We start from the raw sequence: 115,343 nt of genomic DNA, 5'->3' as shown, positions 1-115,343 counted from the left end.
TGAGTTCCTTATCCACAGCGCCAATCCACAAGGAAATATTATCAGAAGCCATATTTCTTTGCACATAATCAACACCTTCTTCACTGGCAATGATAGAAGCAATATGAATATGCTTTGGCGTACCTTTGGTTAAGATCGCTTTATAGGCCAGCTCCATTGATGCGCCACTTGCCAACATTGGATCGGTAAGTATAACAATCTTATCATCCAGGGAGGGTGATGAAATATATTCGATATGGATATCAAAATCACCCTTCTCGTTATACTTTCTATAAGCCGATACAAAGCAATTTTCAGCACCATCAAAATAATTCAGGACACCTTGATGCAAGGGTAATCCTGCACGCAAAATAGTAGCAATCACAACATTCTCGTCGTGAACAAACTCATGAGACACTCCAAGTGGGGTTTGGATATCAATGCTTCTGTAGTTTAGCTCCTTGCTAATTTCGTAGGCCAGAATCTCACCCATACGCTCTATATTCCTGCGGAATCTAAGGGGGTCAGTTTGAATTTCCTTGTCACGAATCTCTGCAATAAACTGATTAAACAAGGAATTTTGTTTGTTGAAAATGTGGGTGTTCATTCTTCTTGTATTTAATATTCAATGGGGTAAATAAAATAATGCATATATTTGAGCGTTGGCAAAGATAAAAAAACCATGTATTATAACGAGGTTAAAGAGATAGAACTTCCGAAAATTAAAGATTTAAGGGGAAACTTAACCTTTTTGGAACAGAACAATCATATTCCATTTCCCATCAAACGTGTGTATTGGATTTATGATGTGCCGGGTGGCGAAAATCGCGGGGGACATGCCTTTAAAAACACTTCAGAATTTATTATTCCCTTATCCGGAGGATTTACTGTGGATATTAAGAGAGGTGAGAAGAAATCATTTTTTCAACTTACCCAAACCAACAAAGGATTATATGTACCAGCAATGACCTGGCGCAAAATTGGAAGCTTTATATCCAATAGCGTTTGCCTGGTCATAACCGATACCGAATTCAAAGATAACATATACATCCGCGATTTTATGGAATATATAAAAATCTACAATACACTCTAAAGATGGCCTCCATTGACGACTGCAACATCATTGAACTAACTAAAATAGGCTCCGACAGAGGTTCACTAACATACACCGAGTCTGAGATATCTACTCCATTTGATATAAAGAGAGTATATTACACCTACGACATTCCTACGGCTGCTGAAAGAGGTGGCCATGCCCACAAAGCGCAACATGAGCTGGTCATTGCAGCCAGCGGGAGCTTTGAAGTAATTATTGACGACGGAAAAAACAAAAAAACCGTCTTTTTAAACAATCCACAAAAAGGATTGCACATCGTTCCCGGCATATGGAGAGAACTCAAATCCTTTAGTACTGCCAGCGTAGTACTGGTAATGGCCTCTGATGTATTTATAGACTCTGACTATATCAAAAATTACAAAGAATTTGTACATGATTGAGATTATTAAATACCACTCCGAACTCAAAGATGAATGGAACAGCTTTGTAGAAAAAGCAGATAATTTTTCTTTTCTCTTTTATCGGGATTATATGGAATACCACAGCGATCGTTTTACGGATTTTTCGCTGATGTTATACGACAAAAGAAAATTAAAAGCGCTGTTACCAGGCAGCATTAACAACAGTCATTTCTCAAGTCATCCAGGACTTACCTATGGAGGCATGATACATCAACCTGCCTTTACTTTTGATAAGGCTCAACTATATTATGCTCATTTTTTCGACTTCTTAAAAAGACAAGCCATCACATCAACGACCATCAAGTTACAACCTTTCTTTTACCCATCTTCATATACACAAGTACAACCTTTTCTACTGAACAACATCCACCACGCCACAAGTTCTAAAGATATTGGTGCTTTTATCCATTGCAAAAACCATACATTTCCCAAATCTACTATCGAAAAAAGAAAACTTCAATTGGATCAGTTCTACGTGGAAGAAAATGCTTCACTAGAAGAATATTGGCAAATGCTCAAGCAAAATTTAGCTACATATCACCAGTCAAAACCCGTTCATACCCTGGCAGAAATTGAAAACCTACAACGCACATACCCAGATCATATTAAATTATTCTGTATACGAAATAGAACAAGTCATCACATCGACGCCGGGACTCTCTATTTTGATCAAGGAGAAATAGCCAAAATGCAATATATCGCTTCATCGATCCAAGGACGCACCAACAGAGCTACCCATGCGCTTTATTACTTATTTATCAAACACTTAAAAAGCAGAAGTGAAATTATTGATATGGGAACATGTATGAAAAACAACGAAGTAAACACGAGCCTACTATATTTAAAGCAACGCTTTGGTGCGGAAGTCTATTTCACCCAAAAATACTCATTCTCTATTTGAAACCATTGTAACACAAAAATACTTGTTGGTACAATTCATTACTTCGTAAAATACGTCTCTATGCTCCGCTTGTAAAATAAACACGGATATAATACTACTCGACACATCCTTGAGATCTACCGTATCTCCCACTTGCTTTATGGGATAACTTTGTAAAATCCTAAAAAAACGATTCGGTCGTACTTCCACTGACTTAAAAACACCTTCCTTGTAGGATCTAAGAATAAACTGAAACACATTTTTGTCCATACGATATGAAGGAATAGACACCTGACGCCCAACCGCAATATCAAAAGCATATTTTACTACATTCAAATTACAAAGACACTCGATTGCCATAGGAATGTAATTACCTCCGAATCTAGGCGCCAGTTCAATAAAATAAACATTTTCATATTGATCTATTTTAAGTTCAATATTAATACCCCCATTACGATATGATGACACATCGATAAAACGTTGCAACTCGTTTTTCACTTTCTCTAAAAGGTGTTCCGGAAGAGAGCTAGGAAACAAAGTACCAATAGGAGAAAACCTTAGTAGCCCATCACCAAAATACTGGTCTCCCAAACAACAAAACAACAATTTCCCATTCTGAACCATCGCATCGCCGTGTATCTGTGTCATTTCTGAGACAATAAACTCTTCCACAATTACTTTATGTTCCAGAGAAAAATCAAGAGAAATTGCGATTTTTTCCTGAATTTCACATTTATTTTTTAAAATAAAAACACCCTTACTTCCTGCCCTATCTGTAGGTTTTATAATAATTGGAAAACGAAAATCATCTAAACTTAACTCATTCGCAGAAGCAACAGCCTGAAAGAAAGGACTATTAAAACCATGTTCATATAAAAACAATCTAAATTCCTTTTTATTGGCCATCATTTTCACGGCCTTAACCGGATTTCCCACAAGATTCAAGTTGTCTGCGACGAAAGCTGCTGCAACAGCTCCAATATCAGTACTGAAAGCCGCCACGGCATCCACTTTGCCCCTCTCTACATAATTCGCTAATTCCTCGAAATCAAGCAAGTTGATATTCACCGATTGATCAGCGTATTTATGTCCAATATTATTCGGATTATTATCACAAGTAATTACCTGGTAATTATTTTCTCTTGCTGTTTGAATAAAACTAACATGATCAAATAAGGCCGGCATGACCAATATTTTTTTACAATATTTCATTCCCTAAATAAAAAGTAAGATACTACTTTTGCATAAGTACCGTTTAATTTCAAAATTAATGGTTTATTACATCATTAAAAACAAAATACATTCTTATATGAAAGTTTTACTTTTGGGAGATTATAGCGGATTACATTTAAATTTAGCACAAGGTTTAAAAATGTTAAATATTGATGTAACTGTAGCTTCCAACGGAGATGGATGGAAAGATATCCCCCGCAATGTAGATTTAAAACAACCTGAAAAATTCAAAAGAATTCGTTTTTTAACTAAACTTAGCAAGGCATTACCTCAATTAAAAGGTTATGACATTGTACAATTAATCAACCCTATTTTTTTAGGTACGCACCCTTGGCTCAATGATTTAGTTTTCCAATTTATCAAAAAACACAATCAGTATATTTTTCTTGGCGCAAATGGGATGGATTATTACTATTGCAGCTACGCTATGCAAGGGAAACTGAAACACTCTGTCTTTCAAGTTCCAGACATTAAAGACGATCCGCTCATCAAACAACATAAACAAGCACTAAACAACAAAATGTGGGTACAAAGTAATATAAATGTCGCTAAATATGCACATGGAATTACTGCTTGTAATGTCGGGTATTTTATGGCATACAAAGCCATTTATCCAGACAAAACAACCCACATTCCTCTTCCCATTGATACGTCAAAATACGCTTTTATTAACAACATTAACAAAAACACAAAGGCAATTACTTTTTTCATTGGAAAAATAAAAGGACGTGAAAGACGAAAAGGCATAGATGTTATCGAACGTAATTTATTAAATCTAAAACAAAAATATCCTCATGACGTAATGATAAAAACGATTTCAAATTTACCTACAGCTCAATACACCAAAGAACTAAACGACTCACATGTTTTATGTGATCAAAAATACTCATATGGCATTGGAATGAATGCCCTGATAGGACTATCTAAAGGATTAATAACAGGCAGTGGAGCAGATGAAGAAATGTATCAACTCATCGGCGAAAACAAAAACCGACCCATCATTAATCTTAATGTATCAGATAATGACATGCTAAACTCATTTGAGAAACTTATTGCAAATAAATCAAAACTCAGAGAACAGGCAATCGCAAGTCGTAATTTTGCCATAAAACACCATGATACCATTAAAATAGCACAAGAATATATTGACTTCTGGAAATCAAAGATGTAATTACGCTTATGAACAATATTTAAAAAATTAAAATTGGACTTTCGTTTCTATAGACATTTCAGCAAAATTAAAGACAGTAAACTACTACGTATTTCTGCTCGTAACTCCATCCAGGTAGTGATTCAATTTATAATAGGAATACTTAAAATTAAGATCACATCCATCTGGCTAGGACCCACTGGCATGGCGCTTTTGAGCCAATTCATGAACTTTGTACAAATAGCATCAAATATTTCCGGCGCTGGCATTACAGGAGGAACAACAAAAATGTTAGCTGCTTACTCCTATTCTCCTAAACGAATTCGATATACGATTACTACTTCTACCACCATTACTATCGTATTTTCGTTTATCACCTCACTATGCATCTTCGTTTTAGCTCCCCATCTAAGCCAGAGTTTAATGCATTCTCAGGACTACACTACCACCTTTAGAATAGCAGGCTTCTTCCTATTCTTTCAAGCTTTGACAAATTTATCCTTAGCCATACTAAAAGGGAAAAAGAATTACAATACATTTATAAAATATAACATTTTCATCGTTATATCGTCAGTCGCCATACTCTTTCCCTTTACCGTAGCATGGGGGATAAAAGGCGCCATTTGGGCATTTCTATTGAGCTTCCTGTTCTCGGGAGTGTTTTTTATAAAATTACTTAAGCCAACATGGAGCTCATTTATATTTTTTAAACCGATTGCTAAAAGATTTTTTGGTTTTAGCTTAATGCTATTCATTCCAATCACCATAAGCCCCGTTATTCAGATTATCATCCGTGATACCATTATCCAACATTGTTCGATCACCCAAGCTGGGTGGTGGGATGGCATCAATCGAATTTCACTTACATATACCTCCATTATATTTTCTAGTCTAAGTTTATATTATCAACCCAGGATTACGGAACTAGTAAGTTTTTCAAAAATAAAAAAAGAAGTTTATGATACCATTAAAATAATTATGCCCATCGTTCTCGTGGGAAGTACAAGCATATTTTTAGCCAGAAAACTAATTATTCCACTCTTATTTTCAGCCGAATTTTATGAAATGCACAACTTATTTCTTTTTCAATGCATCGGAGACGTACTAAAGGTCATCTCGTGGCTTTTTGCTACAGTATTAGTGATGAAAGAAAATATAAAATACTACATACTATGCGAACTATTTATGGCATTATTCCGCCCTAGTATAGCATTAGCACTCATCCCCAAATATGGTATTAACAGCACTACCTTATGCTACCTAATATCTAATATTACATATCTCATTATAATATACTTAGCATTCAAATACCATGGTAAAAAAGAACATATCAAGTAATATTTTAATCACCTTTCGATCAAGATGTCCCCATACAGAACCTAAAAATAAACTACTTCAATCGTATCATTAGAACTTTGAAATCGGAACAAAACGAACCTTCTCTGCTACGAGACAAAGAACCACTCTACTTTACATACTTTTTAGGAACCCTAATTCTAATACCCAAACACTCCCATTTTTTCTTTATCCATTTCATTAACTTGAGTATAGAACCATCGATATTGAGAAGGATTTTTTGAAAGAACGTTAACTGTTTCGTATCAATCGCCGCTTTAAGTCTTAAATACGTAGACATATCTCCAGCTATCTTGAACTTGATAGAGTAATAAAAACGAATAAGATTCATGTACCTCTTAAAGGAAATATTATCTTCTTCCTCTGCTAGAAAGGCATCCACATCCATATGGCGTTTTTGTTTTGTAGGCCAGAGACTTAATCTATTTGAAGCGGTAAGCATATAGCAGGCTGAAATCTTATTTGTGAAATATATTTCAGCACTTAAAGCAGCTCTAATCCACAAATCAACATCTTGACCCGTATCATATAATACATTAAAACCACCCAACTGCAGAAAAAAATCTTTCCTCATACATACAGCTGAAGTCCATACCAAACAATCCTCCATCGAATATTTAAAAAAATCATTTATTCGTCCATACCAAGAATGGCTCCTTTGCATAATGGGGCTTCTCATAGGCAGAGTCAACCGATCATTATGTAACATTTCGTAAGCCGTAGCAAACCACTTCCCTTCAGGAAACTTAGAGATCAAGAATTCCAAATCTGACAAATGGGAAGAATACCATAAATCATCGGCATCAATAAAAACAATATACTCGCCATTTGCTTTTTCGACACCATAATTTCGGGCAGAAGAAACACCGTGGTTTTCTGTTTCGAAAAGTCTAATTCTGCGATCCTGAAAAGCTTTAACAATATCGACTCCTCGATCGGTAGAACCATCATTTACAACAATAAGTTCAAAATGAGTATATGACTGCTCAAGAACACTATTAATCGTATCTGCCACATTACGTTCTTTATTATAAAGCGGAATGACAACAGAAAAGAAAACCTTCATGAATCTAAAAGAATATGGTGTACTACAAATATAGCAAAAAAGATGAGTTAAAGATTTACAATTCGCCCTCATCCGCAAAACTAAAGAAGCCATGATCAGCAACTATAAGATGATCAAGAATTGGCACATCCATCACTTTGCCAGCTTCAACCAACTTTTGGGTATTAATTTTATCATGATGACTGGGTCTAAGGTTTCCGGAAGGATGATTATGGCACAGTATTATAGCTGAGGCCAATTGATCAACGGCGGCTTTCATAATCAGCTTACAATCAATGACCGTTCCAGCAATTCCGCCTTGACTAATCTTTTGTGTCGAGATGACTTTATTGGCTCTATTGAGTAATACAACCCAAAACTCTTCATGAGGCAGATCGGCCAGCAAGGGATGCATCAGGTCATACACATCTCGGCTTCCCGATATTCTTGGCTTCTCCACTGCTTCACTAAGCTTTCTGCGTCTACCTAACTCCATCGCCGCTACGATGGAGATAGCTTTTGCCTCACCAATACCACTATAATCACGTTTAAGTTTGTCGATAGTAAGTTTACCCAATTCATTTAAGTTATTACTGACATCATTCAATATGCGTTTGGAAAGGTCCACAGCTGATTCGTTCTTATTTCCCGAACCTATTAAAATAGCAATTAACTCAGCATTGGATAAGCTGGAAATTCCTTTGGTAAGTAATTTTTCTCTGGGCCTGTCTTCAACCGCCCAATTTTTGATACTCAGTTTCTGGCAAGCCATGGTCTTGGTTTCTAAATAACACAATCGACTGAAATCAACAAACGATTACAAAACCGAACCATTACAACATGAAACGATTTACCCTGTCAAAATCAGTTTCGCAAAAAGATAATAAATATCTCCATACCGATCAACCAGTGGCAACAAAAAAACCTCCATGAAAACTCATGAAGGTCTCTTTGTGTACTCCGTAGGGGAATCGAACCCCTGTTACCAGGATGAAAACCTGGCGTCCTAACCCCTAGACGAACGGAGCAGACTAAGCTTATATTAAAGCTTGTTAATATGCTTGGCTAACTTAGATTTTAAGTTAGACGCCTTATTCTTATGAATAATGTTTCTTTTGGCTAATTTATCAAGCATCGCAGCTACTTTAGGAAACATTTCCGAAGCGGCTTCTTTTTCACTTGTACTACGAAGCTTTTTCACAGCGTTACGGGCTGTTTTAGCGTAATACTTGTTGTGTACTCTTTTCTTCTCTGCTTGACGAATTCTTTTTAACGCCGATTTATGATTTGCCATTTTATATAACCCTAAAATTATCGAATCTTCTTATTACGTACTCCGTAGGGGAATCGAACCCCTGTTACCAGGATGAAAACCTGGCGTCCTAACCCCTAGACGAACGGAGCATTATAACACTTGAACGTTTCTTTGTTTCTCAAATGCGGATGCAAAGATATATCAAATTGTTTTTACTCCAAATATTTTTCGAAAAAAAATAAAATAATTTTACACTACGCTAACACACAAGCTCATACAAATCGCTAAAGCTTTAAGAAACAAGGCTTTTTATACCCCAATCAAAAAACACCTAAAATATATTGCATAATAAATAGAATCTTCTTTACCTTTGTGTGGTCAATTTATGGATAGTGGATGGATTTGACTGATTGCAACCACTCTAAAAAAGTGCTAAAACGCATTATCCCCTTCCATTTTAGCTATCCAAACATTTTTATATAAACTAAATGATAAATGTTATGGGGTATTTATTTACATCAGAATCCGTTTCAGAAGGGCACCCTGATAAAATAGCGGATCAAATTTCAGACGCTTTACTAGATGAGTTTCTACGTCAAGACCCACAATCAAAGGTTGCTGCAGAAACATTGGTTACAACAGGTTTAGTTGTTTTAAGTGGCGAAGTCAAAACCAATGGTTATGTGCCCGTTCAAAATATAGCACGTAAAGTTATTGAACGCATCGGATACACAAAATCAGAGTATATGTTTGATTCTGGTTCTTGCGGGGTAATATCTACCATCCATGAACAAAGCGAAGATATTAACAGAGGTGTAGAACGAGAAGAAGAAGAAAACCAGGGAGCTGGCGATCAGGGTATGATGTTTGGTTATGCTTGTAAGGAAACCGAAGAATTGATGCCTTTTCCACTACAGCTCTCCCACGAATTGCTCATAGAGTTATCTGCCATTCGAAGAGAAGGAAAAGAAATGACTTACTTACGTCCGGATTCTAAATCGCAAGTAACCATGGAGTATGACGACGACAATAAACCGGTTCGAGTACATACCATCGTTCTATCTACACAACACGACGATTTCGATGAAGAAACAGCGATGCTTGCAAAGATCAAGCAAGATGTAAAAGACATACTTATTCCACGGGTAAAAGAAAAACTAAGTACGAACGAACAGAAGTTCATCGATGACCATTTCATATTACATGTGAACCCGACAGGTAAATTTGTCATTGGAGGGCCACATGGAGATACCGGTTTAACTGGTCGGAAAATCATTGTTGATACATATGGAGGTAAGGGCGCTCATGGTGGAGGAGCTTTTTCCGGTAAAGACAGCTCTAAGGTAGACCGTTCGGCGGCCTATGCTGCACGCCATGTTGCTAAAAACATGGTGGCTGCTGGGATTTCCAACGAGGTATTGGTTCAAGTAGCATATGCCATTGGCGTTGCAGAGCCTGTGGGACTTTTCATTAACACTTATGGAACTTCAAATGTTGATTTAACAGATGGTGAGATTGCAGAAAAAATAAATACAATTTTCGACATGCGCCCTGCAGCCATCGTAAAACGTTTTGGCCTCAAAAATCCTATTTTTGAACCGACAGCTGCCTACGGTCACGTTGGACGGAAGCCATACACCCAAACTGTAACCATAAAAGAAAATGGTTCGGACGTAGAAAAAGAAGTTGAATTCTTCACATGGGAGAAGCTAGATTATTTAGATAAAATTAAAGCAGCCTTTGGCATTTAATTGTAAATAAACACTAATAGTAGAGAGGCTATTCGTTGGTTCGGATAGCTTCTCTTATTTTTACCATTCAACAATTCTATAGACCCAATTATTTTGCCTTCTTATTACCCCATGGAATCTGATAACCAACCACATAAGAAAAACCCAGATTAAAAGCATTAGAACCGTTACCATAACCAGGCACAGCATAAGGTTCCAATAATTCACTATTACCAGAACTTATCTTCAACTTTAAATGAATCATCCAACTCATATAAAAATTATTTAGCACCTCGCTTCGCAACCCAAATATAGCCTCAACCCAATGTGTACTGAAGGTATAAGGCGATACCGAAGAGTGATAATCACCCCAATAGCCATCCTCAATAGTAATTGAACCGGATTCATGTTCCTGTAGTGCATACCCATACCTCAGTCCAATCAAAATATTATCATTATTACCCGCATCTTCCACCACAAAAATATCGTAGTCGATACCTGCTCTAGCAAAGAAACCGGTGGACTCATAGGTATAAGACTTATCATCAAAAGAAACGGTTTCAGAACCTAAAGCGCCCGCAAAAAAGGTTCGCTTCCCAATATTTGTTCTAATATGAGCCTCCAATGCAAATCTATCTTCATCGAACACGGGTAGCAAGAACCTTGAAATATCAATTCCCAGTTCTGTTCCTCTTTTCTTATCCGGATAAGGAATCTTTTCCTTCTTTGCACGAGGTGTCCCTTCCTGATCCTCTATATTCTGTTGTTCACGCTCACTCTGAGATTGCGTATAATCCTGCGCAAACACAGGACTCAAAAGCGCCAAAAACAATAAGCTAGTACAGGTATATCTTAACATTCTCCAGATTTTCATTATACACAACCTCATCATAATCAATGGCCACAGAATCTATAAAAGAAACGTCTGAGTACATCACCGTATCCAAATAGAAAGAAAAGATAAAACCACACTCCCCAGATACAAAATTTAATTCTTTCTGATGAACAAATGAAATAGTATCTTTTAAATCATTTATTTCGATAATAAATTGCGAACTATCATTTTCCATACTCAAAGGCAAATAAACATCACTCACCGTCGCCTCGTCATAGAGAATACTATCCACTCCAGTACTATAAATAAGCACATTACTCACTGAAGAATCGGTATCAGATGACTGGTACGAAGAGTAAAATCCTACCTGTACCGACTGTTGGTTCGACAAACAGAAGTCGCTACTATCATCACCACAAGCATATGTCAAAAACATAAAAAGCAGCAAAAATACATATGTAAATATCTTCATCAAATATCGTATTAACACTATTCAAAATGCAATATTAACAAAAAAACAAAAGCAATAGAACAAGGCTTTAGCAATAATCTTTCCAAATAAATCGTGAAAATCAACGAATAACCTGAAAAATTCACTGCTGAATCTCAAATGCACACATGTCCGATATCGGGCATATTTCAAATAAAAATTGTACCAAACCGAACACTCTTTACAGCACCACAACCCCACATGCACCTATTAAACAGACTATTAAACAAAAAGGCACTATCCTTGTCAAAATCTTCAGGTTATAAAACTTATGTCATAAATAAAAATTAAAGTAAATGTTAAAAATCAAACAGACACTAACTCTGGCATGTCTTTGTGCATGCATAAGCATTACTGCTCAATCCAATAAAATAGAATACGAGGAGTTCGACCTGGACAATGGCCTGCATGTTATATTACATCAGGACAACACGACCCCTATTGTTAACATCTCGGTAATGTATCATGTGGGTTCAAAAAACGAAAACCCCAACCTAACCGGATTTGCCCATTTTTTCGAGCACCTAATGTTCGAAGGCACAAAAAACATAGCTCGCCATGAATACTCCAATTATGTAGAAAAAGCAGGCGGCACTTTAAATGCCAACACATCCAACGACCGCACCTATTATTATGAGATTCTCCCTTCCAACCAATTAGAGTTAGGACTGTGGTTAGAATCAGAGAGAATGTTACATGCGAAGGTAGATTCCATAGGTATTGCTACTCAAAAAAGAGTGGTCATTGAAGAAAAAAAACAAACGGTTGACAATCAACCATACGGAAACATACTAGAGATAACCTTTAAAAACGCTTATAAAGAACACCCCTATCGGTGGACTGTAATAGGAGATCCCGATCACATCATGAGCGCTCGTGATCAAGATTTTGTAGATTTTTACGACACCTATTACGTACCCAATAATGCATGTTTAGTAATCGCAGGTGACATCAACAAATCCAATGCAAAACAATTGGTTAATAAATATTTTTCTGAAATTCCTAAAGGTGAAAAGGAAATATACAGGCCTCACATAACAGAACCTCAGCAAACAGCAGAGATTAGAGACACTGTATACGGAGCCGTACAACTTCCGCTAATACTCCATGCTTATCACATACCAGCCATAGGTACCAACGACTATTACGCTGTTGACATGCTAAACAACCTCCTCTCAAAAGGCCAAAGCTCCAGGTTGTACAAGTCACTCGTCGACAAGCAACAAAAAGCACTTGAAGTAGGCTCTTTCTCCATGAGTCTGGAAGATCCGGGGATGACACTGGCTTTTGCACTACCTAACTCTGGCGTTGAAAACAAAGATCTCGAAGACGCGATGATCGAAGAAATAGCCAAGGTTCAAAATACTTTAATTTCGGAACGAGAGTTTGAAAAACTCAAAAACCAAATTGAAAATATGGTAATAAATAGCAACAGAAGGCTAGCTTCCATAGGAGAGAACTTAGCCACCAATTACACTTATTTCAAGAACACAAACCTCATTAACCAGGAGCTAGATAAGTATATGGCCGTTACAAGAGAAGATATTCAGCGAGTAGCCAACACCTATTTAAACGAAAACAACCGTGTGGTTATATATTACCTTCCCCAAACAGAACAAGCCAACTAATTTATTGCGCAACAATTTAAGTTAAAATAAAAATGAAGAAATTATCCATACTAATACTTTTAGCACTATCTTTTTCGATAAGCAATGCTCAACTAGATAGATCAAAAGCCCCCCAAGCAGGTCCTGCAACCCAACTAGAACTAGGCAAATTCACCAAGTTTGAATTAAAAAACGGACTCAAAGTTATTGTAGTTGAAAACCACAAACTTCCCACTGTCTCTTTCTCCCTCATACTTGATTTGGATCCTATTTATGAAGGTGACAAAGCAGGTTACACAAGTTTTGCCGGCGATTTATTAAGAGCAGGCACCACCTCCCGATCTAAAGACGCCATTGATGAAGAAATTGATTTTATAGGGGCATCCCTTTCCACCAGCAACAGAGGAATCAGAGCCAGTGCTTTAAAAAAGCATTCTGATGAACTTTTGGATTTAATGACTGACATTCTTTACAACCCCATTTTTCCGCAAGACGAACTGGACAAGATGGTAAAACAAACACTAACAGGAATAAAAAGTCAAAAAGACGACCCACAAGCTATTTCAAACAATATAGCATCAGCGCTCATGTTTGGAAAAGAGAGCCCTTACGGAGAAATCATGAGTGAAGCTACCATTCAAAACATCACCATTGCCGATTGCAAAAACTTTTACAACACCTATTTCAGACCCAACGTATCTTACCTGGTGATTGTAGGTGACATGTCGGCCAAGGAAGCAAAAAAAATCGCCAAAAAGAATTTTTCTCAATGGGAAAGAAAAGAAGTACCTAGCGAAAAATTCATTCAACCCAAAGGTTTCGATGAACCCATCTATGCCATGGGACACAAAGATGGATCTTCACAATCATATATTACTGTTTCTTACCCTATCGACCTAAAACCGGGAACACCCGATGCTTTAAAAGCCACGGTGATGAATAAGGTATTAGGAGGTGGTGGATTTAGCGCCCGTCTACTTAAAAATTTACGCGAAGACAAAGCTTGGACCTATGGTGCATACTCCAGTATTGAACCCGATGAACATATGGGGACCTTCAAAGCCTTTTCCAATGTAAGAGGAACAATCACCGACAGTGCATTTGTAGAAATACATAAGGAAATGGAAAAAATAGTGGCTGAAAAAGTGAATGAAGAAGACCTTCAACTGGTAAAAAATGCCATGGCCGGTAGTTTCGGTAGGGCTTTAGAAGACCCTGCCACCCTGGCACGTTTCGCTGTTAATATAGACAAATACCAGTTACCTGAAGATTATTACGAGACCTATCCAGAACGCCTGGAAGCCATAACAATTAATGACGTAAAAGAGGCTGCTCATCAATACATTAAACCAGACAATGCACTGTACTTGGCCATAGGCGATGTTTCTGTCATTGAACCCCTGATGAAGAAAATAGCACAAGGCAAAAAAGTAACTGAATATGATTTCTACGCAAAAAAAGTCATACGTACAGGAATTCCAGCAGGACTCAGTGCAGAAAAAGTGATCGCAGACTATGTGGCCGCTATTGGTGGAACAAAAAAAGTAAAAGAGATCAACGATATGGTCATGAAAGCATCCCTAAAGATTCAAGGCATGGAGTTAAGCTTAAATACTTTTCAGAAAGCACCCAATAAGGTAAAAATAGAAACATTAATGGGCGAAAATGTACTCAGCAAACAAGTTTATAATGGGCAAGAAGGAATGGCAGTAATGCAAGGGCAAGAACAAAAACTTGAAGGAGCTATGTTAGAGGAAATGAAATATGAAGCTATCTTATTTCCCGAGTTAAAATACAAAGAATTGGGTTTTCAACTGGAACTAAGCGGAAAAGATAAAATAGACGGTCAGGATGCGTACAAAATAAGCACTACCACACCTTCCGGAAAGACCACTATCCTGTATTTCGACGTAGCCAGTGGTCTTAAAGTAAAAGAAATATCAAGCTCCCCAATGGGTAATTCAACCACCACCTATTCCAACTACAAAGAAGTGGAAGGGGTTCAATTCCCTATGTCTATGACACAAAGCATGGGTCCCCAACAAATTGACATCACAGTAAATTCCATCGAAATTAACCAGGGAATTGACAACAGCGTTTTTGAGTAGTAGTTTATCCAACTTATGTACTACAAGGTGGTGTTGAAGCGAAATAACATTTACTCAGCAATGCTAGCATTAGTTGACAGCATCTTTATATTTTAATACAAATAAAAGGTGTAAATTTATTTACAAGCAGTATCTCCGGAAGTCTCTAGGTATCTTCCGGAGAAAACTGTTGTCCTTCCTGCATCTCCCCGACATTTTAAGGCGCAATAGATTTACTAATTCATTTTCTGGGTTTAACGTAGGAGAAACAATCTTTCAAAAAAGCCATATAAAGTGACGATGTCTTCCATATAGCAAACAGATTTATTCCGTTGACTGAACAAGCTCCAATTTTACATCAAATACACCCTCCAACAATCCACCTATTTGCTTTGCTGCACTCTGCGACAAATCAATAATACGACCTTTTACAAAAGGACCTCGGTCATTAATTTTAACAATCACAGTCTTATTATTCTCAACATTCGTTACCTTAACCAAGGTTCCAAAGGGTAAGGTTTTATGTGCTCCTGTTTTCAAATGATGTTGATACAGTTCACCACTTGCGGTTTTTCGCCCCTCAAACTTATTGGCATAATAAGAAGCCTTTCCCCTCTCCTGACCCAAAAGACATCCAGCACTAGTCATCAAAATGAGCAATACCACAAAACGTTTCATAAAAAAAGAAAATCCATAACTATACATTATAAATTTAAACGTTCATTTAACAAATTTTGTTGCTATCAGCTTCAATCTTTTTTATAATTTTGCACTATGATTTATATTGTATTACTTATTATTGTGGCGTTGATTTTTGCGTGGTTTGCCTCAAGGAGTAAACCTGACGAAATAGTTGAAGAAACCAGAGAAGTTCCTGATGATTGTTGTGGTGCGCATGAAGTTTGTGAAGCAGACAGTTTACTTAACTCCAGCGACAATATTGAATACTACGACGACGAAGAGTTAGATCGTTTTAAAGGAAAGGATGCCGATCAGTATAATGATGCAGAAATAGAAGAGTTTCGCGACATACTCTACACTTTGAAAGAACGAGAAGTGGCCAATTGGATTAAAAGCATACAACTACGCAACATTAAATTACCCACCATCATTCGAGAAGAGGCGCTTATGATCGTAGAAGAAAGAAGAGCCAGCTAGTACCTTACTCCCCATTTCATTACCCTTTTCTGGCCAGAGCTATTCATAAATTAGCTTAGGGCATAAAAAATGCCGGAAGCATTTATCTACCGGCATTCATCTATAATAACATTTCTCAATCATTTTACTCTACAATCGTGACCCAACCATATTTATCAGGTTCGTCACCATATTGGATTCCCCTTAATTTATGATACAATTTGGTACAAATTGGTCCTGCCTCCGACGGATCTCCAAATTTATACGATACATTTTCGTCTATGTCATCAATTTGTCCTATAGGACTGATAACTGCTGCAGTACCACAGGCACCTACCTCATCGAACTCAGAAAGTTCAGCCATTTCCACCTTTCTTCTTTCTACATTCAAGCCCATATCTTTTGCCAACTGAATCAAACTCATATTTGTAATACTAGGCAAAATAGAATTCGACAAAGGAGTAACATAGGTATTTCCTTTAATTGCAAAGAAATTTGCAGGCCCGGCTTCATCAATATACTTTTTCTCTCTACTATCCAAGTACAAGACCGAGGAATAGCCACCCTCATGAGCCACTTTTCCTGCACGCATACTAGCAGCATAATTCCCACCCACTTTCAAGTTTCCAGTTCCTTGCGGAGCCGCTCTATCAAATTTGCGGCTAATCATTTGTTTAGTAGGCTTAAATCCTTCTTTAAAATAAGCGCCCACAGGTGTAACAAAGACAACAAAGGTATATTCTTCAGCGGGAGACACACCAACTTTAGGGCCTGATCCAATCAATAAAGGACGAATATATAAAGTAGCACCCGATTCGTAAGGCGGCACATAATCCATATTAAGCTCGACGACACGCATGACTGCTTTCTTAAATAATTCAGCAGGCACTGGTTGCATTAAAATACCATCTGCCGAGTGCTGCATACGTTTTGCATTTTCATCCATTCGAAAAATACGGACTTTGCCGTCTTTTCCTTTAAATGCCTTCAGCCCTTCAAAAGCTTGCTGGCCGTAATGAAGACATGTAGCAGCCATATGCATGGATAATTGTTCAGAGGTACTTTCCTCTAAATCACTCCATTGGCCGTCTTTAAAATAGCTACGCACGTTATAGTCCGTCTTGATATAACTAAACGATAAGTTTGTCCAGTCGATTTTGCTCATGGAAATATGATTAAATAATGAACTAATATATATTTTGAAGATATAAAGCTATAACAATAAAATGAATTAACCCATGATAGATAGCAACTTTGCACACAGCACAAAGCTATTTTAACAAAAAGATACAATAATATGGGTACAAAGGCTTTATCTGAAAAATAAAGACCCACCATAAAAGACACAGGACCAACTCAAATCCATTTATCCATGAGTTTTGCCAAATCATCCAACTTAACAGGCTTGCCTATATAATCGTTCATACCGGCCTCTATACACACCTCTCTATCGCCTTTCATGGCATTGGCCGTCATGGCAATAATTGGAACCGTAATATTTTTTTCACGTAATGCAGATGTAGCATCCAAACCATTCATAACCGGCATCTGTACATCCATCAATACCAGGTCAAAGCTATATTCACCACTGGTAATCATCTCCACTGCTTCCTTACCATTGTTAGCGATGGCAGTTTTCAGTCCAATTTTATCCAACATCTTTTCTGCGATACGCTGATTAATCATATTATCTTCTACCAGTAGCACAATTTTATTCTTAATCCTCTCTTCAAAAGATACCTGATTATGCTGATTATTTTCTCCATTGTCCACATTGGCAAAAAACATAGCGTCAATAGTGGTATATAATTGGGTATGTTTAATGGGTTTATGAATAATTTGATCGATTCCATCAAAGCTATAATTCTCTTTCCATTTAAGGCTGGAAGTAAAGAGGATTATCTTAACCTTACTAATCTCCTTTTTAATAGTAAGGATAAAATTCCCATCCACCTTACTAAAAACGTGGGAATCGATAATGACCAAATTAAAATCCTTTTCTTTTTTAACCATATCCAATGCTGATTTTTCATCAGAACAACTTTCGGAATCAATTCCCCAGTTGTTTAACGTTTTCTTTAACAACAGCACATTGGTTTTATGATTATCAACCACCAGGGTTTTTATATTTTTAAACCTTTTACCTTGCAACTCTTCGGGCGATTGATTCTTATCTATTTTCAAGGGCACAATAAAGTGAAATACAGAACCCGGACTATCGGCGCTCCATGCAAAATTTGGATTAGGACTTTCTACCCAAATTTTACCCCCCATCAACTCTATCAGCATTTTTGAGATACTGGTACCCAATCCAGTTCCACCAAACTTACGCGTTGTAGAGCCATCAGCCTGGGTAAACGATTCAAATATTTTCTCCAACTTATCCTTAGGAATACCAATGCCAGAATCCTCCACCATAAAATGAAGAGATATTTGAGAACCAATTTGTTTACTCACTTCTACCTTAAGCACAACTTCCCCATCAGCTGTAAACTTAACTGAATTTCCCAAAAGATTAATCAACACCTGAATCAGGCGGCTCTCATCTCCAATCAATATACTCGGAATCGTTTGCTCTATGCTGCTGATCAGTTCCACCCCCTTCTCATTTGTTTTAAAGGACATCTGATCCATCAAATAATCGATCGTTGAGCGAATATTAAAGGGATAAAGTTCAATCTTCATCTTTCCTGCCTCTATCTTGGAGAAGTCGAGAATATCGTTAATGATATTCAACAAATTCTCACAGGAACGACTAATAATGGAAACCACATTTTCCTGTTCTGTCGTCATCTCAGTGTTACTCAATAACTCAGTAGCCCCGATAATGCCATTCATAGGCGTACGTATTTCGTGGCTCATATTAGCCAGAAATTCTGATTTGGCCTTATTGGATTCAGCCTCCTTCTTCTGAACCTCTTTCTGGGCACTGATATCCATAAAAGCTTCTAGGTAAACGTTCTCATTATTAAGACGTATGGGTATAATGTTTTTAAGGATAGATCGCGACCTGTTATTTTGCTTTACCTCCAATCGCTCTTCGAGCATGGACACCACCACCCGCGTAGAAGGATCAGATACATGTTCTTCTTTTTGAGTAATAAAGACCTCTCCATAATCAATACCCCGCATGGCTTCAATTACATCCTCCTGCTTTTTATACCCCATAATATTGGCCGCAGTATCATTGGCTTGAATAATCTCTTTATTACTATTCACAATCAGGATTCCCACAGGAAGATTCTCAATGATCGTCTTCATCGATTCAATGGACTCCTCCAGAGAATGTGTCAACATCCTTTTTTCGGTAATATCTTCCTTGATAGCAATAAAACTAGAAATAGTATTGGCTTTACTGAGCACCGGCGAAACAAGAACCTTTTCCCAATAAACCTCCCCATTTTTTTTGCGATTATTAATTTCTCCGGTCCATGTTTTACCCTCCTGAATGGTTTGCCAAAAAGCAGGAGGGGTACCCACGTTATTATTATGGAAAAAATCAATGTTATTTTTTAATACTTCTTCCTTATCATATCCCGTAATATCCTGAAACCCCTGATTCACATACTCCACATTCCCTTTGGTATCTGTTATCATAATAGAAATAGGACTTTGCTCCACAGCCTGCAATAACTTTTCGTTGTTCTCTTCGGCCTTTTTCCTATTAATAATTACATTTTTAATTTGAATGATCAAATAATAGGTTATTACACCGGCTATCAGGGTGAAAATAAAGAGACTCAGATATTTAAAGTTATTATATTTATTGATGATATTAATACTGGCATTACTGAGAGTAACCACATTTTTGTTAATATCATACGAGATTTTATTTTCAATTTCATTAATACGAGAAAAATGACTCTCCGACTGTTTGAGTAAAAATCCTATATTTTTCATATACGACTCATCATCCGGCTGTTCATTCTCAAGATGAGAAGCAATTATGGCTGATATTTTCACAGCCAGCACATTTATATCATTGACTTTAGGTGCCAATTCACGCACCTCCGGTATAGTACCTGTAAATTCATCAACTTTATGCACAATCACCTCGGTCACCAATTCTTGGTCTTGCAAATTAACAGGTTTCACTTCATTGAGTGTTCCTCCCCGATCCAGTATTTCAACAATATTTAAACATTCAGTCACCAAACTAGTAATACTATTTTGGGTATTGGTAAGCTTTTGGGGATGATCGATGCTAGAGAAATCTTTAAAGAGCAGATTTAATTTTAAAATATTCTTCTGCAGAACCTTCTCAACTTTTTTCTTTTGTTCCTGATTACGGATGACCTCCTGATATCGGACAATGTAAGTTTTATCGAAATAATTTTCAATAACCAAAATAGCGGCGATGGTAAGCAGAAAAATAGCGAGCAACAAGTACAGCTTAGCTATAATTGGCTCTCCAATATATGATTGTCTCTTTTGCGTATTAGAAGTTTTGACCACAGGGTTATATTTTCAGATCTTAATGTTCAGGGTATAAATTTAAAAAATTAATGTTTTCCTCCGATTAAAGCCATATTTTCTAAATATTGCCACAGCCTCATCACTCGTTGCATATTCCAGAAACTGTTTCGCCAATTCGGGATGCTCACTTGTGGATAGGATACCCGCATATATTTCAGCTGGATTTTGCTGAAAATCAGGGATATTAAACACTTCCACATGATTACGATTTCCATTCGCATAAATATCACTCTCCCAATTGAGCACTAACTGAGCCTCATCGTTTCTTAAGCTCTTTACCAAACCTCTACTATCGGTCGACAAGGCCACCACATTAATTAATACATCATCATACAGTCCCTTCTTTTTAAGATAGGCACGTGTATCATAACCCAATGAGCTACTTTCTGGGTTGGCGATAATGATGGCATGCTTTTTTAGGATAAGGGTATTGATGTCGCCATTATATCCGGTTGGATTACCTTTTAATGCCATAACTACCAATGAATTATATCCAACAAAGACCGAATCAACAATATAATTAAATTTTCTACTATTTAACTTCCTAAAACCGACCCTTGAAGCAGGTAGATATATATCACCTTTCTGCGTATATTGAATAAGGCTGCTCAAATTTTGAGAACCATCATTATGAAGTTTAATAACGCAAGTCCTTCCCTTCTCAAACTTATCTTTAAGTTCCATGAGCACTGGCACCATCGCATTTTCGCAATATATGGTAAGCTCCTTCTTATCTTCTGAAGCAGTCTCATTGTTTTTATTCTTCACCTCATCGCAAGCAATAAAAAACAACACTACAATTATCGTTATGAAATATCTCACTTTTAAATTTTCTTTGTCTTTTTTAGATACTTAACTATTTTTTTCAATTTACGCAGAAAGAACGGTTGATAAAGATTATTTGGTCTAATAATATTTTATGTTAGTCAAATATAACTATCGTTTTATGAAGTGTTTACGTATCCATCTTGGAACCAAGACACCCCCTATGAATAAATAGGGATAATAGCTTATTGCTCGCCAGACAAATGCCATAGCCACCCCTGTACCTACAGGTACGATACCAGCCAAAAATTCTTTAAATACATATTCTGCAAAGCCACTACCTCCCGGTGTTGGACTTATAATCATCATAATCCACATTACCAACTGTTTTCCAAAAACCAAGGCATGTCCATCGAAATCAATAAAAGAAAACCCAAAAAAAGAAATTATTATTGTATTAACAACCCAATATCTACTAATCCAGCTAACCGAAGTGGCCGCAAAAGCTTTAAACCATTTTTTCAGGGGCCATTGCTTAAACTCATTGGAAGTATTGATCAAGTCAGAACCTGATTCATTGGCATCCGGACGCCATTTACGTATAATAGGCAGCTTAAAAATCCATAACAAAAGAAATTTAAGACCTCTAGGATTCACAAACAAGCCATAGGTAAGAACCACAGTATACAAGAACTTAAGGCCATAGCCTGTCAACGCAAAAATCATGAATTGATTTTTATACCAAGGCAAGTTCTCTGCCGCATCCATACCAAACCCAAAAATATCTGTACGTCCAATGAATATCAAAACAGCTGGAAAAGCAATAATAAAAAACAACTCATCCAAAAAAGAAGTGACCATCACCAGTGCAGTGCTTCGTCCTATTCGTATTCCCTCTTTACTGAGAAAAAAGATAGCAACACTGGTTCCGCCAATGGCAGATGGTGTTATCGCAGAAGTAAATTCCCATAGCATAATCACAGAAAAAGCCTTTCGCCATGTGAGCTTATGGTTAGACAATAATCTAATACGATACATATAGCAAACATCACGCATGACCATAAGCATCAAAGAAACTGCGATCCAAAAAGCTGTTTTATAGCTGAGTTGCAAAACATTGAGACTCCCGGGCTGGTACTCGTGGTACAACATATACACAGAAAAACCTATACCAATAATTATAGGCCACACAATCCTTGAGGGTCGGATGCTTTTAATTATTTTGCCTGAGTTATCTTGAGTCTGCATTTAAAACTTACTTTGTAAAAGTAAAATTAAACAATAAAATGATATTATTATACAAAACAATAGGATAAGACAACAAATATCCGTCATTCATTTTCAGTCTAAAATACACAATAGTCATCACTTGAAGCAAGCACAAATAATTACATCAACGATCCAATCCTTCTTTTACATGTACAATTGATACATCATTGCCACTAGGTGCATTGTTATTTATACTTTAGCAATAAACTCCGTTAGGTTTTCTCCCTTATCTAACTTTAATTTCTGACGCAATCGATAACGCGAGGTATGAACACTTTCAATTGAAATACCTAAAAGAAGAGACATCTCCTTGCTTGAGAAATTGAGCTTGATTAAAGCGCAAAGCTTATGATCACGCTGTGTTAGATCAGGAAAACGTTCGCTCAATGATTTATAAAAACCTTGGTTGACTGCTGTAAACCGCGTATCAAACTCCTTCCAGTCATGCTTACTATTGGCATTTATTTTTGCAATCAAATCCCTCAAGTCCTTATTTTTTACGGCATTCAATCTGTTTTTAATTTCTATCAGAAGCTCATCTTTTTCAATCAGTTGTAAAGCCGAAGATGTCAACTCCTTATTCTTTACTTCTAAAATCTCCTTATTCTTTTCCTCCTTGGCCTTCTGCTCTGATTTAAGTATTTGCTCGGCTGTTTTATGACGGTGCTTTAAATATAAAAGCGCAAAGAAGGAAATCAAAACCAAAAAAATGAGCACAATGGTCAATACCGAGTTTCTAAGAAACAATATCCTTTTTTCATTTTCTAACTTAGTAAGTCTGGCCTTTTCTAACAACTTTTGCTGCTCTTCCTGCTCTCGCCTGAACTGATCCTTTATCTCAATAAATCTACGATTATTGTCACTCCTGGCACCAAATAAACTATCATTCGCATTAAAGGACTTGGTTAAATAGAAGTAAGCTTGTCGCGACTTATGAACAGACATATACAAATCGCCCAACTTTTTATAAACTTCGGGCACATAATTTTGATGCGATCTGTATTTCTTAGCCGCTTCTAATGATTGTAAATAATAGTATGAGCTCTTATCAAAGTCATTCATCTTATTATACAAATCGCCCATAAAAGAATATAAGATAACCAAATAAGATTCATTAGCAGATAAAAATGATTTTTCAACTTCAGTTAGTATCCGCTCTGCCTCTGGCAGCCTGTTCTGATAATAATACAAATACCCCTGTTCGGCATCGATATAAACCGTTTTACTCGGATATGCTTTTCTAATCTGATAACAAGTATCTAAATATTGTTGAGCAGTACTTATTTTTTGCTGTTCACGGAAATTGATGGCCATCAGATAATAAGTACCCAAGAGTTCGGTCAAGGCAATATCGCCCTGTTCAACCAACTTTTTTCTAATAGCTAAAGATTTACGATAGTAAGCCAAGGCCTTCTCATGTCTATAAAACAAACCATATAAAGTTCCCAAACCATCACATGCCGAAGCTGCTAACTCCTTTGAGCCAACACCTTCCGACAAGCTTAAAGCCTCCCAATATCCGTCATAAGACTTTGAATAATCTGCCTTTGTCGTATTAACTACAGAACTCTCCAAAAGACACTTTATAGCCATTAGAGTATCCCCTAATACCAGAAAATCCTGTCTAGACTTTTCAAAATAAAAAAGCGAGCTATCCATTTGCGAATATTTGATGTCTCTCGCTCTTGTGAAATTCTTTCGCACCTGATCGATACTTTGCGAAAATAAAAGCGCACTGAAATGAAGTAAAAACAGAACCATCAACACAAACATGCTGCATATGCGTTTCTTATTATCCATAGGTATTAAATTCGTTATTTGCCTAGTTGAATGTAATTCACAAAAATACAATGTTAGATTAATATTTTTGCAATCACATGATATATAATTTTTTACAATTTAATATAAACCAAGATATCTAGTCATTGTACATTTGATTATTCGCATTGTTTAGTTTTGATTGAGTAAGGAAAAGACGTAAATTAAAACAATTTTATCAAATTTGAACACACAATTGATAATAAATATTTTTACTGACAACACTTAACAATAAGTTATACATTTATGTCTATGAATCTTTTCAGAAATCTATTTTTGGTAAGCATTGCATTTTTGCTCATGGAAAGTTGCTGTAAGCAAAACGCAAATGATCAGAGTCCCGATCAAACAGAAGTCTCAGATGCATTAATCGAACGATATGGAATAACCGATAAAAAACACTTAAGCGCAGCGAGCAAAAGAGCACTTAAATGGCCAACCTACGGTAATGAATGGTTTATTCGTTTTTCGGAACAACCACTAAAGGGAGACTTGGCATACGAAGAAGGCGTTGTCCGTCGAGATCCCAGTGCCATCATTCAGCACCATGATCGCTATTACGTTTGGTATACCAAAAGTACAGGACCAACACAAGGTTTTGAGGGTGATATTGAAAAAGACAAAGTATTTCCATGGGACAGAAGCGACATATGGTATGCAACTTCCTTGGATGGTATCACTTGGAAAGAAGAAGGACTTGCCATTCCCCGTGGCAAAAAGGGTCAATATGATGATCGTTCCGTATTTACAGTGGAAATCATGCAATGGGAAGGCATGTACTATCTATGTTATCAAACCATAAAGTCGCCTTACACACATAGAACCAAAAATCAAGTCGGTCTGGCATGGTCAGACTCTCCTGACGGGCCATGGACAAAAAGCAAAGAACCAATATTAAGCCCTGCCGATAACGGAGAGTGGTTACCCGGCAAAAAAAACAGATTTGAGGTAATTAAGAAAGGAGACTTTGACAGTCATAAAGTTCACGATCCATGCATCATTCCATTTCAGGGAAAGTTTTACCTGTATTACAAAGGCGAACGCATGGGCGAAGAAATGTATTTCGGAGGTCGAGAAATAAGACATGGTGTAGCCATCGCCGACAACCCCAAGGGACCATATATTAAATCATCTTATAACCCAATCAGTAATAGTGGACACGAGATATGCGTGTGGAAATACAATGGAGGTATTGCCTCCTTAATCACTACCGATGGTCCTGAAAAAAACACCATCCAATGGTCACCCGATGGCATCAACTTCGAAATTATGTCATCCATCCCCAGTGCACCCCATGCCATTGGACTCAACCGCACTGTTGACAACGAGAAAGATCCTACAGAAGTAATGCGTTGGGGATTGACCCATGAATATGTCACTGGCGACTACCAGTGTATCAAACGATTTACATCTAGACGCAAGCAACGTCATGGCAACTTTGTAGATTTTGCACAATAAAAATAAAACAGAAAATGATACGAATCACATTATTAAAAATTTCATTGGTCCTCATGGCTTTTGTATGGATCACATCATGCACCACAGGGCATAAGGAGTCAGCGGAATCAAGCATTCCCACCAAAGGTTTTCCTTTCATCCTACCCAAAGAAAAACCCAATCGCCCATTAAGCAAGGCTATGGAACGCAATTATGACAGATACATGGCGCCACGACCTGAAGACAATGAATTGTACTCTCAATTTAAATACACAGAATTAAAAGGTTTTGATTACAACAACCATGATGGAACCATTTCGCGAAGAGATCCATCCAAAGTGATATTTGAAAATGGACAATACTATGTTTGGTATACATATAGGCATACACCCACCAAACCTATGGGGGCAAAAAAATGCAATGACACAATTCCTTCGGCCGACTGGGACTTATCAGAAATATGGTACGCCACCAGCAAGGACGGCATTAACTGGCATGAGCAGGGAGTGGCCGTTCCACGTCCACCAAAACCACAGGTAGGCTGGCGCTCAGTAACCACTTGTGACATTTTAAAGTTCAAAGGGAAATACTACTTATATTATCAGGGTTTTATGCAAGCCAGTGGCTTACGCGGCGACGATTGTCCCGTTGCAGTCTCCTACTCCGATTCACCGGATGGTCCATGGACAGCCTACAACAAAGTAGTGGTTGACAATGGCAACGAAGGGGAGTGGGATCAATATTCCATTCACGACCCAAACCCAATAGTGTACAACGATCAAATATACCTTTACTATAAATCAGATTTTGATGGGAATCCGCGTTTGGTTCGCATGACTGGATTAGCCATAGCAGACAACCCACTAGGGCCATTCAAAAAACACCCTTTAAATCCAGTGATCAATTCAGGCCACGAAACGTCCATGTTTCCATTTAAAGAAGGGATGGCAGCATTGGTCATCAAAGATGGAAACGAACATTTCACCATTCAATATGCACCTGACGGCGTGAACTTTGACATAGCGGCTATTACCAAACTAATGCCCACTGCAGCAGGACCTTTTATCCCTGATGCTTTTACCAACACCAAAGATGGTCGCGGAATTACTTGGGGTATTTCTCACATCACTGCAGCAACAGGTTGGGAAAACAATCATGCCATATTATTGCGTTTTGATTGCGATTTAAGCCTGGATGTAAATGATCAGGATATGAAAAACCACAACACCTATTACAGACCGGAACACTACTATAAACATAGCTTAAATGCTAAACAGAAAGAAAGAATTCGTGAAGAAAACAAACGGTTAACAGGGGAATAACAAAAGCTCCTATGAATGGGCGTTGTTCAATCGGGTAGATGGTCAGGGAGATAAATAAAGTATCTCTCTGATACACCTCCCTCCATTCCGCACCAAGGCGGTTCCTCAATCACACCATTACTGGCTCAGTGCCAAAAGTTGGGTATAAATGTTGCTTATAGTTGTCGTGCAAATATTTTTGTTAATCTGAACAAGAAGAACTTTACTTCAACAACACCGCTGAATTGCCATCTGAAATCCTTTACTTTTGTATTGAAAGACTCTGCTGCAGCATTGGTACTTCCGTTATCTAATTGAGAGCAATGTTTCTAACGTGTATGATGATTTTCTTTGCTTTTGAAACTTCCGTTAATGTCCTTTTTACTCGGGAAGGTAGATCTTAAAAGGTTCTCATGATCAGGCTTCGCCGAATTACTCGGGAAGGTAGATCTTAAAAGGCTCTCATGATCAGGCTTCGCCGAATTACTCGGGAAGGTATATTTTAAAAGGCCTTCATGATAACTTCGTTATTATCATTGCCATAAAAAGGACCCAAAAGGTCTAGAACAATAGATCACTACCTCCCCGGCATCGAGCTCCAATTCCGTCCGGCGCACAACCACCTCAAGTGCGCCCTTGAAACTCTCTCGCCACCGCCGGCCACGGCTATTGTTCTGGCCTACCCTGCAGTCGATTTGTTGGAGATTGGGTATTTAAATGGGGATTATTCATTCATTGAGAATTATTGAATATGGTTTTTATAATTGAAAACTTCTGTGTTTTACTTGAATGCATTTATTAAATTGAAAATATTGTTTCTGTATAGAGAGGATAGATTGATTCTTTTAATACACTCCTTGCTCTTGCTGCTTATTGATATGTTCTTTTTATTCGGTGTAAATAGAAACTTTGTACCATCAAATTTTCGCAATTGAAAATCATCATTTGTAAAGACAAAAATAGCCTTCATCTTTAAGTTGCAAAACAGAAACGAAGAAGGCTATGAATAAAAACAAAAAATTTTTTATGTGGTACAAAGTTAAAGAATTATCATCACAAGGACTAAACCAAAGTCAAATCAAATTAGAGTTAGGTATCGACAGGGGAACTGTACGTAAATACCTTTCCATGAGCGAAGCACAATTTCTAGCATGGATTAGTACTCCACGGCGAATGCCAAAAAAACTAAATGAGTATTATAATTTTGTCAAAGAATTACTGGAGAGAGGCCCCTATTTATCAGCAGCTCAGATTGAAGATAGATTAAAAGAACATTATTCTGATCTGCCGAATGTAAGTAGTAAAACAGTCTATAATTTTGTTCAAACAGTAAGAAAGGAACAAAATATACCCAAACATAAAGAGAAACTTCCACGCCAATACGAGAAGCTTCCCGAAACAGAATATGGAGAAGAGGCACAAGTAGATTTTGGATCATACCGAATGCTTAGTAGTGGAAGTGGCAGAATTAAGATTTACTTTTTTACAATGGTACTTTCCCGTTCCCGACAAAAGTTTGTTTACTGTCAACGAATACCATTTACTACAGAGACAGCAAATTATGCACATGAACTGGCATTCGAATATTTTGAGGGAATCCCCCGTCGAATAATCTACGATCAGGATCGTGTTTTTGTAAAAGATGAAAATCTTGGCGATGTTCTTCTTACTGATGGATTTATGCAGTTTACAAATGCACATCCCTTTGAGGTAATATTTTGCAGAAAAGCTGACCCTGAAAGCAAAGGAAAAGTTGAAAATGTAGTAAAATACGTAAAACACAATTATCTGAAAGGAAGAGTATTCCAAGATATTGACAGGTTGCAAAAAGAAGTTTTACAATGGCTTGATCGCACTGGAAATGCGAAGATACATGGTACAACCAGGCGTATTCCAAAGCAAGAGTGGGAAAAAGAAAAGCAATACCTGCTGACTTATAGTGGAAAACCGGAAAAACCATTTTTAAACTTGCCGATATATCCTGTGAGAAAAGATAACACGGTACTTTATCGAAGTAATTACTACAGCTTGCCTTTGGGTACATATCAAGACAGGGGTGCCAATGTTTTACTGGAAGAAAAAGAAATGAAGCGTTTCTTTTATACGATTGATAACCAGTTGCTGGCCACACATGAGCTGTCTTTAGATACAGGTCGGATTATTAAAAATAATGACCATGCAAGGGAAAAGTCAAAGACTCTGCAAAAAACCTATGAGCTGGTTTTTGAAAGCTTAAGATATATTCCTCAAGCCGAACAATATTTGGCAGCAATAGAGAAAGATAAACCCCGGTATTTTCATGATAATCTCCGAGTTATACAAAAGAACATTGAAAGTTCATCTCAGGAAATAATCAACTTAGCCCTGCTTTACTGTTATGAAAATCAGATACTAAATGCCAATCGTTTCGCCGAAGTTCTGAATTATTTTGAAAATGAGCAAGCTCTAAAGAATGTAAAACACAATGTTTGTATAGAAACCGGCAATCTGAATAAGCAACAAAATGCTGATATGCAACCTCAGAAAAGTGATATCAATGAATATGAATCAATAATGAATTAGAAAATGAAGCTATTAGATCAAATTAAAAACTATGCCGATATTTTACGGCTAACAAAGATGAAAAACGAACCAGAAGCAGTGCTTCATCAGGCACAGATAGATAAACCATCTTATCAGGAATTTGCATTACAGCTCTTGCAAAGAGAGGTGCAGCACAGAAAGAAAACAGATCTTGACAGGAGAATGAAATTAGCCCGATTACCCAAAGATCACAACCTGGACAAGTATGACTTTAACATGGCAAATGGTATGACTGTGCCTCAACTGAAACAATTACGGGAATTATTATGGATGGAACAAAATTATAACCTGATACTAATGGGCCCCTCAGGAACAGGAAAAACGTATGTGGCGGCAGGACTGATTAACGATGCTGTAAAATCTGGTCATAAAGCTTACTTTATCACAATGGAGGAACTAATAACGGTGTTAAAAATGAAAGAAATGATATCTGGTGCGCTTAACACTTATAATCGTCTTTTAAAGGCTCATTTAGTGGCTATAGACGATATAATGCTTTTTCCTATTAAGAAACATGAAGCAGTTGCATTTTTCAACCTGATAAATCATCTGCACGAACAAACGTCTGTAATAATCACAACAAACAAATCCCCTCAGCAATGGGCAGAAATGCTCGATGATGAAGTCTTGGCAACTGCTTTGTTAGATAGATTATTGTTTAAATGTGAAGTTGTAAAACTCGAAGGTAAAAGTTACAGAATGGAAAACAGAAAAACAATCTTCGAGCAGCAATCAACCCTCTGATTGCCTCGGTCGCTAAGCTCCCTCAACAATCAGAGGGTTGATTAATATATTTTTTATTGTAGAATGATGGTTTACTGTTACGAAAAATTGATGGTTTTAAATTTGCTATTTTCATGCTTGCTTTTAATATTTCTATATATGTTCTTTTTATCATTGCCATAAAAAGAACCAAAAAGGTCTAGAACAATAGATCACTACCTCCCCGGCATCGAGCTCCAATTCCGTCCGGCGCACAACCACCTCAAGTGCGCCCTTGAAACTCTCTCGCCACCGCCGGCCCCGGGACTATTGTTCTGGCCTGCCCTACGGTCTTTTAACTGATAATTTTGTATATAAATAGAAGATATCCTTTGGATGAAAGAGCTTAAATATAGATTTTATAATTGAGAACTTCTATGCTGTACTTGAAGTTCTATTAAAAAAGAAAGCTTGCAATACCTGAGAGACACAACTCAACAACTACACGACTTTACCAGCTCACCAACCTAATAAGCTAACAAGCTAACATCTTTACCAGCTCGCCAATTCCATCAACTTAACAACTATAACAACTCGCCACCCTCAAGATTCTCGCCGACGCCGGCCACGGGGCTATTGTTCTGGCCAACCCTGCAGACTTCTTACTGATTGCTGTGTGTTTAAATGGGGATTATTCATTGAGAGTTATTGAATATGGTTATGGATACGTTGTCACACTCTATGTTTTACTTGAATTTGTTTTCAAGATTAGAAATTATCGAATATGCTTATGGAAAATTATCACACTCTATATTTTCATTGAAGATACTCCATAGATTGAAAAACACCCCCAAGCTCACACTCTAAACCTTATACCCTTCAACTCGCCACCTTAACAACTCCACAACTTAATATCCCTTCTGGTAAGAATAGAGCCAGTAGCTCCGATGATAGTTCTTCTTTCTCAATTTATTTTAGCTATTTCTATTTAACAGCTAAATAAATACTTTTTTTAACAGCACCAACCTTTGGCGTGATCCGTTGGCTACTACAAACCCCCATAATGAACTTGCATCATCTAGTTATTTACCATGCACGGCACAAAAAAAAAGGATAGATGGAAACATCTATCCTTTTACCCTTAAAATCAGCTTTGTTAACCAAATCTAAATCTATGAAAAAAAATCTACATTGCAAATGTAGTATATATTTAAGTGAAGCGATACAAAAAAATATTAAACGGTGTTAAAAACGAATACTTTAATACATCACACCGACAGAACCGCTATCTCCCTTCTTCAATTCAAACGTATATTGGGCATCCAACCCTTCTTCTTTTCTGTGCGACACATATATGATTGCACTATCACTTTCTGCAGCAATTATATTAATCAACTCCACCATCAGAGATGCACTATAATCATCCAAGCCGGTAGAAGGTTCGTCCAAAATAAGCAAGGGAGGATGTTTTATCATGGCCCGCGCAATTAACACCAAACGCTGATCAACTTGCGACAAACTACCAAAAGACATTTCTTTCTTATCTGTCAAGTTCAATACTTCCAACCACTCTCGCGCCATATGCCTTTGCTGGTCGCTTGGTTTTAAATACAAACCAACACTATCCACCAGACCCGATATAATCATCTGTTCAACACTATGATTACCAGGAAAAAGAGTTGTCAGAGATGGGGTAAAATAACCCATCTTCTCCTTGATTTCCCATACACTCTCTCCACTACCTTTTTTGGCTCCAAACAAGTAAAGCTCCTGCCCAAAAGCCTTGGGATTATCACCATAAATCATACTTAACAGAGTAGTCTTACCAGAACCGTTGGGACCCTTCAAATGCCAAAACTCACCTCTTCGCACACACCAATTGATCTTATTCACTATCATTCTACCATCATAACTAACTTGCACATCCCTTAGCTCAACAAGTACATCGGGCACATTTTTATAAGCCTTTGGCGCAGCCGGGATTCCATTTCTCAGTCTGGCTTTTTTTCCAGAGGAAAACTGCAAAACATATTTATCAATGGCACATACCTCACTCAATTGGTCGTGATCAAGCATCAAAACATGCGTCACAAAAGGCAAAATATCTTTATGTCGCTTAAACACCTGGATGATTGGTAAAGACTGCGCTGCGACTGTCAACGCCTGTTTTAACTGATCCACAGACTCCACATCCAGACAGTCGAAAGGATTATCCAGGACCAAAAAATCTGGTTTCTGCTCCATTTGATATTTGAGCAATGCTTTGCGTTGCTCCCCACTACTATAAGTCCGAATACTCCTTCCTGAACCATCTGACAATAAATACTTATCGTGCCTGGTCTCCTCCTCTATGATTTTATCCAAGGTTATAGTCGAAAACAACAATCCGGATTTATTCCTCAGGGACTCTATTTCAGCTTTCCCCTTTAACAAGTTCTGCATCCAAACACCTTTCATATTTAGACACTCTATGGCATAATGTTTCAAAACGCGCTACTATTTTATTTCGGATTCAAATCTAACAAAAATCTAATTTTAAAACAGTTCTTACCACATCCATATTATTTTTATATTTTTTTAAGCTATTACCCCAACAAAAACACCCCCACATCAGCTATTTTTTAATATTTTTGAAATCACATACAACACAAATGAATTAAATCCTATGACTTATCTAGAAGCAGCCATTATTTTAAAGAAAATGGTAAAAAAAGCAAACCTTCTGTTGCTGGAAGAAAACATGAACGACCTGCACACCAAAAACAAATTACTTCTTCGTTCCAATTTTGGCAATGAAGTAGATTTAGAGATGGATGCTTTTACCAATGAATTTGTAACAACAACCTTAAAACAATATGAGTCAGAAGCCTTTGTAATAACCGACTTTGTAAGTAACCAGCAAAAAGATCAGGAAATACATTATTTTCTTTATAAAGGATATAGCAAATATTTCGATAAGGGATTGGTCTATTTTCAATTAGTCAATAAAGAAAATCTCCAACCCCTTGGAGGACTTGAATTCAGCAACTTAGAGGACAATATTTTTTACCTCACAGAAGCACCTGACTACGAAGAGAGTTCCTGTAATGCCATTGAAACAAAAGAGAACACAGCTAAAAAACCCAGCATCGCTTTTCTGATAGGTCATATGAATGAAGAACGACTATTGTTCGATATTCAGCGTTTAATTTATGACACCGCTAACAACGTTCAAAAGCATAAGAACCGCCAATTTAAATTTACGTTGCAAATAGATAAATTTGGTGGACAATTATCAGAAAATTTCATGCACGAATTAAACAAAATAAGAACAGTTCTTGAAAATAACTTTGCCATTGAATATCCCAATACCACCTTTCTATTTGAGATAGGACATTGACAACCTTTAAACCCACAAACAGCAAAAGATACTTATTAAAATATCAGTCAGCATACTTTCGTCACATATCAGTCAATCTGATTAGTTCTTAAATTATAGAAATAAAAATATAACAAGAAAAGAATAAAGACAAAGCAGTTTATATTCACAATAGATTTTTTATGAAAAGGTCAGACCAGTACGGCTATTTAATCCCTTGCCTAGGTGCATTAATTTTTGCATTTTAGCGTCCTAAAAAAAACAAAGCAATGGCAGATGTGATGAACCTAGAAGAATTACATTTTCTAGGAATTAAGGTGGTGTATAAAGACATGGTGGACAAAGGATACGAAGTTCTTAACGTGAGAAAAGAACTAGACGTGAACCCACAAATTCTGGCAAAAAAAGACGATCAATTCCATATGGTGGTAGTCAAATCAGGCTACTATCCCGACATGGGCATTATCTTACCTGAGGTAATCAACCAGGTACAAGAGCTTGGCAAGAAGCACAAAGCCACGTGTTGGTATGCCAGTGTGGGCATTGCCAACGCCAATGGTCAAACAGATGCAGAAATGGCCAAGCCTGTTTCTGGTGGTGAATTTTATATTAATTACAAAGGACTACTCCCATTCCCTCAAAAAATTGAGCCAAAAAAACAATGAACAAGCAAATAAAAGATTTTACCGCCTTTGTGAAGAAAAACAGGGTGGTTATATATGTATTACTGGGGACTGTATTAATGCTCCAGATCTGCAGTCGGGGAGCACTTCCGCCCCAACGCACTATTGAGTCACAGACAAAGGATCTCACTATCTCACCAGACGACAAAGACACTCCACAAGAAACATCACAGGGCGAACCCACGCCGAAACCCCAGACTGATTTCACCACTATACTACTGATGGCTGTCGTGATTCTTGGCTTTTTTGTAGCACAAAGATACGGCTGGTTAGAGAAGCTTTTTCCCAAAGTAGTCATTTTTAAAGTCGACTATGCTAAACAAAAAGCCACAGGTCATCTTGTTTTAAAGGTATTACTCATTAACCGCACGCGTGAATCCATTTCATTCAACAATCCAACTTTGGCTTTTTTTAACGGAAATCAAAAAAGAGAGTTTATTATTAAAAATATTGGTGGCCAAAATTATTTTCCCATCACACTCACTCCCGGAACAGGACATAAATTTAACATTGATGCTCAAAAATTCTATTCCAGCATTGCAGATCTGGAGAAATACAAAACCATACAAATGATCATTACCAGCACAACCGGACGTAGTTACAAAAGCATAAAATGGCCTGTTTGGTTAACATTCAGAAGAATTTAACCGACATCAATCATCCAGTATATAAACAATTTGGGCACAAAGAACGTTCGCTAACAATATAGACTCATGAAGAATTTCATACAATTGCAATGGAATAAATACAAAAGCAGAAAAAGTAAGGCAGGTATCGTCCTCGACTTTTTATTTTTGCTTTTATTGATTGCCATGATCAATCCAACAACACGAACAAGCATCAAATCATTTGTCATTCGCCATACCATGAGTTCTCCCAAGGAGTCGAAAAACAAGACACAATTAGGCCAACAGGACTACGATTGGCGCTATCGCGATTTACAGGGACAAACTCAGCACTTTGCAGACTTAAAAGGGAAGGTCATTTTTTTAAATCTATGGGCCACATGGTGTCCCCCTTGCGTTGCAGAGTTAGGCTCCATAGATGCACTTTACCAACAATATCACAATCAAGTTGAATTTGTGCTAATCAGCAACGAAAAAAGCAGTACGATACAGGCTTTTTTCGAAAAAAAAGGATATCACATACCGGCACACACATATATGGACGAAATTCCCAGGTTACTATACTCCAAAAGCATTCCGGCCACCTATATCATCTCTAAAAAAGGAGAAGTGGTTGTAAATAAAAAGGGTGCTGCACAATGGGACAGTGATAAATCAAAGGCATTGTTAGAAAAATTAATAGCAGAATAGTGAAGATAGGAAATTTAGAACTGAGAAAGGAACCCTTATTATTGGCACCAATGGAAGATGTTACAGATCCTTCATTTCGCTTGTTATGCAAAAAATATGGTGCTGATTTGATGTATACAGAATTTGTTTCTGCAGATGCACTGGTGCGCAGCATCGAGAAAACACAACGTAAACTTAAGATATTCGTTCAGGAACGCCCTGTAGGCATTCAACTATATGGTAAAGATATTGAAGCCATGGTAGAGGCAGCTAAGATAGCAGAACAAGCAGGTCCTGAACTAATAGATATTAACTTCGGCTGTCCAGTAAAAAAGATAGCCACCAAAGGAGCTGGATCCGGTATGCTCAGGGATATTCCCAAAATGATTGAGATGACCGCAAAAATTGTACGTGCTGTCAAACTGCCAGTGACCGTTAAAACGCGTTTAGGCTGGGACGAGGATTCAAAAATCATTGTTGAAGTTGCCGAGAGACTGCAAGACGCAGGTATCAAAGCACTCACCATCCATGGCAGAACACGCGCTCAGATGTATAATGGAGAAGCCGATTGGTCACTAATTGGGGATGTGAAAAACAACCCGCGAATGCATATCCCTATCATTGGGAACGGCGACCTTAGCAGTCCACAAAAAGCAAGACTATACCTAGATAGATATGGTGTTGATGGATTAATGATTGGTCGATCCTCCATTGGCAGACCTTGGATTTTCAGAGAGATACGCCATTTTCTGGATCATGGGCAACTACTAGATACCCCAGCAATACCTGAACATGTTGAGATGATTCGCGAACATCTTAACAACAGTACAGAATGGCTGGGAGAAAGAAGAGGTATACTTCATATGCGTCGTCACTTAGCCATTACCTTCAAGGGCTTACGTGATTTCAGAGATTTAAAAATAAAGATGCTCAGAGCCAATACAGCACAAGAAGTTCACGAATGTCTGGACACAATAAAAGAAAGATATGCTGATTGCACCTCACTCATAGAATAGCCAATAAAGAAGAGTGGGGCATATAGGATGACTAAATACGGCAAAAGAAACACATAATATACACGGAGATCAATTAACCTCATCAAAATATTTAGCCACAATCACTTTTACCGGATAGAGTGTTGCCATAAAACCAATAAATGTAACTGTAATAAAAGACAATATGATATCAGAGAAGATAAGTTTAACAGGGTAAGCATCCACCACAAAATTACCACCTCCGGCAAATTTTATGATACCCAGATGCTGCTGAGCCAAGATCAGGATTACCCCCAGCGTCACACCGGCAGCCACACCAATCAACGAAATCAACCACCCTTCTAACAAAAACACCCTTGTCACCATACTCTTATCAGCCCCTATGCTTTTTAAAGTTCGAATACCTTCTCTCTTATCAAAGATAAGCATTGACATGGTACCTATTAAATTAAAGGTAGCAATGATAAGTATAAAACAGAGTATCAAAAACGACATCAACTTCTCAACCCCCATCATCTTATAAAAGCTAGCGTGCTGCTGATGAATACTTTTAACGGTAAATCCACTTCCTAAAATATCTTTAATTTTGCCTTGTACCTGATCGATCGATGCTCCTTCTTCTAAGGCCACAGCCAGATAACTAACCTCAGAATCATTAAACTGAAAAAGCTTTCGAGCCAACTCAATATCGATCATTAAATACTGAGCGTCATATTCCTTTTGTTTTACCATAAAAATACCCTTAGGATGAACATAATGCGAATTAAAAGCATCATCCGGCCGCATGAGGTTGATTTTTTTATTCCGTTGTGGAACATAAATAACCAAAGGCGTCATAAAGGTAGGTCGAATGGCCAGTTGGTGTGCCAACTCATATCCAATTACACCACCATAGCCTTGCTTATCTCTCATATTAAATTTACCATCCACCATAATAGAATCCACTTGGCTCACCAATCTATAGCTAGAATCCACCCCTAATACAATGCCAGTCACCCTACGTTCGTTATATTTCAGTAAAGCATTATCTTCTACTGCAGGAGAAACTTGCCGTACATCATCCATATTGGCTATTTGTTGAATATCTAGTGAATCCACAGAGAAAAACTTACCCTCCACCGCCTCTATTTTAAGATCGGGATCAAACGAACCATAGAAACTACCAATTAAGCCATGTAAGCCATTAAAAACCGACAAAACAGCCAATAGGGCAAGCGACCCAACCCCTACCCCTACAATTGAGATAGTAGAGATCAGATTAATAATACCCTTGGATTTTTTTCCAAAGAGAAATTTTAATGCTATTTGAAATACAAGTTTCACAAGCCCAAAGAAGTCGTACTATTTAAATGCTTTAACAATCAATCCGGTACCTTTTTTATGATTTCCTCTCACATCCATTATATTTAACACAAAAGAAAAAGGAAAAGTAATAAGATAATAAAAAGGCAATAGAATAAAGAACACCTTGGTTGCATTTAGCATTACGATAGGGTACTTCATGGATAATTTCCAAGAAATTTTCCCCGGCCATCCATAAGAATAACGCGCATCCACATCCTTGAACCCAGCTTTTTTTAGTTTTTGAATGATTTCTTGCAGATTGTAACCGTCACGCACATGTTCATCAATAAATCCGGTAACCCCGTCATCATGCTCTGCCTCGTGGTGATGTGCATCAGAACCACCTTGATCGCTGGGCGTTGAAATAATAATCATTCCACCAGGGTTCATGGTCTGGTAAAGATTTTTGAGCACACCTTCATCATCCTCAATGTGCTCCATCACATCCACCGAAACAACCAGGTCATATCCACCCTCCACACTTAATTTTGTCAGGTCTCCATATTGAAATTGAACACGATCCTGTCGCTTTATCCGGCTAAAAAACTCATTACAATCCTTTACCTGCTCCTCTTTCACATCAACACCTGTAATATGCCATCCTTTATTTTTTGAGGACAAATAATACACATACTGACCAAATCCAGAACCAGCATCCAGCACACGTATATCACTGGCTACCTTTTTCGACCACTTTCTTATTTCCTTACGTATATGCCACGAGCGCAATAAGAGAAGATCTAACAGTTTGTAAAAAAATATTCGCAAAAAGGGCGCTTGGTTAAAAACCTTGCCCAGGCTCTTTTTTATAGGATCGTACTGCATGGCCACTATTCTTTTAACAAACGGTCTATATTATCAATGTAATCTAACGAATCATCCACAAAAAATTGCAAATTCGGTACCACCCTCAATTGTTTACCCACTCTCATACCCAGGTGTCTTCGTATTCCGGAGGTGCCCTTGTCTATTTCCTTATAAATATCATCCTTTTTATCGGTAGGGAAAATACTGATATAAGCTTTGGCTAACCCCAAGTCAGGAGACACCCTCACTTTTGAAACAGACACCATCGCGCCCAAGGTTAATGGTTTGGCTTCACGTAAAAATATTTCACTTAACTCACGCTGTAACAACCTCGATATCTTCTTTTGTCTGGTAGTTTCCATAGTTATCTAATTTAACACACGAAAATAATCTTTTTATAATTATTTTCAGTTACGATTTTAAAATAATACCTTGTATACTATGGCACAGGATCATGCCCATGACCTCCCCAAGGATTACAACTTAATATTCTTTTTATGGCCAGATAACTTCCTTTTATCGGCCCATGTTTTTTTAAAGCTTGTATACTATATGCTGAGCATGTTGGCGTATATCGACACGAAGCACCCAACAATGGCGATATAGTCCATTGATATATTTTAATAGGAATGATTAAAACAAAAACAAGAGTCATACGGATACAATCCCATAACTTACTCAGTAACTGGATGTTCATTATTATTTTTACTTAAATGATCCTTAAATTTTTTCAAGGCCTTTATCATCCCCTTACGAATAACCGCATAGGATAACTTTTCTCCAGATATATAAACCATTGCAAAGGCAATTTGTTGCTCCGATTCCTCCAAGTAATGTATAAAGCAACTTCTATTTAATCGATAGGCCTCTCGACACCTACGTTTTAACAAATTCCGATGTACAGCTCTTTTAAATCTTCTTTTGGATACACTAAACATAACTTGCGCCGATACATCTTCCGGCAATGTCATGGGTAAATAGATAATCCTAAACGGGAAACAAACAAAAGAAGTGCCCTGGGCAAACAACTCTTCAATTACCGAGTGGCTGCATAATTTATCTTTTTTAGGAAATTGAAACGATGGTTGGGGCATTCTTAAACTTAGTTATTGAGCGAAAAAAAGGGCATTTTTCAATGCCCTTTATATATGATATGAATATACCTGGTTTACTTTTGGGCTTTATTATATTTTTTAATAAACTGATCTAAAGCCATGGTCATAGATGGTGCCTGAGGCATAGGTGCCTGAATATCCAATCTATAGCCTGCTTCTTTGACGGCCTTAGCCGTAGCTGGACCAAAGGAAGCAATTTTAGTTTCCTTTTGATCCCATCCTGGGAAATTTTGAAGTAGACTCGCTATACCTGAAGGACTAAAAAATACCAAGATATCGTAGTTGATGTCCTTTAAGTCACTCAAATCACTACTCACTGTCCGGTAAAGAATAGCTTTGGAATAATTAATTTTATTTTTATCCAATAAATCAGGTATCTCCTGTTTATGAATATCAGAAAGAGGGACCAAGTAAGTTTCATCCTTGTGCTTCTTTATCACCTCGATCAAATCCTGGAACTTACCGGTAGAATGAAAAATCTTTCTTTTACGATAAACGATATACTTTTGCAAATAATAGGCAGTCGCCTCGGAAATACAAAAATACTTCATAGAGTCAGGAACAGTGATTCTCATCTCTTCAGCAACTCTAAAGTAGTTGTCGATAGCAGTTCTACTGGTAAAGATTACCGCACTGTGATCAAGTAAACTTACCTTTTGTGCGCGGAACTCTTTAGTAGGTACACTCTCTACCTGAATAAAAGGACGAAAATCAATTTTTACATTGTTTTTATCTGCCAATTCAAAGTAAGGAGACTTTTCTGTTTGAGGTTTTGGCTGGGAAACCAGTATTCTTTTTATTTTCAAAACGCTGTTTATTTTAATTTCACTGCTGCTAATACCTAATCAATTAGTATATTATACATAATAATTAAAGGTAAAATTTCTAGGGCACAAAGATACAAAAACATGTAAAATAATGATGCCACATTTTTTAAAATAATTGCAAAACCTCTAAATAATTGTACCAAATACAATAATACATAGATTCCTATCCCAAAATTAAACAGTGCTGGCAGCCCACTCACATCAATATATGGTATAACTAGGATAACAGGTATCATCACCAATCCAAAGATCTTATCATGGAGTCTCATATAGAAAATATATTCCGACGTTTCACTTTTACAGTCAAACACATAAGCCACAAGACGATACAAGAGCCCCTTCACCAAACCAAAGCCAAAAATCACTGCCATAGCCAAAGGAATCAACAGCAAACCTTTGTTAAGTATAGTACTTACTTGATGATAACTGACATATTCATAAATAAAAAGAGAGGTATTAAACAAAAAGAGTCCACTGAGGGCAAAAGCAGCTTTTTGGTTTCTAAGACTCTCTGATTTTATCATTTTACGTGCAAATTGACTAAATATTACGGAGGAAAACAGCTCTCGCATATATCTGTAATTAGCCAAACGTATCACACCTGCTATAGTCACCGACAATATCAACAGACCCGTTAGCACATCCTTGGCATATCCCTTCTCCCTAAAAAACTGGTGCTCGGTTTCTCGCACAGCCGTCTCTGTTACCAATTCCTTTTGATCAATGCGCTCCCCCGACACAACGTCATGTTCCTGCATGATCGTATCTGCGATGGCAAGAGGCTTCAAGCTATCTGCTTGCGACACACTAACTGTGTTATCAGTCGTGACATCCTCGTCGGCCAGTTTGGATTCCGTCACGCTCACTTGATAAGTAACAGAATCACGACGCACACCAGGCATCACCCACAACTTGTTGCTTTGAGGCATGGGATCCAGAAAATCACGAACCACCGTATTACTGAGTATCCCTTGTTCCTGTCTCACCCGGGTTTTTAAATTAAAGGCAATGGAATCCTCTACCGAGGGTATAAAAATCTTCTTCGAAGGCTGGTTTGTTTTTTGCGTTTTTTGAAAACGTTTCGGAACCGCAGGAATTTCGGCCACCGTCTGGGGAGCATCAACTTTAACCTGATTTTCGGTCGGTATCTCAATGGAAATAGTTTTACTATTCACTTTTGCCGAATCCTGGTATAGTATAATATGGTTGATACTTATGTTTTCCATTCAAAATTTTTGTCCAAAAATAATAATTTGTTTGGTTTAATGATAAATCCACAAACATTTAAAAAGTCGCTATTTTCATCGGATCATCTGGCCATTTTCTACTATTCTTTATTGCCTTCATCACATCTCCCGGCTCATTTATCACCGTCCAAAGCGTTCCGTGCTCCTCTCGCATAAAATTTTGGTCAATCATTTTGCGAATCATCTGTATGAGAGGATCAAAAAAGCCCTTGGTATTCAAAAGCACCACCGGCTTATTAAACAACCCTAATTTTTTACTAGATAACACTTCAAACAGTTCTTCCATCGTACCTGTGCCACCCGGAAGCGTAATAACAGCCTCCACCTCTTTGACCAAGAGCTCCTTTCGCTGTGCCATGGTATCCACATGCACCATATCTTTTACTCCCTTATGTTCCCACTCTACTTCAACCATAAAACGAGGAATAACACCCGTAACCTCACCACCACAAGCAAGCACGCTATCAGCTACAGCACCCATTAAGCCAAGGCCTCCACCACCATATTTGATACCCAAACCTTCTTTCACCAACACTTTCCCCAACTCAACTGCGGCATCCATATATACTCGATCTATCTTTGAACTGGACGCACAGAAAACACATACTTTTTTACCCATTTTATATTATTTTTTCTTCGCTTCACATACTATCGCCCACACACCATGCCGCAGCACCAAACAAAACAACATCCTTCAGTATGGTTTGCCCCACTTTAGATAGCTCCGGAAAACCATATCCTGTTTCCCATACCACCGATGAAGTAAGCAAAAAGGATATACTAAATAAAAACATGATGGCTGCCATCAAACCTCCCCAAAACGACAATGTTCGGAATATGGGTTTCATCAGAATAGACAAACCTACCAACATTTGAAAATAGGCCACAATATGATTTAAAACATAAGGCGTTAAATACTGAAGCACCACTGACAAATAACCTCCGGATATCAGCTGATGCGTATATTCGGCCTCTGCATTTTTAAATTTCAGGTATCCTAACCATATTAATACCAGCCCTAAACCATAACGCAATAAAAAAATGCCCACAGCCTTTAATTGTATGCTTATAAAGTTTTTCATCCATAGAAAATTAGTGTTTATATCTTACATCCCTTCCAAAAGGGGTTAATGCAACAGAGGCCAACTTAAAATGTTGTTTCCCAAACGGTATTCCTATAATAGTTATAAAGAGAACCAATCCCCAGAAAACATGCGAAAGCGCTATCCAAATGCCTCCGACCAATATCCAAATCACATTCATCAATACATACAGACATCCATTGGAGCGCTGTGCAGGAACCGCTTCCCGACCAAAGGGCCAAAAAGCCAGACTTGCGAGCTTGAGCGTTTGCAGACCAAAGGGAATACCAACAATAGTGATCATTAATATTACACTGGCCACCAGATATTCCAACGCAATCATAAACCCACCGAATATCAACCAGATTAAATTACCTAGAAAGTTCATTTATTTTTTAATGTCGAATATAGGAATAAATGCTATTATTTTATTCAACATGACAAGAAGAATTTATGAAGATTAAAAAAATAACATTCTTCATTTGACAATCTATTATTATATTCACAGCCTTAATATTTCAACATATTTTTCCATATTCTCTATTATCAAGCATATAAAACAAACCTTGAGAATATTGTTCGTTCATCGGTAGATGATAAATATTGCTGAACTCCACAAGGCCATTAAAAATAAATTAGAGTATATGAAAACGGGCCATGAGAGCAGATTCACACACAGAAGGGTGGTTAGATTCGGCAAGCTCCATATAACCCTTGAAAGAAAAATATAAACATATGAAGAAAAAATACTATATCTATTTTTCCATATTAACACTATTACTTATATTATTTGGGTTTTCTATTCGTTTTCCCTTATTTGAGGTAGACTATTCTACCGTGATATATGCACAAAACGATGAGCTAATAGGTGCTCACATAGCCACCGATGGACAATGGCGCTTTCCGCAAGGAGACTCGCTTCCTTCTAAATTCACAACAAGCCTATTGTTATTTGAAGACGAATATTTCTACTTTCATCCCGGGGTCAATCCCGTCTCTATTTCACGTGCGCTTATACAAAACATAAAACAGGGGGAAGTAGTTAGCGGAGGCAGTACCATAACCATGCAAGTAATTCGGCTGGCGACCCAACGAAACAGAACGCTGTGGAGCAAAGGAATTGAAACAATACAAGCATTGCGACTGGAACTCACCCACTCAAAAGAGGAGATACTACATCTTTATGCCACACATGCACCCTTTGGAGGAAATGTGATAGGACTTGAAGCCGCCGCCTGGCGATACTTTCAGCGACCTCCGCAGGCTCTTTCTTGGGCCGAGAGTGCGATGCTTGCAGTACTACCCAACGCTCCTGGGCTCATACATACCGGCAAAAACCGCTCTTTATTACTACAAAAACGAAACCGACTGCTAAAAAAACTGTACAACAAAGGAAAAATAGATTCAACCACCTATCAACTAGCACTACAAGAACCCATACCTGAGCACCCTTATGCCTTACCTCAACTAGCTCCTCATCTATTAGATTATTGCAGAAAACAAAAAGAGGGCAAAATATACCACCTCACAGTAAACTATCTTTTACAACAAAGAATAAACCAAACAATTGACCTACATCATCGAAAACTACGTTCAAACGAGATACACAATGCAGCAGCTATCGTTGTGGAGGTTAAGACAGGCAAAGTACTGGCATACTGCGGAAACACAACGCCCATAAAAAATAAAAACCATCAAAATCAGGTAGACATCATTCAAGCCCCCCGCAGCACGGGCAGCATACTAAAACCTTTTTTATATGCTGCATCCTTACAGGATGGCATTTTATTACCCCAACAACTGATTGCAGACATACCTACCTATTATGAGAATTTTGCACCCAAAAACTATCACCGCACATATTCGGGAGCAGTAAAAGCCGACGAAGCATTGAGTCGTTCGTTAAATGTCCCTGCTGTACGCATGCTCAAGGATTACGACATTGGTCGTTTTTGCTCTATTCTTCAAAAAACAGGATTAAACACTATCAAATCAGCTCCCGACTACTACGGGCTTTCACTAATACTGGGAGGGGCTGAAACCAAGCTCTTTGAGCTATCTGGCGCCTATGCCTCCATGGCCCGAAACTTAGTGAACTACACCAAGAACAATAGTCTATACTACTCCAAAGAATTTCATGCTCCTATTTTATTTCAAGACGAAAAAATAGATCCAGGCCAACTATCTGATTTTTATGAGGTTTATGGTGCAGGAGCCAGTTATGAAACATTTAAAGCACTAACCAGTGTGGTGCGCCCGGTGGAAGAAGCGGGGTGGCAAATGTTCTCCTCAAGCAGGAAAATAGCCTGGAAGACAGGTACCAGTTTTGGTTACCGCGATGCATGGGCTGTAGGTATAACACCTGAATATGTGGTGGGTGTATGGGTTGGCAACGCCACAGGAGAAGGTCGCCCCGGCATTGTTGGCGGAATGACAGCCGGACCAATCATGTTCGATATATTTCGACACCTACCCCCCACAAGCTGGTTTCAACCACCATACGACGACATGATAAAAACAACCATCTGCAAAGAGTCGGGCTACAAAGCAGGGCCTTATTGCAAAGCAGATACCGCTTATATACCATCACAAGGAAGCAAAGGGAAATTATGTCCATACCACCAACTTATACATCTGGACGAGACAAAGCACTTTCGGGTTCAATCAGCCTGCTACCCTATTAGTCAAATGAAACACGAGAAATGGTTTTCCTTGCCACCGGTAATGGAATGGTACTACCGTAGGAAGCACCCATTATACAAGCCAATACCCCCCTTACATCCTAGCTGTGCAGACACAGAAGACAGAGTCATGGAGTTTATTTACCCACAAAACACCAACAAACTGTACCTACCTATAGGTATGGATGGAAAAGTTCAGGCCGTGGTATTAAAAGTTGCACATCACCATTCCAACGCCACCATATATTGGCACATGGATCATGAATTTCTGGGAGAAACAAGCTTTGTTCACCAAATGACCATTCAACCTACTGTTGGCAAACATCGAATCACCTTAATAGATGAACAAGGAAATATCCTACAAAAAAATATATATTGTGCGGGAAGAAGTGACGAGTAACTTGCATCTTATGACATACACTAGGATTCCCCGCCATCTTCCATCTCTAAGTCATCGAAGCTAATGTTGGGATAAAGAAAATCATTATACGGAAAACGCGCTGTATGAATTTTTCTTACCTCATTATATATCAATTCCTTAAATTCATTTAAATTCTCTTTGTTTTTGGCAGAAATAAATACCGTATCCAGTCCTTTGGCCATCCAACTCTTCTTCAGATCTTCCAAAGAATAATTTTCCTGAGCCATAGGTGTAAGGTCGTCATCATCCTTAGGCGTATACGTAAAGGCATCCATTTTATTAAAGACCATTATCATCTTTTTCTCGGTCTTATCCAATTCCTGTAAAGTCTGATTAACAATATCCACCTGCTGCTCAAACCCTGCGTGAGAGATATCTACCACATGCACTAGGATATCAGCTTCTCTCACCTCGTCCAGAGTAGACTTAAATGAATCAACCAAATGGTGAGGTAACTTACGAATAAAACCCACAGTATCTGCCACCAGAAAAGGAAGGTTCCCCACCACCACTTTACGCACTGTGGTATCCAGTGTGGCAAACAACTTATTTTCGGCCAACACAGTCGATTTACTAATGGTATTCATCAGGGTAGACTTTCCCACGTTGGTATATCCCACCAAAGCCACACGCACCATTTTACCTCTATTTTTTCGTTGTGTGGACTTTTGCTTATCTATCTTTACCAAATCCAGCTTAAGCTTTGCTATCTTATCGCGTATAATCCTACGGTCAGTTTCAATCTCTTTTTCTCCGGGGCCACGCATCCCCATACCACCACGTTGCCGCTGAAGGTGGGTCCACATTCTGGTAAGCCTTGGCAATAGGTATTGATACTGGGCCAGCTCAACCTGCGTCTTAGCGGCCGCAGTCTTAGCGTTCTTGGCAAAAATGTCCAGAATCAGATTCGTCCTATCCAGAATTCTAATCTTCAATATACTTTCCAGGTTCCTTAGCTGAGACGGACTCAATTCGTCATCAAAAATAACACAGTCTGCCTCATATACTTTAACACCTTCCAGCACTTCCTCCAACTTACCTCTTCCTACAAAGGTTTTATTATCGGGCATTGGCAGACTTTGCGTATATCTCTTCACCGGTATTCCACCGGCTGTCTCAGCCAGAAAGGCCAATTCATCCAAATATTCGGTCAAGAGCGCTTCAGTAATACCTGGCGTTCTGAGTCCAACCAATATAACTTTTTCCAATTCCTGATGTGTAGATATCTGTTCTCCCATTAAAACTATACAAATTTAGTACTACTCGTAAACCACGCAAAGATACGCTTTTTAGAAATATGATTTAGCATTAAAAATAAAGGCAAAAAAAAGAGGCATCTAACGATGCCTCTTGAAATATAGTTACAATAATATCTATTGCAATACGAAATTGATAGGTACAGTATAAGATACTTTTACCGCTTTACCTCGTTGTTTTCCTGGTTTCCATTTAGGCATGGACTCCACCACACGTATAGCTTCTTTATCCAGATTTGGATCAACACCACGTGCTACTTTCACTTGGGTAACACCACCGTCAGTACCCACAACAAACTGAACATACACACGTCCTTGAATACCGTTCTCTTGAGCAATAACAGGATATTTAACCGACTGAGCAATGTACTTCCTTAGCTCAGTGTCACCTCCAGGAAATTGCGGCATTTCTTCCACAATAAAGAATACTGGTGCATCATCAGTCTCCTCTTCTTCAAGAGTGATGTCAAATTCCACCTCGGTATCTTCATCAATCTCAGTATCCTCAATGTCAAGCTCTTCATCAATCTCAACATCATCATCCACGATGTTCAATACATCTGTAACCTTTGGTGGTGGTGGTGGTGGTGGTGGTTTAACTTCCTCTTGTCTGGTAATAGGAACAATTTCCTCCTCCGCTTCAACTTCGTCCATCATATTAAACTGACTGGCATCCACATCGGTGGTTGACCACTCAAAGGCAATCAGGACAATAGCCAAAACCACTACCAAACCGATCTGCATGAAAACCGGCTTTTTGGTTTCAAGATCTGCTTTTGGCGACTTTTTTACTTCCATAATTAAATTAAATTTTGGTGCCTAAAGATAACCATTTTTACACGGTTAATCAATTATTTTTTAAATCTAAGTAAAACGATTAATTTTTGAGTGCATAAAAATAGGACTTTATTATAAAACTCCCATTTTTTTATTTCTTTTTTTCAGCATAATTGCTGTATTTATTTAATATCAGGCATTTTAACTTTTATTCATACACTCAACAAAAGTATTTTACACTAAAACATCACAAATAGATACTAGACATTAAAAAAAAATACTATATTTGCATCGCAAAAAAATGATGGGGGATTAGCTCAGTTGGCTAGAGCGTTTGACTGGCAGTCAAGAGGTCATCGGTTCGATTCCGATATTCTCCACATTGAAGATCAAGGCGTTCGGGGGCTTCCACCTCGGGCGCTTTTTTTGTTTACTATGATCGACAAATATTAATATAGGATCCGTAATTTCTTTACAAAAAAGAATATTCAAAAATTAAAAACACTATCTAAACAATTATGTGAATTTGGTGGCGGACATGGGAATACAAAGTAAATATGCGGTCTGCTACATATTGCAAAATAAAAAAATGCTCCAATCCGGATGTCGATTGGAGCGTTGGGATTCTCTAAGTTTTACTGGAATCTTTTGGAATTAATCGAAATTAGTGGGTGTTTTTTGGAGTATTTTGACAACTATTAGACTTTTTCCAATTGTGCGGCAAAAGATCAGCCAAGTCTAAATCATAATTGCTATTGTATAACGCAATCTTAGAAAATACATCTGTAAGCCATTCGCGAGGATTTACATCACTGGCTTTGCAGCATCCCAGTAGTGAGTACATAATTGCTGCATTTTCTGCGGCATCACGGTTGCCACAAAAGAGATAGCCTTTTCTTCCAACTGCTAACGGCCTAATTGCATTTTCAGCTCCGTTATTATCGGGCAAATATCGGCCATCAAGATGATAGCGAGACAGGCGTAGGAAAAGATTGTATGTATAAGCCAGCGCCTTACTCATCTTTCCTCCTTGTAGCGCTTTGGGGTAATAGCCTTCGATCCATTTTTCAAAAGCACGCATGATTTGATAAGCCAAGCGCTTTCGCAGTTCAGCTCTTTGCTTGTAATTCATGTTCTGATCGGTGGCCATTTGCTCAACTTGATAGATTTTAGCAATTTGTGCCAATGCGTATTCAGCCCCCGTTTTGTCTTCTTTTAGACTTTCGGAGAATTTCCTGCGCGCATGAGCCCAACAACCCAAAAGCAAAACACCTTTCTTTTGCTAATAGATTGAATATGCCTGATATCCATCGGTTTGAATAGCTCCCTGAAAATCCTTTAATAAAGGAAGTATCACTTTTTGTGCTCGGGAGCCTTTGTCGTAGTGAAAAAAAACCAAGTTATTCATTACTGATCGAACCATCCACAGATAAGCCTTTTGTGCTTTTCGTTGCTAATAACCGGAATGGTACTTTCGTCAACCTGAATATAATCAGATTTTAGAACAATTGTTTTTAATACTTGCGTGTTTATATTATCCCTTAGTAGCATCTTGGTGCCATTGGGAAATAGGAATTCAATGGGAGCATCATTATTTAAAGTAGGCTTACTCTTGATGATAGATGGACTCGATTGGTTATTCGTCGCTAAGGGATTACTGTCAAATTCTAGTGGAACAAAGCTATCTGGCTCATATGCTAATGCCTCTTCCAATTTATTTCGCCAATAGTAAAAAGTGGAAGGAGCCAAATCTTGGTTGGTACAGAAATCTTTTATGTTCAAACCTGATTCCTGGTAATCTTTATACAAACGCTTAAATGTTGTGAATGTCATCCTCATTTTTTGCATCAAAGAAACAGCTCTAGTATGAAGGTCGCAATATGTGAAAGACCGAAGACTTACCATTTACTGCCCTCTATTGATATTGTACAAAGGCTAATGAAGGTATTTACAGTAAGTGCTGACAACCTTTTAAACGATAATGAAAATAGTGTAGTAGAATTAGAAAACCACGAACTTAATGAGCAGTTAATGCTTATTAACCAACTCGATGAAGACGAGAAAAACGCACTTATAAAAATTATTAATTCTATGCTAACTAAAAAGCGGATGAAGGATTTACTTGATGGGAAAGCTAAATTTTAAAGCATAAAAAAAGCCTGGACTTGCCAGGCTTTTCTGCTATTACTTAAGTTCCAAAATATATTTACATCTATTATAGAGAATGGGAGCTACTTTATAAGTAAAAAACTCTTGCCCCTTTTGATATTCGGTTTTAGAACTCATATCCTTTTTTACCATTTCGTCAATGGTCTTCTTGTTTTTGTTTACGGCTCTGACTAAGCAAGTGTCCATATAGGTTTTAAACACCTGTTCACTTTGTTTTATATCATATTGCCCCAAGCAATCACAAACATCTGTAGCTACTTTTTCTTCAAGCTTTAATTTCTCTTGTGCCTTCGCTGCCACAAAGCAAAATAACAAAAGGCTTACAATACAAATCTTGCTCATATAAACTTGAAATCAACTATTTAAAAACTTGATTAATATCAGGTGTTTCTGATGCAGCCTTTTTTAAATCGGGAAGTTGAAAGTCCTTTCGATAGCTTACAATTAAACTATCTCCCCCAAGTCCCTTTATACATCCAAAATCAGAATATCTTTTACTAAGCAACTTCTCTCCACCTTTATCCTGAAATTTAATTTTCTTTTGAAAAGAAATATAATCTGAAAAAGAAAATCCTTCTGTAGGAATAAAAAATGTACAACTATAAAAATACTTCCAAATATCAAACATAAATTCAAAGGTAAAATCACTTACATCAATTCTAGCTACACTATCAAAACGAGCTTCATCTAACTTCTTCAAAAAAACATACTCCCCATATTTATTAAATGTTTCAATAATACTAATCCTAAGTCGTTCTAGCTCTTTGTCACTAGTTAAGTCTTCTTCTCGCCTAAACGAGAAGAAGATTGTGTCATTATTAAAAAATAAGCACTTTAGAATATTTTTTATACGATTTGCATCATACCAAATATTAATGTCAAAATCTTCAACACATAACGATTTGATATCCTTACTTAGTTCAACATTATAAAACTCCATCCTTTTTTATTTAATTGGTTGCCCAAAATAAAATGGATTAATACTCCTGTGCGGAGAATTTGAATAACCCCAATAGTTTGAATGAAAATGAGTTGTTCTACCTCTAGATCCAAATCCATGATAGTCTAACCTAAATTTACCTCCTGATAATGATTTGTATGAAAATATCATCCCACCACCAGCATTGGGGTTAGCATACATAAACTCCGTTCTACCTATTTTAAAACCATAACCATTATTAATACCAAAAGGATTAACTTGGGATGCTTTCCTTAGTAATACTATCTCCAGCCCTTTTTCAGCAACAAAACCTGCACCAAATGCATAATCATTTGCTGTATAACTTGGTATCCCTTTACCAACCTGATATAAGCTATTGTACATTTGAACTTGACCATACATTCCTAGTGTAAGCCCATTCAACACAGATTCTCCATATCCCTTCCAAGAGGTAAATGGTGCTTTTATGCCTTCCCAAGTTGCCGCTGCTCCACTTACAAACCCATCAACAAAACTGCCTCCGAGGCTACCTCCTTGCGATTGGGCAACATCCATTGCAAACCTCGCATCATTGATGACGCTGTTTACCGCTCCTGCATAATCGTTCCCCAGCTGGTTATGGTAGATATTACCGCCGTTTCCGACATAATGGAAGGTATTCCCGTTACTGTTTATTCCCACGCCAAAGTCCGGCACGCCGATATCTGTCATTGTTTGTCTCAGCCCGCTGGTGTTGTCGTTAATCCACTGCATGCCCTCGCTCATCCAGTGCACGGGATTTAACCAGTTCCAGTCCCACTTGTACCCGCTCGGGTCGGTATACAACAGCGGGTTATTTAAACAATATCGAAACCAGTAAAGCCAAAAATAAACTTCCTCGCACGCGCCAAACAACCTAATTCAAAGAACGTTTTCTTATTTTCTTAAAGCCTAAAAGTAGCTTTTTTATTTTCAATTGAAAAAGAAAAAGCAATGGGCTGCTTGTGCGGTGAAACAAAAACTATGACAGAAAATAAAACAGAAGGGCTGGTGTAGGGGAAGGGCAAAAAAAGACCGTGCAAGCTTAGAGGTACGAGAAGCGGGGATTTTTTGACCTGTGGGGCGTGTTGGATTGTGGGTTATTTTCTTTAATCAGCTTTTGAAGGTTTATTTTAAGGGATGGAACATTTCAAGTTGTTTTACTAAATCGCATAAATCTTGTTGTCTGTATTGTTCGGTACTCCTGATGCTTTTATGACCTGCCATGTACTGTACTTGTCGGATATTGTGTGATTTTAGCCAGTTCATAATAACGCTGGTGCGAATTTGTCGGCTGTCAGTAATTTCAGGGTTTTGTTTTTTAACCTGGCTAACGATATTGCAAATCATATCACTTTGCTTTTTACTTGGGAACATGAACGGTTTTGGTTTAAAAACTTCGATATAATTTCTGATTGGTAGTATTTGGTTTGCCTGAAGCTTTAAAGTTCTTACATTGCTTTTATTAGGGTTAAATAATGGTTCTTGGTGCGCATCTTCTTAAATACATGGGGTGGCAGTTCCAGTTTTGGGGCAAAGGGTATCAGTACTTCCATTGGTTCTATCAGTAGCTGACAAGCTTTTAAGAGATTGATATTTTGCTCATACTTTTTAAAATCGATTAATCCGGCTGCTACTTTTCCTTGGTGCTCCATTACCTGAGCTTCATGCTTCTGACTTTCTTCAATCTGTATTAAAAAACTTCGGTTTGGCGTTTAGGCTTCTTGCAAAATGGGTAAAGGATTTGGTTAAAATCTCAGTTCCGTTTACTGGTGTTGATTTTGGTTTCTCCGTTTTTATCGGTTCAGAGATTCCGCAAAGTTGCTTGGCTTTTAGTATCTCTTCATGTTTGCTGCATTTTTCGTATTTCTCAATAAATTCTATCTGGTCGCCTGTAGCATTGCAGCCGAAGCAATGGAAAGTGTTTGTATCGGGATAGATACGGCAGCTCGGTTTATCGTCCTCCTCGGTTTATCGTCCTCATGGAAGGGGCATTTTATGTGATTGTTTCGGTCGGGCTTTAACCCGTAATGCTGCAGAACAGTGAGTATTGGAAGCCGTTGTTTTATCTCGCTTATTTCCATCGCTGAAAAAAAATAAAATTTCTACTTATACCTATTTGCTACAAATATACCTTTTAGGTATAAATAAACAATAGCCTTTAGGTATTGTTTTATCAATATTATGCAGTATATTTGTATCAAAGTCGCTCAAAAGGGCGTGCCAGTTTAATATTTACGCATTATGACCTTAGGAGAAAAAATACGGATAGCAAGGACAAAGAAGAAGTTGTCGCAACAGGAACTTAGCGACAAGGCAGGTACTCACCAAAAAAACATATCCAAGTACGAAAAGGATTTGGTAGTGCCATCTGCTACCACGCTAAAAGCCATAGCGGACACTTTGGAGGTGACCACCGATTTTTTATTGGGTAACGAAAGCTTCGCCATTAAAGATACTGCTCTGCTCAAGCAGTTCAAGGAAGTGGACAATATGCCCGATGATGAAAAAGGTTCTCTGATGACGGTTATTTCGGCTTATATAAGAGATTTTAAAACAAGACAGGCGTATATTGCCTAAAACTATATAATTATGGGTGCATTGAGACAACAGTTTATAGAAGACAACCAGGGGCACAGGATAGCCGTTTTGTTGCCGATTGACGACTACAACAAAATGTTGGAGCGACTGGAAGAAATGGACGACGTTAAAGCATACGATGCCGCCAAGGCATCTGGTGACGAAGTTATCCCGTTTGACCAGGCTATTAAAGAAATTGAAGCAAAACGCAATGACCTATAAACTGTCCATAAGCCGCAAGGCTCAAAAACAGCTTGCCAAGCTGCCAGCAAATGATTACAAAAAAGTAAAACAGACCATACTCGACCTTGCCGACGAACCTCGCCCGGCAGGCTCAAAGAAACTCAAAGGCCGCAACGGTTGGCGGGTAAGACAAGGTGACTACCGCATTATTTACGATATTGAAGATGATGTTTTGGTTGTGACCGTGCTCGACGCAGGACACAGAAAAGATATTTACAAAAAGTAACAAAGCCCCACATTATGAACTGCAGGGCTTTAAGGTTTAATTTATTTATCTGAACAAACGGGGGTTATACTAACCTTATCGATAAAATAATAAGCCCCGTCTTTTACATCAATTAGGCTTGCCGTGGTAAAGCTTTCGTTTAGCTTCAAAAGCAACTGGTTATCTTTAAAAAACTTATTGAGTTTCTTTTTCTTGCCATCCCTTTTCAAACTTAAATACTTCAACACGTCAAGTTCGTTAGAAAATTTATCAATCGGAAACATACCGATAGAGATATAATTTTCTCCTCCTTGAGCAACATATTCACTCTCCAACGTTACCCATTTGCTACTGTTTAAATCTAATGTCCAAAATACATTTGGTGTAAATTTATTGGCAACTAGATAATCATAAGAAACCCATGCGTCTTTATAAATCCATTGCTTTGCTTTTGTAAACCTCACACAAAGTCTATTTAAGAAAAATTTGCAATGCTCACCTGAAAACTTTGTTTTTATCTTGATTTTATAAAGCTCGCCCTTCTTTAACGGTTCGTTTAGCGTACCTGTTATATGCTCAGTCATTCCATCCCATGATAAAAAACAAAGACCTACATATGCCTTACCATCATAACCATTACAAAGCCCAAATAAGTTATTTGCACTTTTAAAACCACAACTATTGTTTTCATGATAGTAGTCAGGTGTGCATTCATAAATAGAATACCAATACTTACAAAATGAAGTGTCCGACTTTGTTAGCGACTTGGGAAAAAACCAGTATTCTTCGAAACTAGGATTTTTAACCAAATTCTGCCCTAACAAAATAGGCACATTAACAGATAAGTAAAGCAATATAATCAAATATCTCATAATTATAATTAAGGATGAATTGTTGCCAATACTCGCAACGAGAAAACAGACGTACTAACCCCTTCGGTTAGTACATTAGAGAGAGGTAAAGCAAAACTTCTTGATATTGATATTGAACTTACTCCTCTAATTAACATTTGTGGAGAGCTTAATTTCCAACCATGGCTTTGGGTTAATGCCAAACTGGTATTGAAGCCTCGCGCAGTTTGTTGGTTCAACAACACATAACCACCTTCTGGGATATAACCTTTATAGCTATATTGAATCGAATTTAATTCAACACCTTTTCCAAAATATATTTGTCTAGCTCCTGGTAAATTTGAGTCTGCTGAGAATGATATTTGGTTATTTATCCTATTTGTCATATTCTCCCAAGTATCATACACATAATCCCCTTGCTCATATTTACCCGTCATTACTTTTTCGGTAAATTTGTCATATCTAGATTTTAGAACAGGGTGTCCATCCGATGTCATATAAAACTGTCTACCATCTGTGTGATAACCTCCGGACCAAAACTTCCGACTATCTCTAACAGCATCAATACCATCTGTTACTCCTCCAATTAAACCACCCGTTACTCCCCCGATTAATCCATCTCTCAAGCCACTACCAAGAGCTTCACCAAAATCTTGTCCTTGCATCAAACCATTTCCTAAACCTGAAGCAAAACCACCACTAAAACCACCCGCTCCACCAATCGCTGCACCAATCGCTGCACCAGTCACAAAACTTGAACTTGCGGTTAGAGCCGACGAAGAACCAACAAAACCAGCCCCAAAGGAACCGCCTGCAATTGAAGAACTAACTCCTGCACCAACTCCAGCTCCTAATGCTCCTGCCGCTGCTCCAATTCCAAAGTATCCAAGACCGTCCCATGTAAACTCAGCGCCGTTTGCAGCCCAGTTGAAAACTCCTCCAATAGCCGCCCCAATAACCAAGTGCCAGAACTCCCCGCTCGGGTCAGTATATATGAGCGGGTTGTTCAGGCAATATCGCAACCAGTAAAGCCAAAAATTAACTTCCTCGCACGCTATAGGCAACCAAAATCAAAGAACGTTTTCCTTTTATTGTTAAAACCCAAAAATACCTTTTTATTTTTTCAATTGAAAAAGAAAAAGCAATGTGCTGCATGTGGGGTGGACAAAAAGCATGACGGAAAAAATTACAGAAGGGTTGGCGTAGGGGAAGCAAATAAAAGACAGAGAGAGTTTTGCAAAAACGGCTGGGTTTTATTTGCTGTGGGGCGTGTTGGCTTGTGGGTTCTTTTCTTTAATCAGCTTTTGCAGTCGCTTAATTTGTTTAGCTCGTTCTTGACTAATCATTATTTCATGGGCTTTGCCATCGAGTGTTATTGTTGCTTTAACTTCTTTCTTTTCCATTGTTGTTTATTTTAAAGGATGGAACAATTCAAGTTGTTTGGTTAAATCGCTTAAATCTTGACTTCTGTACTGTTCGGTGCTTCTTATACTTTTATGCCCTGCCATGTATTGTACTTGCCTGATATTGTTTGATTTCAACCAGTTCATAATTACGGAAGTCCTGATTTGTCGACTATCAATAATTTCAGGATTTAGTTTCTTTGCCTGGCTAACAATATTACAAATCATATCACTTTGCTTTTTGCTTGGGAACAAGAACGGTTTTGGTTTAAATTCTTCTATATAAGTTTTAATTGGTAGTATTTGGTTTGCCTGAAGCTTTAAAGTTCTTGCATTGCTTTTTCTTGTTGATGGAACATATATTTTACCTTCAGCTAAGTTTATGTGAGTGATTTCCAGTTTGGCAGTTTCTCCGCTTGTTAAGCCTTGATAAACCAGTAAACCAAGTATTACGACATTTCTTTTGTGCAGCTGCTTTGCTGTTTTGGTTCTGTGTTCCCATTCTGGTAAGCTGCTAAAGCTTTGGTAAATAATTTCAAGTTGTTCGGGACATAAAGTTTCTGCTATTGCTTTCTTTGGTGTGTTTCGGATTTTAATTCTACGGATAATATTTTGCTGCAGCTTTCCGGATTCCAACAAATAATCGAAGTAAATCCGTATCGAGTTTATTTCCCTGATAATGCTTTGGTTTAATATCCCTCTTTGTCTTTCGCTGTCGATAAATTGTAATGCCTCGTTGTAATCGATTTTCTCTAAGTTAATATGTTGGTTTATGCACCAGTTTTTAAGCCTGTTTACATGGCTGTTTTGTACGCTGATACTTTTATCAGAGTAGCCATTTTGTTGTCGATATTTTTCAAAGCTGCTCATTTAAAATATGGGTGTAAATCTGTGTACTTTCTAAACTGCTATGCCCTAAAAATTTCTGTATCATTTCTATTTCCATACCTTGCTGTAAAAGGTGTGTAGCTATTGAGTGGCGTAAACTGTGTAAACTTGGTTTCTTTCCTTGCAGGATTGCATTGCCTGAGTTTTTTGTGAGCCGTTTTAATCGTGCTGTTAAAGCCTGGTCGCTGCAAGCTGTGCCATACTGATTGATAAAAAAGCTATCGGTTTCGTTTTGGTTTAATAAGAAGTTTCTGCCGTTTTGTAAATATTCTGTGATGTGATTTAGGTTGTTTCCAGTTACCGGAACATACCGTTCCTTGCTTCCTTTGCCTTTCCTAACATGGATTAGTTTCCTTTCTGTTAAAATATCGTGTGCAACCAGGTTTGTTCCTTCGCTTTTTCTTAATCCGCATCCATAATAAATACTTAGCATTGCCCTGTCTCTTTGGCTTACGGCTTCTTGTTTGGCTTTGGTTTCTATATTGGTAAAGTGGTGTTTTTGATAGCTTGTTTTATAAAGTTCATTGATTTCATTTAGGCTGATAATATTTCTCTGCTTGTAGATTTCTTCAACGTATTCCAGATTATCTGGAGTTGGATTTCCTGTTTGCTGTAGATACTCAAAAAACTTGTTTACACTGCTTATCCCTACGTTTATACTGGCATTCATTAAGCCTGAACCATACAGTTTGTTTTCTCTTCGTTTCAGGTATCGTTTAAAGCGTTTGGTCTTTTCATTGGTAAGGATTTCAATGGTATTTATGTTGCACCTTTCTAAGTAGAGCAAAAACTCTTTAATATTTCGTTTTCTGGTTTTGATGGTTTCTGTACTGTAATTCAGGGTTTGCAGCCAGTTTGCAAAGCTTGTTTCAAGCTGCTTAAATTGTGGAGATATTATTTCTGTTGGTATCATTTCAGTACTGTTCAGTTGAAAAATAAAAATGTGTGCTGCTTGTCCCCTTTGTGAAGGTTGTGAAGGTTCGCTTTTCTTTAGCTTTTCCAAGATAGTATCCATCATTTCAATACCCGATTTCAACTCTTCAAAATCATCCCAAACACTTATTTCATATTCATTGCCTGGCTTATTGCTTCGACTTACACACCTTAACATTCCTCGCTTTTCAAGCTCTATAAAATGACGTTGTAAAGTCATTGGGTGCATTCGTAAATATTTGCGTACATCTTTGGCGTAAAAGGTTTTCACTTCCCATTGCATAACGAGTTCTTTTAGACTTTCAAAAAAGTTTCTTGTTTTTCCTCCAAGTTCATCCGATTTACGAAGCAAAGTATCTTTGCATAAAAAGTTAGCCCACTGCACATCTTCCAAAGTGCTGATTAAATATTTATTACCTTCCTTATCGGTGGTAATTTTGCGTTGCTTTTGATTCCAAAGGGTAATTGATTTTATAAGGGTTAAGTAATGGTTCTTGGTTCGCATCTTTTTAAATACATGAGGTGGAAGTTCCAGTTTTGGTGCAAAGGCTATCAGCACTTCCATTGGTTCTATTAGTAGTTGAGAGGCTTTTAACAGGTTTACATTTTGCTCGTATTTCTTAAAGTCGATTAACCCTGCAGCTACTTTGCCTTGGTGTTCCATTACCTGAGCTTCATGCTTTGGACTTTCTTCTATTTGTATCAAAAAACTGCGGTTTGCATTATCCTCATAAACTTTGTCTTTTGTGGTTGCGCCAGCCACACAAACAGGGCCTTTAACATGTAAATACACTTGCTTGCTGTCGCCTGTTCTGCTATTCGTTTTAGTACTAAATCGGCTTATGCTCTGGTTGCTCATTAATTCTCGAAGCGGTAAAAGTGCATTGTAAGCCCCGTCTAAATCTTCTTGCATCAATATCTTATTTTTCAAAAAGTCTTTGGGTGTATAATACAATGCATTCTCGCTTAAACTGGTGGTTACATTAATGTGTTGCTTGGGTACTGCTTTCGCTACTCCTTGCAATAAATGCGTTTTACCACTACCACTGCTCCCCATCACGATGGCATGTAATGGATTTTTAAAGAACCTGGTTAAAAAGATAAAGAACAATAAGGTTGCATTGTCCTGTTGTCCAATCATGCCGAGCTTATTAAAAAGGCTGTAGGTTAATTGGGTTAGTTCGTTGTATCTAATAAATTCGTTTGCTTCTTGCATTTGCTCACGGCTAAAGCGGTCTATTCCTTGTTGTTCTTTGGACTCTTCACTTTGTCGTTTTTCTTCTCGCTTTTGTTGGCGGTAGCTTTCCAGTTCCTTTGTTAGCCCCGTAATAGCTTCGTTTGTTATACTTGTGCTAATTTCCAGTTTTTCGGATGCTTGTTTTATTAATCGGTCGGTTTGGTTGTGGCTGTACAAGTCGGCGGTATCTCTAAAGCTTTGATAGTCGTTTCCCTTTAGTTTAATATGCAAGGTTGCTCTTAATCGGTTTACGGTGTGCATTTCAATACCGCCCCAAAGTGTTATTGTCAGTTGGTCGGTTTCGTATTGCATGTAATCAGAAGCAACCTTTAAACCGCTTGTAATTGGTTGGATAAATGGTTTTTCTTTTTCACTTGAACTATTATTGGGTGTCGAGCCACTAGACTCAATTGAAAAAGAAAATGGTTTTCTGTTTTCTATTAGATGGGTAAATATTTCAGGTTCATGACCGATTGATAAACTATTTAAGTCTTCGCCTTCGGGTGTTTCTACAACTGATATTTGTAGTTTCTCTTTTATCTGTTTTAATTCTGCTGCTATTTCTTTTATGGCTTCTGTTCCTGCTTCGTCTCCATCAAAAAACAGTATAACTTCCTTTAATTCGATTAGTTCTGCTATGGTTTGCCCGTGTTCTTCTGTAAAACCATTAGTTCCATAAAGTGCCAGTATTGAAAAGTCTTTTATTATTTCGGGAACTTGTAAAAGTGTGGCTGCATCTATAATGGCTTCAGTTAGTATTAATTTGGTAGTGTCCTCACTTGGGTATTTTGGATATAATCCTTTGTGTTCGCCTTCTAAATAATGATGTCCTTTCTCAACATGGCGACCGTACAAGCTTTTTATATTTCCGCTTTTGTCGAGTAATGGAAAAACAATACAGTTATTAAATCTCGTGTAATAACTGTTTTCCCTACCAAACTTATCAGGCTTGAGTAATCCGGTTTGTAAGTATTCTTGTTTCTGTTGGTTGGTAATATCTTTTGCTTTGTGCAGCGTTCCGGCATCGTAACCGATGGATAAAGCTTTGTAATTAAGCTTTCGACTTTCTAAATATTCAATGGCTTTCTTTGGTTTGGCGTTTAAGCTTCGGGCAAAGTGAGTAAAGGATTTCGTTAAAATCTCAGCTCCGTTTATTGGTGTTGGCTTTGCTTTTGGCTTCTCCGCTTTTATCGGCTCTGGTATTCCGCAAAGTTGCTTGGCTTTTAATATTGCTTCGTGCTTGCTGCATTTTTTGTACTTCTCAATAAATTCTATTTGGTCGCCTGTAGCATTGCAGCCGAAGCAATGGAAAGTATTTGTGTCGGCATAAATACGGCAGCTTGGTTTATCGTCTTCGTGGAATGGGCATTTTATTTGGTTGTTCCGGTCGGGTTTAAGGTTGTAATGCTGCAAAACCGTAAGTATCGAAAGCCTTTATCTTATGTCGCTTATTTCCATGATGAAAAAAGTTGTTTGATAATTATTAGTTGCAAATGTATACAATAGTTTCATTAAGTCAAAAAATTATAGTTTCTTTTTGTCACTATAATTACCTAATTTTGTATCTCATTGTTAACTAAAGTGTCCTTAAAGCAATAAAAATGAACATCGGACTTAAAATAACAGAACTGAGAAAACAAAAAGGATGGTCGCAAACAGACCTTGCTAAACAAATTGATGTTTCTCGTGTAATCATTGGAAGGTATGAGCGTAATGAAGCTGCTCCTTCTATTGACGTTGCTAAACGTATGGCAGATGCTTTTGAGGTTTCACTAGATTATTTAGTCGGGGAAGGGCAAAACGCTGCCTTTGATAAAAAGATTCTGAACAGGATTCAAGAAATCCAAAGCATGAGCCCCGATTTTAGAAATCAGTTTTTTAGTATTATTGATTCCGTAATCAGGGATTACAAAACACAACAAGCGTATTCAAACAGATAAATTTTAATATTATGAACCTACAATATATTTCAGACAGCAAAGGACAAACAACTGGCGTATTCATTCCCATAAACGAATGGAACGACCTTAAAAATAAATACAAAAATATTGAACAGGAAGAAATTAGCGTTCCAGAATGGCACAAAGATTTGGTATTAAAACGCCTTGAAGATTATAAACAAAATCCTAGTTCTGCTTTGGATTTTGATTCTGCGATGGATGATATAGAAAAAGAGCTGTAATGTATAAATCTATAATCCTACCTCTTGCAAAAGAAGATATTCGGGAAGCTGCCAAATGGTATAATAAACAACAAAAAGGACTTGGTAAAAGTTTTACTGCAGAAGTGCGTGAAAATGTCCATTTTATCAGGCAGAACCCCAAAGCTTCAAATATCCGTTATAAAAACGTAAGGACTGCCGTTTTAAACGTGTTCCCTTTTATGATTCACTATACAATTGACGAAAAAGACAAAACTGTAATCATTTCGGCTGTTCTGCATACAAGTAGAAATCCCGAACTTTGGAAAAACAGATAAAGCAAAAGCCCCGGTAAAACCGAGGCTTTTTTGTTTGCTATTTCTCGTTTTTACTGACTCTCGTAAAAAAATCTAATTTTTCTGAGTTACTCCAAATCAAAAAATCTTTATGGAAAATCGTAAAATATTTCTCTACTGAAGTTCCAAGCCGCTTACGATTCCAAACATCACTTTCACTGTAATCCTTTAAATACTTCTTGTCAACATTATTAACAGATAGTGTGTCTTTTGACATTAGGCTAGTAGTATATGATTTTTTTTTCAGGTCAACACTATATATAAATGTTACCTTATCAATCGCTTGACTATCATCTATGGTGCAAAAAGTAAAATATCCATGACTAATAATTTTACAATTGTGCTTAATCAATATCATCTCCTGACTATTCACTTTTGATGAATAAATTATTCCCATCATTGAAATACATATAAAGAAAAGTAACCTTGTCATTTTAATTGTTATTTAGATAGTAACTAAAAATATCTGGTCTAAACCCTCCATAATAAGCTGCGGTACTATAATGTAATAAATATGGATGAATTCCTATATTTGGTATACCATTTAACCAAAAACCTATTGAAGACATATTAACACAATTAGTTGTAGCACCTTGATAAGGTATAATCTTGCTTATTCCTCGTAATCCACTAAACAAATGCTTATTTACAACCACACTTTGAAACTTAGATAAACTCACAGGAACATCATATCCAGTTGTGCTCTTACGGATTGCAAGGCCAAATTTCTTATATCCTCCTCCTGGTTTAAGACCTCCAACCTGGTCTTTAAAACCTCCTGCACCAATTTTACTATCATTGGGACCAAAGGACATTAGTTTGTCTGTCGATGCGTCATCTACTATACCTGAATGTGAAATTATATCTTTGGAGCCATCTGGATACCTTTCTTGAGTATACAAAGTTGCACTCGTTTGATTGATTAGATCATTTAAGTTAGCCAAAGCCCCTAATCCGTATCCAATCTTTTCCATAGTAGATAAGTCTTTCCAATCAAATATTGACCTAAACTCTCCAGTTCCAAAATTAAACGAGCCAGCACCAAAACTGATACTTGGAGGCATATCACCGCCACTGAGCATTGCCATGCCCATTGAATTTGTATAAGAGCCTGCCATTATCGCACCAGTATTAGCCATTATGCCGCCTCCTGCAGCTACTGTCCCTCCGACATAACCAGAAAAACCTCCAATAGCAGCACCGCCTAACATGTAAGCAGCCATGCCTAAACCTGATGCACCATTGGCTTCTCCTATTTTATAACCAGTATAACCTCCTACAGCAGCACCTATTCCAATCCCAATTTTAACCATTAACGGTAAAGCTGCCCCGAAAAACTCCCCACTTGGGTCGGTATAGAGCATCGGGTTATTGAGGCAATATGTATACCTGTTGTAATTTAACCAATTATCAGGCGATTGAATATAGGGATCAGGACTTAAAAATTGAGCCAACATAGGATCGTACACTCTACCATTCATATTAATTAGAGTAAAGCCGTCTAGATGCTCGTGCATGGCATAACCCCTGTCAGATAACCATTTCGTACGTGTATCTATTAATTTCCAATCGTTAGGGTTACGTCGGTTACCCCATGGATCGTAAGCAAATTTTTGCTCTGAACCATCAAAACTTGCAATTTCTCCATCTTTATTAGCAATAGCAATTAACGAACCTTGATAATCAGTAATTAAATGGTATAACTGACCAACTCCATTGGTTTCAATATACATAGCAGTAATTCCGTTACCCCCAGTAATATAATGCACCTTTTTTACATTATTACCTGAATAATCTTCTTCGTAATTATTAAAATAATACCTCGTTAAGCCTCCAGAAAATACAGACTTACGTCTTTGCTTGTCTATTCCATAGACAATATTAAGCTCATTACTTCCCACTGTTATTTTACTAACCTTCTTAAAACTGGTATATTCAATAAATTGTTCTTCATCGGAAAAACTTGCAGGTTTACCATTAATTGAAGTAATAGCATGAGGGCCAAAGTCGTTTTCGCCATAATTCATGATGTATTGAATATCACTTTTAGACTTTATATTACCTGTAGTAGGCTCGTAAATAATTGAATTTGAAATCGGATCTTCATTAGTTCTTTTTACAGTCCAACTTTGCAGCCTGCCTTTTGTATCATAACTAAATTCTTCCGCATTATTGCTTATATGATCCGTTCTACTTTCAAGTCTAACGTTCTTATCAAAAACATAGGTCATATTTACTATGCCATACGCGCTAATAAGCTCAGGCAAACTTCTATTATCATAATTATAAGTGCATTCCAGACCTCCTTTTAGTGTTTTAGTATACTGTCCATTAGCATTAGATTCTTTAGCAGTCCAAATAGTATATTTATCCTTATCAGATACACTAAACAGTTCACTATGTTTGTTGTAGTTATAACTTATACTATATCCAGAAGGGTATATATTTTTAACAACCCTGTTACAATCGTCATAAATAATTGATTCCGTAAAAGATTTATTGCCTTCAATATTTTCAGCTATTTTAGTAACCCTATTAAATCTATCATATTCGAACGTTTTAGAGTGGAGGTCATCAATTGAAATTGTTTCTAACCGAAACTCCTCATCATATCCATAATCTGTTACTATTCCATTTTCGGTAACATAATCTACTAAACCAGTTTCCTCATCGTAGGAATATATCGTATTAATTATTTCCTCATCATTACGTCCTCTGTTTTCTTGACTCAAAACATCTCCAAAACCATTATAAGTAGTACTTCTGAGACCAGCATCTGGGTCGTTTAATAGTATACGGTTACCTTTCATATCAAAATGTGTTTCAACGGCAGATCCTCCTTCTGGAGTAGCAGTGTATACTTCACCTGTTGGCCAGTCGTTATATTGTACCGATTTACCATTAATACTTGTACTCTTGACATTTCCATCCTCGTTAAGCACAATAACTTTAGTTGAATTTGGGGCTTTTACTGTAACAGTTCTAACACCTGAATAATCATATTCGGTATTACCCAATGGTGTGTCTACTAAACTAAGCCTATTATATGCATCGTACTTATTTGTTAAAGCCCATACAATTTGCGAATCATCATTATAATGAGGTTCGGATACACGATATAACCTTCCGTTTAAATATTTAGTGTCTATATATACTTTATTGTTTAATCTATAATAATCCTTACGAAGTTCTCTATTATGCTTATCATACCATGTCCATACAGGAAACGCATTGACGTTTCATCTTAAGAATAATAAATAGCTCCATCTGGCGCATCTTCATTTGCCCATCGCAATACATTTACCTCTTTTATTCCATATGACGAAACTGATTCAACCAACCTATTAAAACCACCATATTTTTTAAAATATATTGTTTAATATTCTTTCAATATTTTCTCGTTATACCTCAATATCCCTAAGAGATAGCAATAAGGTATATTACATCATTAATCAAACATTAATTAAAGCTCTATAGTTAATTCGCTTAAAGTAATCTCCAATAATAAAGCCTCTAACCGGCTTAAGCGCATTTCTAGCTTTTCCTTCTCCTTATTCCTTTCCACTTCTAGAGTTTCCACCTTAGCCTCTAATGGTTTTACCTCTTTACAATTAGCTTTTTAATTATCAATATTTTAGAAGATGTTACTATTTAAATCTAGAGGTATCTTGTCCGCCAGTTAACACATCACGTATCACTCCATAGCAATAGCGATAAACGTATAACCCTTATGAAAGTTGTTCGGTTAAAAAAAAGAGATTTTGTTGTTTTAGAAATTGCCCTAGTAATTCTAAAGCCATTTCCATTCCTACACCTTTTCTAATAAGATTGATTGTAAAAAATACAATCTGCCACATATTACAAAAGAAAAAAAAATGCTCCAACAAGCTTAAATTTTATTAAACGTTTTTACTACGTTAGTACGAACTAATTTGCACGCTTTGCAGAATCATATTACTTCTAACTTTTGATACTACATCCATTAACAATTGTTAAAATACGCATTTATTAAGCACTTTATGTTAATTATACAAGAGGAAATAAAAGGAATTTTCATCTCGATTCAGAGAATTAACGCAATTTATTTTCTCATTATCAGCATTTTAAATATTTTTTTATTATTTTTTATTAAAAACAACAGTGTTAATTTTTATTTATTACATTTACCATCAACAAACGTAGTTTTTACGTTTATTAATTTTTGATATCAAAATAAGCACTTTTTATCGGTCTTTACATTAAAAAAATAGTGGACTCAAAACAGTCCTTACATCGAGCCATTAGCTTATAAAAACTTTTATTATGGACAACAAGACTATACGTGATTTCTCACACATCGACGATGAACAATTGCCAATAGCAAAGAACAGACTTCATGGTGGAAAATATTTTGCAGGCTTATACGCGGGAGAACACGTGGCAGCCACCGAATTTGTAATAGGAGCAACCTTTGTTTCATTGGGAGCCAGCACACGCGACATCCTGTTTGGTTTATTAATCGGTAATATTTTAGCTGTTTTAAGCTGGACCCTACTGACAGCACCAATAGCAGTTAAAACGAGACTAAGCTTATATACTTACCTTCAAAAAATAGCAGGTGACTCCATGACAAAGCTATACAACTGGGCCAATGCGATCATATTCACAGTGATTTCAGCAGCCATGATAACTGTATCAGCCTCTGCCATTCGATTTTTATTTGATATTCCCGCTCAATTAAATTGGTATTCATCCAATATATCATTCATATTAATTGTAATAGCAGTAGGCATCGTGGTCGTTTTTGTGGCCATATACGGATTTAAAACAGTAGCAGACTTCTCAAGTATATGTGCCCCATGGCTCTTCACCTTATTTATTGCAGGTGCACTGGCCTTACTCCCGGCCTTAGCTCATTCGGTAATAGGGAATACATCCATATCCAGCTGGGCTGAATTTTTAAAGATTGGCGACCTATCTATTTGGAAAGGAGTAACATCCGACGGACACGAAGGCATTGGCTTAGTGGAAGTAATAGGCTTTGCCTGGGCAGCAAACACCATCACCCACTTTGGTCTGATCGACATGGCCATCCTAAGATACGCCAAGAAAGCCAGCTACGGTTTATATACCAGTTTTGGTATGTTATTCGGACACTACCTTGCCTGGATAGCTGCAGGAATCATGGGAGCAGGCGCCGGTATCCTACTCAACAAACCCGTAGTAGCACTTGACCCGGGAGACGTGGCCTATTACGCACTGGGAGCATCCGGATTCGTCATTGTAATCATTGCCGGCTGGACAACAGCCAATGCTAATTTATACCGCGCAGGACTTGCTGCACAGGCCATATTCAAGAAGCACTCCCGAAGACGAACCACTTTAATAGTCGGTATTTTCACTGTTGTTATCGCCTGCTTCCCCTTTGTCTTCTCCAGAATACTACCCCTACTTACCTATGCCGGTCTATTGGTGGTACCTGTAGGCGCTATTGTTTTTGCAGAACACTTCCTATTCCCAAAAATAGGACTAACACCTTACTGGGCTTATTACAAAAAAACAATCACCAGCAAACCAGCCATTTTCTCCTGGATAGCAGGTCTGGCATTAGGTTTCGGACTGAATGCCTGGGGCATCATATCCTTTTACTATTTATTTATCCCCGTATGGATCTTTACCATCCTTCTATACTCACTACTAGCCTCAAAAAGCGGAGCAAAAGAAAAGTATAGCGAAGAAATAAAGGCCGAAGAGAACTTACAAAAAGACATCGCAAAGTATCAGGAAGAAAGAGCCAAAACAGAAAAGGTTCAACATAAGGATGCTTCAATCTTCTCAAAAATACTAACTGCTCTATCCCTGATCTGCCTGGCCATTATCCTTGGTCTGGCCGCGAACACCATGTTTGGCAGCAACTCCATTGAAGTATACCAAACAAACAAAGCCATTTTTCATCAGTATGCTTTCTACTGCACCATCGGATATTTCGTATTTGCCTATTGGAATCTACGAAGGAAGAAGGCCTTAATTAAGTAAACAAAAACAGTCACATACCATGACGAACCAAAAAGATATAGTTATGAAAACATTAGTAGCACTTAATCAAGCAAATTTACATTCATTATCACCCGAAATAAGTATCCCTACATACGACCGTAGCAAGGTAAGTACCTCAATTGTTCATATTGGAATAGGTAATTTTCATCGATCTCATGAAGCCTATTACACCAATGAACTAATGGAAAAAACGGGCATTCTGAACTGTGGCATATGCGGAGTAGGACTCCTGGAACACGACCGAAAACTATACAACATCCTTAAGAATCAGGAAGGATTGTACACATTGGTAATCAAAGAACTAGACGGCACACTCACGCCCAAAGTAATCGGCTCCATGGTGGAATATTTTTTAGCGCCTGACGACCCGCATGCAGTAATAGAAAAAATAGCGCAACCCGAAACTAAAATCGTTTCATTAACCATCACCGAAGGAGGGTATAACATCAACGAAGCCACTGGCAACTTTGATTTTAGCAACAAACTGATACAGCACGACCTTCTTCATCCTGAATCCCCCAAAACTGTATTTGGCTACCTAACGCAAGCCTTAAAACTTAGGAAGACACGTGGACTTAAAGGATGTACCATACAATCATGCGACAACATACAAGGCAACGGTGACGTAGCAAAAAAAACACTGATGGCCTTTGTTGAAAAAGCAGAACCCGAACTGGCTGATTGGATAGACTCCCACGTCACCTTTCCCAATGCCATGGTAGACCGCATCACTCCGGTCACAGTAGCTGAAGATATTAATCAATTAGAAGAACAATTTGACTTAGCCGACCAATGGCCGGTAGTCTGCGAGCCTTTTATACAATGGGTGATTGAAGATGATTTTGCAACAGGAAGACCAGCATGGGAGCAAGTAGGTGCACAGTTTGTAAAAAATGTAGTACCCTTTGAAAATATGAAATTACGCTTACTAAATGCAGGTCACTCTGTACTAGGCATGTTAGGTGCTATACACGGATACAAAACAATTGACCAGGCAGCTCGGGATGAGGACTTCAAAACATTTTTGCGCGCATTCATGGACGAAGAAGCGACACCAACACTTGGACACCTAGGCGATATCGACCTAAATAAATACAAGACAAGCTTGATTGAAAGATTTCAGAATATATACATCAAAGACCATATCTCAAGAATATGCCTGCAAAGTTCTGCTAAGATCCCCATCTTCTTGTTATCTACCGTGAGGGATCAACTAAAGCAACAGGGCAAAATAAAAAGAGCTGCCTTTGTGATAGCTGCTTGGTGCAAATACAACGATGGCACAGATGAAAACGGAGAATCTTATGAAATAGTAGACGTCATGAGCCAAGAACTTACTCGCGCCGCAGAATTATCACACCAAGATCCGGTGGCCTTTTTAAGGATAAAAACAATATTTGGAGAACTCTCTGAAGACAAAACTTTCGTGGAAGTATTCGTAACGGCACTAAAAATGCTCAGAACAAAAAAGATAAAAGAGTGCGTTGCTGAACTAAATATAAAGCTCAGAGAAAATTAAAAAGGTGAATTTAAACACATGAAACTGGCATGGCCAGAGCAAATAAGTAAACACACTAGTGAATGATTCAAATTTGCTCGAGTCAATAAAGTTTCGCTATTTTTTTTAACACATGAAACTGGCATGGCCAGAGCAAATAAGTAAACACACTAGTGAATGATTCAAATTTGCTCGAACCAATGAAGTTTCGCTAATTTTTTAACACATGAAAGATATTATATGCTTCGGAGAGATACTTTGGGACATGTTACCAACAGGCAAAAAACTGGGCGGAGCACCCCTGAATGTTGCATTAAGAATCCAATCTTTTGGTCATCAAGCAAAAACAATTAGTTGTATTGGCAACGATGACGCCGGCGAGGAAATTATAAATGAGATGAAAAAATTTTCGGCGGATCGCTCCTTAGTACAAGTAAGTGAAAATTACGCAACCAGTGAAGTTCTCGTAAAACTAGACAAGAATGGCGCTGCATCATACGAAATAAAAATGCCTTGCGCCTGGGACGACATCAAACTTAAAGACCAAGACATAAAAGCCGTTCAATCATCCGATGCCTTTATCTTCGGAAGTCTGGCTGCACGACAAGAGACTTCGAAGAAAACTTTATTCACACTGCTAGACAATGCCAAATTTAATGTATTTGACGTTAATCTACGTCCTCCTCACTATAGTATGGACATCCTAGTTCAAATGATGCAAAAGGCTGACTTCATAAAGTTTAACGATGACGAGATCATAAAAATAAGTACTGATCTAGGGTGCAATGACAAAACCATGGAGGAGCGTATTCAATTTATTTCAGAAAAAACACATACCAACAACATCTGTGTCACGCTTGGAGAAAAGGGAGCGGTACTTTTCAGGAACGATGGCTTTGTTTACAATAATGGATATAAGATTCAAGTGGCAGATACCGTCGGAGCCGGCGACTCCTTTTTAGCTACGATCATCACCCACCTATTAGAGGGCATGGAAGCACAGAAGGCCATTGATCTAGCATGTGCGGTTGGTGCTATTGTGGCATCTAAGAATGGAGCAAACCCTCCAGTACTGGATGATGAAATCAAAGGACTTATTTACAACAGCTAACAAAAAGTCTGGAACAACAGATCAATATCAGTCCTCAACAGCGATGTCAAGTGACGCATGAGAACTACACTACAAGCGTTGAAATTAATCCATAAAAAAAGGATAGATGAAACATCTATCCTTTACCCTTAAAATCAGCTTTGTTAACCAAATCTAAATCTATGAAAAAAAATCTATGACAAACATACGGCTTAATAACGTGAAGCCGTACAAACAAAAGTTAAATCGTGTTAAACATACAGCTTTCAATAGGAAATAACCCCATTAAATATTTCTTACCCAGTCACAACTCTCCCATTGCAACCTCAAGTAATTCATTCCATATACAAATTGCACGAAGCCAATATATTTCTTTTTTACTAGGATCTTCTTTCAGGCCGAAACATATTGCAGTTCACACCCATGTTCGCAATTATCTAACTCCAGAACCTGGTTTTACAGGCTGTCCCGGTTGAATGAATACCAATTTTCCATCCGCATCTTCAGCCATTAAAATCATACCCTGTGATTCTATCCCTCTAATTTTTCGCGGAGCAAGGTTTACTAGGATATTGACCTGCTTTCCCACAATATCATCCGGACTAAAATACTCTGCTATACCCGACACCACGGTTCTTTTATCAAGCCCCGTATCAACCTCAAGTTTTAATAGTTTTTTAGTCTTAGCCACTTTTTCGGCACTCAAAATGGTTCCAATACGAATATCCATTTTTGCAAATTCGTCAAAACTAATATTTTCCTTAGCCGGCTCAACAACTTTAGCAGCAGCCTCATTGGCGGATTTAGTAGCCTCCAGCTTATCTAGCTGTTTTTGAATGGCCTCATCTTCTATCTTAGCAAATAAAAGTTCCGGTTTATTAATCTCATGTCCTTCAGACAACAAATCTGTTCGTCCCAAATCGTCCCAATTAACACCAAACAAATTCAACATTGTCTGCAGTTTAACAGCACTAAAAGGCAAAAAGGGCTCCATCAAAACAGAAAGATTAGCCGTAATTTGAAGAGACACATGCATGATTGTTTTAACACGCTCTTCATCTGTCTTAATCACTTTCCAGGGCTCCGTATCGGCCAGGTATTTATTTCCCAGTCGTGCCAGATTCATCATTTCCTTCACAGCCTCACGAAAGCGAAAATGATCCAGGCTTTTTTGCACTTTTTTTACAATCACATCTATCTGGGCCAGCGATTCCCTATCAAAATCATCCACGACATTACCCATTGGCGGCGTTTTGCCTTGATAATATTTATGGGTAAGTACCATAGCACGATTGACAAAATTCCCTAATATGGCCACTAACTCATTATTATTACGCGCCTGAAAATCTTTCCAAGTAAAATCATTGTCCTTTGTTTCGGGTGCATTGGCACAAAGGGTATATCTCAATACGTCCTGCTGGTCTTTAAAATCCTGCAAATACTCATGCAACCACACGGCCCAGTTACGCGAGGTGGATATCTTATCTCCCTCCAAATTCAAGAACTCATTGGCAGGAACATTATCCGGCAAGTTATAGGATCCCTCCGCCTTTAACATAGATGGGAATACGATACAGTGAAATACAATATTGTCCTTGCCAATAAAATGTAACATTCTAGTTTCCGGATCTTTCCAATACTTTTCCCACTCAGGAGTAAGCTCTTTGGTTGCTGAAATATATCCAATAGGAGCATCAAACCAAACATACAAAACCTTTCCTTCGGCGCCGTCAACAGGCACAGGCACACCCCAATTTAAATCACGACTAACCGCACGTGGCTGCAGGCCTTGATCGATCCACGATTTACACTGTCCATAAACATTGGCTTTCCATTCCTTATGATCTTCCAGTATCCATTTTTTCAAGAATGGTTCATGTTTATCCAGCGGCAAATACCAGTGCTTGGTTCTTTTCAGCACCGGCACACTACCTGAGATTACCGAGACCGGATTTTTTAGATCCGTAGCATTTAAAGAGCTACCACAGCTTTCACATTGATCGCCATATGCTCCATCATTTCCACAACTGGGACATGTACCTGTAATATATCTGTCGGCCAGAAACTGCTTGGCCTCCTCATCATAATACTGATCAGACTCTTTTTCAATAAACTCTCCTTTATCATACAAGGTCTTAAAGAATTCGGAAGCCGTTTTGTAGTGTGTTTCTGTTGTTGTTCTGGAATAAACATCAAAAGTTATCCCAAAGTCCTCGAAAGACTTTTTTATGATACCGTGATATCTATCTACGATATCCTGCGGTGTCACCCCTTCATTTTTAGCTTTAAGGGTAATAGGAACACCGTGCTCATCACTACCTCCAATCAACAACACATCTTCACCTTTCATTCGCAGGTATCTGACATAAATATCGGCTGGGACATAGACCCCGGCCAGGTGACCAATATGAACAGGTCCGTTGGCATACGGTAATGCAGTGGTAATAAGTGTTCTTTTAAAATTATCCATTTGTAAACGCTTAATGCTTGATAAAAATAAAAATCCGGCCAAAAAATCAAGCCCGGATTTGTTATCAGGTGATATTAAAGTGCAAAGATAAGGTTTTGCCTATGATTTTACACAGATTTGGACTAATTAGTTTCCAATGCATAAATACGAGTCGTTTTTATTATTTTTGTTTTTTTACGGTTCAAAGCAAGTACACAACTGCTACGAATCTCATTTCAAAAGTTTGACTTGATGATACATCCTCCTTCTTTACAAAAAGGTGACACCATTGGTATTGTTGCACCGGCAGGCAGAATCGATTTTACCATCATAGAGCAAGCCTGCCTCAGGATTAAGCAGATGGGCTACAAAACAAAGCTTGGCAAATATCTGAACAAACATTACCATAACTTTTCTGCTACAGACGAAAACAGAAAAGATGACTTACAAAGTATGATGGACGACCATACTGTCAATGCCATTTTGTGCGCCCGCGGAGGTTATGGTACCTTACGCTTTGTCGACGACCTGAATTTTGATCAGATAACTGAAAAACCCAAGTGGCTGATAGGATTCAGCGACATCACTGTATTACATGCCGCTTTCCAAAAACATGGATTAGCCTCTATTCATGGACCTATGTGCAAAAGTTTTTTAAATTACACTGAGTCTTCGGCCGACATAGACATATTATTTGCTTTTCTTGAAGGTCAAAAACCTCAGTACATCATTAATCCTTATACCAAAAACCAAAAGGGGCATACCAAAGGCATACTAACAGGGGGCAACCTCTCTCTTTTATATGCCCTTAGAGGAACTAAATATGACTTAAAGCCAGAAGGTAAAATACTATTTATTGAAGATTTATCGGAATATTTATACCATCTAGACAGAATAATGCTGAATTTAAAAATTGGGGGTATTCTCGAGAAAATATCAGGTCTGGTAGTCGGACAATTTACGGAGATGAAGGACAACAAAACTCCATTTGGAGAAAATATAGATGAAATTATTCTAAAATCAGTACAAGAATACAACTACCCTGTCGCTTTTAATTTTCCATCGGGACATATCGAAACCAACTACCCTCTGATATTGGGAGACAATACAGAATTAACAGTAGATAGCAACCAAGTAAGCCTGCTCTCTGTATAAAATCATTAGCTGGTCTATTCTTTACACTATTGGTTACTCGCTGGATATTATTTGCTAGATTCGGGAATACGTAAATAAACATTAACGACCTTAAATGAACAAACCATGTCTAAACATAATGAACTAGGAAAGGAAGGAGAACAGGCTGCCGCAAACTATTTGACAGACAAAGGATATAAGATACTAGAGCAAAACTGGCGTTACAAACACAAAGAGATTGACTTGATAGCTCAAAATGAGGAGCTCCTTGTTATAGCGGAAATAAAAACCCGATCAACAGAAGAGTGGGAGCATCCCGAAGAGTCTATTACCAAGTCAAAAATACGTTTTTTAGTGGATGCCACAGAGGCCTATATACTGGAACATGATATTGACCTGGAGGTTAGATTCGATGTAATCTCTGTTGTTCCCGAAAATAGGGGCTGGAAAATTGACCATATTGAGGAAGCCTTTTATCCACCTATTAACTAAAAAGTCATCAACTTTTTTTACATAAGATGAAAGAACACCTCATCTTTTATAGGTATATTTTTCGTCGATTAACACATTACCATAATACATTGAAAAATGCATATTGAAGAAATAAGAAATTACTGCCTATCGAAAAAAGGGACAAGCGAAGAACTACCCTTTGACGAGGTAACATTGGTATTTAAAGTGATGGGCAAGATGTTTGCCCTCACCAAACTAGAAGGGGAATTATCCATCAACCTAAAATGTGACCCGGAAAAGGCCATTACCCTTCGCGAGCAGTATGCGTCCATCACCCCAGGCTATCACATGAACAAAAAGCATTGGAACACCGTAAAAATAAACGGTGGCTTACAACCTGATTTTATCAAATCACTTATTGATCATTCCTATGCATTGGTATGGGCTAAGCTCACAAAAAAGCAGAAAGACGAACTAGCAAAACTACCAAAGCAATAAAAATATAAAAAAAGAGACACATGAAACGGGCATGGCCAGGGCAAATAATCGGACACACAAGTGAATGATTGAAATTTGTACTGACTAGTGAAGTTTCGCTAATTTTTAAACATGAAAAAACTAATACGCTATTTTCTACAAGGCATTCTTTATGTGGTACCCCTGGCAGTTACCATTTACGTCATCATCTTTGCTATTGTATGGATCGATGGTCTACTGATGGATCGGGCATTCTTTCAAAAGGGCATTTTAGCCAAGTACAATTTTCCCGGGGTGGGATTGGCACTTATCTTGGTATTACTAACACTCATCGGGTACATCGGACAACGAATGATCTCCTCCCCCATTTCGGTGGCATATGACCGGATGATGAAAAAAGCCCCTTTGGTTAAAATGATTTACACCTCGGTTAAAGATCTATTGTCTGCCTTTGTGGGTGGCGAAAAAAAATTCAACCAGCCCGTCATTGTGAAGTTAGATGACATAGGTATTATACACCGTTTGGGATTTATCACCAACATAAAACTTGAAGAACTAGGCGTAAACGATATGGTAGGTGTATATCTGCCCAGCTCATACGGCATGCTAGGTGAACTTTATTTGGTACCCAGAAAACAGATAACACCCATCAAGGCCAATTCTGCAGAGGTGATGAAATTTATCGTTTCAGGAGGCGTCTCTAAGATGAAAAAATAAAGCTACGAACAGCAAAGGCAAGTACCCTATTGAGTCTTTAAAAAATACTGGGTAGTATCGTTGATAGTATCCTCTATGGGCGTGTATTCAAATGCAACAAATTTAGAAATCAGACTCCCTGAATATTTAGTTGTTTTTAGCGAAGTTCGGGCAGAATCTTTAGTGATTAAAGGCTCGGCCCCAAATAATATATTCCTCAGCTTTTCGAAGCGCCAGGCCAGTGCCACCAATCTTTTGTTTGCTTTGAACCTGGGCAACTTCACCTGGAGGCCATTTGCCACCTGGGTAAAAAAGGACTGATAAGATAAGTTGGCACCATTCAAGATAAAACGTTCATTCTTCACCGGGCTCTCCACCAGCTTGATCATGGCCGCCACCACATCTCTAACATCTACAAAACCGGTACCTCCAGGTGTATAAAAACGCAGACCTTTATACACTGTTTTTATGATCTTAGGACTACCTTGCCCCCAATCTCCGGGCCCAATAACAACCGAAGGGTTCACAATAACAGCATTTAATCCTTCTTTGGTAGCTCTCCAAACCTGCATCTCCGCCCTAAACTTACTCATGCTATAAGCTGAGTGATCTCTACCTCCTTGCCAATAAGAAAACTCATCAATCATTTCTCCATTTTTCGAGTTTCCCAGAGTAGCAACGGAGCTTACAAAGCAAAATTTTCTAATTTTTTTCTCCACACACAAGTTCACTAAGTTAGCTGTTCCTTCCTCATTGACATCCATCATCTCATTTTTTAATGATGGATTAAAAGACACCAACGCACCAGTATGATAAACCACTTCAATATCCATCAAGGCACTCTCCAATGATTCATAGTCCAGCAAATCACCATTCACCCATTCTATTTTCTCAAATAAACCTTGAGCTGTTGGCCCATAAAAATTAAATACAAAGCGGGTTTTTTCAATATTTGAACTGGCTCTTTTCAACACACGAACCTGTCCTCCTCCTTGCAATAAGTGATACAACAAATGCGCCCCAACTAAACCTGTGCCTCCTGTTACTAAAATCATAAAAACTGTCTACCAATTAAATTTGATACTTTGTTTAAGGTCGGCATGAACACTCAACGGAACCGGACTAATTCCGGCCACACCTTCTATGAGTCTTTTTTCTTGTGAGCTATAAGCCTTATCCGGAAATGTAAAATCCATCCGCACCTCCGCAACCCTACGTGGATCCGCGGCCATTATTTTGGTAATTTCCAACTGTGTACCCTCAATATCAATATCATTATCCATGGCCGTAATACCCATGATCGTCATGATACAATTTCCCAACGAGGTAGCCAGCAAATCGGTTGGTGAAAAGGCCTCACCCTTACCTCTATTATCCGTCGGCGCATCCGTAATTATCTTGGCTCCCGACTGCAGGTGTATATTTTCTGTTCTCAGGTTTCCCAAATAAGTAGTTTTAACAGTAATGCTCATCACGTATAATTTTAATTTACCATATCAACACCAAAGAAACAAAAAATACCCGTTCATTTAATCTTTATCCTTGAAAATATCACCCTTCCTACAGCAAACATATACCAACACTACAATTATAAGTACACAAAGCCAGTTAACAAACACATACAACCATTGCACTCATTTACCAAAGGTGAATATTTGACAAATAGTATTAATTTTGCAGTTGTTAGATAAATTTAAAAGCTAAAAATATGTTTTCAGGAATTGTTGAAGAAGCGGCTGTTATCGTTGGCCTAGAAAAAGAACAAAGCAACTTACACATCACCATGGAGTGCTCGTTTGTTAACGAGCTAAAAATTGATCAAAGCATCGCCCATAACGGTGTTTGCTTAACTGTTGTAAAAAAAACCGATAAAACGTATACCGTTACTGCAATTCAGGAGACACTAGACAAGTCTAATTTAGGGGTATTAAAAATTGGCGACAAAGTAAACCTGGAACGAAGCATGATTATGAACGGTCGTTTAGACGGCCACATTGTTCAGGGTCATGTAGATCAAACAGCCAAGTGTATTGAAGTAAAAGAAGCAGACGGAAGTTGGTACTATACATTCCAATATGATATCAACCAAGAAAAAGCAGCACAAGGTTATGTCACTGTGGAAAAAGGTTCAGTAACAGTCAATGGTGTAAGCCTGACCGTTGTTAACAGCAAAGATGATAGATTTAGTGTAGCCATCATTCCATATACCCATGACTTTACTAACTTCCACCAAATAGAGGTGGGCAGCATTATTAATATTGAATTTGACATATTGGGCAAATATATTAGCCGAATAATGGCCATCAAAAACTAATCGATAAGATTAAAGCCTCGTTAATAACGGGGCTTTTAATGCTATATTCCACTCATAGACTCGCCTTGTTAATAACTTATTTATAAAACCTAAGACCTCAAGCCTTTGGATATAAGTATAATTTCATAAATTCAACAAAAAAAATCTTCCTTTGATCAGATTCATATACATAAGTGCGTTCGTAATTTTCCTGGCTGCATGTACCGGTAAAAACGACAATACTCAAGAGCCAGTGATCGAGGAGATACCTTTATCCATCAGAGAAACCGATTCCCTTGTTGTGGCTCATTTAATAAGCCAGTCCTCCACCTACTATAACAACAACATCACCACTGCTCCGGCTTTTGATGAATATCTAAAAGAAGCAGAAGGCATTGCTCTAAACAACAACTTTAAAAGACCATTGTCCAGCATTTATCATACCGTTAGCAGAAGATACCGCAACCGATCAGAATATGCTATTGCCATTCAGTATGCCACCCAAGCGCTGGAATTAGGAAAAGCGATCAATGACCCGACTCTACTGGCCAATTATCTTAATATGACAGCCGTTATTTACAGACGTATTGACGAGAACAGTCAGGCCATGGAGTTACATATGCAAGCCCTTGAGCTGGCCGAATCCACCAACGATTCATTTCAAGTAAGCATAGCCTATAATGGAGTTGGCAACGTATACCTAGGACTCAAGCGGTATCATGCTGCCATGCAATACTTTAAAAAGTCGTTTTCACTGGCCGAACAAAAAGGCAATATACTCGGACAAGCCATCAACGCCAATAATATTGGTGAGGCATTAAAAAACCTGGGTCAACTAGACTCTGCTCTGGTATATTTTTACCAATCATTGGATTATAATACACAAATAGACTCAAAACCAGGACAGGCCATCTGCTACAATAGCATAGGAGACACCTACCGACTCAAAAAAGATTATAGGCAAGCGCTAAAATATTTAAAGCGAGCCTTGGTGCTGAACAAAAAAACAAGAGACCGCATCAATGTATCAACCAGCTATTCTATTCTTGGAGAGACATATATGCATGTATACGATTACAACAATGCCATTACTAATTTACAAGAAGGGCTCGCCATCGCCCAGGACATTGGATCCAAATATCAGATTGAGATCTGTGCAAGACTATTAGCTGAGACTTATGAGAAAGTAGATAATTTAAAAGCCGCCCTCACCCATCTTAAAATTTCACAGGCCTATAAAGACAGTATATTTAACGAAGAGAACGTAAGACATATTGAAGTCCTCACAGCCCAAAACGAGGCAGCCAGAGCCAAAACAGAAATTCAACAATTACATAGCGAAACCAGCTTACAAAAGAAACTCATACTTCAACAAAAAAAGACAATAATATATTTCGCTTTTTTTATACTAGCCTTGATCGCTGCAACCATCTTAATATATCGCCAAACAAAATTAAAAGAAGGGTACAAAAGCATCGTAATGCAACAACGCCTGCTACGCTCCCAAATGAACCCCCACTTCATATTTAATGCACTGAGTGCCATACAAGTATACATCTTAGAGAACGACATGGAGAACTCATCCAAATTTCTATCAGACTTTGCCAAGTTAATGAGACAAGTCTTACGCAGTTCTCAAAGGGAGTATGTCACGCTCGATGAAGAAAAAGATATGCTAAACTATTATCTAAAACTTCAACAACTACGATTTGTACAACCATTCTCCTACAACATTGAATTTGGCCAATCCATAGATCCCAAGAATATACTTATCCCCCCAATGATCACCCAGCCCTTTGTCGAAAATGCCATTGAACATGGTTTAAAATCAATAGGTAAAGCAGGCTTAGTTGAAGTTCGTTTTTACACAAAAAAAGACAAGCTACTCATTGAGATTGAAGACAACGGCATTGGTCTTACAGGATCCAAAATGGCAAAAATAAATGGGGCTAAACACGAATCTATGGCCGTTCAAATTACCAACGAAAGACTGCATGTAATAGAAAAAGTAACCAAAAAAAGAACTTCATTTGAAATGACAGACCAACACATCCAGTCTGCAGATAAGAATGGAGTACTCGTTAAAATAGAAATACCCATTATCAAACCCAACAATAAAAATGCACAGTCCAAATAAAACACGCTATATTTTAGTTGAAAAAACTGACTATTGGCTATTTATATAAGCTACATATATCAAAAAAAGGAATAAAATTCAAACGCATGAAAGAGATCAAGGTACTTATAGCGGATGATGATTACAGAGTATGTGATGCCATTGAAAAAATATTAACGCAAAACTTTAGCGCTATTGAAATTGTTGCCTCATCGGACTCTGTTGACAACACGGTCGACTCACTCTACCGTGTACATCCACAAATAGCCATCCTTGACATACATTTGATTGGAGGCACAGCCATGGAAGTCATAAAAAGAACCCCAGACCTTGATTACAAAGTAATATTCATGTCGGCCTATCAAGAATACGCATTAGAAGACATTCGTTTTGCATCCATAGACTTCATATACAAGCCCCTAGACATCAACGAGCTAATAGTAACCGTAGACCAAGTAATAGTCGAATTGATTGAACAAGGATATGAAAAAAAGATTCAAACGCTATTCAACAACTCTTCCAATCCTGGCAGCCACAAACAAATCATACTAAAAAGTTCAGACAGCATCACCTCCGTTTCCATATCAGACATCATATGTGGCGAATCCTTATATGGTAAATCCAGATTTCACTTTGCCAAAAACAAACCATTGGAGACGAACAAGCCGCTGCGCAGATACGAATCCATGCTCCAATCTTACCAATTTTACCGATGCCACACCCAATTTATGATCAACTTAAACCACGTACACAAAATAGATTATCTTTCACAAACAGTACTCATGAGTAATGGGATGAGCATACCCGCAGACACACGCCGCTTTGATGGTCTTAAGCAAAAATTACAAGACATCATTGCAAAGGATCTCTCATTAGCTACCTCCTACAGAATATCAAAATAAAAAAAACACAACACAAGCGTTATACAAACCATATGAGCAGCACAAAATAAGACACAATAAATATTGAACTCCCATACAAAAGCTAATACTCGGTTTTATCACCACTGTCTTTCCACAATCTAAAAGCCACAAGAGCCTCTTCGCGCATCAGTTGCTCAGAGAATAATTGGCGTTCACCCAGCGGCTTATCTATCTCTCTATAGATAAAATCATCATTAAAGCCTATCCTATCGGCATCACTTTTAGTATTACCATAATACATACGAGCAATTTTGGCCCAATAAATGGCACCCAAGCACATAGGACAAGGTTCGCATGAAGTATAAATAGTACAGCCTGACAAATCAAAATTCTGTAATTTACGGGCCGCATTTCTAATGGCAACAACTTCGGCATGGGCAGTAGGATCATTGGAAGCCGTTACCTCATTAAAACCTTCTCCCACAATTTCTCCATCTTTGACAATAACCGCACCAAAGGGTCCACCACCCCTTTCCACATTATATACAGATAACTCAATAGCACGCGCCATGTACTCCTTATGTTTGTTCATCACTTTACATTTAATTAGGCAGTAAATATAACTATTTACCAGCAATTGGAGTTATGTCAAACCAAGAGCTCCTCACCAGAATAAAAGTTTCATAACCCCAAGATTACCAGTCTGCTTACTTTTTAAAAAATGATACCTTAGACACAACATCTTTTTGAAAAAATATTGGGTTTAACCAAAAATAAACTGTACTTTTGCGGCCGATTATTATTCGTGCCGAACAGTTTAAGGCAATATGACTGAACAACTTAATAGTGTACCTTCGATGGGAAGTAGGAACGCATGAGATTGTCAGGCAGATTGTTATGCTGTTTGAAACTGTATTTTTGTAATAATTTTTAGTTTAATATTTTAACAGAGAAGACTGTGAATACTTTAAGTTACAAAACAGTATCGGCAAACAAAGCAACCGCTAATAAAGAGTGGGTTGTAGTAGATGCGGCAGACATGGTTGTTGGTCGTTTGGCTTCAAAGGTAGCAAAACTGCTACGCGGTAAATATAAGCCAAACTATACGCCACACGTAGATTGTGGAGATAATGTAATTATTATCAACGCAGACAAAGTTCGTTTAACAGGAAACAAGTGGGAAGGAAGAACATTCTTTTATCACTCAGGTTATCCGGGCGGACGTACAGATATTACGCCTGCACAATTGTTTGCAAAGAGTCCTGAGAGACTTGTAGAGAGAGCTGTAAAAGGTATGTTGCCAAAAACTCGTTTGGGTCGTCAGTTATTTACCAACCTATTTGTATATGTTGGAGCTGAACACAAACAAGAAGCGCAAAAGCCAAAAACAATTGATTTAAACTTATATAAGTAATGAGTATGGAAGTGATAAACGCAATTGGTAGAAGAAAAGCTGCTGTGGCTCGTATTTATTTAGGTGAAGGTAAAGGACAAATTACTGTCAACAAGCGTGATCTAAAAGATTACTTTCCCTCGCCTATCTTACAATATATCGTAACTCAACCTTTAGGAACATTAGGGGTAACAGAAAATTATGATATCAAGGTAAACATTTACGGTGGCGGTATCAAAGGCCAGGCGGAAGCTATAAGACTAGCTATTTCGCGTGCACTAGTAAAAATTGACGAAGAAAATAAACCAGCTTTAAAAGCACAAGGATTTATGACTCGCGACGCAAGAGTTGTTGAGCGTAAAAAACCAGGTCAACCAAAAGCTCGTAAGAAATTTCAATTTAGTAAGCGTTAATATTTTTCGGGTGCGTTTAGTATCTAAACTGCCAAGATTTTTTTCACCAAAATTCCACATCCCATATGGGTTGGTTTTTGGTTGAGAGGACTACTTGGGAGTTGATATTTAAAGAATGTAAACGACATTAAAAAAGCAAAAATGGCAAGAACAAATTTCGATGAATTATTAGAGGCCGGAGTACATTTTGGTCACTTAAAAAGAAAGTGGAACCCAGCAATGGCTCCTTATATTTTTATGGAGCGCAATGGTATCCACATTATCGATCTTCATAAAACAGTTGCTAAAATAGAAGAAGCAGCTGACGCATTAAAACAGATCGCACGATCTGGACGAAAAATTTTATTTGTAGCTACTAAAAAGCAAGCAAAAGAAATTATCGCAGAAAAAATGAAAGGTGTTAACATGCCTTACGTTGTTGAGCGTTGGTCAGGTGGTATGCTTACCAACTTTCCAACAATCCGTAAAGCGGTTAAAAAAATGGGTTCTATCGACAAATTGATGGCAGATCCAAGTGCTTGGAAAAACCTTTCAAAAAGAGAGCGCTTACAAATTACTCGTCAGAGAGCTAAGTTGGAAAAAACATTGGGAAGTATTGCCGACCTTACACGTCTGCCTGCTGCTATGTTTGTTATTGATGTGATGAAAGAACACATTGCAGTTCGTGAAGCAAACAAGTTAAACATTCCTGTTTTTGGTGTTGTGGATACAAACTCTGACCCTTCGTCATTGGATTATATCATCCCAGCAAATGATGATGCTACTAAATCCATCGAATTAATCACTGAGATCATGGTGAAAGCCATTAGCGAAGGATTAAGTGAGAGAAAAATGGAGCGTGAAGCTGAAGCGGCGGCTAAAAAAGACAGGCCTGCCAAAAAAGAAGCAGCTAAAAAAGTTGAGGTTGCCAAAGAGCAAGCTCCTGAAGCATCCAAAGAAGAAGGTAAAACTGAATAATTGAACCATCTAAATTAGATATTATCATGGCGATTAAAGCTGCTGACGTAAGCAAACTCAGAAAAATGACCGGTGCCGGTATGATGGACTGTAAAAAGGCATTAACCGAAACTGATGGCGATTTCGACGCTGCTGTTGAAATTATCCGTAAAAAAGGTCAGGCAATGGCTAGTAAACGTGCCGATCGTGAAACTTCCGAAGGTTCTTCCAGGGCTATCGTAAGTGCTGACGGTAAAAAAGGCGCTGTTTTAATTTTAAAATGCGAGACAGATTTCGTTGGAAAAAACGAAAGCTTTGTAGCATTAGCTGATTCTATCCTTGAAACAGCGCTTAACAGCAACGTTACAACTAAGGAAGCAATCCTTGATTTGGAAATCAACGGTTTATCTGTTAAAGATGTTATCACTGAGCAGATTGGTGTGATTGGTGAAAAAATCGAGATTGAAGAATATGGTGTGATTGAAGCCGAAAAAGTTGTTGCATATATTCACCCAGGAAGCCAGCTTTCTGTCATTGTTGGTTTTAACCAAGCCGACTTTGAAGAGCAGGTGGGTAAAGATGTGGCTATGCAAGTAGCTGCAATGGCTCCTGTAAGCGTTGATAAAGATTCTGTACCTGCTGATGTGGTAGAAACTGAATTAAGAATTGGTAGAGAGAAAGCAAAAGAAGAAGGTAAGCCTGAGGCTATGCTTGATAAAATTGCACAAGGACGTTTGGGTAAATTCTTTAAAGAGTCTACATTACTTGAGCAAGCTTTTGTTAAAGATAACAAAAAGTCTATCAAACAATATCTTACCGAAGCAAGTGCTGATCTTACAGTAACTGAGTTTAAGCGTTTATCTTTAAGCTAATAGTTTTACGCTATTAAATATACAGTCCCGGTTCTGCATGCAGTGCCGGGATTTTTTTTGCAAGCTAGTTGTGTCGATTAAAATGATGCAAATGGCTCTTCCCTTTGCTTCAGGGAGTAAGGGAAAGTCACACATCGCAGATGTGGGATGGGAATGGGGATTGTATACCATTCCATTACTTCACTTAGCTTTAATTATGAATACTATTTCAAAATCCAACAAGAACTTTCTGCGCAAAATAATCAATATCTCTGGTAAAGCCATTAATACCCATAAAATGGTTGAAGCAGATGACAAAATACTGATAGCTGTTTCAGGAGGTAAAGATTCTCTTGCCCTAATTGATATTTTAGCTGAACGAAGAAAATTTCTACCTATCCATTACGAACTTCACGCCATACATATTATTACTGACGATGTGCCGTACGAGATTGACAAAGCCTATTTAACCGCCTTTTGCGAAGAAAGAGATGTTACCTTACACTTAATCACAACTCATGCCGGTATTGAAGAAAAATCAAATAAAAAACCTTGCTTCACCTGTTCCTGGAACCGTCGAAAAGAACTCTTTGACTTTGCCCTTAAAAACGGCTTCAAGAAAATAGCTTTGGGTCACCATCTCGATGATGCTATTGAAACCCTGATGATGAATATGGTAATGCATGCCAACATCTCCTCCATACCCCCTACCCTACAAATGTTTAATGGAAAGTTATTGCTTATACGGCCTTTAATTTATGCCACTAACGCCGAAATGACTCAATATGCAGAAATCAAACAATTTACTTCGCTAAAAAAAGAATGCCCGTACGAAGACCATACTTCTCGTAATACTGCCCGTCAGTGGATTAACCAATTTGAAAAACTAAACCCACAGGCTAGGAGTAACCTATTTAAGAGTATGAGTAATATAGACCAAGAATATCTGCCCAACGAAAAATAACTTTAAACACAAGAGAGAAGTATGTTTATGACCAACATAGCACTATCGTGAGAAGAGAAAGACATTAGTAAAGCCGTCTTTTAAGGCCATTTCAATGCTCGTAACAAAGTTATAATACACCATTGCGGTTGGTCGATGCAAGATCATAGATGTTGACAAATAAAATATAGACGGATAAATAAAAAAAAAGGTCGAAAAAAAATCCGACCAAATATTATATTAAGAATTTGCTTAGAGACTGTAAACTCAACTCTGTCCATAATTTAAAAATTATATTTTTGAGGATTATGGAAAAAAAAGAATTGAACCCCGAGTATATCGCTATGCGTGATATGGCACTCGAACAGTTAAAGAGCGGTAAATCCCTGACGGGTAAGGGTGGAGTTTTTGCACCCATTATAAAGGAGTTTTTGGAGAGCGCTTTGGAGGCCGAGATGGACGAGCATTTGACCTCCGAGCGGCGCTCCCAGGGCAATAAGCGCAACGGCAAGGGTAACAAAACGGTTAGATCCGAAGGCGGTAGTGTGGACATTGAACCGCCCTATGACCGCCACGGGGATTTTGAGCCCGAAATAGTAAAGAAGCGGCAGACCGTTTTGGCAGACAGCCTTGCCCCCAAGATTATTAGCCTTTACGGCAAGGGTATGAGCCTACGTGACATCGGATCATATATCCGGGACATGTACGACGTTGAGGTTTCCCCAACCGTTTTGAGCAACATTACCGACAGGGTGATCCCACAGGTCAAGGAGTGGCAGAACCGACCCCTAGACGATGTTTACCCCATTGTTTGGATGGATGCTATGCACTACAAGGTAAGGGACGGGGGAAGGGTAGTATCGCGCGCCGTATACAATATTTTGGCTATCAACAAAAGCGGCAGGAAGGAACTCATAGGGATGTACATTTCCGAAAGCGAGGGCGCTAACTTCTGGCTGTCGGTATTGACAGACCTAAAGAGCCGCGGAGTAAAGGATATCCTGATTGCCTGTACGGATAATCTGACGGGTTTTTCACAGGCGATATTAAGCATATTCCCCGATACAGAAATTCAAAAGTGCGTGATACACCAAATTCGGAATTCGCTCAAATACGTGGTCTCCAAAGACCAGAAAGAATTTATGAAGGACTTGAAAAAAGTGTACCAAGCCCCAACCAAGTCACAAGCCGAGAGCGAGCTGATTAACCTAGAAGTAACGTGGGGCAAAAAGTACCCCGTGGTGCTGCGCTCGTGGAACGACAACTGGGAGGAGCTGTCCGCTTACTTTAAATATGACGCCCCCATTAGGAAGCTGATTTATACCACAAACGCCGTCGAAGGCTTCCACAGGCAGGTTCGCAAGGTAACCAAGACCAAGGGTGCGTTTTCCAGCGACATGGCTTTGATGAAACTCATTTATCTGGCCACCGAAAACATATCGAAAAAGTGGACTCAACCCATACAGAACTGGGCATTGACAGCCCAGCAGCTTTGTATCATGTTTGAGGGGAGGTTTGTTATCAATCTGTGAGCACACACCAAATTATAAAAGCGAAGGTAGGTCCGCTTATGAGTTCTGCCAAGGGTATATAAACGGCTTCGTACCTCAGCCGCCCTTGGCAAAAATCATAAGCTCCCCGATGAAGCTTTTAGAAATTGGTTAAAAGAAAAATAATGAGTTAATTTGAAATCGTAAAAAAACAACAGGACAGAGTTCAGCTAACATTCCCTTTGCTTATTTCTACTTATTTAAACAAAAACATCATTCGACGTTGCGAACTAGGAACCCCTATGATATTATTTAAATAATCTTCTTTGTGTAGCAAGGTGCCTTTTTGAATATAACCTTCACCAAAAGGAAGCTTACATCCCCAAGAACCAGACATTACCTTTTTATTAAAATCAGTTACCTTAACCAAGGTATATGTACCTACTGAAATAAAGCATGCTTTATAAGCCACTGCCTCACTTAATGCACTCGCCATATTTTCCTTTGTTAAAGTAATAGACTTATCAGCCTGGTCGTAAGCTATTTTATTAAAGCTAGAAATAGGTGAATATTCATTTAATGTTAGTTCTCCATAATCTATAACACCCGAAGAAAATTCCTTAATGATTTCACTTTTCGATTTCTGCGAAAATGCAGAGAACGATATAACAGCTGTGAGTAAAAGTGCAAAAATAACTCTCATAAAAAATATATTTTAATGCTTAAATATTTTATCAATTAAATGAATGCATTCGTAAAAAAAATGCCTTATGGAGTACAAATATATAATAAAAAAAATAAACATCTGATATCTGATCAAACGAGATGGAACAATCTGTCAAACCATCTATAATTCACAGGGCACTAGATTTCAGCACAGGTACTAAAAGTAGAGGCTCCCATTACAAATCTTTGTCAAATATGGATACTACAATAATTCCTGTTACCCGCTATCAGTCGCATTTTAATATAATTCTTAGCTCACAATGACTACTCCAACAAGGACCTATGACGCCACTGCAACAATCTTAGAATCAAGTATATTCAAAAAATGAGATACTTCCTTTTCATCGATCATATGCACCGGCACCCTAAACTTTTTCGGCTTATCTCCCTGCATATAATGTACAAATATTTTCTTATCACTAACTCTTTCAACCTGCTTTAGATCAGAGAATTTAATGTAGTTAGCAGATGCCAACGCGGAAAACTTGGTTTCTAAATGATGCTCGTAAACCTTGATAATTTCTTTGTTACTTTGAATGGATGTCATAACAAGAAAGAAAATTCCTAATCCAATGAGATGTGGTGCGCCTATGGCAATACCCACCAAACCAACACATGTCATCAGAACTCCATTGATATATTGCTTGTTAATGAATTTCTTACTGGGCTTTACTGTATTTATTGCTTCCATGATTTCTTTTTTAGTTATTGTAAAAGGTTTTCTTTTTTTCTTCATCTAATATTTTTCGAGCTCCAAAGGCACCAATGAGTCCAATAGGCACCATAACGGCTGAGGAAATCAGAAATACTTTTGCTCCTAACGTCTTTTTATCAGAAACAATAAGAAGAATTCCAATCACATTAGCCAACACGATGGCTGCGACAAAATAAAATAGAAACGAATACTCCGGATCACCTAGAAAACTCAAGGCAATTAGTGCGTGTATAACTACCGCTGCAATCATTTGTGGTTTGATCATTTTGCTAAATTTTTGTTATTATATCTATTTTAAATTAAACCTCTCCATTAAACAGTCTTAACCTTTACTCAGCTACCAATTGCACGAAAGACATTTTATATACCCCAAAAATAACAAAGCTATACAACAGGAAGCATCAAACACTCGGCCAGTCCTTAGTCCATTAAATCCATTGTCTACCTAGTCGATGATAAACAACACACCGAGATTCAAACAACATATAATCTGAGATATCTTAGCAACAGGCACTTGTTTATCAAGTATTACTTATAACAAGACCCATTTTCGTCCAGCACCTACCTTATGGGACGGGGTAAGTTATACTCATATTAGGTTCATCATTTGGTTAAATACTCCATTTAATTAGGTCACTTCGTTATATACCTCAATATATAAAATATGCAAGCTCATCATTTATTCATATCTGACATACAGACATTAACATACAATAAAGCACATGTAGCTTCACTAATTAGCAAGTTTAAACATACACCTTGCATCTCACAAAGAAACAGAAAACTTATTATTTACACAATTATAGATATGGTAAAATAATCCGGTTTCAAAATTTATTTGCTTACAGGTAATTTCAATCATAATTTATGTATTTTTATAACAGCAAATAATCATCTGTTGATTTTTACTTATCTTAGATAAGGCCAATAACAATCTTTAATAATACCGAACTTAAAAAGTAATCTCTATGCTTAAAATAGCCCAAATATTCCTATTGTCCTTATGTGGCATAATACTTACTGCACAAGAATTTCCGGATGCGCTTAAAGTACAAAAATACACCCTCAGTAATGGATTCACAGTATATCTAAATGAAGACCATAGTACATCTTCCGTAAGGGGAATGGTTGCTGTAAAAGGAGGTAGCAAAAGAGACCCGGAAGATGCCACAGGTATTGCCCATTATTTTGAGCACATCATGTTTAAAGGGACCGATAAGATGGGTACGGTTAATTACAAGGAAGAAAAAGTTTACCTTGACAGTATTGCATTAGAATATAATAAACTGGGGGGAAACTACCGACAAAGAAGAGCGAGAAGCTATTCAGCTAAAAATAAACGAACTTTCCCTAAAAGCATCAGACTATGCTATTCCTAATGAATTAACTCGTATTATCAACGGTATGGGAGGAGATGAGTTGAATGCTTTTACCGGATATGAATATATATGTTATCTCAATACCTTTCCGTCAACAGAGATGGAAAAATGGCTCGAAGTGTATTCGCACCGTTTCGAGAACCCTGTATTTCGTCTTTTTCAATCAGAGTTGGAAACCATCTACGAAGAAAAAAATCGTAAGGCCGATAATATGGGTTCAGCCTTTCTGGAGAGTCTGATGAAAGAAATGTACAAAGGCACTCCTTATGGCGACCGCACAATTTTAGGCACCGCCGAAGACTTGAAAAATCCATCTCTATCAAAAATGAGAACTTATTATGAGACCTATTACGTCCCTAATAATATGGCCTTAATTTTAACAGGAGATTTCGATGCAGAATCAACCAAGCCTCTGATTAAAAATAAGTTTGGTACATGGGCAGCTAAAGAATTACCTAAGCCACAAGAAATCAAAACAAAACCATATAAAGGAAGAGTTCAGGTTAACAAACGACTATTGCCTATAAAAGTAGGAATTCTGGGTTATCACACGGTACCTATTGGTCACCCCGACGAATTAACACTCAGTATTTGTCATCGTTTACTATCCAATTATTCATCAACCGGATTATTGGATGAATTGGTAAATGACAACAAGCTGATGAGCGCCGATGCCGATTGTATGGATTTTGAAGAGGTAGGCGGTGATTTTATTGTCATAGTTCCAAAAATCATGGGTCAGTCATTAAAAAAAGCCGAAAAAACCGGAGAGAATGGACATCATAAAAAAGAACATCAAACAAACAATTAATTAATAATAAACGTCCAGGTTTCAGATCCCTTAGCCAAAATATCCCGCATTGGAAGTATGTAGGTTGTACCGAAGATCCTAACAAAGTTCTCTATGAAAATGCCAATGCTTTATCTTTTGATAACGTAGAAGATTTTTACAACAAATATATTAAAAACAAAAAAGTCATAATTACTATTGTAGGAGATAAAAAGCCAATAGATTTTGATAAATTAAGTCAGTTTGGTAAAGTCACCGAGCTAAAAGCTAAAAAATTATTCAATTAAACAATAATATCTGGCTTTATGAATAGTCGAACCCGGAGTTCTCATTCAGATCTTAACATGCGCACAATATTCATCCTACTTACAATGTTTAATTATAGCGTAGCTTTATTTTCAAAGAATATTTCAGGCAGGATATCCGATAATAATGCACAAACCCCCACTTCTTTTGTGAACATTGGAGTCTGAGAGTAGAAATAAAAAATAAAGATTTAGTTTTTCAAATCAATGTGGAGTGAAACCAGCAGTTTCACCCCGCATTAATAAGCATTGTTATTTAAGAGAAATACCAATCCTTATTCAAGAAATAATGAAGCTAGAAGGATTCCATATGACCTCAGAAGGATAAATTTAACCATATAAAACAATCTGGCACATGTCAAATAATGCTTAGCTGGCTTTAGCGTATGCTTATTAATGCTATTGTTTAACAAATCTAGCAGCAATACCCCCCTCCATTACACAGAAATAAGTGCCTACAGTTAAATCGCTAACATTGACATAAGTATCACTGGTACTTTTTACTACCCTTCCACTTACATCACAAATATGAACAACCCCTTCTACTGGTTTTATTATTGTAATAGAAGAACTTGCCGGATTTGGATAAACATTAATTACTTCTTGATCCGCCACTATTTTATTGAAATGAGTAGAAGTGGAAATTGCGGCCAGGTTTGGAAAATTCCCTGACAAGGTTAAACGATAAAGAATATCAAACGCTCCCCCAAAGTATGAGTTATTAATATCCCACTCCTGATTTTCAAGATTGGTATAATATTCACTTAATTTATTTGAATAGGCACTTGAACGTATAAAAACTGAGCCAATAGCCCCTACAAAAGTAGCATTGTTATAAGCACCTATAATACTACCCGTTGCGTATTGAATCTTATCTTTAATATCGGAAGCACTTGTGTTTTCAAAAGAATTTAAAATACAGTCGAGGTATATTTCTGCGTTATCCCCTCCCCACCAAGCATAACCCAAAGCTACACGCCAGGGAGTTCGAATACCATCATAGCTCATTTCTGTACCTAAATTATCTTTGGGATTATTAGGATTGTACCAATCGGAAGAAATACCAGCATCACTTTGATTTTCCAGCACTTCTGAAAAACTGGCATGGATCACATCGTTCCAGAAGGATTTATTGGATGAATCGAACTGGGCAAACAGACCTAAGCCAAAATACGAGAAATAGGATGGATTTTTTTTACTGTTCCATACATCACCTGGTTTTAAAACCATGTTTTCATCCACTTCATATTGCCTTATTTTGCTTAACAAGCTCAAAGCATCTGTTTTGTAATTTTCATCACCAAATTGGTAGTAGGCCATAATCAATGCCACCGCCACATCTAATTCTGCATCTGTGGCAGCATTAGAACCAACTACATGACTAAAACCACTTATCTGCCAATGCATAAGTCCGTTTTCATTTAAAAAACTATTGTAATAAGTCCACAGTTTATCAAATTCAGTCTGATAGCTCTTGTTGTTATCACTCATATAAACAGCCAACAGCATACCATAGCCTATTCCCTCAGAAACAGTTAGCGATTTATCATCAAATTTAATGCGTGCAAGTTGGCCACTTTCTTCATAATACTGGCCCCACCAAGTTTCAAAATCTGTTTTTAACTGTGCTGAATTTACCGTAGTAAGATTATGGCCGTAAGGGTAAGAAATATTTTGAGGAAATGGATAATTCACCTGAGCCAATATTGTTGTAACAAACAGCAAACCAAGTGTTAAAAAGCCAATTGATTTAATCATTTTGTATTGTTTTAGATGTTTTGACTGAAATTTTGTGTTATATAAAAATAATGGAATGTGAGTTTTTACTGACTCACACAATAAACAGCTTTTCATGCTGTTTATTATAATGTAAATATGTGTATGTATTTTGTAAAACACAAATATTTATTTTTTATTGTTTAAATCAACCAAAATACCATTTCTTTCTATCATGATCTATTTTTGCTAACTGCGTACTATTTTTACTAAAATATCTAAGCTAAAAAAACCAAGTACGACGTTTTTTAAACCTATCTTTGCCTAAACCCTCATGCCCATCCTGTTGAACAAACAAAAAAACAAAGCGACAAGTTTCAAAGCTATTTTCAAGGCATCAGAGACGTTTACAACGATATTCGGGTTAAAATACAGCTCCGCTTTTTTAGTCTAGATCTTTGGAACCTAAACACCGCATCCTAATTGACAACAATAATACTTATTACAAGTTCAACTAGTGCTTATAGCAGTTTTTTATAGAAATAAAAAACACGTTTTGCGCTAAAAAAATTGGCGTCATTTTTTTTAAAAAATACTACCTTTACGTCCGTAAAAAAACAACTATAAACCACCAACAATTTTTACATTTTAGAAGAAATAGAATGAACATAAAGCCTAATCCATTCATAACAATTGCATTATTCGCTATTATCATACACCTGCCAATCCGTTCTTTATCCCAAAGAATGTGTCAGGTCAACACAACAATAGAAGGAGCCATAGCCAATAAAAATGAAGTTACCCACTTGTTTTTATACAACCAGGGACTTAGTGAACTATCCCCTAAAATTGGAAATTGTATCTCTTTGGAAAACTTAACGCTAGCCTACAACCAATTTACAGAACTACCCTCCTATTTAGACAAATTAGTTCATATAGAAAAAGCTGATTTTAGCAACAATCAACTTAATAATATCTCTGTAATTACTCATTGGCCGCAGCTTACCCGCTTATCTATATCCAATAATAAAATAAGTGAGTTACCAAATGCAATTGGCAAACTCAATAGTCTGTATATTTTTTATGCAGAGAACAATCTGCTTTGTGAATTACCGGAGTCTTTTGGTGACTTAAAAAATATTTCCGAGATAAACCTTTCATACAACCAATTCACAACCTATCCTGCTGCGTTAACACAACTTGAAAAGCTAGAAAATATAAATCTAAGTCATAACAAAATCACAAATTCCCCATCTGATTTTGGTAATTTAAATTACTTAGAATCTTTAAATTTAGCGTATAATCAAATTGATTCACTACCCGAAGGCATTACTCATTTTGAAAGGTTACACCATCTAAACCTCGAAGGGAATAAGTTGACCAGGTTACCCGAGTCATTCGGAGATTTGAAAAATATTAAACAACTAAACATCTCCAACAATCAATTCAAATCACTGCCCTTAAACTTTTTAAACTACTACTATATTGAAGAGTTAAATGTTAGCCACAACCAACTAAGTGATTTACCGGCTGACTTTTCTGAATTGCGTTTTAATACACTAAACTTAGCCCACAACAACTTCACACACTTCCCCTCAAGCATTTTAATCTCTACAATCAGGACACTAAACTTAAACGACAATAACATTAGTTTTTTACCAGACAATATTTACCTCTTAAGCTCGGTTGAGGACTTATATTTAGGAAGCAATAATATATCAGTACTTCCAGAAAACATAGCCAGACTAAGCACATTAGAGTATTTAGATTTAAGCAATAACGGCCTGACACAATTACCTACAGGTATAAGGTCGTTAACTAATCTTAAATTCATTGACCTACGGAAAAATCCCTTACCAATGTCTGAAATATATAGTTTGAAGGCGGATTTACCACAATGCGCTGTAATATATTAACACCCTCAACTGAATTTTTATTATGAACTTAACCATAAACTTGAAACACGCTATACGAAAAGGACATATTGCACTATTCGTAATAATTGGAATACAGGTGCAATTATCTGCGCAGCAAAATATTCAACTAAAATTTAAACCCAACACCAAGCAAGAATACATTTACCGTGCCGAATCAGAAATTAACTCCGGCTTTAAATCTATTGCATATACTTCCTTTAAAGCAAATAAACAGAGCAACAAAAGTTTTTTAATTGAAGAAAAAATAAAAGAGCTCAACGTATTTGATGGCAATGAACAACTATTTTCCTTAAACACCTTTCTGGAACCATTTGAAGAACGCTATTTTATACAACAATTTTTAAAATCATCTGTATTTAAACGAAAAATTTCCAAGACAGGAGAAACACTTTCTCCTTATTCGTTTAAGGAAGAAATCGCAGAATCACCCTATGGTGTTGGACTCGACGATGAGGTAGAATTATTTTTAGATATATTTCAAAAAAATGGGAACTACTTTTACCTAAATAAAAAACTTTCAGTGGGTGATAGCATAACCGAAAAACGCCAATTCTTATTAACTAATAACTATTCAGGTATTAAACATAATACATTTCTAATTTCCTATCACGTTATACAAATTACCGATGCGCAAACTGTATTTACCTACAAAGTGCAAGATGAATATACAGCCTACCGACAAACTGTTGATTGTAGTATTGAAGGAATATTTATAATTGAAAACAAGTCCGGGCTTCCTTTATATATAGCTGAAGTGACAAAATTCGATGACGAAATGATAGCAGTAAACACCATTAATCGCGATGATTTTAAACAGGTTAGTGTCGATTTATACGATCAGGTGAATGTTAATTACAATTATTTTTCGGATCAATTTTTAAAATTATTTCCTTCTTCTTCTAAAAATTTCCCAAACAAAAGTAAGAGGGACGCTGAAACAAAATTAGCAGCGGTAGATTACGGTTTATTTTTAGAGAGAAAGTCAAGGAATAGAACCAATTTAGCAATTGGATCTGTCGAGGATTGCTCCGACATTAAAATTGCCTGTAATAATGTAAAACTTCGCTATTGCAATCAGGAGGTTCGACATATTAAAAACATTGAAGATGAAATTATCTTAATTAACCCTTACGAAGGTATTAGCGAAATCAGATCTACAGGGATAGGCCAAGATTGTCCTATTGAGGAGGTCTCCATAGACATTACATCAACCATTTTCTATGGAAAAGATTCAACCATCTTATACCCAAAGGATGTTGAAAAAAAACTGAATGTGCCTTGTATGACACCCTATATTGCCCAATGGGAAAATAATAGCATCTGCTTATCAGATTTGGCCTTTTACGTAATATACAACAATAAAGGACAAGCGCTTACCCATGCTAAAATCCAGCCTTATTCGCCATTTTATGCTAAAACAGCCTCTCTTTTAGGTGTAAATGAGGAGGATGTGACTCAAGAACAAGCCTTTTTGTTTGCCCCACTGTTTAATTGCCCTATTAAAAATACATTTTGCAAATACACCTTTAACGAGGAGGTTAGCAAGGTTGTTGTGTATTATCCGCCATCATCAATTACACAAACCAGACGCATGACAACAACCGGCATCGACAAAAAAAAGGAAAAAAAAATATACCAAAAGGCAACGGAACGCCAAGAGGAAATATACGCTCAATACAATGATGCGAAACAAGAAAACATGGATAGTATCGCCGAAGCGGAAAATGACAGTCATAAAATAGACAGCGAAGAGCCTGTATTTGGGATAGTGGAAAGCATGCCTGAATACCCCGCAGGGGAAAGCGCCATGCATGCTTTTATCCAAGAACAACTCAAATACCCACAAGATGCCCTTGATGAAGGCATACAAGGTAATGTGTATATCCAGATTGTGATAGAAAAGGATGGCAGTTTATCGAACGTTAAAGTAGTTAAAGGGGTATCAAAATCATTAGATGCCGAAGCTATTCGTGTTGTAAAAAGCATGCCTAAATGGACAGCCGGAAATCAACGAGGACAAAATGTACGCGTTTCCTATACCGTTCCAGTTCCATTTATCTTACCCAATTAGTAGCAAAAAACCTGTGCATTTAAACCTAAAAATTAAGCAATGAAACTCTTTATATTCTGCAGTTTATTTTTCATTTCATTATTGAGTAGCGCTCAAAAGCCCTCTTTGGTTGCCGATATTAACACCTCACCTATCCCATACGGTTCGGAGCCCGATGACTTTATAAGCTTTAACAATCAGCTCTATTTTACGGCCAAAACCCCGGAATATGGTCGCGAACTATGGAAGTATGACAAAGAATCTGGCGCTTCACTTGTAAAAGACATTGCACCAGGAAGTCCGGGTTCAGAAATAGACGGTCTTAAAGTAATCAATAACTATTTATATTTCTCGGCTGACGATAATAAGCATGGCAATGAACTCTGGCGTACCGATGGAATTAACCCGCCCTGCATGGTGAAAGACATTGCTCCCGGCACGACCGGTTCGGGACCTGATTATATGACAGCCTATAAAGATGGAATTGCCTTTTTAGCACATTATAATAATGAAGAATACTTGTACTACCTCAATGCTAAAGATTCACTGAAACGACTTATCGATTACCCTTTAAGTCGCAGTAAGTACAATCATGGCATTCCTCAGGAAGACTGTAATTCACTTTTTGTACTAGGTAATAGAATTTATAGTGATTTTAACTACACCCATAGTGGGGATGAATTTGGCTTTGTAAATGACACTGCCAAATTTCCGTTTTTCTTTGAATTAGTTGAAGGAACAAAAGGAAGCCGACCCAACAATATTACAAAATATAAGGATAATATATACTTTGTTGCAAATCACCTAGAAACAGGTCGGGAAATCTGGCGCACCAAGGATAGTACTCATTTAGGCCTGTTTTTTCAAACAAACAGAAGTGCCGAAAGTAGTAACCCGCATTCTTTTAAAGTACTGAAAGACACCTTATGGTGGTTGGCCAGCGATAGTCTTGGCAATGAATATATCCATCGCTACGGGAATGGAACTGTTATAACCTATTTTGATGAAGAAGGCGACTGGAATCCTGAGGTAGATTTCAAGGATGTGTTAACTTCCTTCAACGACGCTTTTGTTTACACTAAACAGGTAGAATCAGACAACTTTCTTTACAACAAAGATTTATCAAGATACTCATTCAATGAAGAAAAATCTATTTCTAGATCAAATCCCCGAAAATATAAAGCCTTGTGCTTATATAACCGCGAACAAAATACACAAACACTAATAAAAACAAAAAACAATACCCCCCTTGAATACAATCAATCCAAAAGTCACTTTACAATATTTAACGATCAATTGGTTTTCTGTGCCAACGACGGCCACACGGGTTTTGAAATATGGAGTTCTGACGGCATAAATCCTGCGACCCAATTATGTGATATAAATAAAGCGTCGTATAGCTCTAACGTCCGCAGCATGGTTTCTATTGGTAGTACTATTTATATGGTTGCAAACGACGGGAAGCATGGTCACGAGGTCTGGAAATACGAAGTCAACGGCAAAGCCGGCATGTTGAAAGATATTGAACCGGGCAGGCTGTCCAGTAACCCAGGTAAGCTTAGCGTATTGAACAATAAACTGTATTTTCAGGCGCAACAAAAGGGCAACCCTCAGGTATATGTAAATAACAAAAATGGAGAAACTCAACAACTCAACAATATCCTAAAAACGGTTCAATTTAAATGGGCTACTATAACTAAGGTTCTTAACGAACAACTACTTTTAACAGCTGAAAGCGAGGATGGACGTAACGGTGAATGGCTTTACGACGGTGAAAATGAACCGATATTTCTCCAAAACATAAACAATAATACTTTAGGTATATATTTTAATCGCGATAATTTTCCCTACTGGACTGACGATGAAAAAATAAGCGATTCAAAATCGATATCTGATTTACAGAAGGAGTTTAAATCGGAACATAAAACATTTTTCGATGCCAAAGCAATAGAGGTAAACGGGACCAAACTTGTGTTAGGTTATAATCCAGGATACGGATTTGAACCCTGGATATATACTGATAATAAATTACCAGAACTATTAAATGATTATTATCCAGGTCCGCAAAGTTCGAAGTTTACCATTCTGAAGGCTACCGATAAACTGGTCTACTTCTCTTGTTATAACAAGGACGGCATTTATTCCTGGTGGGCTTATGACGGAATCAATGAGCCCAAACACTTAATAAGCTTCGATGATCAATGGGATGCACCAACGCAATTTTTGTATTTTGACAATAAACTTTACTTTACGGCCACTAAAGATTATGGATATAATCAATTGTGGAGCATTAGCGATAAAACAGCACTTAAAGCCATTACGCGTAATAGCGACGATAGACAAGCAATTAGAAAAATAAACTATGTGTTTAGAGGCATCAACAAACTATTTCTTATTGCGAGTGACAATAATTACGATAATGGCCTATGGGAATGCGATGGCAATAGTGCTCCCAAAAAAATACAGAATGCCCACTACAAATTTGGGGAAAATAAAGACCAGTTTTTAGGAACTGACAAATATATATTCTACACGTTTAATGATAAAGAAATAGGAAACGAACTTTGGATGTACGATGGCATTCATCCTCCAAAAGCTTTAACAGATATACAAAAAGGCGTAAAAGACTCCAATCCCCGTTTATTTCACCTGCTAGACAACAAGCTCTATTTTTTGGCAAATGATGGGTTTAATGGCGAAGAGCTTTGGATGGTTGAGCTTGAATAGTAAACCATGCAGGAATACTGAAGTTTTATGCATGCTACCGTCGTTGCTGTCGATCGGTATAAAACTCTTCTACTAAACTATCCGACAAATCCTTAAACACTTCGGGCTTTATTTTTCTTCGACACTGAACAAATGCACTCTTTGTATAATGCTCGGCATTTTTAACCCCGATGTTGCACTTTATAAAGCTAACGAGGTTTTCAATTTCGATAGCAAGACTCTTTGTTTGCAAATTTAACATAAACAATATGGTGGTCTGAAACGATTGTTTTCTTTTCCTGGTAAAATCATTTTTAGAAACTTTGTACTTTAAAACTATGTTCTCAGAAAACACCTTACTCCAGATTTTAGATAGAATAATTTCAGGTGTTTTTTCATGTTCGTATTCCTTTGATTATGAATTAAATATACAATGATTTACACCTTGACTTAAGGCATTGACCGTGCGAGAGCGGGTTCTATAGTCTTTTTTATTTCTTCCTCCATGTTTATGACTTAACCTCTCCAGTGTTTTTCTCGCTCCTTTTGCTGCTTTGGCGTTGCTTCGGGCGTGGGCAGACTGCTATAATATAAAGGCTTTGGAAAACCCTCAGCTTTGCGCCGCTCAAAATCCTTTTGTCTAAAAGCATCAAAGGCTTCTCCTGGTGGTAAAGGGCGGTTTTTATCCATATACCAAGTTATAAATGATAAAGCCTCATAGCAAGTTATACCGCCTATGGGAAAAAACTGCCAAGAGCCAAATCTATCAGGTCTTAGTATTTGTAATTTATATGCTCCGACTGCATTGGGACCACCTGTTGTATAACCAAACTTAATATCATCGAAGTGCATGGTAATATTCTTATTCCAATGCCAACCAGGAAAAGTAATAGTGCCATCCATGCGGTTAAATATGATTTCTTTTTGGGGCATGGTAAAATAATAAACCGTAAACCATAATGCTAAAAAAGAACACACACAAACAACAACTTTTTCAAATCCATTTAGTGCACCACTACAATACCAGTCTTTAACTCCTGGTAAAGCAATAAATAATGCTACCCCCCCCAATAATAGGGAGCATATTTTCCGCATTTTTATTATAAATAAAGCAATCTGATGCATATATAAATGCTTCCCTTTTTGGAGCAAAGAATTTTTCACAAATCTGCTTAGGCAACCAGCTTTCTTCGCCAAAATCAGCTATTTTATTGGTGTATTTATACCCTTGGTGCGTAATAGGGCGATAGTATTTTTTTACCTCTTCCTCCATGTATTTGGTTTTAACAAATCATCTATCGGTTTAATTTTTACTCTTTTGTCCTGTTTATCGTCAGCGTAGGTTAATTCACTCACATTTAACAATATACCCAAGCTTCGCTTTTTGTCGCCAATAGGCAAGGGATACTCCATAGGGTTAGCATCACTTGGTTCCACCCTTAAAAGAAGCAATAACTGACTGCCATTATTTACTTTGTTTCTTAGGTCATTAGGGATATTAAAATGCATAATAGCCTGTTGGTAACCATGCTGAATAGGTACTCCCAGTTACTTTGGTCTGTGCGCCATTGAGCTCTGCACCTGAGGAACCTTCGATAATAGAATTTACTCCACGCAAGGTCGCATCTGAAGCAGCCTCCAAGCCTAGCTCACCCCCTCTATTCACCGTGGTATCGCCATCGGACTGAACCGTAATATTGCCCTGGGCTTGCTGCGTTAAGTCGCCTTGGGCGGCGCTTGCTATATTACCCTGGGCACCAATATTTATATTCTCTTCGGCATTGATCGTGATGTTTTTGGCGCTAATTTCAATATTCTCGGTAGAACTGATGTAAAGCGACTTAGCCTGGGTGTCGAAGGTGATGATACTACCGTCGGTATCGTAGATATTTATTTTCTCTTCGCCTTCGGTATCGTTAAATCTCTTTACAACACAATTATAATTACAAGTAAACTATTACTAACAAAACTTATGGTACACAATACAATCGTGTACCAGCGAGGGAAAAACATTACCAAATTTGTTTCTAAATTTATAAGTATACAAAAGGATTAAAATTATATATATCAAATTCATTTATAGATAATTTACCAAAGTCATCCACTGTTAAAGAATAACTAACAACGGTATCATCTTCCTTAAACTTTTCGATAACACATTTATTTAGAAACCACGAATTATCATTTAAGCTATACCGAAAATCATATTTAAATTCATATTCAACATTTGATCCATATGGAAGTTTTATAAAATTAAAAGAGAATATATCTTTCCGTACATTTAAATTGCTATAACCAACATCAGACCTTTCGCCAAAACTTAATGAGGGTAGAACATCTTTTGAACAAACGAGCTCTTTAAATCCTGTTTTAGTCATCTCCATCAACAATAGTAACCTTTTAACCGGTGCATCATCCAACTCCCTAAATTCCAAATCTCTTTCATTTTTAATTACCAGACAAATTAGAACACCTTTGCGATTTTTCCCAAATTTAATTCCTAATGAATCTTTAATAATAAACCCTTCTTTATAATATTGACTTAAGGCAATATCAATATTATTAGCCGTAACAACAATATTGCTTTTTGACTGTGCCAAACTACAACTTGAAATCAGCAAAAATGTAAAATATAAAACCCTAAAATTTCTCATATTACCTATTACTACATTTATTAACATTAATTACTTTAATTACTTTAATTACCTCTTTAAAATTCTCTCTTCTATCACTATATGAATCTGTATTTAAATTAATTACAGATGTTATTGAATCCACAACTTCATCTGTTACCCCATTATCTGCCTTTTGGTTTAAACCTTTGTACTTTATTGAAAGCCCATTTTTTTGAAGACCAATGGGCTCAAGTAAATACCACGACTTGTTATCTTTAGCCTTATAAATTTTACCTTCTTTGATGTCTACAATTACATCGGCCAATATCTTAGTGTTCACATTATCATCCATAGGGCTGATGATATATACTTCTGATACGTCTTCTAGTCTAAAGTACTTTTTTGTCTCGGTTGCGATTTCGGTGGTAGCCGGAACACTTAAGGTGAGTGGTTTTTCTTCCAGTTCTTCATTCTTCACCCAAAAGGTTTGCCCCTTATTAGGTGTTTGATATTCTACACGCCTTTGTTTATAAGGCGTATAATCCGTTACAAGCTTAACCGTATCACCCATTTGAGCGATATCACCCTCAGAACCCGTCAAGGGTATCTAAACGGCTTCATTACTCAATCGACCTAGGCAGAACCTGAACGCTACCTGAATAAGCTTATAGATATTGTGTCAACGAAAAAATAACTTATTTTAAAAACCGAATAGAAAACTGGAAACTATTTTAAGCTCCCGACTCCTCTTTACTTTCATTCGTATAAAGTTTATCTAAGTTATTGGCCGAATGGAACTCGCATCACTTAACTAATTTTATACATGCTCTTTTGTGACAAAAGCCGCCATGCTCGTTTCATTCTATTTTATCCGCTCAAAAACCCTTTTCGGTATTTTACATTCCTTACCCGAGGCTTTCATTAGTTCAATGTATTTTTGGTAGGCATGGCTAGCATTATCTTTTTCTTCTAACCCCCAATAAGCATCGCCTAAGTTGATGTATGCTACAGTACGGTTAGGAAATTCTTTTATTATATAAAGAAGTATATTTATAGATTCTTGTAACAAATGATAATCGCAATTTGGTATCGACTGAATAAAAAAAGCAATATCATTAAATTTTTGTACCGAATTATTATTTAATTCGGTATGATTTAAAAGGTTCAAGGTTAAAAATTGATCATGATTTTTAAGAATTTCAAAATCTTTTTTCTTGTACGCATCTAAGTATTGGTTGTAAGTTTTTTCAAATAAAAATTGATATTCCGTAAAATTTTTATTTTGAATATTTACAAACTCAGAATCTCCTAGTTTTTCCGTTTTAGAAAGATTTACTTTCTCCAAATATGAATTAACAATTCCATCGCCTTCAATTTTATGAAATATTCCAAATAAATACCAATCGTCCTCTATCCATTTATATATATAATCATTATCATATCTTGACCCATACGATTCGTTAATTATAATGTAGCCTGGTTTCTTGTAAAGTATAGGCATATAATATTCTTCAGTAGAGAACCCTATATTTCTACTAAAAATTTTATGGCTTTTTAGTAATATCTTTATACTAGGAGAACCATTGTTATAATAATATTCTAAGACATCTTTTTCTTTGTCTTTATTAAAATCTCCATACAAAACATAATCCTGTGAAAAGATTGTTAAAGGCAAAACTAAAGCCAAAATTAAATATGTAAACTTTAATAGTTTTTTCATCATTATAATATATATTGTTGATTATTAAAATCGCTGGTTTTAAGTATGTCATCAATCCTTTTATAAATAAAGTTGCTTTTCTTCCAGTTATCTCTTACTTTATATAATAAATCAAGCTCTTCATCCACTGTTTTATTTTCTTTTGTTTTAAATATTCTATTTATCAAGGACCTACACCCTGCTGCTCCTTGGTTTACTGTTCTATCAAACACTATCGCAAGTCCTCTGTCTGTACAAATTTTATATTCTTTACATATTTTCAATGAATTATCCCAATAAACCTCCCTTCCAATCTCGCGTTGCGCATCCTTAAATCCTCCTCTTTCCCAGCTTCTTTAAATCGAGTAACCCAAGGTTCTTCCCAAAGATCTTTTAATTCAGAACCATTCTTTGCTGTTGCGATTTTCTGAACTCTATCACTACGAATTTCAGTATTGTTATTTTTATATTCATTCTTTTCAGTCTTGCTTAATCCCCACCATTTAGATAAACCCGAAGCCCCACTTTTACCAGTTACAGAAAGTAACTCCTCAAAATTGGAACCAAAAATTTCCTCAAATTTAGTTTTATTCTTTTCGTGCATTCTTTTTAATACTTTCCCCAAACTACCTCCATCTTGTGTAAATTGTAAGTAACCCCACGAAAGACCAATGTGAACTACACCTGTATAACTTAATCCACTAATACCGCCCGCAAACTCCGTGTCCTTATTACAACTAGAAAAACTCCCTTCAAATCTCGAGACAGTTGTGATAATTGCAACAATTAACTCTTCTGTTAACTTAGTCACATTTCCCAACCTCCTCATCTGCTCCACAAAAGCCACAGGGTGGAAATGGTAAACCACAGGATTAGCTATTGGAAATGGACTTAAAGGTATTTCTTGTTCCGGCTCGTCTTCTGAAGTCATCTTTTCATAAACCCATTTGCCAAATTTATACGTCAAATAAGTACCTATAGCTATAGGAGAAGTCACTAATGCACCATTTACCCATTTGAGCAATATCACCTACAACCTTATTAAACTCGTTTAATCGTTCTGCATTAACGACTGAGTTACTCTCATTGCTAAAAGTATATATTTTAGAAGCATCATTATAAATCGTTGGTAGTTCTTTGTATCTATCTGTAACAACAACTTCAAGATTATCAATCTCCACTTCAGTGTAGCCTTCGAAAGTTTTACTTGTCTTTTTTACGGGTAGGTTTTTAATCAACTTTAAAGGCATCTTCTTTTTAAGTTCCGTTCCTTCGGTAAGCTTTGCAAAATTCTTATTTTTATTGTCTTCTCCATTATAGTTTAGAAAAGAAGTTACATCATCAGGGGTAAATACTTCTACATGAGCCCCACGATATGCTTCTTTTTTTTCAAATCCGTTTAATCCGGCATAACCAATAATTTCGCCTGCTTTTACTTCGTAACATTCATTACTGATTACCTTATTAGATTTTCTTTTGTTAATATTACTACATCAACCACACTTAAGCCTTCAGAATGGCAATAACCGGTAACCCTTTTACCACCTACTTTTTTTACTTTGAGCCACCCTGTTTTTCCTTGGTCATTTTCATCTACTTCAATGGAGGTTCCCCTCGGCATAAGCTGAATAACAGCTGAATCACTATTGGCTTCTTCCCGCAAATTAGCACCTTTATCTCCGTTTGAACCTTCAAAAACGGCAGACAAAACCTCTCCCGTTTCAACATCAACAAGTTGTTCCCCTTTATACTCTTTAATCCATGTATAACCAATTATTTCTTTCCCATTAGGTGTAATATACTTAACCTTTCTTCTACTGTAATTATTAGCTTCTTCTTCAAATGTCAACACGGTTCCCTTGGGTGCAACGGCCAAAGTTAATCCACCAGAACGACCAGACTTAATGGTGACTCCTTTTACCTTGGTTATATCTTTGGCATTAGAGGCAATTACATATGAATCAACGGTAAGAAAATTTGGAAACTTCTTTTTTTCCATCTCTTCAAAACTGGACAGATGGTTGTATAGTGAGTAAAACGTTAATTCCTGTTTATTATCGGGGCTTTTGTAATGGTGTTGTATTAAAACAAAACCATTGGAGTATTTGCTTGTCTTATTATTAATTGTTTCTTCATAATATTTCTCGGGTACCCGATAGGCTATTATTTTACCATCAGAAATGGCTTTTAATGGATTATTTCCCTCATAATGAATCCCTCCATGCCATGTATTCATCCTGCCGATTGGATAATAACCGGTAAGATTAGATGCTCCCTTTAGATAAACTGGTAACTTATCTTTTCCATTCTTAGGATCTACTGGATATACAAACTTCATATGAATATTTCTTAATGACTAAAAGTAATATCTGGTAAAAAACCATGCTTTTTCGCCTCTTCTCGCACTTGCTCTTGATTTTCTTCTGCTTCTCTTAGCTGCGAAGATTTACCTCGCGCAACAGCACCCACCCTATCAATAATACGAATTGTTGGAAAAGGTATTTCTCGTAGTGGCAAACTAGCCTTAGCTCCCGGGGTGGCAGATCCCACCATCACGGTTGGTTCACCTACTGTGATACTACCTCCATGGGCTGTCATGCTGCCCATTGTAGCCACAGGTGTTCCATTGATAAGAACTGTGGGCTCGCCTTGCGCGACCGTGTCGGGAGGACCCACACATACACACATATCGCCCATCAGTGCCGCAGGCTTACCATTGATTAATACGTTGGGGGCACCAGGTCCTGAAACGGGTCCTCCTATATGAGGAATATATCCAGTTACCATAGGGCACACATGCATACTGCCCACTGTTGCTATCGGTTTTCCGGCCATTTGGTTAAAATTTAAACGTTGCTTATGTACTTACTTTTCTAAAACACAAATAATTATCAAATATTTACACCACTTCCACTTTTCCACTGGCTCCTTGCACAGCAGTCATCGATCCACTTCTTGAACTTAATTTCTCTAATGTCCTTTATAATACGACTTAACACTTATTTTACAGTCATAACCTAAAAACACATCTTCTTTTCGAGATTTCTTACTCATTTTTTGAGTTGTATTAAAATAAAAACTGTGTAACCGAACCCCGTTGCTCGGCCTCCATGACAGAAACTTCGTTGCTACTAGGCATTCATCCACCACCTTGTAATACTTTGGTAATAGCCTCGTTTCGCCAACTTGGTGTTTCCTTCAATATTATTACAAGGCTTCCTGCGTTCCACAAATAAGACTAAATAAAAGTCATGCTCCTAAACAACGACTGCCACATAGCCAATAAACAAGCAACCTCTACACGAACCCCTCAAACCGCACGATGTCTCGGTTTTGATAGTAGATTCAGTTTCTCGATGCTTCCTCGTCAGGTCCGATCTCGCTCATCTCATTTATTCATACATGACCAATCTAAATGCTAGTCTTTTCTTTCCTGGCTATACACTATTTGATTACTCAAACAGCATCAGGAATCTAGTTTGATTTCCGAACCTGTACTCCGACATCAGTGTTCCATTGTGCCGTTGCCCAATTCCACCATCTTATTTGGGGATGTTCTAAATCCACCAAAAACAACAAAATAAACTGCACCCTCACAATAGAAAATAAACTTTTTCCATATTTCATTTGCTCTTACCAACCACCAATTCTCTCCCTTTCCGCTTGCTGCTCAGGGGTTGCTTCTGGAGTTGGAATTTGACTCCTATACAACGGCTTTTTAAACTTAGCTTTTTTACGACGCTCAAAATCTTTTTCTCTATAGGGATCAAAATCTTGATTAGGAGGTAAAGGACGATTTTTATCCATATACCAAGTTATATAGGCCAAATCTTGATAACAATCCATTCCACCCAAGCCAAACCTTAACCAACTACCTGCTTTATCGGGTCTTACAATAACTAACTGGTAAGCCCCTATCATATTTGGCCCGCCGGATGTATATGAAAACTTTATTTTATCAAACGGCATGGTAATGTTTTTTTTCCACAAAAAACCAGGGAAGGTAATTGTGCCATTTAATCGATCAAATATTTCTTCTTTCTTAGGCATGGTGAAGTAGTAGAGGATAAAAAAGAAAACTACACACCATAATCCTATATATATATATCAGGCGATAATCCAAAAGTTCCATCCATAATAAAAGTATAAGTATACAGTATAATACAAAACAACGCCATACCTCCCCCAATTATTGGAGTTATATGTGTTTGAGCCGATCTCTTTAGGTATTCATCATTCATTACCGGATATTCAAGAGATCCTTTAAAGTAATTTTCACTAATAGGAAGAATCACCCTTTGCAACCAACTCTGCGAACCTTTATCACCTATCTTTTTTATCCCGGTATATTTGGTATGCGTAACTTTACGATACAAAGGATGATTTTTATCTGGCTGATTATATTTTAACCCCATATTTCTTTTGTTTTAAGGTCTGCCATTGATCCTATTCTTATTTCTTCATTTTGCTTGGTACCAAATATAGGAACCAATGTACCCAAGTCGGCTTTTGCCCCTAAATACCTTTCTTTATTTTTGTAAATAAACGGAAAGGTTATTTTTTCATTGTTATTAAAATTAATACGTACTGCAAATATAATATCACTAAGTTCTGAAACCTGACTCCGATAAGCAGTAGGAATAACCAATCTTATTTTTAAAATATTTTTACTTTTATCGTCGGTCCTTATATCATAGGCACGCTGCGATGAAATATTTTGGGGATTGCCATTTTTAAACCCATTAGCATACAACAAAGCATGGGTTTGTATATCGCTATCTATATCTAAGAACTTCATAAACTCCATAGTTACATCAAAACTATAGTACTTTACAGTAGATGAACTTGTAGTACCAATAGTTGAATACGACGTATAAATTGTTCGTTTTGAGTCAACCGGTTCAAAAAGCATTTGGGTACAAACCATTAAATCCCACAATCGTACCTGAGCATCATAAGGGTTCAGAATCTTATTGAGCGGCATAGTAGCCTTAGCTCCCGGGGTGGCTGATCCCACCATCACGGTTGGTTCACCTACTGTGATACTACCTCCATGGGCTGTCATGCTGCCCATTGTAGCCACAGGTGTTCCATTGATAAGAACTGTGGGCTCGCCTTGCGCGACCGTGTCGGGAGGACCCACACATACACACATATCGCCATCAGTGCCACAGGCTTACCATTGATTAATACGTTGGGGGCACCAGGTCCTGAAACGGGACCTCCCATATGAGGAATATATCCTGTTACCATGGGGCACACATGCATGCTGCCCACTGTTGCTATCGGTTTTCCGGCCATTTGGTTAAAATTTAAACGTTGCTTATGTACTTACTTTTCTAAAACACAAATAATTATTAAATATTTACACCACTTCCACTTTTCCACTGGCTCCTTGCACAGCAGTCATCGATCCACTTACTGTTGTTTCTACTCCGCCGGTTACTGCAGCATTCTGGCTTCCTTCTACGGTTACATTTTGTCCTGTTATTGTAGTATCTGCCGTTGCTGCCACCGTTGCTGCTCCCCCACTATTCACCGTTGTATCGCCATCGGACTGTATGGCCACATTGCCTTGAGCGATATTATTTAAGTCGCCTTGGGCAGCGGCTTCTATATTTCCTTGTGCACCAATGTTGATATTCTCTTCGGCGTTGATGGTAATATTTTTGGCAGTAATTTCAATATTCTCAGTAGAACTGATGTTAACCCTAAAAATGCATTAGAAAATCTATTACGCCTTTAAATGGCTTCAAAACAAGTCACTTCGTTTCTATTCTTCAACTCAACATAGCGGTGCTAACCTGTCATTGCCTGATAATTTAAATCACAGCTCCGCCATGTCAGCCCCGATTTTACAGTCTGAAACACCATTCTGTAGTTGACAAAAATAATATTTATGGCTATTATAACAAGCGCTTATTGCCATTTTTATATATTAAACGGGATTGAAGTAATTATTAGAATCCATTGTATTGGTCATTTGTATTGTTGACATATGAGTTTAATATTCTCGCTACCATCACTTCGTTTCTTTTATTACCATTTCAACGCTCATAACGAAGTTCTAATGCATCATTCGGGATTAAAAGATTAGCCTGGGTATCGTAGATATTTATTTTCTCTTCTCCTTCGGTATCATCTAACTCAATGGTGTGACCTCTAACGCTCTAACAAGCCAACATTCTGTGCTTGCACACGTATCCAGTTACTACTTTGGTCTTCACTCATCCAGAGGAAACGCACTTTCACACGCCCTTGAGTATTGGGATCTTCATTCTCCACCACAGTGGCTACCTCAGGGAAAGCTACAGGTTGTTTAATATGATCGATGGGCAAGCTCTCAGTCATACCTGCCACACCTTTAAAATGATTAGAATAAATCCCCTCTTTATCAATTTCATGATTGATTTCAATCACCCTGTAACGACCTAAGTCGGGACCCACATCCTGCTGTAAGGATTCGGGCAAACGCGTAGTAACCAGCTCTCCCAGACGGATGGCACAGGTATTACTCTTGGCATTCATCACCGACATTTTTGAATAGTTACGACTAAATGTAGCACGCATCTGAGCCATGATATCGTTCTCATCCACCATAAAACGATCCGTAGGCAGTTTCGATGCATTGGGAAAGAAGGCATCGTTCCTGTCCTTAGCTACCCTCATATAGCTGTTTATCCCATCGATATTACTCACTGGTGCATCCTCTTTATAATCATTCTCCGTAGCATCATAATCATAATGCTCTGTTTTCAGGTTACCCACCGATGCAGAAATCTGTATCTCACTTATTTCCATATCAAAGGCTGCTCTGGTATCATTCTCGATACGGGGATTACCCAATACCAATTTTTTACCATCGTAGTAAAACCAGTCGCCACATAAAGCAGCGAGGCGCGACATAAAACCATAGCTGGTCTCCTTATATCGTGCTGCATAGGAAATGATAACCACATTGTTATGCACAGAACCTTTCAACCCCAAACAATCAGCTTCTAATTTAAAAAGCCAACTAAAAAAACTCTTTCAATTAGCTTTAGTTAATTTATCCTTTCTTGCTACTACCCAAAATTAAAAACATATTGTTAAATATTTACACATTTAATACCCCTCATAACCTTCTTCAAACGGAAAAACTACATCATTCCAATACTTTACATGTACATCATTCTCTTGTTTTTCAAATTCAAATACAAAATTACAGTTTCTACCATGACCAACAGTAACAGTTAGTTCATCAGGACTTTTCCAATCGTATTTTGTCGTATACATTTCGAAAGAGTTATCACAAAAAAATAATTCTTGTTCACCGTTCTCATTGGGCTCGTCATCTGCAATTAAAAAACCTTGGGTTCCCTTAGGAAATTCTTCTATAAGTTTATATGCGGCTTCTTTTATTGTGCAATTGCTATATGTTCGAATTACCTCAAAACGATTGTGCATATCACTTGGAATACCCTTTATTCCTTTGTTGTTTGGAATACCCTTTTTTAAATAAAAATTATAACCATCATAATAAAAAGACATTATTTCTGGGAAACACCATATTGAGATACTTATAGGATCTTTGATAAAATCATAATATGGAATCGTATCCCCTTTTAGCATCAAATCTTCACAATACTTTTTATATCTAATACCATTTTCAATATCAATATTATATACCCACTTTATATTAGTATTTAGATTGGCTCCCTGATGAAAAGTATCATATATTAATTTTAACCCATATGCTTCCAAAGAATCTATACACATTGAGTATGATGTCAATGGAAGCTTAAATATATCATAAACAGTTAATGTATCATCACTAATCCTTAAGTTATAATATTTTGACATCTCTAAGGCCTGCATCTGATCATATTCAAACATTGGGTATTTAGGTCTGACAGTGTCTTTTTCATATTTATAACAAATCCATGATCCTCTATTGTTCTTCAAAAAGTCTTTACTATTGAAAACTCCATTATTCATATAGCTATTATGAATTTCGCTGGGTGACACTTTGACTTCTTGGGCTCTCGTATTGAGAACATTACAGCTAACTGCAATAATACAACACATTCCAAATAAGGATATTTGTTTCATTTTTACGGTATTTTAATTGCGTAATAATTCGATTTAAAAATAGTCATTTCCGCTTGACGACGTTTTACTAATCCTGCTGTATTGCCATTCGTAATATCAGCTATTTCATCAATTCCATTATAATATTCCCCTTTGTTAATTAATGTTTTAATTTGAGTATCTCCGCCTCCTTTTTTCTGGCCAAGCCGATCTGCTCCGGAATTAAAACTTAAACTTACCAAAGCATCAAACTCATTTTGACTCAAAGGTACTTTAATGTGTCTTTTTACTCCATTTTCTGCAGTAACCAAATCCTGTCGTAATAATTCATCTGCTCTATTTTCATCTATTCCATTATTATATTCCGTTTTACTAATTCCATTTTTTAATTCATTATTATTTAAATATGTAACACCATCCTTATGGGTATTTGAAACTAAATGACCGTATCCAATTGTTGCCTTTGCTTTTTCCTTTTTGGGATGATCATCATAAACAACATGTTTCCCCCCGCTTTTGTGGGTTCCTTCAAACAACTTTATAAACTCAATACCTTTATCTGAAGTGCGTAAATTTTGAATATCCACTCTATTAGGTTTTTCAGGTTGAGCTTTTTCGAAACTATTTTCGTAAGCTTCTTTTAGTATTTCCAATGGATCGGTTAAGTCAGTCCGTTTACGCCGGTATATATTACTTGATAAATTCACTCCGATATCCGCATGCGTTTCTCCATTAGAATAAAACTCAAAATGAAGCATATTAGTTCTTAGTCCCCTTGGCGACTGAATTGGAGGCATATCCTTATTTTTACCAGGATATTTTAGAAATCCAATACGCGCAATGAAGTCACCTTGCATTACTTTTTGTCCTTTCTTAAAAGCAATAGAGCTTCCATCAACTTCTCCATATCTACATATAAATTTACGCCCACTTGTTGTCTTATGTGCTATTGAAATTACACCTACATTGTTAAACCAGTTTCTTGTCATTTCAATAACTTCACCATCTGCCATTGCTCGGATAGGGGTACCCCAACTTGCATATAAATCACGTCCGGCATGCTTTCTCGCACCTTTATCACGTGACGCGCCAAAGGTTGTGCCATTAGACTCAGCTGAGGCATACCATTCTTTTCCATTATAAGTAGAATTATTCTTATCATTTTGAGGTTTAATATCAAGAGGAAATATTACATCATAGTTCGTTCCCAGCCTCATCATCTGCTTCACAAAGGCCACAGGGTGGAAATGGTAAACCACAGGATTAGCTATTGGAAATGGGCTTAAAGGAATTTCTTGTTCCGACTCGTCTTCAGAAGTCATTTTTTCATAAACCCATTTGCCAAATTTATACGCTAATACCCTCCCATAGAAACAGGGCTAGTCATTACTACCTTGGTAAGGTAACTACTCTTTCGGGCTTCAATACCCATCCCCAAAATAATAATCATTGATCCCTTGTCCTATCTAAAATCCGCTGCGGTATTTTACTTTCTTTACCATCTCGTTTCATTAGTTCGATATATTTAAAATAGGCCTGTTTAGCTTCTTCTATTTTGTTTAAGCCCCAGTAAGCATCTCCTAGATTTATGTAGGCAACAGTGCGATTTGGAAATCTGTCAAGTATCTTTTTTAAAAGGTAAATTGATTCATTGTAATTTTTTCCACGTTCGAGATAATAGGCAATATTGTTAAAAAACACAACATTTTTCGCATCTATGTCTTTATTAAAAATAAAGTAGTTCTTTTCCATTTTATTAATCGGAAAACTCATACTCAAGTCACTCCAATTATCCGATTTGTATTGAAAGACTCCTTCTCCGATACAGCTTCCATCTTCATAAAAAAGGGGAATAACCAACTTTATGCCTTCATCATTTTTTACAGCAATACTTCTTACCGTTTTTTTAGAACTCTTTATTTCTACGCTACATTTGTCAATGCTTTTTGTAAAACAACTATATCCCATTTGACTTTTAATTTCTGTTAATTTGTCGTAATCAACTTCATCAAATAGCATTTTTTTATTACAGTAATATATCCAACCATAAGGAATTCCTTCTCTGTCATTATAATTAAAATGAATAATTTTATTCACATGTATATTCCTGATATTAAAAAAACAAGAATATATTATCATTGATTTATTGAAAGATGCATAATACTCATATATGATATAAAAGCTACCATTTCTTCCTTCTTTAAAATATCCATTAGCTTCTTCAGCCAGTACATTTTTTAATACAACTGTACTTGCATTAAAGCTAATAAGAAGGTTCTCATTTTCTTTTTTTAGTTGAACTTCCTTAAGTTGCGCTTTTGAAGGTGAACAACTAGATAAAACCAATGTAATAAACAGATAATACTTATATATACTCTTATTTTTTTTCATATTAATCACCTTATTTCTAAGCATTTTTCAAACTTAACTGCGTAACTTTCAATAGTTGCAGCTGCATCCGTCCCATTAATTACTCTTCTTGCATTGTAATAATCACATTTATCAATATTGATATAATCACGAATTGTTTTACCTGTAAACATACCAGAATCAAAGCCATAAAGTGCAATATCAATTGCATACTTAGGTACTAATGCAAGTTCTGGACTTCCCACAAAATCAACGCCAAATTTTTCTTTCGCTTTTCTATAATTCTTTTTCCAAGTGATTTGCACATAACCTTTCCCTGCATATTTTACTCCATCTCCTTCTGTGGCGTTTTCATTATTTAATGCCATATTTCTCCTTGTTTGATTTTTACCAAGTACAGGATCATACATATCTTCATAATACTTTTTTCTTACCGCCTCGGTGCTCCAATAACTTTCGATAACAGGTTTAAAATATCCTGTTTCATGCTTAATAGTAGCTAGGATATAAGCTACTTGTTTTTCGGAAAAAGCTAGGCCCTTACTAGTTTCATATTTTTCAATTCCCTCAAATATTATCTCAAGATTATTCTTAAGTTCATCATTTATTTCTCCAAATTCAGCTAAATAA

114 protein-coding genes, 3 tRNA genes and 3 pseudogenes (2 of these 120 only partly in view) are annotated in these 115,343 nt (G+C 37.3%); 48 read left to right on the top strand and 72 right to left on the bottom strand.

The genetic code is table 11. The features are described 5' to 3' along the window. On the bottom strand, positions 1-586 hold the 5' portion of the coding sequence (gene upp / locus CYTFE_RS0120255) for a uracil phosphoribosyltransferase (protein ID WP_027473306.1). 68 nt of this gene lie to the left of the window's left edge; 586 of the gene's 654 nt are visible here — the first part of the coding sequence; its start codon is at positions 584-586; its stop codon lies off the left edge, out of view. A gap of 48 nt (positions 587-634) precedes the next feature. Here upp and CYTFE_RS0120250 point away from each other — a divergent pair, with 48 nt between their 5' ends. The 3 genes from CYTFE_RS0120250 to CYTFE_RS0120240 are packed head-to-tail and all read left to right on the top strand — an operon-like array spanning position 635 to position 2,398. Beyond that, entirely contained in the window at positions 635-1,072 is a 438-nt protein-coding gene (locus tag CYTFE_RS0120250; RefSeq protein ID WP_235208155.1) for a sugar 3,4-ketoisomerase, read from the top strand. 2 nt (positions 1,073-1,074) lie between these two features. After that, positions 1,075-1,476 carry a sugar 3,4-ketoisomerase gene (locus CYTFE_RS0120245; protein ID WP_027473304.1) on the top strand — a complete coding sequence of 134 codons (402 nt, stop codon included), beginning with the start codon at positions 1,075-1,077 and terminating at the stop codon, positions 1,474-1,476. After that, complete coding sequence (locus tag CYTFE_RS0120240; RefSeq protein ID WP_027473303.1) at positions 1,469-2,398, top strand: hypothetical protein; 930 nt, start codon at positions 1,469-1,471, stop codon at positions 2,396-2,398. Before CYTFE_RS0120245 ends, CYTFE_RS0120240 begins: the two co-directional genes overlap by 8 nt. Here the strand turns inward: CYTFE_RS0120240 and CYTFE_RS0120235 are convergent. Next, positions 2,384-3,562, bottom strand: coding sequence for an ATP-grasp domain-containing protein (locus CYTFE_RS0120235; protein WP_027473302.1), 1,179 nt, complete (start codon positions 3,560-3,562; stop codon positions 2,384-2,386). The two genes, CYTFE_RS0120240 and CYTFE_RS0120235, sit on opposite strands and share 15 nt — an antisense overlap. Positions 3,563-3,686: 124 nt before the next feature. Between CYTFE_RS0120235 and CYTFE_RS0120230 the strand changes: the two genes are divergently transcribed. Both CYTFE_RS0120230 and CYTFE_RS0120225 read left to right on the top strand, forming a co-directional pair. Next, entirely contained in the window at positions 3,687-4,781 is a 1,095-nt protein-coding gene (locus CYTFE_RS0120230) for a glycosyltransferase family protein (RefSeq protein WP_154665708.1), read from the top strand. A 33-nt stretch (positions 4,782-4,814) separates the two neighbouring features. Then, positions 4,815-6,098 (top strand): O-antigen translocase, encoded by a 1,284-nt coding sequence (locus CYTFE_RS0120225; RefSeq protein WP_027473300.1) that lies wholly within the window; start codon positions 4,815-4,817, stop codon positions 6,096-6,098. 127 nt (positions 6,099-6,225) lie between these two features. On the opposite strand, the gene CYTFE_RS27455 is transcribed toward CYTFE_RS0120225, so the two are convergent. The 5 genes from CYTFE_RS27455 to CYTFE_RS0120200 form a co-directional block, all read right to left on the bottom strand. Next, entirely contained in the window at positions 6,226-7,182 is a 957-nt protein-coding gene (locus CYTFE_RS27455) for a glycosyltransferase family 2 protein (RefSeq protein WP_052343326.1), read from the bottom strand. A 55-nt stretch (positions 7,183-7,237) separates the two neighbouring features. Beyond that, entirely contained in the window at positions 7,238-7,933 is a 696-nt protein-coding gene (gene radC, locus CYTFE_RS0120215) for a RadC family protein (RefSeq protein WP_044212990.1), read from the bottom strand. A 184-nt stretch (positions 7,934-8,117) separates the two neighbouring features. Beyond that, positions 8,118-8,189, bottom strand: a tRNA-Glu gene (locus tag CYTFE_RS0120210). 14 nt (positions 8,190-8,203) lie between these two features. Then, positions 8,204-8,455 carry a 30S ribosomal protein S20 gene (rpsT, locus tag CYTFE_RS0120205; protein WP_027473298.1) on the bottom strand — a complete coding sequence of 84 codons (252 nt, stop codon included), beginning with the start codon at positions 8,453-8,455 and terminating at the stop codon, positions 8,204-8,206. A 38-nt stretch (positions 8,456-8,493) separates the two neighbouring features. Continuing rightward, positions 8,494-8,565: transfer RNA gene (locus tag CYTFE_RS0120200), tRNA-Glu, on the bottom strand. A 351-nt stretch (positions 8,566-8,916) separates the two neighbouring features. Here CYTFE_RS0120200 and metK point away from each other — a divergent pair. Further along, positions 8,917-10,167 (top strand): methionine adenosyltransferase, encoded by a 1,251-nt coding sequence (gene metK, locus CYTFE_RS0120195; RefSeq protein WP_027473297.1) that lies wholly within the window; start codon positions 8,917-8,919, stop codon positions 10,165-10,167. Positions 10,168-10,255: 88 nt separating this feature from the next. On the opposite strand, the gene CYTFE_RS0120190 is transcribed toward metK, so the two are convergent. Continuing rightward, entirely contained in the window at positions 10,256-11,005 is a 750-nt protein-coding gene (locus CYTFE_RS0120190; RefSeq protein ID WP_027473296.1) for a DUF6048 family protein, read from the bottom strand. After that, entirely contained in the window at positions 10,983-11,453 is a 471-nt protein-coding gene (locus CYTFE_RS0120185; RefSeq protein WP_027473295.1) for a DUF6452 family protein, read from the bottom strand. Before CYTFE_RS0120185 ends, CYTFE_RS0120190 begins: the two co-directional genes overlap by 23 nt. Positions 11,454-11,767: 314 nt before the next feature. On the opposite strand from CYTFE_RS0120185, the gene CYTFE_RS0120180 reads away from it, so the two are divergent. Continuing rightward, positions 11,768-13,099 (top strand): M16 family metallopeptidase, encoded by a 1,332-nt coding sequence (locus CYTFE_RS0120180; RefSeq protein WP_027473294.1) that lies wholly within the window; start codon positions 11,768-11,770, stop codon positions 13,097-13,099. A gap of 32 nt (positions 13,100-13,131) precedes the next feature. Then, the gene (locus tag CYTFE_RS0120175) at positions 13,132-15,186 is read left to right on the top strand and encodes an insulinase family protein (RefSeq protein ID WP_027473293.1); all 2,055 of its coding nucleotides are present in this window, start codon (positions 13,132-13,134) and stop codon (positions 15,184-15,186) included. 303 nt (positions 15,187-15,489) lie between these two features. On the opposite strand, the gene CYTFE_RS27450 is transcribed toward CYTFE_RS0120175, so the two are convergent. Next, the gene (locus CYTFE_RS27450) at positions 15,490-15,870 is read right to left on the bottom strand and encodes a septal ring lytic transglycosylase RlpA family protein (RefSeq protein WP_052343325.1); all 381 of its coding nucleotides are present in this window, start codon (positions 15,868-15,870) and stop codon (positions 15,490-15,492) included. 69 nt (positions 15,871-15,939) lie between these two features. Between CYTFE_RS27450 and CYTFE_RS0120165 the strand changes: the two genes are divergently transcribed. Then, a complete protein-coding gene (locus CYTFE_RS0120165; RefSeq protein ID WP_027473292.1) occupies positions 15,940-16,323 on the top strand; it encodes a hypothetical protein in 384 nt (127 codons plus the stop codon). 124 nt (positions 16,324-16,447) lie between these two features. Here CYTFE_RS0120165 and CYTFE_RS0120160 read toward each other — a convergent pair whose 3' ends face one another. The 5 genes from CYTFE_RS0120160 to CYTFE_RS0120140 form a co-directional block, all read right to left on the bottom strand. Next, positions 16,448-17,467 carry a branched-chain amino acid aminotransferase gene (locus tag CYTFE_RS0120160; RefSeq protein ID WP_027473291.1) on the bottom strand — a complete coding sequence of 340 codons (1,020 nt, stop codon included), beginning with the start codon at positions 17,465-17,467 and terminating at the stop codon, positions 16,448-16,450. Positions 17,468-17,658: 191 nt separating this feature from the next. Further along, positions 17,659-20,757: a PAS domain-containing hybrid sensor histidine kinase/response regulator gene (locus CYTFE_RS0120155; protein WP_027473290.1), complete on the bottom strand. Its 3,099-nt coding sequence runs from the start codon at positions 20,755-20,757 to the stop codon at positions 17,659-17,661. Positions 20,758-20,796: 39 nt separating this feature from the next. Continuing rightward, the gene (gene modA, locus CYTFE_RS0120150; protein ID WP_152541751.1) at positions 20,797-21,600 is read right to left on the bottom strand and encodes a molybdate ABC transporter substrate-binding protein; all 804 of its coding nucleotides are present in this window, start codon (positions 21,598-21,600) and stop codon (positions 20,797-20,799) included. A gap of 114 nt (positions 21,601-21,714) precedes the next feature. Beyond that, positions 21,715-22,791 (bottom strand): lysylphosphatidylglycerol synthase transmembrane domain-containing protein, encoded by a 1,077-nt coding sequence (locus tag CYTFE_RS0120145; protein ID WP_027473288.1) that lies wholly within the window; start codon positions 22,789-22,791, stop codon positions 21,715-21,717. Positions 22,792-23,001: 210 nt separating this feature from the next. Beyond that, positions 23,002-24,612, bottom strand: a complete 1,611-nt coding sequence (locus CYTFE_RS0120140; RefSeq protein WP_081736053.1) for a tetratricopeptide repeat protein — start codon at positions 24,610-24,612, stop codon at positions 23,002-23,004. A 318-nt stretch (positions 24,613-24,930) separates the two neighbouring features. Here CYTFE_RS0120140 and CYTFE_RS0120135 point away from each other — a divergent pair, with 318 nt between their 5' ends. From CYTFE_RS0120135 to istB, 4 genes are all read left to right on the top strand, one after another. Further along, entirely contained in the window at positions 24,931-26,088 is a 1,158-nt protein-coding gene (locus CYTFE_RS0120135) for a glycoside hydrolase family 117 protein (RefSeq protein WP_044213015.1), read from the top strand. 14 nt (positions 26,089-26,102) lie between these two features. Then, positions 26,103-27,389, top strand: coding sequence for a glycoside hydrolase family 117 protein (locus CYTFE_RS0120130; RefSeq protein WP_027473285.1), 1,287 nt, complete (start codon positions 26,103-26,105; stop codon positions 27,387-27,389). A 1,005-nt stretch (positions 27,390-28,394) separates the two neighbouring features. After that, a complete protein-coding gene (gene istA / locus CYTFE_RS0120125; protein ID WP_044263248.1) occupies positions 28,395-29,930 on the top strand; it encodes an IS21 family transposase in 1,536 nt (511 codons plus the stop codon). A 3-nt stretch (positions 29,931-29,933) separates the two neighbouring features. Further along, positions 29,934-30,695 carry an IS21-like element helper ATPase IstB gene (gene istB, locus CYTFE_RS0120120; protein ID WP_027473182.1) on the top strand — a complete coding sequence of 254 codons (762 nt, stop codon included), beginning with the start codon at positions 29,934-29,936 and terminating at the stop codon, positions 30,693-30,695. Positions 30,696-31,913: 1,218 nt separating this feature from the next. On the opposite strand, the gene CYTFE_RS0120115 is transcribed toward istB, so the two are convergent. Next, positions 31,914-33,110 carry an ATP-binding cassette domain-containing protein gene (locus CYTFE_RS0120115; RefSeq protein ID WP_081736052.1) on the bottom strand — a complete coding sequence of 399 codons (1,197 nt, stop codon included), beginning with the start codon at positions 33,108-33,110 and terminating at the stop codon, positions 31,914-31,916. 208 nt (positions 33,111-33,318) lie between these two features. Here CYTFE_RS0120115 and CYTFE_RS0120110 point away from each other — a divergent pair, with 208 nt between their 5' ends. From CYTFE_RS0120110 to dusB, 5 genes are all read left to right on the top strand, one after another. Continuing rightward, positions 33,319-34,032, top strand: a complete 714-nt coding sequence (locus CYTFE_RS0120110; RefSeq protein ID WP_027473282.1) for a hypothetical protein — start codon at positions 33,319-33,321, stop codon at positions 34,030-34,032. 248 nt (positions 34,033-34,280) lie between these two features. Beyond that, complete coding sequence (locus CYTFE_RS0120105; RefSeq protein ID WP_027473281.1) at positions 34,281-34,676, top strand: hypothetical protein; 396 nt, start codon at positions 34,281-34,283, stop codon at positions 34,674-34,676. Continuing rightward, positions 34,673-35,341: a hypothetical protein gene (locus CYTFE_RS0120100; RefSeq protein WP_027473280.1), complete on the top strand. Its 669-nt coding sequence runs from the start codon at positions 34,673-34,675 to the stop codon at positions 35,339-35,341. Before CYTFE_RS0120105 ends, CYTFE_RS0120100 begins: the two co-directional genes overlap by 4 nt. A gap of 66 nt (positions 35,342-35,407) precedes the next feature. Then, complete coding sequence (locus tag CYTFE_RS0120095) at positions 35,408-36,010, top strand: TlpA family protein disulfide reductase (protein WP_027473279.1); 603 nt, start codon at positions 35,408-35,410, stop codon at positions 36,008-36,010. Continuing rightward, the gene (dusB, locus tag CYTFE_RS0120090) at positions 36,010-37,005 is read left to right on the top strand and encodes a tRNA dihydrouridine synthase DusB (protein ID WP_027473278.1); all 996 of its coding nucleotides are present in this window, start codon (positions 36,010-36,012) and stop codon (positions 37,003-37,005) included. The genes CYTFE_RS0120095 and dusB overlap by 1 nt, the downstream gene beginning before the upstream one ends. 69 nt (positions 37,006-37,074) lie before the next feature. Here dusB and CYTFE_RS0120085 read toward each other — a convergent pair whose 3' ends face one another. The 10 genes from CYTFE_RS0120085 to CYTFE_RS0120040 form a co-directional block, all read right to left on the bottom strand. Then, positions 37,075-38,307, bottom strand: a complete 1,233-nt coding sequence (locus CYTFE_RS0120085) for an ABC transporter permease (RefSeq protein WP_027473277.1) — start codon at positions 38,305-38,307, stop codon at positions 37,075-37,077. 18 nt (positions 38,308-38,325) lie between these two features. Continuing rightward, positions 38,326-39,153 (bottom strand): class I SAM-dependent methyltransferase, encoded by an 828-nt coding sequence (locus CYTFE_RS0120080; RefSeq protein WP_027473276.1) that lies wholly within the window; start codon positions 39,151-39,153, stop codon positions 38,326-38,328. A gap of 5 nt (positions 39,154-39,158) precedes the next feature. After that, positions 39,159-39,497, bottom strand: coding sequence for a 30S ribosome-binding factor RbfA (gene rbfA, locus CYTFE_RS0120075; RefSeq protein ID WP_027473275.1), 339 nt, complete (start codon positions 39,495-39,497; stop codon positions 39,159-39,161). Positions 39,498-39,574: 77 nt separating this feature from the next. Next, entirely contained in the window at positions 39,575-39,832 is a 258-nt protein-coding gene (yidD, locus tag CYTFE_RS29635; RefSeq protein WP_081736051.1) for a membrane protein insertion efficiency factor YidD, read from the bottom strand. Continuing rightward, complete coding sequence (locus tag CYTFE_RS0120065) at positions 39,810-40,229, bottom strand: ribonuclease P protein component (RefSeq protein ID WP_027473273.1); 420 nt, start codon at positions 40,227-40,229, stop codon at positions 39,810-39,812. Before CYTFE_RS0120065 ends, yidD begins: the two co-directional genes overlap by 23 nt. A 74-nt stretch (positions 40,230-40,303) precedes the next feature. Then, complete coding sequence (locus CYTFE_RS0120060) at positions 40,304-41,056, bottom strand: uroporphyrinogen-III synthase (RefSeq protein ID WP_027473272.1); 753 nt, start codon at positions 41,054-41,056, stop codon at positions 40,304-40,306. Between the two features lie 35 nt (positions 41,057-41,091). Next, positions 41,092-42,303 (bottom strand): DUF4271 domain-containing protein, encoded by a 1,212-nt coding sequence (locus CYTFE_RS0120055; RefSeq protein WP_027473271.1) that lies wholly within the window; start codon positions 42,301-42,303, stop codon positions 41,092-41,094. 58 nt (positions 42,304-42,361) lie between these two features. Then, complete coding sequence (locus CYTFE_RS27445; protein ID WP_044214177.1) at positions 42,362-42,943, bottom strand: LOG family protein; 582 nt, start codon at positions 42,941-42,943, stop codon at positions 42,362-42,364. Between the two features lie 22 nt (positions 42,944-42,965). Beyond that, complete coding sequence (locus CYTFE_RS0120045) at positions 42,966-43,406, bottom strand: DUF417 family protein (RefSeq protein ID WP_027473270.1); 441 nt, start codon at positions 43,404-43,406, stop codon at positions 42,966-42,968. Positions 43,407-43,416: 10 nt separating this feature from the next. Then, complete coding sequence (locus tag CYTFE_RS0120040; RefSeq protein ID WP_027473269.1) at positions 43,417-43,794, bottom strand: YccF domain-containing protein; 378 nt, start codon at positions 43,792-43,794, stop codon at positions 43,417-43,419. A 347-nt stretch (positions 43,795-44,141) separates the two neighbouring features. Here CYTFE_RS0120040 and pbpC point away from each other — a divergent pair, with 347 nt between their 5' ends. Further along, positions 44,142-46,487 carry a penicillin-binding protein 1C gene (pbpC, locus tag CYTFE_RS0120030; RefSeq protein WP_044262947.1) on the top strand — a complete coding sequence of 782 codons (2,346 nt, stop codon included), beginning with the start codon at positions 44,142-44,144 and terminating at the stop codon, positions 46,485-46,487. Between the two features lie 20 nt (positions 46,488-46,507). Here the strand turns inward: pbpC and hflX are convergent, their stop codons facing one another. Both hflX and CYTFE_RS0120020 read right to left on the bottom strand, forming a co-directional pair. Further along, a complete protein-coding gene (gene hflX, locus CYTFE_RS0120025; protein ID WP_027473267.1) occupies positions 46,508-47,746 on the bottom strand; it encodes a GTPase HflX in 1,239 nt (412 codons plus the stop codon). A gap of 135 nt (positions 47,747-47,881) precedes the next feature. Next, positions 47,882-48,562, bottom strand: a complete 681-nt coding sequence (locus CYTFE_RS0120020; RefSeq protein ID WP_027473266.1) for an energy transducer TonB — start codon at positions 48,560-48,562, stop codon at positions 47,882-47,884. Positions 48,563-48,847: 285 nt separating this feature from the next. Between CYTFE_RS0120020 and CYTFE_RS0120015 the strand changes: the two genes are divergently transcribed. Continuing rightward, positions 48,848-48,921, top strand: a tRNA-Ala gene (locus CYTFE_RS0120015). A gap of 284 nt (positions 48,922-49,205) precedes the next feature. Here the strand turns inward: CYTFE_RS0120015 and tnpC are convergent. Further along, positions 49,206-50,059: pseudogene (gene tnpC / locus CYTFE_RS27440) on the bottom strand (IS66 family transposase); the annotation flags it as partial. Between the two features lie 144 nt (positions 50,060-50,203). Beyond that, positions 50,204-50,374 (bottom strand): annotated as a pseudogene (gene tnpA, locus CYTFE_RS31300) (IS66 family insertion sequence element accessory protein TnpA); the annotation flags it as partial. 33 nt (positions 50,375-50,407) lie between these two features. Between tnpA and CYTFE_RS27435 the strand changes: the two are divergent. After that, positions 50,408-50,686, top strand: coding sequence for a hypothetical protein (locus CYTFE_RS27435; RefSeq protein ID WP_052343323.1), 279 nt, complete (start codon positions 50,408-50,410; stop codon positions 50,684-50,686). Between the two features lie 39 nt (positions 50,687-50,725). Here the strand turns inward: CYTFE_RS27435 and CYTFE_RS0119995 are convergent, their stop codons facing one another. The 6 genes and pseudogenes from CYTFE_RS0119995 to CYTFE_RS32055 all read right to left on the bottom strand — a co-directional run. After that, complete coding sequence (locus tag CYTFE_RS0119995) at positions 50,726-51,052, bottom strand: hypothetical protein (RefSeq protein ID WP_027473265.1); 327 nt, start codon at positions 51,050-51,052, stop codon at positions 50,726-50,728. Between the two features lie 16 nt (positions 51,053-51,068). Further along, positions 51,069-51,650 (bottom strand): hypothetical protein, encoded by a 582-nt coding sequence (locus CYTFE_RS0119990; protein ID WP_027473264.1) that lies wholly within the window; start codon positions 51,648-51,650, stop codon positions 51,069-51,071. A gap of 6 nt (positions 51,651-51,656) precedes the next feature. Next, a complete protein-coding gene (locus CYTFE_RS0119985) occupies positions 51,657-52,475 on the bottom strand; it encodes a hypothetical protein (RefSeq protein ID WP_044213945.1) in 819 nt (272 codons plus the stop codon). Positions 52,476-52,796: 321 nt separating this feature from the next. Continuing rightward, entirely contained in the window at positions 52,797-53,045 is a 249-nt protein-coding gene (locus tag CYTFE_RS27430; RefSeq protein ID WP_235208297.1) for an integrase, read from the bottom strand. Between the two features lie 74 nt (positions 53,046-53,119). Continuing rightward, complete coding sequence (locus CYTFE_RS0119975) at positions 53,120-53,323, bottom strand: hypothetical protein (RefSeq protein ID WP_027473262.1); 204 nt, start codon at positions 53,321-53,323, stop codon at positions 53,120-53,122. A 28-nt stretch (positions 53,324-53,351) separates the two neighbouring features. Then, a pseudogene (locus CYTFE_RS32055) lies at positions 53,352-53,618 on the bottom strand (CHC2 zinc finger domain-containing protein); the annotation flags it as partial. Between the two features lie 294 nt (positions 53,619-53,912). Here CYTFE_RS32055 and CYTFE_RS0119970 point away from each other — a divergent pair. Genes CYTFE_RS0119970 through CYTFE_RS0119960 form a run of 3 tightly spaced genes read left to right on the top strand, consistent with a single transcriptional unit; the run spans position 53,913 to position 54,717 of the window. Next, positions 53,913-54,248 (top strand): helix-turn-helix domain-containing protein, encoded by a 336-nt coding sequence (locus tag CYTFE_RS0119970; protein WP_027473261.1) that lies wholly within the window; start codon positions 53,913-53,915, stop codon positions 54,246-54,248. 12 nt (positions 54,249-54,260) lie between these two features. Further along, on the top strand, positions 54,261-54,470 hold the full coding sequence (locus CYTFE_RS0119965; protein ID WP_027473260.1) for a hypothetical protein: 210 nt from the start codon (positions 54,261-54,263) through the stop codon (positions 54,468-54,470). Further along, positions 54,460-54,717 (top strand): type II toxin-antitoxin system RelE family toxin, encoded by a 258-nt coding sequence (locus tag CYTFE_RS0119960; protein WP_027473259.1) that lies wholly within the window; start codon positions 54,460-54,462, stop codon positions 54,715-54,717. Before CYTFE_RS0119965 ends, CYTFE_RS0119960 begins: the two co-directional genes overlap by 11 nt. A 41-nt stretch (positions 54,718-54,758) precedes the next feature. Here CYTFE_RS0119960 and CYTFE_RS0119955 read toward each other — a convergent pair whose 3' ends face one another. The 5 genes from CYTFE_RS0119955 to CYTFE_RS0119930 form a co-directional block, all read right to left on the bottom strand. After that, the gene (locus CYTFE_RS0119955; protein WP_027473258.1) at positions 54,759-55,568 is read right to left on the bottom strand and encodes a hypothetical protein; all 810 of its coding nucleotides are present in this window, start codon (positions 55,566-55,568) and stop codon (positions 54,759-54,761) included. Between the two features lie 8 nt (positions 55,569-55,576). Beyond that, on the bottom strand, positions 55,577-56,569 hold the full coding sequence (locus CYTFE_RS29070) for a hypothetical protein (RefSeq protein ID WP_152541840.1): 993 nt from the start codon (positions 56,567-56,569) through the stop codon (positions 55,577-55,579). Positions 56,570-56,800: 231 nt separating this feature from the next. Next, positions 56,801-56,950 carry a hypothetical protein gene (locus tag CYTFE_RS30175; RefSeq protein WP_154665707.1) on the bottom strand — a complete coding sequence of 50 codons (150 nt, stop codon included), beginning with the start codon at positions 56,948-56,950 and terminating at the stop codon, positions 56,801-56,803. Positions 56,951-56,956: 6 nt separating this feature from the next. Then, positions 56,957-57,820 (bottom strand): tyrosine-type recombinase/integrase, encoded by an 864-nt coding sequence (locus CYTFE_RS29620; RefSeq protein WP_081736049.1) that lies wholly within the window; start codon positions 57,818-57,820, stop codon positions 56,957-56,959. Next, complete coding sequence (locus tag CYTFE_RS0119930; protein WP_027473257.1) at positions 57,807-61,421, bottom strand: tyrosine-type recombinase/integrase; 3,615 nt, start codon at positions 61,419-61,421, stop codon at positions 57,807-57,809. Before CYTFE_RS0119930 ends, CYTFE_RS29620 begins: the two co-directional genes overlap by 14 nt. A 188-nt stretch (positions 61,422-61,609) precedes the next feature. Here CYTFE_RS0119930 and CYTFE_RS0119925 point away from each other — a divergent pair, with 188 nt between their 5' ends. From CYTFE_RS0119925 to CYTFE_RS0119915, 3 genes are read left to right on the top strand one after another with little or no spacing between them, the layout of a single operon-like run. Beyond that, the gene (locus CYTFE_RS0119925) at positions 61,610-61,948 is read left to right on the top strand and encodes a helix-turn-helix domain-containing protein (RefSeq protein ID WP_027473256.1); all 339 of its coding nucleotides are present in this window, start codon (positions 61,610-61,612) and stop codon (positions 61,946-61,948) included. A gap of 11 nt (positions 61,949-61,959) precedes the next feature. Continuing rightward, positions 61,960-62,190, top strand: a complete 231-nt coding sequence (locus CYTFE_RS27415; RefSeq protein ID WP_044213942.1) for an addiction module protein — start codon at positions 61,960-61,962, stop codon at positions 62,188-62,190. After that, positions 62,190-62,486 carry a type II toxin-antitoxin system RelE/ParE family toxin gene (locus tag CYTFE_RS0119915; protein ID WP_027473255.1) on the top strand — a complete coding sequence of 99 codons (297 nt, stop codon included), beginning with the start codon at positions 62,190-62,192 and terminating at the stop codon, positions 62,484-62,486. The genes CYTFE_RS27415 and CYTFE_RS0119915 overlap by 1 nt, the downstream gene beginning before the upstream one ends. 37 nt (positions 62,487-62,523) lie before the next feature. Here CYTFE_RS0119915 and CYTFE_RS0119910 read toward each other — a convergent pair whose 3' ends face one another. Next, on the bottom strand, positions 62,524-62,904 hold the full coding sequence (locus CYTFE_RS0119910) for a hypothetical protein (RefSeq protein WP_027473254.1): 381 nt from the start codon (positions 62,902-62,904) through the stop codon (positions 62,524-62,526). Between the two features lie 34 nt (positions 62,905-62,938). After that, positions 62,939-65,521 (bottom strand): RHS repeat domain-containing protein, encoded by a 2,583-nt coding sequence (locus CYTFE_RS0119905; RefSeq protein WP_027473253.1) that lies wholly within the window; start codon positions 65,519-65,521, stop codon positions 62,939-62,941. Between the two features lie 1,285 nt (positions 65,522-66,806). On the opposite strand from CYTFE_RS0119905, the gene CYTFE_RS0119895 reads away from it, so the two are divergent. From CYTFE_RS0119895 to CYTFE_RS0119885, 3 genes are all read left to right on the top strand, one after another. Next, the gene (locus CYTFE_RS0119895) at positions 66,807-68,519 is read left to right on the top strand and encodes a purine-cytosine permease family protein (protein ID WP_027473252.1); all 1,713 of its coding nucleotides are present in this window, start codon (positions 66,807-66,809) and stop codon (positions 68,517-68,519) included. A 43-nt stretch (positions 68,520-68,562) separates the two neighbouring features. Then, entirely contained in the window at positions 68,563-70,059 is a 1,497-nt protein-coding gene (locus CYTFE_RS0119890; RefSeq protein WP_027473251.1) for a mannitol dehydrogenase family protein, read from the top strand. A gap of 205 nt (positions 70,060-70,264) precedes the next feature. Further along, complete coding sequence (locus CYTFE_RS0119885; RefSeq protein ID WP_027473250.1) at positions 70,265-71,149, top strand: carbohydrate kinase family protein; 885 nt, start codon at positions 70,265-70,267, stop codon at positions 71,147-71,149. Between the two features lie 412 nt (positions 71,150-71,561). Here CYTFE_RS0119885 and metG read toward each other — a convergent pair whose 3' ends face one another. Continuing rightward, positions 71,562-73,598 (bottom strand): methionine--tRNA ligase, encoded by a 2,037-nt coding sequence (gene metG, locus CYTFE_RS0119880; RefSeq protein ID WP_027473249.1) that lies wholly within the window; start codon positions 73,596-73,598, stop codon positions 71,562-71,564. A 231-nt stretch (positions 73,599-73,829) separates the two neighbouring features. On the opposite strand from metG, the gene CYTFE_RS0119875 reads away from it, so the two are divergent. The 4 genes from CYTFE_RS0119875 (at position 73,830) to CYTFE_RS0119860 (ending at position 76,358) form a co-directional block, all read left to right on the top strand. Further along, positions 73,830-74,732, top strand: coding sequence for a S66 peptidase family protein (locus CYTFE_RS0119875; RefSeq protein ID WP_027473248.1), 903 nt, complete (start codon positions 73,830-73,832; stop codon positions 74,730-74,732). A gap of 105 nt (positions 74,733-74,837) precedes the next feature. Continuing rightward, positions 74,838-75,203 (top strand): YraN family protein, encoded by a 366-nt coding sequence (locus CYTFE_RS0119870; RefSeq protein WP_027473247.1) that lies wholly within the window; start codon positions 74,838-74,840, stop codon positions 75,201-75,203. A 96-nt stretch (positions 75,204-75,299) separates the two neighbouring features. Beyond that, positions 75,300-75,662 (top strand): MmcQ/YjbR family DNA-binding protein, encoded by a 363-nt coding sequence (locus CYTFE_RS0119865; protein ID WP_027473246.1) that lies wholly within the window; start codon positions 75,300-75,302, stop codon positions 75,660-75,662. A 111-nt stretch (positions 75,663-75,773) separates the two neighbouring features. Continuing rightward, the gene (locus tag CYTFE_RS0119860) at positions 75,774-76,358 is read left to right on the top strand and encodes a DUF502 domain-containing protein (protein ID WP_027473245.1); all 585 of its coding nucleotides are present in this window, start codon (positions 75,774-75,776) and stop codon (positions 76,356-76,358) included. 26 nt (positions 76,359-76,384) lie between these two features. Here CYTFE_RS0119860 and CYTFE_RS0119855 read toward each other — a convergent pair whose 3' ends face one another. Both CYTFE_RS0119855 and CYTFE_RS0119850 read right to left on the bottom strand, forming a co-directional pair. Beyond that, positions 76,385-77,392, bottom strand: coding sequence for an NAD-dependent epimerase/dehydratase family protein (locus CYTFE_RS0119855; RefSeq protein WP_027473244.1), 1,008 nt, complete (start codon positions 77,390-77,392; stop codon positions 76,385-76,387). A 9-nt stretch (positions 77,393-77,401) separates the two neighbouring features. After that, positions 77,402-77,809, bottom strand: coding sequence for an OsmC family protein (locus tag CYTFE_RS0119850; RefSeq protein WP_027473243.1), 408 nt, complete (start codon positions 77,807-77,809; stop codon positions 77,402-77,404). Positions 77,810-78,045: 236 nt separating this feature from the next. Between CYTFE_RS0119850 and CYTFE_RS0119845 the strand changes: the two genes are divergently transcribed. The 3 genes from CYTFE_RS0119845 (at position 78,046) to CYTFE_RS0119835 (ending at position 81,648) form a co-directional block, all read left to right on the top strand. After that, entirely contained in the window at positions 78,046-78,651 is a 606-nt protein-coding gene (locus CYTFE_RS0119845) for a riboflavin synthase (protein ID WP_027473242.1), read from the top strand. Between the two features lie 151 nt (positions 78,652-78,802). Further along, entirely contained in the window at positions 78,803-80,767 is a 1,965-nt protein-coding gene (locus CYTFE_RS0119840) for a tetratricopeptide repeat-containing sensor histidine kinase (RefSeq protein ID WP_027473241.1), read from the top strand. Positions 80,768-80,853: 86 nt separating this feature from the next. Beyond that, complete coding sequence (locus CYTFE_RS0119835) at positions 80,854-81,648, top strand: LytR/AlgR family response regulator transcription factor (protein WP_044262945.1); 795 nt, start codon at positions 80,854-80,856, stop codon at positions 81,646-81,648. 82 nt (positions 81,649-81,730) lie between these two features. Here CYTFE_RS0119835 and CYTFE_RS0119830 read toward each other — a convergent pair whose 3' ends face one another. Next, complete coding sequence (locus CYTFE_RS0119830) at positions 81,731-82,201, bottom strand: nucleoside deaminase (RefSeq protein WP_027473239.1); 471 nt, start codon at positions 82,199-82,201, stop codon at positions 81,731-81,733. Between the two features lie 366 nt (positions 82,202-82,567). Here CYTFE_RS0119830 and rplM point away from each other — a divergent pair, with 366 nt between their 5' ends. From rplM to CYTFE_RS0119800, 6 genes are all read left to right on the top strand, one after another. Beyond that, entirely contained in the window at positions 82,568-83,023 is a 456-nt protein-coding gene (rplM, locus tag CYTFE_RS0119825) for a 50S ribosomal protein L13 (RefSeq protein ID WP_027473238.1), read from the top strand. Further along, positions 83,023-83,415, top strand: coding sequence for a 30S ribosomal protein S9 (rpsI, locus tag CYTFE_RS0119820; RefSeq protein WP_244880341.1), 393 nt, complete (start codon positions 83,023-83,025; stop codon positions 83,413-83,415). Before rplM ends, rpsI begins: the two co-directional genes overlap by 1 nt. 141 nt (positions 83,416-83,556) lie before the next feature. Beyond that, on the top strand, positions 83,557-84,372 hold the full coding sequence (rpsB, locus tag CYTFE_RS0119815) for a 30S ribosomal protein S2 (protein WP_027473236.1): 816 nt from the start codon (positions 83,557-83,559) through the stop codon (positions 84,370-84,372). A 26-nt stretch (positions 84,373-84,398) separates the two neighbouring features. After that, positions 84,399-85,223 carry a translation elongation factor Ts gene (tsf, locus tag CYTFE_RS0119810; protein WP_027473235.1) on the top strand — a complete coding sequence of 275 codons (825 nt, stop codon included), beginning with the start codon at positions 84,399-84,401 and terminating at the stop codon, positions 85,221-85,223. 91 nt (positions 85,224-85,314) lie between these two features. Further along, on the top strand, positions 85,315-86,166 hold the full coding sequence (locus CYTFE_RS0119805; protein WP_161636305.1) for a tRNA lysidine(34) synthetase: 852 nt from the start codon (positions 85,315-85,317) through the stop codon (positions 86,164-86,166). 287 nt (positions 86,167-86,453) lie between these two features. Then, positions 86,454-87,677, top strand: coding sequence for an IS256 family transposase (locus tag CYTFE_RS0119800; RefSeq protein ID WP_027470518.1), 1,224 nt, complete (start codon positions 86,454-86,456; stop codon positions 87,675-87,677). A 214-nt stretch (positions 87,678-87,891) separates the two neighbouring features. On the opposite strand, the gene CYTFE_RS0119795 is transcribed toward CYTFE_RS0119800, so the two are convergent. From CYTFE_RS0119795 to CYTFE_RS0119785, 3 genes are all read right to left on the bottom strand, one after another. Beyond that, the gene (locus CYTFE_RS0119795; protein WP_027473233.1) at positions 87,892-88,338 is read right to left on the bottom strand and encodes a hypothetical protein; all 447 of its coding nucleotides are present in this window, start codon (positions 88,336-88,338) and stop codon (positions 87,892-87,894) included. 303 nt (positions 88,339-88,641) lie between these two features. Further along, complete coding sequence (locus CYTFE_RS0119790; protein WP_152541884.1) at positions 88,642-89,052, bottom strand: hypothetical protein; 411 nt, start codon at positions 89,050-89,052, stop codon at positions 88,642-88,644. Positions 89,053-89,062: 10 nt separating this feature from the next. After that, positions 89,063-89,341 (bottom strand): hypothetical protein, encoded by a 279-nt coding sequence (locus CYTFE_RS0119785; protein ID WP_027473231.1) that lies wholly within the window; start codon positions 89,339-89,341, stop codon positions 89,063-89,065. 703 nt (positions 89,342-90,044) lie between these two features. Here CYTFE_RS0119785 and CYTFE_RS29065 point away from each other — a divergent pair. Both CYTFE_RS29065 and CYTFE_RS29060 read left to right on the top strand, forming a co-directional pair. Further along, entirely contained in the window at positions 90,045-90,455 is a 411-nt protein-coding gene (locus tag CYTFE_RS29065; protein ID WP_027473230.1) for an insulinase family protein, read from the top strand. After that, positions 90,355-91,266, top strand: coding sequence for a M16 family metallopeptidase (locus CYTFE_RS29060; protein WP_407689947.1), 912 nt, complete (start codon positions 90,355-90,357; stop codon positions 91,264-91,266). The genes CYTFE_RS29065 and CYTFE_RS29060 overlap by 101 nt, the downstream gene beginning before the upstream one ends. Before the next feature lie 683 nt (positions 91,267-91,949). On the opposite strand, the gene CYTFE_RS0119770 is transcribed toward CYTFE_RS29060, so the two are convergent. Beyond that, positions 91,950-93,308, bottom strand: a complete 1,359-nt coding sequence (locus tag CYTFE_RS0119770; protein WP_027473228.1) for a glycosyl hydrolase family 8 — start codon at positions 93,306-93,308, stop codon at positions 91,950-91,952. Between the two features lie 620 nt (positions 93,309-93,928). Here CYTFE_RS0119770 and CYTFE_RS0119765 point away from each other — a divergent pair. From CYTFE_RS0119765 to CYTFE_RS0119755, 3 genes are read left to right on the top strand one after another with little or no spacing between them, the layout of a single operon-like run. Then, positions 93,929-95,182 carry a leucine-rich repeat domain-containing protein gene (locus tag CYTFE_RS0119765; RefSeq protein WP_027473227.1) on the top strand — a complete coding sequence of 418 codons (1,254 nt, stop codon included), beginning with the start codon at positions 93,929-93,931 and terminating at the stop codon, positions 95,180-95,182. A 22-nt stretch (positions 95,183-95,204) separates the two neighbouring features. Next, on the top strand, positions 95,205-97,274 hold the full coding sequence (locus tag CYTFE_RS29055; protein WP_052343319.1) for an energy transducer TonB: 2,070 nt from the start codon (positions 95,205-95,207) through the stop codon (positions 97,272-97,274). Positions 97,275-97,313: 39 nt separating this feature from the next. Then, positions 97,314-99,980 carry a hypothetical protein gene (locus CYTFE_RS0119755; RefSeq protein ID WP_027473226.1) on the top strand — a complete coding sequence of 889 codons (2,667 nt, stop codon included), beginning with the start codon at positions 97,314-97,316 and terminating at the stop codon, positions 99,978-99,980. Positions 99,981-100,475: 495 nt separating this feature from the next. Here the strand turns inward: CYTFE_RS0119755 and CYTFE_RS27400 are convergent, their stop codons facing one another. From CYTFE_RS27400 to CYTFE_RS29040, 21 genes are all read right to left on the bottom strand, one after another. Then, entirely contained in the window at positions 100,476-101,054 is a 579-nt protein-coding gene (locus tag CYTFE_RS27400) for a hypothetical protein (RefSeq protein ID WP_154665706.1), read from the bottom strand. Between the two features lie 162 nt (positions 101,055-101,216). Next, positions 101,217-101,468, bottom strand: coding sequence for a hypothetical protein (locus CYTFE_RS0119735; RefSeq protein WP_027473223.1), 252 nt, complete (start codon positions 101,466-101,468; stop codon positions 101,217-101,219). After that, positions 101,458-101,625: a hypothetical protein gene (locus CYTFE_RS30170; RefSeq protein ID WP_154665705.1), complete on the bottom strand. Its 168-nt coding sequence runs from the start codon at positions 101,623-101,625 to the stop codon at positions 101,458-101,460. The genes CYTFE_RS0119735 and CYTFE_RS30170 overlap by 11 nt, the downstream gene beginning before the upstream one ends. A gap of 367 nt (positions 101,626-101,992) precedes the next feature. Continuing rightward, the gene (locus CYTFE_RS0119720) at positions 101,993-102,613 is read right to left on the bottom strand and encodes a hypothetical protein (protein WP_154665704.1); all 621 of its coding nucleotides are present in this window, start codon (positions 102,611-102,613) and stop codon (positions 101,993-101,995) included. 1 nt (position 102,614) lies between these two features. Next, positions 102,615-103,175, bottom strand: a complete 561-nt coding sequence (locus tag CYTFE_RS0119715) for a hypothetical protein (RefSeq protein WP_027473220.1) — start codon at positions 103,173-103,175, stop codon at positions 102,615-102,617. 261 nt (positions 103,176-103,436) lie between these two features. Beyond that, positions 103,437-104,297 (bottom strand): hypothetical protein, encoded by an 861-nt coding sequence (locus CYTFE_RS29050; RefSeq protein ID WP_027473219.1) that lies wholly within the window; start codon positions 104,295-104,297, stop codon positions 103,437-103,439. Beyond that, on the bottom strand, positions 104,297-104,557 hold the full coding sequence (locus tag CYTFE_RS0119705; protein ID WP_044214185.1) for a hypothetical protein: 261 nt from the start codon (positions 104,555-104,557) through the stop codon (positions 104,297-104,299). The genes CYTFE_RS29050 and CYTFE_RS0119705 overlap by 1 nt, the downstream gene beginning before the upstream one ends. Next, the gene (locus CYTFE_RS0119700; RefSeq protein WP_044214184.1) at positions 104,554-105,240 is read right to left on the bottom strand and encodes a hypothetical protein; all 687 of its coding nucleotides are present in this window, start codon (positions 105,238-105,240) and stop codon (positions 104,554-104,556) included. Before CYTFE_RS0119700 ends, CYTFE_RS0119705 begins: the two co-directional genes overlap by 4 nt. Further along, entirely contained in the window at positions 105,230-105,523 is a 294-nt protein-coding gene (locus CYTFE_RS0119695) for a hypothetical protein (RefSeq protein WP_027473216.1), read from the bottom strand. The genes CYTFE_RS0119700 and CYTFE_RS0119695 overlap by 11 nt, the downstream gene beginning before the upstream one ends. A 206-nt stretch (positions 105,524-105,729) precedes the next feature. Next, positions 105,730-106,611, bottom strand: coding sequence for an SH3 domain-containing protein (locus CYTFE_RS0119690; RefSeq protein ID WP_027473215.1), 882 nt, complete (start codon positions 106,609-106,611; stop codon positions 105,730-105,732). Positions 106,612-106,622: 11 nt separating this feature from the next. Further along, a complete protein-coding gene (locus tag CYTFE_RS0119685; protein WP_027473207.1) occupies positions 106,623-107,108 on the bottom strand; it encodes a PAAR domain-containing protein in 486 nt (161 codons plus the stop codon). A 798-nt stretch (positions 107,109-107,906) separates the two neighbouring features. Then, on the bottom strand, positions 107,907-108,323 hold the full coding sequence (locus CYTFE_RS0119675; RefSeq protein ID WP_027473214.1) for a hypothetical protein: 417 nt from the start codon (positions 108,321-108,323) through the stop codon (positions 107,907-107,909). 44 nt (positions 108,324-108,367) lie between these two features. Next, on the bottom strand, positions 108,368-108,688 hold the full coding sequence (locus tag CYTFE_RS0119670) for a hypothetical protein (RefSeq protein ID WP_027473213.1): 321 nt from the start codon (positions 108,686-108,688) through the stop codon (positions 108,368-108,370). Further along, complete coding sequence (locus CYTFE_RS29615; protein WP_244880340.1) at positions 108,679-109,428, bottom strand: PAAR domain-containing protein; 750 nt, start codon at positions 109,426-109,428, stop codon at positions 108,679-108,681. Before CYTFE_RS29615 ends, CYTFE_RS0119670 begins: the two co-directional genes overlap by 10 nt. After that, positions 109,335-109,574: a PAAR domain-containing protein gene (locus CYTFE_RS31295; RefSeq protein WP_244880339.1), complete on the bottom strand. Its 240-nt coding sequence runs from the start codon at positions 109,572-109,574 to the stop codon at positions 109,335-109,337. The genes CYTFE_RS29615 and CYTFE_RS31295 overlap by 94 nt, the downstream gene beginning before the upstream one ends. A 64-nt stretch (positions 109,575-109,638) precedes the next feature. Continuing rightward, a complete protein-coding gene (locus CYTFE_RS0119660) occupies positions 109,639-109,842 on the bottom strand; it encodes a hypothetical protein (RefSeq protein WP_027473212.1) in 204 nt (67 codons plus the stop codon). Between the two features lie 593 nt (positions 109,843-110,435). Further along, positions 110,436-111,260, bottom strand: coding sequence for a phage baseplate assembly protein V (locus CYTFE_RS0119655; RefSeq protein WP_027473211.1), 825 nt, complete (start codon positions 111,258-111,260; stop codon positions 110,436-110,438). A gap of 117 nt (positions 111,261-111,377) precedes the next feature. Continuing rightward, positions 111,378-112,364 (bottom strand): hypothetical protein, encoded by a 987-nt coding sequence (locus CYTFE_RS0119650; RefSeq protein ID WP_027473210.1) that lies wholly within the window; start codon positions 112,362-112,364, stop codon positions 111,378-111,380. A gap of 2 nt (positions 112,365-112,366) precedes the next feature. Continuing rightward, positions 112,367-113,581: a glycoside hydrolase family protein gene (locus tag CYTFE_RS0119645; protein WP_162150100.1), complete on the bottom strand. Its 1,215-nt coding sequence runs from the start codon at positions 113,579-113,581 to the stop codon at positions 112,367-112,369. Positions 113,582-113,789: 208 nt separating this feature from the next. Next, positions 113,790-114,734 carry a tetratricopeptide repeat protein gene (locus CYTFE_RS29045; RefSeq protein WP_152541910.1) on the bottom strand — a complete coding sequence of 315 codons (945 nt, stop codon included), beginning with the start codon at positions 114,732-114,734 and terminating at the stop codon, positions 113,790-113,792. A gap of 5 nt (positions 114,735-114,739) precedes the next feature. Continuing rightward, a protein-coding gene (locus tag CYTFE_RS29040) for an SH3 domain-containing protein (protein WP_052343316.1) crosses the window boundary here: on the bottom strand, positions 114,740-115,343 show its final stretch. 2,522 nt of this gene lie beyond the right edge of the window; 604 of the gene's 3,126 nt are visible here — the last part of the coding sequence; its start codon lies beyond the right edge, outside the window — the gene reads right to left on this strand; its stop codon occupies positions 114,740-114,742.

It is taken from the genome of Saccharicrinis fermentans DSM 9555 = JCM 21142 (genome assembly GCF_000517085.1).
Lineage (GTDB): Bacteria > Bacteroidota > Bacteroidia > Bacteroidales > Marinilabiliaceae > Saccharicrinis > Saccharicrinis fermentans.
The sequence above is the reverse complement of the archived record's forward strand: the minus strand, read 5'-3'. Positions and strand labels throughout refer to the sequence as shown.

Excerpts from the sequence above, each read along its gene's own strand:
- CYTFE_RS0119720 (WP_154665704.1), bottom strand. The coding sequence starts at position 102,613 with ATGAGAAATTTTAGGGTTTTATATTTTACATTTTTGCTGATTTCAAGT.
- CYTFE_RS0120045 (WP_027473270.1), bottom strand. The coding sequence starts at position 43,406 with ATGAAAAACTTTATAAGCATACAATTAAAGGCTGTGGGCATTTTTTTA.
- istA (WP_044263248.1), top strand. The coding sequence starts at position 28,395 with ATGTGGTACAAAGTTAAAGAATTATCATCACAAGGACTAAACCAAAGT.
- CYTFE_RS0119865 (WP_027473246.1), top strand. The coding sequence starts at position 75,300 with ATGCATATTGAAGAAATAAGAAATTACTGCCTATCGAAAAAAGGGACA.
- istB (WP_027473182.1), top strand. The coding sequence starts at position 29,934 with ATGAAGCTATTAGATCAAATTAAAAACTATGCCGATATTTTACGGCTA.
- metK (WP_027473297.1), top strand. The coding sequence starts at position 8,917 with ATGGGGTATTTATTTACATCAGAATCCGTTTCAGAAGGGCACCCTGAT.
- CYTFE_RS0119990 (WP_027473264.1), bottom strand. The coding sequence starts at position 51,650 with ATGGAGTTTTATAATGTTGAACTAAGTAAGGATATCAAATCGTTATGT.
- CYTFE_RS0119765 (WP_027473227.1), top strand. The coding sequence starts at position 93,929 with ATGAACATAAAGCCTAATCCATTCATAACAATTGCATTATTCGCTATT.
- rpsB (WP_027473236.1), top strand. The coding sequence starts at position 83,557 with ATGGCAAGAACAAATTTCGATGAATTATTAGAGGCCGGAGTACATTTT.
- CYTFE_RS0119890 (WP_027473251.1), top strand. The coding sequence starts at position 68,563 with ATGAAAACATTAGTAGCACTTAATCAAGCAAATTTACATTCATTATCA.
- yidD (WP_081736051.1), bottom strand. The coding sequence starts at position 39,832 with ATGAACATCCAGTTACTGAGTAAGTTATGGGATTGTATCCGTATGACT.
- CYTFE_RS0120020 (WP_027473266.1), bottom strand. The coding sequence starts at position 48,562 with ATGGAAGTAAAAAAGTCGCCAAAAGCAGATCTTGAAACCAAAAAGCCG.
- CYTFE_RS0119805 (WP_161636305.1), top strand. The coding sequence starts at position 85,315 with ATGGCTCTTCCCTTTGCTTCAGGGAGTAAGGGAAAGTCACACATCGCA.
- CYTFE_RS0119870 (WP_027473247.1), top strand. The coding sequence starts at position 74,838 with ATGTCTAAACATAATGAACTAGGAAAGGAAGGAGAACAGGCTGCCGCA.
- CYTFE_RS0119855 (WP_027473244.1), bottom strand. The coding sequence starts at position 77,392 with ATGATTTTAGTAACAGGAGGCACAGGTTTAGTTGGGGCGCATTTGTTG.
- hflX (WP_027473267.1), bottom strand. The coding sequence starts at position 47,746 with ATGGGAGAACAGATATCTACACATCAGGAATTGGAAAAAGTTATATTG.
- CYTFE_RS0120130 (WP_027473285.1), top strand. The coding sequence starts at position 26,103 with ATGATACGAATCACATTATTAAAAATTTCATTGGTCCTCATGGCTTTT.
- CYTFE_RS0119650 (WP_027473210.1), bottom strand. The coding sequence starts at position 112,364 with ATGAAACAAATATCCTTATTTGGAATGTGTTGTATTATTGCAGTTAGC.
- rbfA (WP_027473275.1), bottom strand. The coding sequence starts at position 39,497 with ATGGAAACTACCAGACAAAAGAAGATATCGAGGTTGTTACAGCGTGAG.
- CYTFE_RS0119670 (WP_027473213.1), bottom strand. The coding sequence starts at position 108,688 with ATGGGGTTAAAATATAATCAGCCAGATAAAAATCATCCTTTGTATCGT.
- CYTFE_RS29065 (WP_027473230.1), top strand. The coding sequence starts at position 90,045 with ATGCTTAAAATAGCCCAAATATTCCTATTGTCCTTATGTGGCATAATA.
- rpsT (WP_027473298.1), bottom strand. The coding sequence starts at position 8,455 with ATGGCAAATCATAAATCGGCGTTAAAAAGAATTCGTCAAGCAGAGAAG.
- CYTFE_RS0119910 (WP_027473254.1), bottom strand. The coding sequence starts at position 62,904 with ATGATGGGAATAATTTATTCATCAAAAGTGAATAGTCAGGAGATGATA.
- CYTFE_RS0119830 (WP_027473239.1), bottom strand. The coding sequence starts at position 82,201 with ATGAACAAACATAAGGAGTACATGGCGCGTGCTATTGAGTTATCTGTA.
- CYTFE_RS0120235 (WP_027473302.1), bottom strand. The coding sequence starts at position 3,562 with ATGCCGGCCTTATTTGATCATGTTAGTTTTATTCAAACAGCAAGAGAA.
- CYTFE_RS0119925 (WP_027473256.1), top strand. The coding sequence starts at position 61,610 with ATGAACATCGGACTTAAAATAACAGAACTGAGAAAACAAAAAGGATGG.
- CYTFE_RS29615 (WP_244880340.1), bottom strand. The coding sequence starts at position 109,428 with ATGTGTGTATGTGTGGGTCCTCCCGACACGGTCGCGCAAGGCGAGCCC.
- CYTFE_RS0120145 (WP_027473288.1), bottom strand. The coding sequence starts at position 22,791 with ATGCAGACTCAAGATAACTCAGGCAAAATAATTAAAAGCATCCGACCC.
- CYTFE_RS0120175 (WP_027473293.1), top strand. The coding sequence starts at position 13,132 with ATGAAGAAATTATCCATACTAATACTTTTAGCACTATCTTTTTCGATA.
- CYTFE_RS0119755 (WP_027473226.1), top strand. The coding sequence starts at position 97,314 with ATGAAACTCTTTATATTCTGCAGTTTATTTTTCATTTCATTATTGAGT.
- CYTFE_RS0120230 (WP_154665708.1), top strand. The coding sequence starts at position 3,687 with ATGAAAGTTTTACTTTTGGGAGATTATAGCGGATTACATTTAAATTTA.
- CYTFE_RS0120080 (WP_027473276.1), bottom strand. The coding sequence starts at position 39,153 with ATGCAGTACGATCCTATAAAAAAGAGCCTGGGCAAGGTTTTTAACCAA.
- CYTFE_RS27455 (WP_052343326.1), bottom strand. The coding sequence starts at position 7,182 with ATGAAGGTTTTCTTTTCTGTTGTCATTCCGCTTTATAATAAAGAACGT.
- CYTFE_RS0119845 (WP_027473242.1), top strand. The coding sequence starts at position 78,046 with ATGTTTTCAGGAATTGTTGAAGAAGCGGCTGTTATCGTTGGCCTAGAA.
- CYTFE_RS29620 (WP_081736049.1), bottom strand. The coding sequence starts at position 57,820 with ATGAGCAGCTTTGAAAAATATCGACAACAAAATGGCTACTCTGATAAA.
- CYTFE_RS0120105 (WP_027473281.1), top strand. The coding sequence starts at position 34,281 with ATGGCAGATGTGATGAACCTAGAAGAATTACATTTTCTAGGAATTAAG.
- CYTFE_RS0119885 (WP_027473250.1), top strand. The coding sequence starts at position 70,265 with ATGAAAGATATTATATGCTTCGGAGAGATACTTTGGGACATGTTACCA.
- CYTFE_RS0119960 (WP_027473259.1), top strand. The coding sequence starts at position 54,460 with ATGACCTATAAACTGTCCATAAGCCGCAAGGCTCAAAAACAGCTTGCC.
- CYTFE_RS0119850 (WP_027473243.1), bottom strand. The coding sequence starts at position 77,809 with ATGAGCATTACTGTTAAAACTACTTATTTGGGAAACCTGAGAACAGAA.
- CYTFE_RS27450 (WP_052343325.1), bottom strand. The coding sequence starts at position 15,870 with ATGTATAGTTATGGATTTTCTTTTTTTATGAAACGTTTTGTGGTATTG.
- CYTFE_RS0119995 (WP_027473265.1), bottom strand. The coding sequence starts at position 51,052 with ATGAGCAAGATTTGTATTGTAAGCCTTTTGTTATTTTGCTTTGTGGCA.
- CYTFE_RS0120190 (WP_027473296.1), bottom strand. The coding sequence starts at position 11,005 with ATGTTAAGATATACCTGTACTAGCTTATTGTTTTTGGCGCTTTTGAGT.
- CYTFE_RS0119875 (WP_027473248.1), top strand. The coding sequence starts at position 73,830 with ATGATACATCCTCCTTCTTTACAAAAAGGTGACACCATTGGTATTGTT.
- CYTFE_RS0120165 (WP_027473292.1), top strand. The coding sequence starts at position 15,940 with ATGATTTATATTGTATTACTTATTATTGTGGCGTTGATTTTTGCGTGG.
- CYTFE_RS0119975 (WP_027473262.1), bottom strand. The coding sequence starts at position 53,323 with ATGGAGCACCAAGGAAAAGTAGCAGCCGGATTAATCGATTTTAAAAAG.
- CYTFE_RS0120110 (WP_027473282.1), top strand. The coding sequence starts at position 33,319 with ATGACTTATCTAGAAGCAGCCATTATTTTAAAGAAAATGGTAAAAAAA.
- CYTFE_RS0119860 (WP_027473245.1), top strand. The coding sequence starts at position 75,774 with ATGAAAAAACTAATACGCTATTTTCTACAAGGCATTCTTTATGTGGTA.
- CYTFE_RS0120095 (WP_027473279.1), top strand. The coding sequence starts at position 35,408 with ATGAAGAATTTCATACAATTGCAATGGAATAAATACAAAAGCAGAAAA.
- CYTFE_RS0119965 (WP_027473260.1), top strand. The coding sequence starts at position 54,261 with ATGGGTGCATTGAGACAACAGTTTATAGAAGACAACCAGGGGCACAGG.
- CYTFE_RS0119895 (WP_027473252.1), top strand. The coding sequence starts at position 66,807 with ATGGACAACAAGACTATACGTGATTTCTCACACATCGACGATGAACAA.
- CYTFE_RS0120115 (WP_081736052.1), bottom strand. The coding sequence starts at position 33,110 with ATGAAAGGTGTTTGGATGCAGAACTTGTTAAAGGGGAAAGCTGAAATA.
- CYTFE_RS0119785 (WP_027473231.1), bottom strand. The coding sequence starts at position 89,341 with ATGATCAAACCACAAATGATTGCAGCGGTAGTTATACACGCACTAATT.
- CYTFE_RS0120135 (WP_044213015.1), top strand. The coding sequence starts at position 24,931 with ATGGAAAGTTGCTGTAAGCAAAACGCAAATGATCAGAGTCCCGATCAA.
- CYTFE_RS27430 (WP_235208297.1), bottom strand. The coding sequence starts at position 53,045 with ATGTTCCCAAGTAAAAAGCAAAGTGATATGATTTGCAATATCGTTAGC.
- CYTFE_RS31295 (WP_244880339.1), bottom strand. The coding sequence starts at position 109,574 with ATGGCCGGAAAACCGATAGCAACAGTGGGCAGCATGCATGTGTGCCCC.
- CYTFE_RS27435 (WP_052343323.1), top strand. The coding sequence starts at position 50,408 with ATGAAGGTCGCAATATGTGAAAGACCGAAGACTTACCATTTACTGCCC.
- CYTFE_RS27445 (WP_044214177.1), bottom strand. The coding sequence starts at position 42,943 with ATGGGTAAAAAAGTATGTGTTTTCTGTGCGTCCAGTTCAAAGATAGAT.
- CYTFE_RS0120065 (WP_027473273.1), bottom strand. The coding sequence starts at position 40,229 with ATGCCCCAACCATCGTTTCAATTTCCTAAAAAAGATAAATTATGCAGC.
- CYTFE_RS0119955 (WP_027473258.1), bottom strand. The coding sequence starts at position 55,568 with ATGAGATATTTGATTATATTGCTTTACTTATCTGTTAATGTGCCTATT.
- CYTFE_RS0119835 (WP_044262945.1), top strand. The coding sequence starts at position 80,854 with ATGAAAGAGATCAAGGTACTTATAGCGGATGATGATTACAGAGTATGT.
- CYTFE_RS0119795 (WP_027473233.1), bottom strand. The coding sequence starts at position 88,338 with ATGAGAGTTATTTTTGCACTTTTACTCACAGCTGTTATATCGTTCTCT.
- CYTFE_RS0120100 (WP_027473280.1), top strand. The coding sequence starts at position 34,673 with ATGAACAAGCAAATAAAAGATTTTACCGCCTTTGTGAAGAAAAACAGG.
- CYTFE_RS0119675 (WP_027473214.1), bottom strand. The coding sequence starts at position 108,323 with ATGCCTAAGAAAGAAGAAATATTTGATCGATTAAATGGCACAATTACC.
- CYTFE_RS0119970 (WP_027473261.1), top strand. The coding sequence starts at position 53,913 with ATGACCTTAGGAGAAAAAATACGGATAGCAAGGACAAAGAAGAAGTTG.
- CYTFE_RS29055 (WP_052343319.1), top strand. The coding sequence starts at position 95,205 with ATGAACTTAACCATAAACTTGAAACACGCTATACGAAAAGGACATATT.
- CYTFE_RS0120160 (WP_027473291.1), bottom strand. The coding sequence starts at position 17,467 with ATGAGCAAAATCGACTGGACAAACTTATCGTTTAGTTATATCAAGACG.
- CYTFE_RS0120245 (WP_027473304.1), top strand. The coding sequence starts at position 1,075 with ATGGCCTCCATTGACGACTGCAACATCATTGAACTAACTAAAATAGGC.
- CYTFE_RS27400 (WP_154665706.1), bottom strand. The coding sequence starts at position 101,054 with ATGCGGAAAATATGCTCCCTATTATTGGGGGGGGTAGCATTATTTATT.
- CYTFE_RS0120185 (WP_027473295.1), bottom strand. The coding sequence starts at position 11,453 with ATGAAGATATTTACATATGTATTTTTGCTGCTTTTTATGTTTTTGACA.
- CYTFE_RS0120040 (WP_027473269.1), bottom strand. The coding sequence starts at position 43,794 with ATGAACTTTCTAGGTAATTTAATCTGGTTGATATTCGGTGGGTTTATG.
- rpsI (WP_244880341.1), top strand. The coding sequence starts at position 83,023 with ATGAGTATGGAAGTGATAAACGCAATTGGTAGAAGAAAAGCTGCTGTG.
- CYTFE_RS0120055 (WP_027473271.1), bottom strand. The coding sequence starts at position 42,303 with ATGGAAAACATAAGTATCAACCATATTATACTATACCAGGATTCGGCA.
- CYTFE_RS0120180 (WP_027473294.1), top strand. The coding sequence starts at position 11,768 with ATGTTAAAAATCAAACAGACACTAACTCTGGCATGTCTTTGTGCATGC.
- CYTFE_RS0119790 (WP_152541884.1), bottom strand. The coding sequence starts at position 89,052 with ATGGAAGCAATAAATACAGTAAAGCCCAGTAAGAAATTCATTAACAAG.
- CYTFE_RS29050 (WP_027473219.1), bottom strand. The coding sequence starts at position 104,297 with ATGATGAAAAAACTATTAAAGTTTACATATTTAATTTTGGCTTTAGTT.
- CYTFE_RS0120140 (WP_081736053.1), bottom strand. The coding sequence starts at position 24,612 with ATGGATAATAAGAAACGCATATGCAGCATGTTTGTGTTGATGGTTCTG.
- CYTFE_RS0119735 (WP_027473223.1), bottom strand. The coding sequence starts at position 101,468 with ATGCATTTTAATATCCCTAATGACCTAAGAAACAAAGTAAATAATGGC.
- radC (WP_044212990.1), bottom strand. The coding sequence starts at position 7,933 with ATGGCTTGCCAGAAACTGAGTATCAAAAATTGGGCGGTTGAAGACAGG.
- metG (WP_027473249.1), bottom strand. The coding sequence starts at position 73,598 with ATGGATAATTTTAAAAGAACACTTATTACCACTGCATTACCGTATGCC.
- CYTFE_RS0119685 (WP_027473207.1), bottom strand. The coding sequence starts at position 107,108 with ATGGCCGGAAAACCGATAGCAACAGTGGGCAGTATGCATGTGTGCCCT.
- CYTFE_RS0120240 (WP_027473303.1), top strand. The coding sequence starts at position 1,469 with ATGATTGAGATTATTAAATACCACTCCGAACTCAAAGATGAATGGAAC.
- CYTFE_RS29045 (WP_152541910.1), bottom strand. The coding sequence starts at position 114,734 with ATGAAAAAAAATAAGAGTATATATAAGTATTATCTGTTTATTACATTG.
- CYTFE_RS0119770 (WP_027473228.1), bottom strand. The coding sequence starts at position 93,308 with ATGATTAAATCAATTGGCTTTTTAACACTTGGTTTGCTGTTTGTTACA.
- CYTFE_RS0119690 (WP_027473215.1), bottom strand. The coding sequence starts at position 106,611 with ATGAAGTTTGTATATCCAGTAGATCCTAAGAATGGAAAAGATAAGTTA.
- pbpC (WP_044262947.1), top strand. The coding sequence starts at position 44,142 with ATGAAGAAAAAATACTATATCTATTTTTCCATATTAACACTATTACTT.
- CYTFE_RS30175 (WP_154665707.1), bottom strand. The coding sequence starts at position 56,950 with ATGGAAAAGAAAGAAGTTAAAGCAACAATAACACTCGATGGCAAAGCC.
- CYTFE_RS0119800 (WP_027470518.1), top strand. The coding sequence starts at position 86,454 with ATGGAAAAAAAAGAATTGAACCCCGAGTATATCGCTATGCGTGATATG.
- CYTFE_RS27415 (WP_044213942.1), top strand. The coding sequence starts at position 61,960 with ATGAACCTACAATATATTTCAGACAGCAAAGGACAAACAACTGGCGTA.
- tsf (WP_027473235.1), top strand. The coding sequence starts at position 84,399 with ATGGCGATTAAAGCTGCTGACGTAAGCAAACTCAGAAAAATGACCGGT.
- CYTFE_RS0119695 (WP_027473216.1), bottom strand. The coding sequence starts at position 105,523 with ATGCCTTTAAAGTTGATTAAAAACCTACCCGTAAAAAAGACAAGTAAA.
- CYTFE_RS0119915 (WP_027473255.1), top strand. The coding sequence starts at position 62,190 with ATGTATAAATCTATAATCCTACCTCTTGCAAAAGAAGATATTCGGGAA.